Below are 115,343 nucleotides of genomic sequence, written 5' to 3'. Positions count from 1 at the left end.
GTTGACCATTGAGGGTAATTCTCTGGGGGTGATAAAAGCGAAGATCCACTTACCATAAGGTAGGGTCCAGTCGCCGCTGGCGGCCTGTTTTGACTGTAAAGGGGGCGACTGATGTGGGCTGCAGCCTGCAGCGGCCAGTAACAGCGCAAGCGCCAGGGCATAAGATATTTTCATCGTTTATTTCCATCCATGTTGTAAATGGTTCTGATCCAGTTAGCGTCCGGTCGGTTGACAAAGCTGACGGTTTCCGAGGCTGATGCTCCACCCTGTAACTCCCCGCTCTGTTTGAGATCCACTGCGTTCCAGTGGGCTGAGCAGTGGATATAGCGGCCGGCAATCCGATCCACCTCTTCTGGTGTAAAGCCAGCGGTGCTTCTGTGCTGACGGGCCGCTTTTCCCATTTCCCGGGCTTGTTCGCACAACGGCTTTAGCGCATCCGGCAGGGCGTGTCTTTGAATTTTATCGACGTCAGCCAATAACGCCCCAGCCTCAACCGCCGCATCGACCATCACCCGCAACGCCACCTTCGACCAGTCGGAAAAGACCGTCCGCTGGCGCAACGTCAGGGCGGTAAAGGTGCGTTTTTGTGGCTGGGTGTAACGGTCAGTAGGTGCCCGCGGGTCCTCCCAGACCTCCGGGGTGATCTCATGGGTGCGTATAATGGGCATGATAGCCGGTGAATGTTCGAGCACACGCAACTGCGCCATCGTCTGCGCGTATATGTGAGACTGCGCCCCGGGCTGGTTCTGCGGCAGGGTTTCCACCTGCGGACGGGTGAGAAAGAGGTCTTCGCGTAGTTGCGGCATATAGCCGCCGCCGATATCGGAGTGCACGCCGGGGAGTGCCAGCTCTGGCCAGGCGGGGGCCACGCTGTTAAGGGCGAAGTTGTAGCGGCACTCGTTCTGGGCGGTAAGATGAAACACCTTTTGCGCCACGCCCGGACGCAGCCGGAGGGTAACGTTGCCGGTGTCGGCGCTGTGTGGGTCGAGTCCGTTGGTTACCGTACCGACAGCCGCCACGGTGTCCATGATGCCGAGAAAACGGGTGTTGCCTGCGGGAGCACCACGATATTCATACTCCATCATTCCTGTATTAATGGCGTTGATAATGGCCTGGTCTTCTGCCTGGACACGGTTAGCGAAGTGGCGGGCTGCGGCTGCGCCGCGGCTGAAGCCGAAGATATCAAACAGCAGTGTGTCGACGATAAACGCCCCTTTCAGTAAAGCAAGCGCGGCATCAATGGCTGTCGCCAGTTGCGCCACCGCATCATCGGTTTTGGCAATAATCCCGGTTTCTGCGGTGCCCAGTCCCAGACCTATCGGGTTATCGGGTTCACCCGCCCGGGTGCCAATGCCCTCGACATAGACTGCACTTTGTACGTAACGACTCTCTGGCGGAAATTTTTGTTTATATAACTCATTCAACCAGTGAATATTCGTGTAATACCCCAGATAGCTGGTCGCTCCTACCCCGCTGATCCCCATCTTCTCCTGTGCATTTCTGGCAAGAATGCTTTGGGCATCTGGACTCTCAATATCAAAATGCTGCGCGGTGAGCGCCTCAAGCATGTTGCGGGTATTCACGGCGTTATTGCCGGTACCGTCGAAGAATATCCCCAGTACCAGCGTCACCTTACGCACCGGCTGCTCTGCGGGCAAAATGCTCTTTTGCACCACCGGGAAAAGCCGATCGTAATTGTCCGGTGTCAGCAGGTAATCAAACTCGGTGCAGGCGATCAGATGGCGACACAGAATATAATCGTAATTTATCGATATATATTCATAATCCATATCGTTCATCTTGGACTCCTGGTGAATAGCCTGCACCGTCGCACCACGAAGTTCGATTAAGTAATATTTTTCCATGCGACCGTATCGATTGATGCGGTATATATCAAACGTCATTTTAAGACGTTCATTATTATTAATAGCATTGCAGAATAACGGAGAGCTTTTATCCAGGAGTTTGCAAAAGCGCAGGCCGAGGTGCTTAACGCCGCCTTGTATGCTGCTTTGCGCCTGCGTCAGGCTGAAGACAAAGATACTATCTTCATGCGCTGACTGATAGCGATTGCCCACTGAGGCCTGCGAGTTACAGCCTGCAGAAATCGGTCCCTGAATATCACCCTCAAGCGTTAAATAAATAAGGCTGCTCATTTATTTTCCTTTAAGGAGGTTTTTACTCAGGAAGAAGCGTAATGATAAAACGGATAAAATAACCTGCCATCAATCAAATTAAGTCGCAAATTTAGTTTATTATTTAATCGTAAAAGGAAGCGCTAATAGAAAAAATAGCCTGCCTTCTCTCTGCCTGTGATGGCGATACTGCCGCATTCGCGGCCCTTTTCTTTGTGACTCAACACGTCAGATAGGGTAGTATCTGCGGCAATATTGCCCTTCAATAGAGGGGTACAAAGTTGAGGAACCACGATTAATGAGCGATATGGCAGAGCGCCTGGCGCTGCATGAATTCACGGAAAACGCCTATCTGAACTATTCCATGTACGTCATCATGGACAGGGCGTTGCCGTTTATTGGCGATGGTTTGAAACCCGTTCAGCGTCGCATCGTATACGCGATGTCCGAACTGGGGCTGAATGCCAGCGCCAAATTTAAAAAATCCGCCCGTACCGTCGGTGACGTGCTGGGTAAATACCATCCGCACGGCGACAGTGCCTGCTATGAAGCGATGGTGCTGATGGCGCAGCCGTTCTCTTACCGTTACCCGCTGGTTGACGGGCAGGGGAACTGGGGGGCACCGGACGATCCGAAATCCTTCGCGGCGATGCGTTATACCGAATCCCGTCTGTCTAAATATGCGGAAGTCCTGCTGGGCGAACTCGGTCAGGGAACGTCGGACTGGGTGCCAAACTTCGACGGCACCATGCAGGAGCCGAAGATGCTGCCTGCGCGTCTGCCAAATATTCTGCTGAACGGCACGACCGGTATTGCCGTTGGTATGGCAACGGACATTCCGCCACATAACCTGCGTGAAGTGGCAAAAGCAGCGATTACTCTGATTGAGCAGCCAAAAACGACGCTGGATCAGTTGCTGGATATCGTGCAAGGGCCGGATTACCCGACCGAAGCGGAGATTATTACTTCGCGCGCGGAAATTCGTAAAATTTACGAGAACGGACGCGGCTCCGTACGTATGCGTGCGGTATGGACGAAAGAAGACGGCGCGGTGGTGATTTCCGCGCTGCCGCATCAGGTTTCCGGGGCAAAAGTGCTGGAGCAGATCGCTGCTCAAATGCGCAATAAAAAGCTGCCGATGGTAGACGACCTGCGCGACGAATCGGATCACGAAAACCCGACCCGTCTGGTGATTGTCCCGCGCTCTAATCGTGTGGATATGGAGCAGGTGATGAACCACCTGTTTGCCACTACCGATCTCGAAAAAAGCTACCGTATCAACCTGAACATGATCGGTCTTGATGGTCGTCCGGCGGTGAAAAACCTGCTGGAGATCCTCACCGAATGGCTGGCGTTCCGCCGCGATACCGTACGTCGCCGCCTGAATTATCGTCTGGAAAAAGTGCTCAAGCGCCTGCACATCCTTGAAGGTTTGCTGGTGGCGTTCCTCAACATTGACGAAGTCATCGAAATTATTCGTCATGAAGATGAACCTAAGCCTGAGCTGATGTCGCGGTTTGGCATTTCTGAAACCCAGGCTGAAGCCATCCTTGAGCTGAAATTGCGCCATCTTGCCAAACTCGAAGAGATGAAAATCCGCGGTGAGCAGGATGAGCTGGCGAAAGAGCGCGATCAGTTGCAGGCCATTCTGGCTTCCGAACGTAAAATGAGTAACCTGCTGAAGAAAGAGCTGCAGGCCGATGCAGACGCCTATGGCGATGATCGTCGTTCTCCGTTGCAGGAACGCGAAGAAGCGAAGGCGATGAGCGAGCACGACATGCTGCCATCTGAGCCGGTGACCATTGTGTTGTCCCAGAGTGGCTGGGTGCGTAGCGCGAAAGGCCACGACATCGATGCACCGGGATTAAGCTATAAAGCGGGCGACAGCTTTAAGTCGGCAGTGAAGGGTAAGAGCAACCAGCCGGTGGTGTTCGTTGACTCGACCGGACGCAGCTATGCCATCGACCCGATTACGCTGCCGTCGGCGCGCGGTCAGGGTGAACCGCTGACCGGGAAACTCACGCTGCCGCCAGGCGCGACGGTTGAGCACATGCTGATGGAAGGCGACGATCAAAAACTGCTGATGGCCTCCGATGCGGGCTACGGTTTTGTCTGTACCTTCAATGACCTGGTCGCACGTAACCGTGCTGGTAAGGCATTGATTACGCTGCCAGAAAATGCGCGCGTGATGAAGCCGGTGGTGATTGAAGATGAAACCGATATGCTACTGGCTATTACTCAGGCTGGTCGCATGTTGATGTTCCCGGTGAGCGATTTACCGCAGCTGTCGAAAGGCAAAGGGAACAAGATCATTAATATCCCTTCAGCGGAAGCGGCGAAAGGCGAGGATGGTCTGGCGCAACTTTACGTGCTGCCGCCGCAGAGCACGCTGACCATCCACGTCGGTAAGCGCAAAATCAAACTACGTCCTGAAGAGTTGCAGAAAGTGACCGGTGAGCGCGGCCGTCGCGGCACGCTAATGCGTGGTCTGCAGCGTATCGACAGCATTGAGATTGACTCGCCTCGACGCGCCAGTCACGGCGACAGCGAAGAATAACGCTACCGTCCGGCTCTCCCTGTTAAAGCCCAGGGAGAGCCAACGTTAAAAATTCCCGTGAAACCGTTGTTTATTCGTGCGTTGCGATTAACAATACGCTTTTCCAGAGAGCCGCCCTTAACAAAGCCCTAACCTGATACCGCGTGATGAATCAGGTGACGTAAAATGCCAGGCTCTTAGGCCTTAGAGGTTGTTATGCTATATATTTTTCGTTTAATTATTACTGTTATTTACTGCGTTCTGGTCTGTATTTTCGGTTGCATATACTGTCTGTTCAGCCCACGAAATCCAAAACACGTTGCAACGTTCGGCCATATGTTTGGCCGCCTGGCTCCCCTTTATGGCCTGAAGGTCGAGTGCCGCATGCCGGCAGACGCGCAGAACTATGGTAATGCTATCTATATTTGTAACCATCAGAACAACTATGACATGGTTACCGCTGCGAATATCGTTCAGCCGCCGACGGTGACGGTAGGTAAAAAAAGCCTGCTGTGGATCCCTTTCTTCGGGCAGCTGTACTGGTTAACCGGTAACCTGTTGATTGACAGAAACAACCGCGCTAAAGCGCACAGCACCATTGCTGCCGTGGTGAATCATTTCAAAAAACGCCGCATTTCTATCTGGATGTTCCCTGAAGGGACGCGTAGCCGCGGTCGCGGTCTGCTGCCGTTTAAAACCGGCGCGTTCCATGCAGCGATTGCTGCTGGTGTCCCGGTCATTCCGGTGTGCGTTTCCACAACCTCGAACAAGATAAAACTCAATCGACTCAATAATGGTCTGGCAATTGTCGAGATGTTGCCACCGGTGGATATTAGCCACTTTGGGAAAGATCAGGTTCGTGAACTGGCAGCGCATTGCCGCACGCTGATGGAACAAAAAATCGCAGAACTCGATAAAGAAGTTGCTGAGCGGGAAGCCGCCGGTAAGGTTTAATCCGCGCAATTCGGGTTTTTTACAGGAAATGACTTCCTGCGTGTTAATAGCCAGTTTTTTATGGAGTTTATATGTCATTCAGTCGGCGTCAGTTCATTCAGGCATCGGGGATCGCACTGTGTGCAGGTGCTGTTCCGCTGAAGGCTAATGCTGCCGGTCAGCAACAACCGTTACCCGTGCCTCCGCTGCTGGAATCCCGCCGGGGGCAGCCGCTATTTATGACGCTGCAACGTGCGCACTGGTCCTTTACGCAAGGCACGCGCGCACCTGTATGGGGAATTAACGGCCGCTATCTGGGACCGACAATCCGTGTCTGGAAAGGGGATGACGTCAAGCTTATCTACAGCAACCGTCTGACTGAAAATGTCTCGATGACCGTCGCTGGGTTGCAGGTACCAGGCCCGCTGATGGGCGGCCCGGCGCGCATGATGTCCCCGAATGCTGACTGGGCGCCGGTGCTACCGATTCGCCAGAATGCCGCCACGTTGTGGTATCACGCTAATACGCCAAATCGTACTGCTCAGCAGGTCTACAACGGTCTTGCCGGGATGTGGCTGGTTGAAGATGAAGTGAGTAAATCACTGTCTATTCCCAACCACTATGGCGTGGATGATTTTCCGGTCATTATCCAGGACAAGCGGCTGGACAACTTTGGCACGCCGGAATACAGCGAGCCCGGCAGCGGTGGCTTTGTCGGTGATACGCTGCTGGTCAATGGGGCGCAAAGCCCGTATGTCGAAGTCTCCCGCGGCTGGGTGCGCTTGCGTTTGCTGAATGCTTCAAACTCGCGTCGTTACCAGCTGCAAATGAGCGATGGCCGTGCGCTGCATGTGATTTCCGGCGATCAGGGTTTTTTACCTGCGCCTGTTTCGGTGAAGCAGCTCTCGCTGGCACCGGGCGAGCGTCGTGAGATCCTGGTGGATATGACTAACGGTAATGAGGTCTCTATCACCTGTGGTGAGGCGGCCAGTATTGTCGACAGGATCCGCGGGTTCTTTGAGCCCTCCAGTATTCTCATCTCCACGCTGGTATTGACGTTGCGCCCGACAGGTCTTCTGCCGCTGGTGACTGACAGCCTGCCAATGCGCCTGCTGCCAACGGAAATCCTCAGCGGTTCGCCGATTCGCAGCCGTGATATCAGCCTGGACGACGATCCTGGCATCAACGGTCAGCTGTGGGACGTCAATCGTATGGATATTACTGCCCAGCAGGGCTCCTGGGAACGCTGGACGGTGCGGGCGGATATGCCCCAGTCCTTCCATATTGAAGGTGTTTCGTTCCTGATCCGTAATGTGAATGGCGCGATGCCGTTCCCGGAAGACAGAGGCTGGAAAGATACTGTCTGGGTTGATGGCCAGGTTGAATTACTGGTTTATTACGGACAGCCTTCCTGGGCCCATTTCCCGTTCTACTTTAATAGCCAGACGCTGGAAATGGCGGATCGTGGCTCAATCGGACAGATGTTGGTGAACCCGGCGCCGTAATGCGCCGGGGTATTCGTTACGCCCGCCAGAACATGCGCGAGAACAGGATCAGAATGGGGTAAATCTCCAGACGCCCCATGATCATGGCCGCGCACATCAGTAGCTTTGCTTCCTCGTTTAAGGTGCCAAATGTCGTGGCGGTGACGCCAAATCCTAGCCCCATATTGTTGATGCAGGCTGCAACGGTGGCGAAAGAGGAGAAGAGATCGTAGCCCATCAGATTGAGCGCCCAGATAAAAAAGCTGGTGAACAAAACGTAGAGAAAGAAAAAGCTCCATACCGAACGCACCACCCGGTCGCTTACCACGCTATTGCCCACTTTGATGTTAAGCAGGGCACGGGGATGCGCGAGCTGGTGTAACTCCTGACGGCACTGCTTGAACATAATCAAAAAGCGTAGCACCTTAATCCCCCCGCAGGTCGAACCCACACAACCGCCGAAGAAACTGGCGCTGAGCAGCATGAAGATCGTGTGCGAAGGCCACTGCGCGTAATCCGCCGTCGACAGGCCATTATCTGTCAGCATCGAACTGGCCAGAAAAAAAGCATGCACCAGGCTGTCCGTTAATCCGTACATGCCTGCCCGCCAAACTTGCCAGGTGGCGATCAGAGTGACCACCAACGCAATAAGCAAAAAGAAACGCAATTCGGCATTACGACGAAAGGGTTTGAAGGTACGTTTCACGATAGCAACGTACCAGAGGGTGAAGTTAAACGCAGACAGCAGTGAAAATATCCCGGCGACAAGCTCAATGGCATGGCTGTTATAAAAGCCGATGCTCTCGCTGCGAGTAGAAAATCCGCCGAGAGAGACCGTCGACAGCCCGTGGCATAAGGCGTCGAAAAACGACATCCCGGCAGCCCAGTAGGCCAGAGTACAAATAAGACCCAGAATGACATAGGTCATCCACAGCGTGCGTGCAGTATCAGCAAGTCTTGGCGTGAGGCGTTCTTCTTTAAAAGGGCCCGGCATTTCAGACTGATACAGCTTCATGCCACCAATACCCAGCAGCGGCAATACCGCCACGGCGAGGACGATAACACCCAGACCGCCAATAAAATTGAGCTGAGCCCGATAGTACAGATACGACTTCGGCAAGGCGCTGACGTCATCAATCACCGTTGCACCTGTAGTGGTAATCCCAGAAACTCCTTCAAACAGGGCATCTGCAAAAGAGAGGTTTAAGCCATCGTCCATCCACATCGGCATCGCGCTGATAAGCGAAAACAACAGCCAGAACAGGACGATAATGACGAAACCATCCCGGGTGCGCAGTTGAATCCCCGCATGTTTGGTTGCCAACCACGCCCCGCCGCCGAGGGTGAAGAAAGTCATAAACGTGCTGAAAAAGGCGAACAAGCTCCGCTCTTTGTTTAACAAAGCGATGAGCATCGGTGGCAGCATAGAAAAGCTGTAGAGAAGAACCAGAAATCCGCACAGGTGAACAACAACCCGTAACTGGGAAATATGCAGTGAATCGTTGAGTCGCAATGAAAAATCCCCCGCCGAAAAAGAGTTATCTCAGCTGGCCGGCATGGTCTTAATTATGATTGATAAAAATGATCGTCGTAAAATTTAACAATTTATATAACTTTCTACTGGTCTGGTTCAGACTCCACTTCATTTCTTGCCGACATACAGCGTATAATCCTCGGCCTTTGATTATTTTTTTACCATTTTTGGAAGCATTATGAGCGCAATATCCCTGATCCAGCCGGACAGAGACCTTTTCTCCTGGCCGCAGTACTGGGCTGCCTGTTTTGGCCCGGCACCGTTTTTGCCGATGTCACGCGACGAAATGGACCAACTTGGCTGGGATAGCTGCGACATCATTCTGGTTACCGGCGATGCATACGTCGATCATCCCAGCTTTGGCATGGCAATTTGCGGACGTATGCTGGAAGCACAAGGCTTTCGCGTAGGGATTATCGCCCAGCCGGAGTGGAACAACAAAGACGATTTTATGCGTTTGGGTAAACCGAACCTGTTCTTTGGTGTGACCGCAGGCAACATGGACTCGATGATCAACCGTTACACCGCCGATCGCCGACTGCGCCATGACGATGCCTACACACCGGACAACGTTGCGGGCAAACGTCCGGACCGCGCCACGCTGGTCTATACCCAGCGCTGTAAAGAAGCATGGAAAGATGTGCCGGTTATTCTCGGCGGTATTGAGGCCAGCCTGCGCCGTACCGCGCACTATGACTACTGGTCCGATACCGTTCGTCGCTCTGTTCTGGTGGATTCCAAAGCCGACATGCTGATGTTCGGCAACGGCGAACGTCCGCTGGTGGAAGTGGCGCATCGTCTGGCGATGGGCGAAACCATCGATCAGATCCGCGACGTGCGTAACACTGCGATTATGGTTAAAGAAGCGCTGCCGGGCTGGAGTGGGGTGGATTCCACGCGCCTCGACACGCCGGGTAAGATTGACCCGATCCCGCATCCGTATGGTGAAGATCTACCGTGTGCTGACAACAAGCCGGTCGCACCGAAAAAGCAGGAAGCGAAAGCGGTAACCGTACAGCCGCCGCGCCCGAAACCGTGGGAAAAAACCTACGTGCTGCTGCCGTCCTTCGAAAAAGTGAAGGGCGATAAAGTGCTGTATGCGCATGCGTCGCGTATCCTGCACCACGAAACCAACCCAGGCTGTGCGCGTGCGCTGATGCAAAAGCACGGCGATCGCTACATCTGGATCAACCCGCCAGCCATTCCGCTCTCTACCGAAGAGATGGATAGCGTCTTTGCGCTGCCGTACAAACGCGTGCCGCATCCGGCGTATGGCGACAGCCGCATTCCGGCCTATGAGATGATCCGTTTCTCGATCAACATTATGCGTGGCTGCTTTGGCGGCTGTTCGTTCTGTTCGATCACCGAGCACGAAGGTCGCATCATCCAGAGCCGCTCTGAAGACTCGATCATCAATGAAATCGAAGCCATTCGCGACACCGTTCCAGGTTTTACCGGCGTGATTTCCGACCTCGGCGGCCCAACGGCGAACATGTATATGCTGCGCTGTAAGTCACCGCGCGCGGAGCAGACCTGCCGTCGTCTGTCATGCGTCTACCCGGATATCTGTCCGCATATGGACACCAACCACGAACCGACGATTAACCTTTATCGTCGTGCGCGTGATTTGAAAGGCATTAAAAAGATCCTCATCGCTTCGGGCGTGCGTTATGACATCGCGGTTGAAGACCCGCGCTATATCAAAGAACTGGCGACACACCACGTTGGCGGCTATCTGAAGATTGCGCCAGAGCATACCGAAGAAGGCCCGCTGTCGAAGATGATGAAGCCGGGGATGGGCAGCTACGATCGCTTTAAGGAATTGTTCGATACCTACTCTAAACAAGCGGGTAAAGAGCAGTACCTGATCCCGTACTTTATTTCCGCGCACCCGGGTACGCGTGATGAAGATATGGTGAATCTGGCGTTGTGGTTGAAGCAACGTCGTTTCCGTCTGGATCAGGTGCAGAACTTCTATCCATCACCGTTGGCGAACTCCACAACCATGTATTACACCGGGAAAAACCCGCTGGGTAAAATTGGTTATAAGAGTGAAGATGTGGTGGTGCCGAAAGGTGATAAGCAGCGTCGTTTGCATAAAGCCCTGCTGCGTTACCACGATCCAGCAAACTGGCCGTTAATCCGCCAGGCGCTGGAAGATATGGGTAAAAAGCATCTGATCGGCGGTCGTCGCGAATGTCTGGTCCCGGCGCCTACGCTGGAAGAGATGCGAGAAGCGCGTCGCCAGAACCGTCATACTCGCCCGGCATTGACCAAGCACACACCGGTGGCGCATCAGCGCCAGACGCCAGCCGCAAACAAAAAACGCGGGAAAGTGGCAGGGCGCTAATCTGCCTTGCCCGGTGGTGAAACGCTTATCAGGTCTACGAATAGCACGATTTTGTAGGCCGGATAAGGTGCTTGAACCGCCATCCGGCAGAGAGACTCAGTATTTATGCTTCACGAATTCTGGCCGCTAATGCGGCCAGTTTTGCATCATCCGCCCGTTCATGATCGTGTGAAGAAAGATATCCTTCATACTGCTCGAAAAATTTGTTCTGCCGCGCTTCAATCGGTTTCCAGTGGGTTAGATCGCCAGTGCCATGCATGGGGCTTAATTTGCTGTGCACATGGTCTACGCCGAAACCTTCGAAGAACATCCCCGTACGACTGACATCCGGGAAAGCCTTATCCAGTTTCTTAGCCACTTTTTGGGTCGCCAGCATCAGATCAGCCAGTGCCTGCGGCGGCATATCGAAGGCATAGCTGGGATAATGCTTTTTCGGGATCACCACGGTAAAACCGTCGGTGTTCGGGAAAATCGACAGAAAAGCCAGATGATGCTCGTCTTCCCAGACCTTATGGCAGGGTGCTTTACCTTCAACTATTTGACAGAAAATACAGGTCATTCCTTTTCTCCGCAGGTAAGGTGATTCGTCAGGACGCAGTCAGTTTAGTACAGACCCAACACCTTCCACCACATCAGACCCACGGTGATAAACACCGCCTGGTTAAACAAGCTGATGATAAATCCTGTACGCCACCAGACGCCCGTTGGAACGTACCCGGCACCAAACAGGATTGGACCGCGAGCATGGGTGTACTGGGTGAGCGAGCAGTACAAACTGCTGGTGAAGGCCAGCATTAATGCCGTGGGGGCTGCTGGAATATTCAGATGCAGGCCGACACCAAGGAAAACGGCGTACAGCGCGGCAATCTGTGCATTACCGCTGGCAAAAAAGTAGTGGGTATAGAAGTAGGCAGCGTTCAGCAGCAGCAGGACGATCACCCAACTGGTACCGTGCATAGTACTGCTCAGGCTATCGCCGATCAGATTGCCAAACCAGGTGGTGAAGCCCAGTTTTTTCAGTTGGTTCGCCATCATCAACAGCGCGGCAAACCAAATCAGTGTGTCCCATGCGCCTTTCTCGCTCTTCACATCTTCCCAGCTCAGAACGCCGCTTAGCAATAAAATGGACAGTCCCACGAACGAGGCAGTGGTGGCGTCGACGCCTAACGTATCGCCAAAAATCCACAGCACCAGCAGTACGCCGACGGTAGCCAGCATCAGCCATTCGCCGCGAGACATACTGCCCATTTCCGCCAGCTCTTTGCGCGCCAGGTTAGGGGCATCCGGCGTGTGTTTAATTTCCGGGCGCACGATCCAGTAGACCAGCAGTGGAACCAGCAGTAAGGACACCAGGCATGGCAGCAGCGCCGCCATAAACCAGCCGCCCCAGGTCAGCGTGACGCCCGCATTGGCCGCCAGCTTCACCGCCAACAGGTTGCCGGTATAGCCGGTCATAAAGAGCGCGGCGGTGACGTCGTTGACGTTGCCAATACAGGTGATAAGAAAGGTACCGATTTTACTGCGGGACTCATCTTCCGGGTTCGAATGGAAACTGCGTGCCAGAGAGTCAGCAATCGGATAGATGACGCCGCCGCAGCGTGCTGTATTACTCGGCATTGCCGGGGAGAGGATCAGATCGGCAAAGGCCAGACCATAGGCGAGTCCCAGCGTGCGCTTGCCGAGCAGACGGATCATCTGCAGCGCAATGCGTCGTCCGAGGCCGGTTTTGATAAACCCGCGGGCAATCATAAAAGCCACGACGATAAGCCAGATAAGTGAACTGTTCAGCTCACTCAGTGCCGTGGTGATAGCGCCGCTGGCGGTTTTATCCCCGGCGGCATAGGCGAGTGCAAAAACCGTAATCCCAATAATGCCGACCGCGCCGATGGGTAAAACTTTTGCCACGATAGAGGCAATAGTCGCGACGAAAATGATTGCCGAATGCCAGGCTGGCGCACTTAGCCCGGAAGGTGGAGTAAGCTGCCACAGTCCGGCAGAAATGAATATTATAAGAATTAATGGGAGCCATTTGACTCCGCTACTTTTTTTCTCAGTCACGTTTACGCACCTATGGATATGGTGAATGTATTCATCAAATAAATATATTTATTTAATAATTAACAGGTTATATTGCGTAATGCTGCTCCAGCGACTGCAAGAAATACATCAATATATGTGTGTGAATTGTTTCCTGATATTTCAAATCAGTAAAGGCCCGACGAGAGTGTCGGGCTGGAGGGAAGGGGTTAACCGCCGAACTGATCCGGGTCTGGCCCCAGACGTTTGCCCTGATCGAGTTTCGCGATTTCGCCTAATTCGTCTTTATCCAGGCGGAAGTCCCAGACGTTAAAGTTTTCTGCGATACGCGCAGGGGTGACCGATTTTGGAATCACCACCAGCCCGCTATCTAGGTGCCAGCGGATGACAATCTGCGCCGGTGATTTGCCATATTTCTCAGCGAGGTCACGGATGATCTTTTGATCAAAGACGTCTTTGCCGCCCTGCGCCAGCGGGCTCCAGGATTCGGTCTGGATTTTATGCGTTGCGTTCCAGGCGTGCAGTTGGCGCTGTTGCATAAGCGGATGAAGTTCGATCTGGTTAATCACCGGAGGTACGCCGGTTTCATCCATCAACCGCTGGAGATGATTGATCTGAAAGTTGCACACGCCGATGCTCTTAATCAGCCCTTCTTTTTGCAGGTCGATCATGTTTTCCCACGCTTCAACGTAGTGGTCGATCGCCGGAACCGGCCAGTGCATCAGGTATAGATCGAGGTAATCAAGTTGGAGTTTTTCCATGCTTTCGAGCAAGGCTTCCCGGGGGCGTTTTTGGTCATCATTCCACAGCTTGGTGGTGATGAATAACTCGTCCCGTGGTACGCCAGCATCGCGTATTGCTTTGCCGACACCTTCTTCGTTTTTGTACGCCGCAGCGGTATCAATTGAGCGATACCCTACTTCCAGCGCTTTATGAATGGCGGTGATGACTTCTTCGTTGCTTGCCTTCCAGACCCCCAGGCCCAGTTGTGGCATGACGTTACCATCCTGTAGCTTGATAATGGTTGGACCGGTCATAATTCCCCCCCACACTTAATCCTTCAGGCTGCCTCTTTGTTGGCTGCTTGCGTTTACCCCGGTCACGTACTTATGTACGCTCCCGGGGATTCACTTAATTGCCGCCTCGATGCATCATGAATGATTGGGTGTAAATTGAGTTCACCGGAGCAAGCCCCGGTGAGTTAGGTGTGACTTAAGCCTGGTATAAATACCCAAAAACGAAAGGCGGAGGTTAAAAAACCTTAGCGGGCAGCTTCGTAAATCCGACGGCTGACTTCAAGCGTAATATCCTGATGTTCGCCCAGTTGCGTACCCCCGTGTGCTTCCAGTTTTTCCAGCAATGCCGGGATGGAGCTACCGTCCAGGCCATAGTCAGACAGGCGAGTGGGTACGCCCATTTGTTCGAAGAAAGCACGGGTAGCGGCAATGGCAGCGTCGATGCGCTGGTCGTCGGAACCTTCGGTGATATTCCAGATACGCTCTGCGTATTGCAGCAGTTTGGCACGCTTGGTATCACGTTTTTCATTCCACAGCGCTGGCAGAACGATGGCCAGCGTTTGAGCATGATCCAGACCGTGCATTGCGGTCAGTTCATGGCCCAGCATATGCGTTGCCCAGTCCTGCGGTACGCCTGCGCCAATCAGGCCGTTCAGCGCCTGGGTTGCCGCCCACATGACGTTCGCACGCACGTTGTAGTTTTCCGGCTCCTGCAAGGCTTTCGGACCTTCTTCTACCAGCGTGAGCAGAATGCCTTCGGCAAAGCGATCCTGAATTTTCCCGTCTACCGGATAAGTCACATACTGTTCCACGGTATGAACAAAAGCATCCACAACGCCGTTTGCAACCTGACGCGGCGGCAGGGTGTAGGTGTAAACCGGATCCAGAACGGCAAACACTGGCTGCACAAACGGGGTCATAAAGGCCAGTTTATCGCCGGTGGTTTTACGCGAAATTACCGCGCCGGAGTTAGATTCAGAGCCGGTTGCAGGCAGGGTTAATACGGATCCCATCGGGATGGCGCTTGTTACGTCGTTGCCATGGGTTTCCAGAATGCGCCATGGATCGATGCCGTCAGCGTACTGTGCCGCTGCCGCGATGAATTTGGTGCCGTCCAGCACTGAACCGCCACCTACCGCCAGCAGAAACGTCACTTTCTCATCACGCACGATTTTTACTGCGTTCATCAGCGTTTCGTAAGACGGGTTTGGCTCGATACCGCCAAACTCCAGCACATCCAGGCCTTTCAGCGCGTCCTGAACCTGTGCCAGGACGCCAGTTTTTTTCACGCTGCCGCCGCCATAGGTAACCAGTACGCGAGCGTCCTGAGGAATTTGATCGCGCAGCTCAGCAATCGCGCCTTTACCAAACAAAATACGTGTTGGGGTATGGAGATTAAAGTTGTTCATTGCTCGTTCCCTTTGGTGGGTAATAAAAGAGGGCAGGTGAGTGTCTGCCGGATGATGAACATTGTGGTCGCCCGCCGCGCTGCTCTCAATGCTCATTTCTGCCGATGTCTTGCCCATTTCTACAGACTGCTGGAGAAAACGGATAAATCTGCGCATTATGTCAGGGTCGAAAACCGATGATGAAATGGTGCCCCATGAACCGTGATGAGATCTGTCTTCTGCTGACAGATAAAATTAAGCAGCTGAAAAACAATGAAAATAGACTTAACGAACTGCTGCCAGATGTCCGCCTGCTACACGGTACGGAGCCGGCGGCGCGTACACCGGTCATGTATCAGCCAGGCATCATATTTCTCTTTTCGGGACATAAAATTGGTTACATCAATGAGCGCGTATTTCGCTATGACGCCAACGAATACCTGCTGCTAACCGTACCTTTACCCTTTGAATGTGAAACCTATGCGACGCCGGAGGTTCCTCTGGCCGGTATTTATCTGAATGTCGATATCCTGCAATTGCAGGAGCTGTTGATGGACATTGGGGAAGACGAGCTGTTCCAGCCCGCCATGGCGGCCAGCGGGATTAACTCTGCAACGCTCTCTGACGAAATTCTCTGCGCTGCTGAGCGCCTGCTGGATGTGATGGAGCGACCGCTGGATGCGCGCATCCTGGGGAAACAGATTATTCGCGAGATCCTCTACCATGTGCTGACCGGACCGCGCGGCGGCGCGTTACTTGCGCTGGTCAGTCGCCAGACGCATTTCAGTTTGATAAGCCGGGTACTGAAGCGGATTGAAACCAAGTACACCGAAAACCTCAATGTAGAACAGCTGGCGGCAGAGGCGAACATGAGCGTGTCGGCGTTTCATCATAATTTTAAAGCGGTGACCAGCACGTCGCCGCTGCAATATCTTAAGAGCTATCGCCTGCATAAAGCACGGATGATGATGGTTCACGATGGGATGAAGGCCAGTGCGGCTGCCATGCGCGTCGGCTATGAGAGCGCATCGCAATTCAGTCGGGAGTTCAAACGTTTCTTTGGTGTAACGCCGGGGGAAGATGCGGCAAGAATTCGTATGATGCAGGGGAGTTGATTTCTTGTAGGCCTTAAAGCCGCGCGCCATCAGGCATAATGCCGGGAATTACCCCGGCTACGGATAATACTCAGGCGCTACAGTATTTTTTTTTAATCACCACGAACAATGTTCCCAACAATCCTGCGGTTAACAGGGCAATCGGCAGGATCATTAGAAAGGTCATCACCTGATCTTCATGGCGTTTAACGAACGGGATCATGCTCAGCGCATAGCCGAAACTGGTGACGACGGTGACCCACAGCAGGCCACTCAGCCAGTTAAAAAACTGGAACCGACGGTTAGGAAGCCCTGAAATGCCCGCCATCGTTGGCAGCAAGGTGCGAACAAACGCCAGGAAACGCCCTGCCAGCAGCGCCATCAGACCGTGTTGGTCAAACATGCAGGTCGCGCGCTGATGGTATTTTTCCGGTAATTGCGCCAACCAGCCTTTCACCGTGCGCGTGTTGCCTAGCCAGCGTCCCTGAATATAACTCAGCCAGCAGCCCAGACTGGCTGCGGCCGTCAGAATAGCTATGGTAGGTAAAAAACTCATCACGTCCTGAGCGATCAGCGCTCCTGCCAGTAATAACAGGCTGTCTCCGGGTAAAAAGGAGGCGGGCAGCAGGCCATTTTCTAAAAACAGCGTGGCGAACATGACGAAGTACACCACGCTCACAACGTGCGGATCCGCCAGTGCGGCAAAATCGTGTTGCCAGAGCGCGGAGACAATATCTTGAATGACTACCATGGACTTTCCTGTGGAACAGCGTTTATGTGTGGATTGTACTCCTGAATTGCCCGGGATGCCTTGATCCCGGACGCAACAATTGCAGACTTTTCCACCAGAAGTGTCTGCATATATGTCCATCTGTGGCAATTTTACTCGATTCGGGCAAATCCTGCGGCCAAATCGGCAATCAGATCGTCAACATTCTCTAAACCGATATGTAAACGGATGAGCGTTCCGCTGAAATCCACCTCGCCTTGCGGACGGATTGCCGCAATGTGTTCCGGCTGGTTGGCGAGAATCAGCGACTCAAAACCGCCCCAGGAGTAGGCCATACTGAACAGGCTGAAGTGATCCAGATACGCAGCAAGCTCCTCATTATTGAGCTTCTTATTCAATACAAAGGAGAACAGGCCGCTGCTGCCGGTAAAATCACGCTTCCAGAATTCATGCCCTTTACTGCCGGGCAGTGCCGGGTGGTTCACGCGGGCGACCTGCGGATGGCTGGCCAGCCACTCGGCGACCTTTAAGCTGCTTTCATGGTGCTGACGCAGGCGAACGCTCAGCGTACGCAGTCCACGGCTGGTCATATAGGCGGTATCGGCGTCCAGCATTTGCCCCATCAGATAGGCATTTTCGCGCAGTTGATCCCAGCAGCGGGCATTAGATACCGCCGTGCCGACCATGCCGTCAGAATGACCAATCAGATATTTGGTGCCTGCCTGAATAGAGATATCAATGCCAAAATCCAACGCTTTGAACAGCACCCCGGCAGCCCAGGTGTTATCAATCATGATGATTGCATCCGGCGCGACGCTTCTGACGGCGGCAACAATAGCTGGAACATCATGCACTTCCATAGTGACAGAGCCGGGAGATTCCAGAAATACGACTTTCGTGTTCGGCTGTATGTGCTTAACGATATCGGCGCCAACCAGCGGATCGAACCAGCCGGTGGACACGCCGAGCTTGCCGAGAATTTTGGTGCAGAAATCCTGACTGGGTTCATAGGCGGTATTGGTCATCAGCACATGATCCCCTTGCTCCACAAAGGCAAGGATGGTGTTGGCAACGGCCGCCGCACCGCAGGGGAAGAGCGCGCAACCCGCACCACCTTCCAGTTCGCACATCGCTTCCTGCAGAGAGAAATGCGTCAGGGTTCCGCGACGCCCATAGAAAAGCGCACCGTTCGCCCGGTTGTGCGTGGCCTGTTTTTTGGCCTCTACGGTGTCAAATACCAGCGAAGAAGCGCGCTGGATCACGCTATTTACCGAGCCCAGCGTGTACTTTTTACTGCGTCCTGCGTGAACGAGTTTGGTTTCAAGTTGTTTATCTGCCATGTTGTCTTACCTGTTTTTATACGTCTGGATGTCTAAACTACCATGAATCAAAGATGACGCATCCTGCAGAACGGTCATACAGTAGAAAATAATCTCAAAATGCTTCTGGTGACTTTTTTACTGCGTAAGCGCAAGGAAAAGAAACCAAAGGTGCGGCAATATGTAAATAGTAATGAGAACGACTATCAATTCGACGTCGTTTTGATATGATTACGCTCAGATTTTGTGATTTGCGTCCTGGAGATACAGAGTGGGTAATAATTTGATGCAGACGGATCTTTCCGTCTGGGGTATGTATCAGCACGCCGATATCGTGGTTAAGTGCGTGATGATTGGGCTGATTTTGGCGTCAGTGGTCACCTGGGCTATCTTCTTTAGTAAGAGCCTTGAGTTCTTTACTCAGAAACGCCGCCTTAAGCGTGAACAGCAACTGCTGGCGGAAGCCCGCTCTTTAGATCAGGCAAGTGAAATTGCCGCAGGATTCGATGGCAAAAGCCTGGGCGCACAGTTGATTAACGAAGCGCAGAACGAGCTGGAACTGTCAGAAGGCAGCGACGATAACGAAGGCATTAAAGAGCGTACCGGCTTCCGTCTGGAGCGTCGTGTGGCGGCGGTAGGTCGTCATATGGGCCGCGGTAACGGATACCTGGCCACCATCGGGGCTATCTCTCCATTCGTCGGTCTGTTCGGTACCGTATGGGGCATCATGAATAGCTTCATTGGGATTGCGCAAACCCAAACGACCAACCTCGCCGTTGTTGCGCCGGGTATCGCAGAAGCGCTGTTAGCGACCGCAATTGGTCTGGTCGCAGCAATTCCAGCGGTTGTTATCTACAACATTTTCGCACGTCAGATTGGCAGCTATAAAGCGATGCTGGGCGACGTCGCGGCACAGGTGCTGTTGCTGCAAAGTCGCGATCTGGACCTGAATGCAAGCGCATCCGCGCATCCGGTACGTGCAGCGCAGAAATTACGTGTAGGATAATGTTCCATGGCAATGAGCTTTAATGAAAACCTGGACGATAACGGTGAAATGCATGAAATCAACGTGACGCCGTTTATCGACGTTATGTTGGTTTTATTGATCATCTTTATGGTTGCCGCGCCGTTGGCAACCGTAGATGTGAAGGTGAATCTCCCTGCCTCCACCAGCACGCCGCAGCCGCGTCCGGAAAAACCGGTTTACCTGTCAGTTAAAGCCGATAAGAGTATGTTTATTGGCAACAATCAGGTGACGGATGAAACCATGATTAACGAGCTAAATGCGTTAACTGACGGGAAGAAAGACACCACGATTTTCTTCCGGGCAGATAAAACCGTTGATTATGAGACCATGATGAAGGTGATGGATACGCTGCATCAGGCGGGCTTCCTGAAGATTGGTCTGGTTGGCGAAGAGACAGTGAAAGCGAAGTAATCTTCCTCATTGCCGGGTAATGGTTGCCGCCTTACCCGGCGTGTCTCTCCTGATTCAACTCCCTCGCACACTTGTTCTTATCTGTTCTCATCTAACGCGACCGTAGTTATCCTGGTGGGTTCGTAGTTCCCTTCAGACAGCTTTCGCGTCAGGCGTAAGGTGGCCGTTTCCCGCGCGAGTATATGCTGGTAGGTGCTTTCCAGTCGGGCCATGATTTTGTCCCGCAGTTCTGGTTGCTGCTCCATAATGGCTTCGATCGCGGCACCGTAGATCTCTTCTTTAGCCTGTAGCGAGTAAATTTCACGGCGATTTTGCCATTTCATCCGCACCAGTGCAGCGGGAATAGAGACTATCTCCTGAGCAACGCTTTCCAGTGTCGCGTTTTTATTGGCAATCAACACGGCTAAATTTTGCTTTAAGACAAACTCATCGCTTTTATGGTTATCTAAAGCCAAATAAACATTATTATCCTCAACATCTTTCATTTTATTTCTCTTCCAGAGAATAAAAAATAGGGTCGCTGGTTTCACGGGTAATTAAATTAAGCCAAATTTTGTTGCCCTGTTCATTTATGATGGCTGTTTTTTGAGTCAAAATTTTACTTAATTCTTGTGCATTAATGTCGCCTTCTGCCTGTAGTGAATTGAGTAGACGAGAGAATGACTCAATTTTTGCTGCACGAAATAGACGCTCTTTTAAATGGCGGTCGCACTCTTCAAATAGCATATTTCGTGACTGGCCGGTAGCAGCAGAGCTAATCAAAATATCGGATTCGTAATCGCTTAATGTTATCTTCCCCTGAGTCAAATTTTCACTGTTATCTGTGGAGGTGGTATTGTCAGGTGAGCTGGATAAGTGAAAACGCGAGGGAACAAGATGCTCGGGAAGCATGTTGAAATATCCTTTGATGCCAATGATATGTTGTTTTAAATAAACCATGCCGCGTTGACAATAGCATGGCGTAATTTTAAAATCAAAAAAAATGGAGCCAGTATATGAACAGTATATTTTATTCTGTTATTACCCTGCTATTGCTGACCTGCGGGGTACTTTTGTTGATGCGCAGTGCAAATAAAAACCGTAATGCAGAAAATGGATACGCTGAAAACCAGCCGGAAATACTGAGTAAAGAAGAGGGTGAAGATCATTTCTCGGTACTGATGAATTCGATTACTCCGGTTTGGTATTGGCGTGTCAATCACGAATATATCGATTTTATCCACTCGACGATCAAACGGATGACAATGGTGGAGCTGAATGAGACGCCAGGGCTATTTGATGCACAGCGGCGTTGCAGCGATCTTAACTCTGCGGTGTATAAATATTACGACAATATTAAAAAACGCTGCCTGAGTGGCGAGAAAGTCCCGCATGCCGATCTGGACGTGCTTAACTTACGTCAGTGCTTCAGGGAGTTCAGCCTGGAAGCCTATCCTGCACTTGTCGCGCTGGTGTGGCCGGAATATCAGCGCCCAGAAATCAAAGCAGAAGAGGTGTGAGGGACTGGCTGGCCCGTATTACGTACCGGGGAGGCTAACGCCGCCACCCGGCACGGTGTTACCTACAGTTATTTGTCAGATGAGGCCTGCCACAGGTTCAGCTTACCGTCCGCGACGTGCTTATCGATCTGCGCCAGTTCTTCGGCGCTGAACGTCAGATTCGCCAGCGCCTGAACGTTTTCTTCCAGCTGCTCCGGTCGACTGGCGCCAATCAATACCGACGTTACCCTGTTGTCTTTTAGCAGCCAGCTTAAGGCCATTTGTGCCATCGACTGTCCACGCTGTTGCGCCATCTCATTAAGCAAACGCAGGCTGGTAAGGTTTTCTTCCGTCAGCATGTTTTCCGTTAATCCACGAACCTTTTTCCCTTCACGCTGCATGCGTGAACCTTCCGGAATACCGTTAAGGTATTTCCCCGTCAGCAGTCCCTGAGCCAGCGGCGTAAATGCGATGCAGCCTATGCCGTTGGATTCCAGCGTATCCAGCAGGCCGCTGCTGTCTACCCAGCGGTTAAGCAGGTTGTAAGACGGCTGATGGATCAGCAATGGAATTTTCCATTCCCGCATCAACTCGGCCATTTTCTGCGTACGTTCCGGAGAATAGGATGAGATGCCGACATACAGTGTTTTACCGCTTTGCACGGCGTGGGCCAGCGCCGAGGCGGTCTCTTCCATTGGCGTATTTTCGTCAACGCGGTGAGAGTAGAAGATATCGACATAGTCGAGACCCATGCGTTTCAGACTCTGGTCGAGGCTGGCGAGCAGGTATTTGCGCGAACCGCCAGAACCGTATGGCCCAGGCCACATGTCATAGCCTGCCTTGGTGGAGATAATCAGTTCATCGCGATAGTGTGCAAAATCCTCGCGCAGCAATCGGCCAAAATTCTCTTCTGCGCTGCCTGGTGGCGGCCCATAGTTATTGGCTAAATCAAAATGCGTGATGCCTAAATCAAACGCTTTACGCAACAGGGCGCGCTGTGAATCCAGCGCCTGAACGTTCCCAAAACTGTGCCATAAACCCAGCGATAGCGCGGGTAAACGCAAACCGCTGCGCCCACAGTAGCGATAGAGCATCTGCTCGTAACGTTCAGGATTGGCAAACCAGGCCATGAGATCTCCTTAGTGCAGGTGAATTTCGAAACAACGTTTCTATTCTAGCGGGTTCACGGTGAATATCCCGTTCACCAGGTCACACTGAGATGAAAAACTGGGCAAAAACAGGTCACTGTGCTTTGCTTAAAAAAACATCAATCAGGAGTGCGACGATGCCGCGTTTGACTGCCAAAGATTTTCCGCAAGAACTGCTCGACTACTATGACTATTACGCGCATGGCAAAATAACGAAACGCGAGTTTCTCAATCTGGCAGCGAAATATGCAGTGGGTGGCATGACGGCGTTGGCTTTATTCAATTTATTGAAACCCAACTATGCCCTCGCAACGCAGGTAGAATTTACCGATCCCGATATTCTGGCGGAATATATTACCTATCCTTCGCCTGAAGGGCATGGTGATGTGCGGGGGTATTTAGTTAAACCTGCGAAGGTGACAGGGAAAGTTCCGGCGGTGGTGGTAGTGCATGAGAATCGTGGGCTGAATCCGTATATTGAAGATGTGGCGAGACGGGTGGCGAAGGCGGGCTTTATGGCACTTGCGCCGGATGGATTAAGTTCGGTAGGGGGATATCCTGGCAATGATGATAAAGGTCGGGAATTGCAGCAGCAGGTTGATCCCGTAAAGTTGATGAATGATTTTTTTGCCGCCATTGAATTTATGCAACATTATTCAGGGACGACGGGAAAGGTAGGTATTACCGGATTTTGCTACGGTGGTGGTGTGTCGAATGCCGCTGCTGTGGCTTTCCCTGAACTGGCCTGCGCGGTGCCTTTTTATGGGCGGCAGGTTCCTGCATCAGATGTCCCTAAAATAAACGCGCCTTTATTACTGCACTATGCGCAATTAGACACACGTATTAATGAGGGATGGCCTGCCTATGAAGCGGCGCTTAAGGCCAATAAGAAAGTCTATGAAGCCTATATCTATCCCGGTGTTAATCATGGCTTTCACAACGATTCGACCCCCCGTTATGATAAAGCTGCCGCTGATTTAGCCTGGGAACGTACTCTTGCGTGGTTTAACAAATATTTGCGATAGAAAACAATAGATTATTTAATGCTTATAACTAATTACCTGAATAATAATGCTACCTAATTTCATTAGCATTCATATTGATATAGTGTGGAGAGAGAGTGGATGTACTTAAGAAAGTAAAAAAATAAAGAACGCATTATATCTTCTCTACTGCCTGCCGATAACAAGGATAAGTATCGCCTGATGGCGAATTCCTCATCAACGGCAAGGAAATTATTATGCGTTTGCTGAAAAACTTCACTATTCGTATTGTCATGTTGGCAATACTGGGACTTTTTTGCCTGCTCTGGTCGGGCGTGGGTTTATTCAGTCTTCATTCGTTATCAAAAATATCTGAAGGCAATGATATTGACCGTCATCTTGTCCATCAGATGACGGTTCTCAGTCAGGGTAACGATCAGTACTTTCGCTTCGTAACGCGCTTAAGTCGCGCCATGGATGTCAAAATGAGTGGCGGAACGCCTGATTTTGCGCCAGCGCAACAGTCCCTGGAGAATATGAGCAAAAAACTCCAGGAGATGAAAACGTTGTCTCCGGGACCAATGGATCCTGACGTCGCTAACGCAGTACTGACGAAGTGGCAGGCGCTGCTGGACAACGGCGTGATCCCGCAAATGCAACTGGCGCAGCAGGGCACGCTTACGGCCTTTGCGGAGCATGCCAGCACTATTACACCCGCGTTGAGCCGTGAATTTGGCGCCAGTGCCGAGCGTTTTAACGCCACGGCAGGTGAGCGACTCGATACCACCCGCGTGATGGTCGATGGCAAAACCTCTATCATCCGGACGCTAATTATCACCGCCGTTATTCTTGGGATTGCCCTCCTTTTCTTTACCGACCGCTACCTTGTTTCCATGATGGTGAAACCGCTGGGACGTATTCGCCAACAGTTCCAGCAGATTGCGCAGGGCGATCTCAGCCATCCCATCGAAGATTTTGGTCGTAACTGTGTGGGTCAACTGGTGCCGTTATTGTGCGCGATGCAGGATAGCCTGCGTGAAGCCGTCAGTACCATCCGTTCAGGTAGTGACAACATCTGGCGAGGGGCGACGGAAATTTCGACCGGCAATAACGATCTCTCCTCACGTACTGAAGAGCAGGCTGCGGCTCTGGAAGAGACCGCTGCCAGCATGGAGCAACTGACCGCAACGGTAAAACTGAACGCAGAAAATGCACGTGAAGCCAGCCAACTTGCCGATACGGCCACAGAAACGGCAGGCAAAGGGAGCACGCTGGTTTCAGAAGTGGTTGAGACGATGGACGGCATTGCCGCCAGCTCTAAACAGATCGCGGAAATCACGTCAGTTATTAATAGCATTGCTTTCCAGACCAACATTCTGGCGCTGAACGCGGCGGTTGAAGCAGCCAGGGCAGGCGAGCAGGGGCGCGGTTTTGCCGTCGTCGCCGGTGAAGTACGCAACCTTGCCAGTCGCAGCGCCGGGGCGGCGAAAGAGATTGAGACACTGATTGGCGAGTCATCGCGTCGTGTTGATCAGGGCGCTCGTCTGGTTAAAGAAACAGGATTAACCATGGAGGCGATTCTGCGCGGCGCCACCGAAGTGACTGTCATCATGAAGCAAATTGCCTCTGCCTCGGAAGAACAGAATAAGGGTATCTCGCAGGTGAGCGTGGCGATCACGCAGATGGACAGCGTAACGCAACAGAACGCTGCATTGGTAGAACAAGTTTCCGCCGCGGCAGTGGCGCTGGAACGACAAACAGAGGAGCTGCAACGCTCGGTGCAACAGTTCCGCCTTTCCGCTAATGATGTGCAATACGCAGCCAGCCAAACCACTTCCTCTTCAGCAGACAGCAAAACGTCTGCGGCCGCTAAAACGGATGAATGGGTGTCCTTTTAAGCCGTTATAAAAAGTTCGTGATACCTCTGGTCATTGCTTAAAAAATCGCTATATAATTTATTATATAGCGATTGGAGGTTATGCATGGACAACCATTTTGGTAAAGGTCTGATGGCCGGATTAAACGCCTCAAGTGCGGACAGTGCACGCTCGGTGGCGAATTTTTGTGCGGATTATAAGCGTGGTTTTGTGCTGGGATTTTCACATCGAATGTTTGAAAAAACGGGCGATCGACAGCTCAGCGCGTGGGAAGCGGGGATCCTGACGCGCCGTTATGGGCTGGATAAAGAGATGGTGATGGATTTCTTTAAAGAGAACCAGTCCAGTACAACAATTCGGTTTTTCATGGCTGGCTATCGACTCGAAGCTTGATCCGAAAGGGGTATTATCTTGCTTTAATTAATTACACTATTGACCTACGCCTTCGTTTTGTTGCTCCGCCGAAGTATTATAATGCACATAACCATATAAAAAGTGTGGTAATGGCGCGCCGATCGCAATATGCAACATGCGAATGGTGCAAAATAAAAGCCAGGTCTTCGCAACGGAATAACTATAAAATGACTGGAGATAACTCTCTCATCAATTCGAGCGGCATTAATCGCCGTGATTTCATGAAGCTTTGTGCAGCACTGGCCGCTACCATGGGGCTCAGTAGCAAAGCCGCCGCAGAAATGGCCGAATCAGTTTCTCGTCCTCAGCGCCCACCGGTTATCTGGATTGGTGCTCAGGAGTGTACGGGTTGTACTGAATCGCTGCTTCGCGCGACACACCCTACAGTGGAAAACCTCGTTCTGGAGACAATCTCTCTGGAATACCATGAGGTGCTCTCTGCCGCCTTCGGCCATCAGGTCGAAGAGAACAAACATAACGCTCTGGAGAAGTACAAAGGGCAATATGTTCTGGTAGTAGATGGTTCTATCCCACTGAAAGATAATGGTATTTACTGTATGGTTGCCGGCGAGCCGATCGTGGATCACATCCGCCGGGCCGCAGAAGGCGCAGCCGCTATCATTGCCATCGGCTCTTGTGCCGCGTGGGGTGGTGTTGCTGCCGCTGGCGTTAACCCAACGGGTGCCGTCGGCCTGCAAGAAGTTCTGCCAGGCAAAACCATCATCAACATCCCCGGCTGTCCGCCGAACCCGCATAACTTCCTCGCAACGGTCGCGCATATCATCACTTATGGTAAGCCGCCGAAGCTGGATACCAAAAACCGTCCGACATTCGCCTATGGTCGTTTGATTCACGAACACTGCGAACGTCGCCCGCACTTCGATGCTGGTCGTTTTGCTAAAGAGTTTGGTGATGAAGGCCACCGTGAAGGTTGGTGCCTCTACCATCTGGGCTGTAAAGGACCAGAAACCTACGGCAACTGCTCAACGCTGCAATTCTGCGATGTGGGCGGCGTGTGGCCGGTGGCTATCGGTCACCCTTGCTACGGCTGTAACGAAGAAGGCGTCGGCTTCCATAAAGGTATTCACCAGCTTGCTCACGTGGAAAACCAAACGCCGCGTTCCGAGAAACCTGACGTCAACATGAAAGAAGGCGGCAATGTTTCTGCCGGAGCGATTGGACTGCTGGGTGGCGTAGTAGGACTGGTTGCCGGCGTCAGCGTGATGGCGGTTCGTGAACTGGGGCGTCAGCAGAAGAAAGATAACGCTGACTCACGGGGAGAATAACCGTGAACAGACGTAACTTTATTAAAGCAGCCTCCAGCGGGGCATTGCTGTTGGGCGCAGCGCCGTCCATCAGCCATGCGGCTGCAGAAAACCGTCCGCCGATCCCAGGTTCTCTTGGGATGCTCTATGACTCGACGCTGTGCGTAGGCTGCCAGGCCTGTGTAACCAAGTGTCAGGATATCAACTTCCCGGCGCGTAACCCGGAAGGCGAGCAAACCTGGTCGAACAACGACAAACTGTCGCCGTATACCAATAACATCATTCAGGTGTGGCGTAGCGGAACAGGCGTTAACAAAGACCAGGAAGAAAATGGTTACGCATATATCAAGAAACAGTGCATGCACTGTGTTGATCCGAACTGCGTTTCCGTTTGCCCGGTCTCCGCGCTGAAGAAAGATCCGAAAACCGGCATCGTCCATTATGACAAAGATGTCTGCACGGGCTGTCGTTACTGCATGGTCGCCTGCCCGTACAACGTGCCTAAGTACGATTACAACAACCCGTTTGGTGCGCTTCACAAATGTGAACTGTGTAACCAGAAAGGCGTTGAGCGTCTGGACAAAGGTGGTTTACCGGGTTGTGTTGAAGTGTGCCCAGCCGGTGCGGTGATTTTTGGTACGCGTGAAGAGCTGATGGCTGAGGCGAAAAAACGTCTCGCGCTGAAGCCTGGTAGCGAATACCACTATCCGCGTCAGACGGTGAAAGCAGGCGATACCTATCTGCATACGGTACCGAAGTACTACCCGCACCTGTACGGTGAGAAAGAAGGTGGTGGTACGCAGGTTATGGTACTGACGGGTGTTCCTTACGAGGATTTGGATCTGCCGAAGCTGGATGATCTTTCAACTGGTGCGCGTTCCGAACATGTTCAACATTCCCTGTACAAGGGCATGATATTACCCCTGGCTGCGCTGGCGGGCTTAACCGTGCTGGTTCGTCGTAACACGAAAAACGACCATCACGATGGAGGAGACGATCATGAGTCATGATCCTAAACCGCTGGGCGGAAAAATAATCAGCAAACCGGTCATTATTTTTGGGCCGCTTATCGTCCTGTGTATGCTCCTGATCGTGAAACGTCTGGTCTTCGGACTGGGCTCAGTCTCCGATCTGAACGGCGGTTTCCCATGGGGTGTATGGATCGCGTTTGACCTGTTGATTGGTACTGGCTTCGCGTGCGGTGGTTGGGCGCTGGCGTGGGCGGTGTACGTTTTCAACAGAGGACAATACCATCCATTGGTTCGTCCGGCGCTGCTGGCGAGCCTGTTTGGCTACTCGTTGGGTGGTCTGTCGATCACCATTGACGTCGGTCGTTACTGGAACCTGCCGTATTTCTACATTCCGGGCCACTTCAACGTGAACTCGGTACTGTTCGAAACGGCGGTCTGTATGACCATCTATATCGGCATCATGGCGCTGGAATTTGCTCCGGCTCTGTTTGAACGTCTGGGGTGGAAAGTTTCCCTCAAACGTTTGAATAAAGTGATGTTCTTTATTATTGCCCTCGGCGCGCTGCTGCCAACCATGCACCAGTCTTCAATGGGTTCATTGATGATTTCTGCGGGTTATAAGGTGCATCCGCTATGGCAAGCTTATGAAATGCTGCCGCTTTTCTCGGTATTAACTGCCTTTATTATGGGCTTCTCGATCGTCATCTTTGAAGGCTCGTTGGTACAAGCCGGTCTGAAAGGTAACGGTCCGGACGAGAAAAGTTTGTTCATCAAGCTGACGAATACCATCAGCGTGCTGCTGGCTATTTTCGTCGTTCTGCGCTTTGGCGAACTGATCTATCGCGACAAGCTGTCCTATGCGTTCTCAGGCGATCTTTACTCCCTGATGTTCTGGCTTGAAGTCGTGCTGATGGTCTTCCCGCTGGTGGTGCTGCGCGTCACTAAGCTGCGTAATGACTCGCGCATGCTGTATCTGTCTGCGCTGAGCGCATTGCTGGGTTGTGCAACATGGCGTCTGTCCTATTCGCTGGTGGCGTTCAATCCTGGTGGTGGCTACCACTACTTCCCGACCTGGGAAGAGCTGTTGATTTCTATTGGTTTTGTGGCTATTGAGATTTGTGCATACATCGTACTCATTCGTCTACTGCCGATACTTCCTCCTTTAAAACAAAACGATCAAAATCGTCATGAGGCGAGCAAAGCATGAGCCAGAGAATTACTATTGATCCGGTAACCCGTATTGAGGGTCATTTACGCATCGACTGCGAAATCGAAAATGGCGTGGTATCTAAAGCATGGGCTTCCGGGACCATGTGGCGCGGCATGGAAGAGATCGTGAAAAACCGCGATCCGCGCGATGCCTGGATGATTGTGCAGCGTATCTGTGGCGTTTGTACTACCACTCACGCTATCTCTTCCGTTCGTGCAGCAGAAAGCGCGCTGAATATTGATGTTCCGGTGAACGCACAGTATATCCGTAACATCATTCTGGCCGCGCACACCACGCATGACCACATTGTTCACTTCTATCAGCTGTCTGCGCTGGACTGGGTGGATATCACCTCTGCCCTGAAAGCTGACCCAGCGAAAGCGTCTGCCATGCTGAACGGCGTGTCCTCCTGGCACCTGAACAGCGCAGAAGAGTTCACCAAGGTTCAGAACAAGATCAAAGATCTTGTTGCCAGCGGTCAGTTAGGCATTTTTGCTAACGGTTGCTGGGGTCACCCGGCAATGCAACTGCCGCCGGAAGTGAACCTGATTGCGGTCGCACACTACCTGCAAGCGCTGGAATGCCAGCGTGATGCCAACCGCGTTGTGGCACTGTTGGGCGGTAAAACGCCGCACATCCAGAACCTGGCGGTAGGTGGGGTTGCTAACCCAATTAACCTTGACGGTCTCGGCGTGCTGAACCTTGAACGCCTGATGTACATCAAGTCCTTCATCGATAAGCTGAGCGACTTCGTTGAGCAGGTGTACAAGGTTGATACTGCGGTTATTGCTGCGTTCTATCCTGAGTGGCTGGAACGTGGTCAGGGTGCGGTTAACTATCTGAGTGCGCCGGAATTCCCGACAGACGGTAAAAACGGCAGCTTCCTGTTCCCGGGCGGTTATATCACCGATGCTGATCTGTCGACCTATCGCCCGATCACCTCTCACTCCGATGAGTACCTGATCAAAGGGATTCAGGAGAGTGCGAAACACGCGTGGTACAAAGACGAAGCGCCGCAGGCTCCGTGGGAAGGCACAACGGTTCCTGATTACACCGGTTGGTCAGACGACGGCAAATACTCCTGGGTTAAAGCACCGACCTTCTACGGTAAAACGGTTGAAGTGGGTCCGCTGGCCAACATGCTGTGTAAACTGGCGGCCAAACGCGAGTCTACCCATGCCAAGCTGAATGAAATCATCGCGATTTACACCAAGCTGACCGGTAAAACTATCGAAGTGTCGCAGTTGCACTCTACGCTGGGCCGTATTATTGGCCGTACTGTTCACTGCTGTGAACTGCAGAACGTTCTGCAGGATCAGTACAACGCGCTGATTGTGAACATCGGTAAAGGCGACCACACCACCTTCGTGAAACCGGATATTCCGGCAACAGGCGAATTCAAAGGTGTTGGTTTCCTCGAAGCGCCACGCGGTATGCTGTCTCACTGGATGGTGATTAAAGACGGCATTATCAGCAACTACCAGGCGGTTGTACCGTCAACCTGGAACTCTGGCCCACGTAACTTTAATGATGAAGTGGGACCGTATGAGCGCTCGCTGGTAGGTACGCCGATTGCCGATCCAAACAAACCGCTGGAAGTGGTTCGTACCATTCACTCCTTCGACCCTTGTATGTCATGTGCGGTGCATGTGGTGGACGTTGACGGGAACGAAGTGGTCTCAGTTAAGGTTCTGTAATGCGGATATTAGTCTTAGGGGTCGGCAATATTTTGCTGACCGACGAAGCCATCGGGGTACGTATCGTTGAGGCATTAGAGCAACGATACATCCTGCCAGACTTTGTTGATGTTCTGGACGGTGGTACGGCTGGGATGGAGCTTCTCGGCGATATGGCGAACAGAGATCATCTGATCATTGCTGACGCCATTGTGTCGAAGAAAAACACGCCAGGAACGATGATGGTCCTGCGGGATGAAGAGATCCCAGCGCTGTTTACCAACAAAATATCACCGCACCAGCTTGGCCTGGCCGACGTATTGTCGGCCCTGCGTTTTACCGGCGAGTTTCCGAAAAAGCTGACCTTAGTCGGCGTTATTCCGGAATCGTTGGAACCGCATATCGGGCTAACGCCAACGGTTGAAGCGATGATTGAACCTGCGCTGGAGCAGGTTCTTGCCGCGCTTCGCGAATCAGGCGTTGAAGCGATCGCTCGGGAGGCGGCTCATGTCTGAGGAGTTTGTCGGTTTTCAGACGGCCCCGAAGACGCAGATTCAGGCAGCGTTTGAAGAGGTTGCCCGGCGTTCGATGCACGATCTCTCTTTCTTGCATCCGAACATGCCGGTATATGTTTCTGATTTTACGCTGTTTGAAGGACAGTGGACGGGGTGTGTTATCACACCCTGGATGCTCAGCGCACTGATTTTCCCCGGACCGGACCAGATCTGGCCGGTGCGTAAAGTCAGCGAAAAAATCGGGCTGCGTCTGCCGTATGGCGAGATGACCTTTACCGTTGGTGAACTGGAGGGCGTATCGCAATACCTTTCCTGTTCACTGATGTCGCCGCTTTCGCACAGTATGTCGGCGCAAGAAGGTGTGCGTCTGACTGACGATTGCGCGCGCATGCTGTTATCGCTGCCGGTGAGCGATCCGAATGCGCCGCAGCTAAATCGCCGTGCGCTGCTGCTGGGTCGTCGGAACTGCGAAAATGCATGAGCTGTCCCTTTGTCAGAGCGCGGTTGAGATTGTTCAACAGCAGGCAGAGCAGCACGGTGTCAAACGTGTAACCGGCGTTTGGCTGGAAATCGGAGCGCTCTCGTGCGTTGAAGAGAGCGCCGTCCGTTTCAGTTTCGACATCGTCTGTCAGGGCACGCTGGCGCAAGGGTGTGAGCTGCATATTGATTACAAACCAGCCCAGGCATGGTGCTGGGATTGCAGTCAGGTTGTGGAAATCACCCAGCATGATGCGCAGTGTCCACTATGTCAGGGCGATCGTCTGCGGGTTGATGCAGGCGATTCACTGAAAGTGAAAAGTATTGAAGTCGAATAACCCATAGGTTGCTATGGGGCGGAGTCAGATATGTGTATTGGAGTCCCTGGTCAGGTTCTGGCCGTTGGTGAAGATATTCACCAGCTTGCGCAGGTTGAAGTGTGCGGCATCAAACGTGATGTCAATATTGCCCTGATTTGTGAAGGTGATACCGCTGAGCTGGTCGGGCAATGGGTGCTGGTGCACGTAGGGTTCGCCATGAGCATCATTGATGAAGATGAAGCTAAAGCCACGTTAGACGCACTTCGCCGCATGGAGTACGACGTCACCAGCGCGTGACAATCGGTTAGTGCCTGATGGCGTTACGCTTATCAGGCCTACGCCTTCTATGTAGGCCGGATAAGGCATTTATGCCGCCATCCGGCATCTTGCGTTAACCCTGGCGCTTATCTTCGGTATTGGTGTCGAAGTTGCTGGTGTCATGACGTTCATGAAGCTGCTCGTTGAGCGGCCCGTTAGTGCGGTTTACAATACGACCTCGCTTAACCGCCGGACGCGCGGCAACCTCTTTTGCCCAGCGCTGCACGTGCTTGTAACTTCCTGCGTCAAGGAATTCTGCCGCGTCGTACACGTTGCCCAGCACCACATTGCCAAACCACGGCCAAACCGCCATATCGGCAATGGTGTATTCATCTCCTGCCACAAACTGATTCTGTGCTAACTGCTTGTCCAGTACGTCGAGTAAGCGTTTGGCTTCCATCGTGAAGCGGTTGATCGCGTACTCGATTTTTACCGGCGCATAGTTATAGAAGTGACCAAAACCACCGCCGAGGAACGGCGCCGCACCCTGTAACCAGAACAACCAGTTCAGCGTTTCAGTACGTTTTGCCAAATCCTGCGGCAGGAAATAACCGTATTTTTCCGCCAGATAGAGCAGGATTGCGCCAGATTCGAACACGCGAACCGGCGGGTTTTGCGAGTGGTCGCGCAGTGCCGGGATCTTCGAGTTCGGATTCACCTCAACAAAGCCGCTGGAAAACTGATCGCCATCGCCAATGCGGATAATCCAGGCATCATATTCCGCGCCCTTCACACCCTGCGCCAGTAACTCCTCCAGCATAATCGTCACTTTCTGCCCGTTTGGCGTCCCCAACGAATAGAGCTGTAGCGGATGCTTGCCAACCGGCAGCGTCTTCTCGTGGGTGGCGCCGGAAATCGGGCGGTTGATATTGGCGAATGCGCCGCCGTTCGATTTTTCCCACGTCCAGACTTTCGCGGGCTGATAGGTATTGTCTGACATATTGACCTGCCTTCTGAGTGGTTGTGTTGATGCAGTGTAGCAGTTAGGTAGAACTCAATTTAACAGATTGGGACTTTATGTCGCTTTGTGCTGAAAGGGGAAGATAAATCTAACCCATTCATTGTACCTGGCCCGTACTCCATGAAGAGGAAATCAATGTTGGACGGAAATTGCTACCGTATTCACCATCAAAAATTGGCGGTGAATAAGCAGTAATAATGAAAAATGGTGTTCCAGGAGTAAGCGGTTATCAGGGCCCTGCGGGTGGGTGGGGTGCGGTAAAAGCCGTCACTGCTTCGGTGTTTTCGCAAAAGGCTGTCGCGCGCGACATTATCGCGATGTTCAAAATGAACCAGGTGAAAGGGTTCGACTGTCCGGGCTGTGCGTGGCCGGACCCCGGGCATCGTGCGCCAATGGAGCTGTGCGAAAATGGCGTTAAGGCGGTCTCCTGGGAGACAACCAGTAAGAAAGCGTCACCGGAATTTTTCAGCCGTCACCCGGTTTCCACACTCTGGCACTACAGCGATTATGAACTGGAAAACATTGGTCGTTTGACGCATCCAATGAAATACGATGCAGTGTCTGACACCTGGCAGGCGGTGGATTGGGATATCGCCTTTCGGGAGATCGGCGAGTGTCTGCGCAGCTATGACTCAGCACAACAGGTTGAGTTTTATACCTCCGGCAGAACGTCAAATGAGGCGGCGTTCCTGTATCAGCTGTTTGCCCGCGAATATGGTAGCAGCAACTTTCCTGATTGCTCAAACATGTGCCACGGACCGACCAGCGCAGGGCTAACGCCGGCCATTGGCCTTGGGAAAGGGACCGTTGAACTTGATGATTTTGACCACTGCGATCTGGTGATTTGTATCGGGCATAACCCTGGTACTAACCATCCACGCATGCTGACCACCTTACGCGACGTTGCCAAACGTGGTGCCAAAATTATCTCCATCAACCCGCTGAACGAAAGGGGGCTTGAGCGCTTTAGCTTCCCGCAAAGCGCGAAAGAGATGTTCACCGGACAGGCGACGGAGCTGAGCAACGACTACTACCAGGTAAAAATGGGCGGTGACGCCTCGTTGCTCAAAGGCATAATGAAGGCGCTGATCGAAATGGACGAAGCGCGGATCCTACTGGATCAGCAGCCGACGCTCGATCATGCGTTTATCGACCAACATACCGCGGGATATGCAGCGCTGTATGACGACTTACGTCAGCATAACTGGGCTGAGCTGGAACAGGACTCGGGTCTGACGCGTAGTCAGATGGAAGATCTGGCGCACAGCTACAGTAAATCCAGCGCCACGATTGTTTGTTATGGTCTGGGCATCACCCAGCATAAAAACGGCACCGAGAACGTCCAGCAGCTGGTAAATCTGTTGCTGCTGAAAGGCAATATGGGTAAGCCGGGGGCGGGGATCTGCCCGTTACGCGGCCATTCTAATGTGCAGGGCGATCGTTCTGTAGGGATCAACGAAGCGGCGTCCGAAGACTTCCTGCAACGACTTGAGAAGCATTTTTCTATCCGTGTTCCGCGCAAACATGGACGCTCCAGCGTGGAGAGCATTCGGGCCATCGAGCGGGGAGACGCAAAAGCGCTCATCTGCATGGGCGGCAATCTGGCGGTAGCGATGCCCCAGCCGCAGCGTACATTTGCGGCGATGAAAAATCTGGATCTGCAGGTCCATGTGGCGACCAAACTGAACAGATCGCATCTGCTGCTGGCAAAGCATAACTACCTGCTACCTGCATTAGGCCGAACGGAGCGCGACATGCAGGCGACGGGGATCCAGTCAGTGACCGTCGAAGATTCTATGTCGATGGTTCACGCTTCCTGTGGCGCGCTGAAGCCGGCTTCCCGCTGGCTAAAATCGGAACCCGCGATTGTGGCGGGCATGGCGCGTGCCACGCTGCCGCATTCTCCTATCAACTGGGAAGCATTTACCGGGGACTACGCGCTGATCCGTGACGCCATTGAAGCCGTGATCCCGGCGTTCCACGATTACAACGCACGTATTGCCGAGCCGGGCGGATTTCGTATGGATACACCTGCTTCGCGCCGTGAATGGCGAACGGAGAATGGCAAAGCCAACTTTATCGTCAGCCATCAGCGGGCGGTAGAGCGGGAACATCAGCCTGCTGATGCACTGGTTCTGGCAACGCTGCGTAGCCACGATCAGTACAACACCACGATTTATGGTATGAACGATCGCTATCGTGGCATTACTGGCCGTCGGGATGTGGTGTTTTTAAGCGCCGAAGAAGCGACGAGCCGCGGTCTGAGCCAGGGTGATGTGGTCAACGTTCAGGCGCTGGACGACAACGGTCAGCCCTGCGCGGATCGCATCATGTACGGCTTAACGGTGGTGATTTACAACATGGCGGCTGGCTCAATTGGCGCTTATCTGCCTGAAGCGAATGTCCTGCTTTCGCTGGATGCAGTAGATACACAAAGTTTGACTCCGGCGTATAAAAGCATACCGGTCACCCTGACTAAAGCGTAGTTCCTGCTGTGAATTTTTCGCCTCTGAGCGCCAGCCGCTGCGTTGAGGTGTATGATGATGTCGACCTCTGTCCGGTTAGTGTCGCAGAGCAGGCAATCAGAGCGAAAAATTCACGCCAACCTGCTCAGGCTGTATTGTTTTGAGGTAAGGTGCATGAGCAAAGGAACGACCAGTCAGGATGCCCCATTCGGGACATTATTGGGCTATGCCCCAGGTGGCGTAGCAATCTACTCTTCAGATTACAGCTCCCTCGACCCACGGGACTACGACGATGATGCAGCATTTCGCAGCTATATCGACGATGAATACATGGGCCACAAATGGCAGTGCGTAGAGTTCGCACGCCGCTTTCTCTTCCTTAACTATGGCATGGTCTTCACCGATGTGGGTATGGCCTGGGAGATCTTCTCCTTACGCTTCCTGCGCGAAGTAGTGAATGACAACATCCTACCGTTACAGGCATTTCCGAATGGTTCGCCCCGCGCGCCGGTAGCAGGCGCACTGCTTATCTGGCAAAAAGGCGGCGAATTTAAAGATACCGGGCATGTGGCGGTCGTCACCCAGTTGCTGGAAAACAAAATCCGTATTGCCGAACAGAACGTGCTCCATACGCCGCTGCCTCCCGGACAGCAGTGGACCCGCGAACTGGAGATGGTGGTTGAGAACGGTTGTTACACCCTGCGTGATACCTTTGACGACACGACCATTCTTGGTTGGATGATCCAGACCGATGATACCCGTTTCAGCCTACCGCAGCCGGAGATCGCCAATGACTCGCTGAAAATTGGCGGCGCGCGACTGGAAGATAACGGGCAATTTGATGATAAATGGCTGAATGAGCAGGACCCGCTGCAAAAAGCCTACGTGCTGGCGAACGGCCATGTGATTAATCAGGACCCGCATCAATATTTCACCATTACCGAGAGCGCCGAGCAGGAGCTGATTAAAGCCACCAACGAGCTGCACCTGATGTATCTGCATGCGACCGATAAGGTGCTGAAAGACGACAACCTGCTGGCGCTGTTTGATATCCCGAAAATCCTCTGGCCGCGCCTGCGCCTTTCCTGGCAGCGTCGTCGGCATCATATGATTACGGGGCGTATGGATTTCTGTATGGATGAACGTGGACTGAAGGTGTATGAGTACAACGCCGATTCCGCATCGTGCCATACCGAAGCCGGTTTGATCCTCGAAAGATGGGCCGAACGGGGCTACACAGGGCAGGGACACAACCCGGCTGAAGGGTTGATCAACGAACTGGCGGGGGCCTGGAAGCACAGCCGCGCACGTCCGTTTGTCCACATCATGCAGGATAAGGATATCGAGGAGAACTATCACGCGCAGTTTATGCAGCAGGCGCTGCGTCAGGCCGGGTTTGACAGCAAAATTCTGCGAGGTCTGGATGAACTGTGCTGGGATGATGCCGGTCAGCTGATTGACGGTGATGGCCGTCTGGTGAACTGCGTCTGGAAGACCTGGGCGTGGGAAACCGCAATTGAGCAGGTGCGCGAGGTCAGCGAAACGGAGTACGCCGCGGTGCCAATTCGTACCGGGCATACGAATCAGGAAGTGCGTTTAATCGACGTGCTGCTGCGCCCGGAAGTGTTGGTCTTCGAACCTCTGTGGACGGTTATCCCTGGCAACAAAGCGATTCTGCCGATCCTCTGGCAACTGTTCCCGCACCACCGTTATCTGCTTGATACGGATTTCACTGTTAATGAAGAGCTGGCGCAAACCGGTTATGCGGTGAAACCTATTGCAGGACGTTGTGGCAGCAACATCGATCTGGTGAGTCATCAGGAAGAGCTACTGGATAAAACCAGCGGTAAGTTTGCCGAGCAGAAGAACATTTTTCAGCAGCTTTGGTGTCTGCCAAAAGTTGCCGGTAAATATATCCAGGTTTGTACCTTTACCGTAGGTGGTAACTACGGCGGTACCTGCCTGCGTGGTGACGAGTCGCTGGTGATTAAAAAAGAGAGCGATATTGAACCGCTGATTGTGGTGAAGGAATAACCGCTCACCCCCTGTGATGGTGATGTTGCCATCACGGGGGCTTTTGACCTGCGCTGATTTTTGCTCATGCCAAATCGATAGCATTGGAAATACGCCAACTTAGTATCATCAAATAAGTCAGCGCTTTCGCTGATTCAGGCTGATTGTAAGCCTTATTATAAGGGTCGCAAAATCCAGGGCAAGATTACGAAACCCCGCAAGGATTGACGCGAGGTACTCTCTGTCCATTGCCGCTCTTTCGTGATCTTGCCCTAAGCTGCCACCAGGTCCGGAAGCCCGCTGGCGATGTCCACTTTGAGGGCAAAAGGAGTGGAATGTGGCTGGTAAAGGCCGAAGCCCACCACTGCGGTGGCTGTCTCCGGCAGTCCGTCCACGTTCAGCGTAAAACGCAATTCTTTTAATGACATGTTGTTCTCCCTGGTGTTTACAGGAATAAAGACATTCCGCTGTTCAGCGGCAGTACAGTGTTACGCTTGTGTTCAGGCACGCTACCTACTCTGCTAAATTATTGGGTCTATTGAGTGTTATATCAATGCTCAATATAAAACTGATCTTCATACTCTAAGTCGTAGTTATTAAGTGAATTTAAGATAATATCTATTGCTCGTTTTCCCGCGGCCCAGGAACCGAAATGTTGTTTTTGTAGAGCAAATGACCCAATTATATAGAACCAACTTTCCTGAATCTTTCCGGAAAAAACAACTAACATGCCTTCTCCATTTCTTGCATTCTTTACTTTTAACTCACCAGTCCATAATTCCGTAATGTTCTTATTGAAGATATCTTTGCGTTCTCTTAGTGAAATTTCATCAATTTCAAGGTGATTATTTTCTTTTAGTTGACTGACAATTAGTTTACAAACCTGTTCTTTATTGATTGCCGCATCATGGTATAAAAAATAGCCATCAATAATGCCATGAACGTTACTTTCTTCTTTTAAAGATAACGAATAGTAGCTCATCTTTTCGTTATTATATCGTTCTGAATATAGCCATGAGGCAGGGTAATAAAAGGAATGGTTTGCAGGTACATCCAGATTTATACTCTTTAGTTCTTCTGCCAAATGCCATTTTGAGTCATTAATTAAAGTGAAAAAATTCACACAATGAAAGAGATCCTCAGCCAGCGATTCATAATCCTTCCAGTTGCAACAGGCTTTTACCATTATCACATTGGCCCTGTTGTTTTCAAAATCATAATTTTTAAATACTCTGATTCTTGATGTGATGGTTTCGTTATCGATATCTTTTTTTGTCAAAAAATCAGCATATCGACCACTAACGCTATAATAATATTTACAGTAAAGGATTTCTTCACCTAAAAGGTCTAATATATATTCTCCCCAGTCACTGGCATCGATGTCGTTATTTATATGTTCATAGACTACATCAACTTCTGTAAAGGGGGATTTTGCTCCAGAAATGGTCTGATAGCAGCCAATAGCATAGAGGTTATTGGTTCCTGCGATTAGCTCAGGTTTAATGCTGACCGGTTTTACATCTAGTGGGAGTAATATCTTGTAATATAAGCTTGTTACTTCTGAGGATGTATAGCGGCATCGCCAAAAATGCTCTTTTTGGTATTCAAAACTATATGTCACTGCCCTTGGGATGGATGGTTTGTTATTGCTTTCTCTCATTATAATAACTCTCTCTGGATTATCTACATTTCGTTTTTTAACATAAAATACATCACAACTAGAAAACCCAAATTAAAAGCCAATTTATATCCTTTAGATACCAGATTCTCTCCTTCAATGAAATTTTTAAGAAATGATTTTTTGATATTTTCTTGGTTATATTTTTGATGGAACGATACTATATTATTGACGCCAGCATCAATAAGAGAAAATACAAAAAAATACAAAAACAGATAACAGCCGATAAGAAAGCATATAGTTGACAATCGAGTGTATTGTAAATCATCATTTAACATAACACTAATGCAGGAAAGTAGTAAAAAAGCTACAACCCCAAATAACATTCTAAACATTCTATTGTATTGGTTCATTTAACCTCCAATGATAACAGTTGCTACACCTGAATGGAATAATTCCACATTACCGATAGTTGAATCGATAAGAGAAAAAAGTAACAACCAATAAAAACAAGCGTTCGCCAAGCCAGTGTCCATTGGCATAGTGCCAACTTGGGTTAATAATAAAAACCATCTTTCTAGGTGATGTTTTAAAAATTTTGTCACATTGGCTAATTTAAATCTGAAATATTCATTGTTTATTATAAAATGTTTTTAATATTTAAGTATTATGAAATTAAAAACCATGTAAATATAAAATAAAAACACACAGCTTCAGAGAGATATTTATTGTGTATTTATGCCTCGCGAATGAAGAAATTAGCTTTTTATTAATATTATCATTGTTAAATTTGATATGGAAGGAGTATATTTTTCAATCCCAATGTCGACTAATGAAAATGCGCTATAGTAAAAAACATAAATCCTGATAACGCCACAAGAAATTTAACAAGTATAATGCTATGTACATGATGTATGTTTTTAATCAATAAAAAGCAAATCAGAGATGACAATGCAATACCAAAATAAAATCTAAAAATTTGTTATGATACACCTTGATAATATTGCTTAAAGTTTCATAGAAGAACAATACTAACCTCCAATGATGACGTTTGTTTTTCCAGTCAATATAACACCTGATGTTGAAATTGCCAACCCCAGTAATACAGGCCAAGGGGTTTCAGTGAAGGGGCCTATTTGTATATCTTCCTCCCAATCAATTCCAATAACCAGTGCAAGCTTTCATGCCAGCTTTACTCTGAACATGAGATTATCTGTATCCCACCAAACCCCACTTTTCAGGCCTCCCCCTACTGAGCCAGCACTTACAGCAAGGGAACTTTTTTGTTTTAAATATTTAGATTCCAGAGCACTTGATAATTCGCCTTTTGCGGCAGCTGCTTCAGCCCGCAATTCAAAGGCAGCGCCTCCTTGATGCTCATCCTCACCATTAATTAATGTTTCAGAGGCTTTTGCTTCAGCAGTTCCAAATGTTCCTTCTATTTTTATATCTTTAAAATCACCCGAATTTTCCTTTCCAAAACTAACCCCCGTATTTATAGAAAAACCGGTAGCCTTTACACCATATGTTCCTGATAACTGTTTATCGTTTGAGATAGTACCTGCATTCATTTCTACTTTACCAACAACAGTTCCTAAATTTTCTATCTTATCATTTTTTTCATAATAATATTTCTGAGTTGTCTTGGTTGTATTTATAAAGTTTGATGTGCAGAATGAATAAGGATTTAAAATTAGCCATTGCTTAAATGTTGCTATGAGTGGTGGTTGTCAATTATGGTATGTACATAAGATACATGAAACACGCATATATATATATAAAGACAAATATGAGCTTAAGGAATCTTGATATGTTAAATTGATTGGATAAATACCATTTTATTGGTTGTCTGTCGATGTTGGTACTATTATTTTTTATATGAAATGCAGCTAATCGTTTAGCACCACCATCTATCATTGAAAAAATAGTATAGTAAAAAAAAGCATAAATACCAAGTAGGTGTACTATTTTTAATGATGTTATATTTCGAACGTGATGAAATATAATGTATACTGAAAGGAGGTATAGGGCAATACCTAAAAAAAATCTAAATACAAGATTATTGTATAATGGAAAGACAGATTCTGATATGCGAATAATTTTACTCATATTATCCCCCAATAGTAACAGTAGATGCACCTGATAGCACTATACCAGATTTGGAAGAGGTAAATCCAAGTCGCTCTTGAATAGGGACGCTAGTAAATGGTCCAAGCTGGATATCAATATCGCCCCCTAATCCTAATATAAATGCTATTTTCCCTGACAATTGAACTTTTACCATTATATTATCAAAATCCACCCATGCCCCTTCTCCCAATCCTAAACCTGCCGACCCAGCAGTTCCATCAACGGAACCTTTCAATTTAAAATATTTTGAGTCTATAGCACCTGAAAGCTGCCCTTTTGCAACAGCTGCCTCTGCTCCAAGTTCAAAGGCGGCACCAACTCTTGCTTCGTCAAGATCGTGTGTTAAATTATAGTTGCCTTTTCCTTCAGCTAACCCGATTGTACCTTCAGCTTTTGCCTCCACATAGTCACCAGATCCTGCTTTTCCTGAACTGAGGTCTACATTCCCAGAAATACCCTCTAACTTTGCATCAACCGAGCTGGAATGTACATCCTCATTTGCAACTGTCCCTGCCTTCATTTCAGCCTTGCCAACAGTACCTCCGAGACTAATGTTCGTCCCACTTTCTCCAATCGGATGATTTAGTTGAAAATCTATAATGCCTGCTTTTAAGTCACTCGTATCATATTGACCATCACCATCACCATCACCATCACCATCACCATCCGTTAGAGCTGACACTGCGTATCCAGTATATAATTTAAACTCATCTGAGCCATTTGGATTTTTTACCGAGCCATCTTCATTTCTATTTTTAACTATTGTTATAGAATGATATTCAGGAAGTTTAGGTCCTGTTGTCGGTGGTAATGATTTTTTACCACAAACTACCTTATCCCCTTTTCTGGCGGCAGGTATTCCATTTATTGTAACTGTTTTAGAACCTTCACTGATTACACCGGGCCCATGCTCTTTACAAACAAAAGTATCCCCCATTCGAGCAGCCGGAAAACCTCCTGTTGAGACATTACTACTGCCTGATGTTATTGGCCCATCATGTCCGGCTGTATCTGCCGTTTGTCTTGCTGCATCCTTACCCATATCGCATTCTCTTATGTGGCAATTAACTAATTTAATTATGGATTTAATTTTAACATGCCACCGGTCAGCACCTGTTCCTCGCTACCATCTGCTGATAATTTTTTGGTATTGACATGATATTCATCTTTCGCAGTATTCTTAATTATTTTTCCACTAATCGTAATTTCTCCATTCTCCAACAAGGTAATGCTCGACTCTCCACAAATAAACTCGATCTTCTCTTCTGAAGAAACGCTGATGGTTTTTTTTACCTTTATTGTTTGCTTCCCTTCATGAAGGGTAATTTCCTGATCTCCTTTATCTATATCGGTTATTTTATTTCCTTCAGTAACTTCGGTGATCTGATTATTAACTACCGTTGTTTTTTGATCATTAGCTACCGTCACCGTCTGGTCATGACCACCTGCCTTTTTACTGCCCACCTTCACTGTTTGCCCCACAACCACCGTCTCCGTATGGTTGTTGTTTACCGTCGTGGTCCGGTCGTGCAGCACCTCCGTATCCATGTTCTTCTGCGCATGGATATACACCCGCTCCTTTCCGGTGGCGTCATCAAACGTCAGCTCGTTAAATCCGCCGCCTTTATAGGTTTTCGAGCGGATGGTCATCTGCGTTTTCGTGCCCGGCAGACTGCCCGGTGGGCGGTTGTCCTGGTGGTAGGTGCGTCCCATGATGATGGGCTGGTCCGGGTCGCCGTTGAGGAAGTCCACAATAACCTCCTGGCCCACACGCGGAATGGCGAGATTGCCAAATCCCGTTCCCGCCCACGCCTGCGATACCCGTACCCAGCACGAACTGTCCTCATTCCCCGGACAGTAACGGTCCCAGTGAAAACGTATCCGCACCCGGCCATGTTCGTCACAGAAGATTTCTTCCCCGGCCGGGCCGGTGACGATGGCGCTCTGTGGGCCGTCTACGGAGGGCTTCGGCAGGGGAGGGACACGCCATGTTCTGTCGGCCGGGATAACCTCGAAACGATTGCTGAGAGTGGTTCCTGTTCCCTGACTGCCATGCAGTGCCTGCGGCTGGTCTCCTGCCAGTACGCTACCCACAATCTGCCATTCCCTGTTCAGCGATACTGATGGATGTCCTGTCAGGGTAAAGCGCTTCCCCGGCCACATTTTTGGTGAGTTACTGTAACCTGTTGCTGTCTCTGCATTATGTCTCCGGCCCTCAATCTGGTAGCGGGCAAACGCCTGTCCGTGGGATTCGTCTTTGAAACGTCCGGGATAATCGAAGATTTCATACTGCGTGAGTTGGCCGTTCAGGTTCTCAGCAGCGCGGTTGTAATAGCCGGGCCAGGCGGGCGTTTTGAAGGTGTAGTCCTGAGTTTCGACGGATGAAGGCCGTATCTGCGCATGATATCTGAACTGGCTGATGTGTTCGGTGGATGCCTCGGCCGTCGTATTCGGATTAAATGGCATGGATCCCAGTGACGATACTCCTGCCACATCATCGCAAAGTACCAGCTTTTGCTCTGTCCCTTCCGGAGTGCACCAGTCAAAATAAAAGATGCCTTCTTCTGACCACAGGCGGTTCAGGAAGGCAAGGTCAGTCTCACCGTACTGCACGCAGAACTCGCGTGCCGGGTGCGGCTCATAAAATACCGGGGTCCACCCGGTGATACCATTTTCACTGAGCAGGGTGGAGGAGATGGCTTTGATATCCTGCTGCTGGAAGATGCGGAAGTTCTGGCGTAAACCGCTTCTCCAGAGTGGTGGTGAGATAATTATATGGTATCCCATCTGCCAGTGATTGTTTTCACTGAGGGTTACGGCAGAGACAATACCACTGATATAGCGTAATGGCTCCATTCCCTGCCAGATGGTCAGTACGGCATTTTTTTCCAGGAAATCAGTTGCGGTCAGGTCAGAAAGACCGCTGGCAATATCCACTATTAGCTGGAAAGGTTTTGAGTAATGCTGAGTAAGTCGAAAACTGACCACCGCGGTGGTCATTTCCGACAGACCGTCCACTGCCAGTGTGAAGCGCAGTCCTTTTAACGACATATTACCTCCTGATGGTGATTGTCAACGGATTTACCTCAAATTCTCTTACAATGCTTTTATTAATTTGGTTGTTTAGTAGAGGAGTGAAACATCAGATAACTATATCCTGTAAGTTTAATTTTTCATCAATGTTTATTCTGTAACTCATGTTAATTCTTATCTTGCATTTTGTTAGCAGAAAATACATGTCTCCTGGATTTATCTGGGCCGTTATATTAGACGGTCGTATCATTCAGTCGGGTATATAGAATCCATTAGTAAGAAGTTTTTTCTTTATTGTTTTTCTACATTCCGATAGTTGTTTTCCATACCTTACTTGGCAGTAATTATACAATTTATCATTCTCATTTTTGGTTGTTGGTGAATCTCTTAGAATGTCAGAAGGCGAGACAGGTAATTCAAAAAATAAAGTTGATGATATGGTGTGTTTAATGAAAGGAATTGGTATCCAGGGCATGTCGCCTTCTTCATAGTATAGCTGTTTATCTATTCCAAGTAGAAAATATAAAAAAATAGATAAGATGATAAATTTATGGAATGAATGGGATCGCATATATAATATTGTACTCGAGAAAAATTTTCATTCGAAAACAAGTGTTAATTTCAGGGGGCACTTAACTTGAACTTTGTTCTGAGATTGGCAGCAATCTGAAGACCATAAGTTCCTGGACAAGCACGACCTAAGCCATTTAAAGAGGCAAACTCCCTATGTCCTCCTAACTGTGTGATTGGGAAAAATTTTATAAGAGTCCTAACTAAGACGTTAATAGCATTTTTCTGTTTATCGGTAGGTATATCAACGGATATATCCCAGTCATCCTTAACTTGTCCGGCAAACTCACTTAATGATCCCCATCGGGATGGTCCAAATTGTGAGGCTTCACCTGGTAAACTAAAATCTGATAAAAAAACTATACCAATTTTTCCTGTGTTTGCCCCTTTTAGGTGAGCGCCTTTTTCTCTTATATCCAGAGCTTCATAAACTACACCTGTGCAATCTATAGCATAATGATAACTTAAGTGATTAAAACTTTTGATGTCGGTTTCTTCAGCCTGGCGCATTTTAGCTTCCCCATCTTTAGTACATGAGTAACTATTTCCAGCATGATGTATTACAATTGCAGGATAGTCCCAGTCTTCACCATCACTTCCTGGGGTGGTTTTTGCTTTCCAATCACTTCGTTTTCTGACAGTTATTCCTGCTTCATGCAAGTCAGAAAATATAGATTCCCTTACCTCGTTCTTTTTTTTACGTTCTTTTATGGACTTTGATATTGCATCAAGCCCTGTATGAATCAACTCTTCAGTTACTTTATAATAATCGTTTTCCATATTAAGACCGTTTGAATGTAATTGATGACTAAATGCTCATGAATTTATAAATTAACGTGTTGATTTTATTGTGAATTTTATGATGACCATCGTGCGGGAAATATACTTCTCTTATGTGTTCACACTGCAAAATCATCACAGCCATAGGTCTACGTGCGTTACGTACTACCCGGCCTGCTTTCCCTTTAATTACTCTACTATTTGGCACTGCTATCTATTCTGCTTCCATTGTAAAACTCTGTCCTTTTAACGACATATCAACCTCCCTAAAGTATGACTCTCGCTGTTTAGTGACTGTGACGGTACGTACAGTGTTACGCTTGCGTTCAGGCACGCTACCGCCGAAGTTTCCGGCGTCCGCCATCTCCCGTAAAAACGTAATTCCTTACTGACAGCCTTCTTCTTTATTGATTGCCTGTGGCGCAATACAAAAACAGCACCCTGCCCGTGAGGGCCGGATGCTGTGGTTTTAACTTATGCTTCCAGCGGTGCACGCCAGTCGTCAGCACCGGAAGTACCGGACTTGATGTGTTCCCACTCGACTTTACGGTACGCCAGTGATACGGCGAGCAGTTGAGTGAACTCACGCTGTGTCGGGTCCTGGCAGTGCGGCATATGCAGGTTCATATCCACAATCGTTGAGTCCGTCAGGCGGGTAGTGAAGTAATGTTCCTGCTTACCTTCGACAGAAGTGCGCCACCAGTGCAGTTCAACTTTTGGCAGCATCTCACCGGACGCCAGCGCGTTATACAGTAGCGGAACGGCTTTATTCAGCGCCACGGTAAAGATGAATGGCTTGTGGGCACGCTGGCCTGCGGGCTGACCGGACTGTGGGTCGGTTGGCACGGTGACGTTGTGCAAAAACTCCTGCACCAGCATTTCGTCTTCGTGGCCCTGCACATAGATGTTACCGACAGAATCGGCGGTGAATGCGCCAGCGGTGATATTGCCCTGAGTCTGGCCTGTTATTGAAATGTAACATGGGGTTGGCATTTGTCGTGCTCCTTGTGGGTGTTGTTAACAACTATTTCCGGTGGTCTGCCGTTAATTCCCGACAGGCCGATAATAATGCGGCTCACTCCAGGAGTCGCATTATGCTTCTGCATCCGGCTTACGAACAAACCGAAGATGTGGTAACTCGATGAATGATATTTAATATTTATTAATTATGTTTTTAATTTAATCTAAATATATATTATCAACTATTGCAATTCATTTTCTCAGATGCCTATGTCTGGAAATGGACATTGGTTAATCATGAATAATATTATATTCGCTGCGCTTTATTGAGAAAAGTCTGTGAGGTGTTTCTTAATATGTTTCATCCTTTTATCCATAAGTTTTATACATAGCAATCCACTATAATTATTCCTGATAATGCATAAAATAAATTCATTTAAATTCAATTTGTTATGGTTTTGCATTGTGCGATTTGTGTTGCTTTTGTTTCTTCTGTACTTATATCTATCGAGCGGATAATAAAATCATACCCTTCTTTCAATTGAAGAAAAAGATCTTTTAAAATTTATCATTGAGCGTAAAATGCGGAGCATGAAGGGTGTGGAATTTATCTTTTACTGCCACTGGAACGGCATTGTTAGTAATTTTTTGTAGTAACGAAAATGCTGTGTTCATGGCTCGAGCGACAATCTTACGGACTATTTTTATGAGCGGCAGAAAAAATGACAGCAGTGGCAGTATTGCCCCTAAAGAACGTGTAAATATTAAATTTCAGCCGAAAACGGGAAACCAGACAGCAGAAGTGGAACTGCCGCTTAATTTATTAGTAACCGGCAATCTGACAGGTGGAACAGATGACACTCCGCTGGACGAACGCCAGCCTGTTGCTATTAATCGTAACAATTTTAACGCCGTGCTGGATCAGGCGGATATCGGGCGTGATTTTACGGTGCCCTCTGCGCTTAGCGAAGCTTCTGATGTACGTATGAACGTCAATCTGAAAGTGAAATCACTGGCCGATCTGTCACCGGACAATATTGCCGCCCAGGTTCCGGAGATGCGCAAAATGCTGGAACTGCGCGAAGCGCTGGTTGCACTCCGGGGGCCAATGGGCAATATGCCTGCCTTCCGTGCGCAACTTCAGGCTCTGCTTGCTGACGAAAAGAGCCGCGAACAACTGATTGCGGAGCTGGGCCTCGCTGGCCGGAAATAACTTGTACAAGGATTTCAGTATGTCAGAAACCACCTTACCGGAAGCGCTTGCTTCCACTGCATCTGTCGCCGCACCCAGCCTGCTGGATGAGATCATGGCGCAGACCCGTTTTAAACCAGAATCAGAAAGCTACGATATCGCCCGTCAAGGTGTGACTGCCTTTATCACCGCAATGTTGCAGGATGATGAGGCAGAATCAGTCGATATCCTGGCCGTTAACGGCATGATTGCTGATATTGATGCGCGTATGGGCCGCCAGATGGATCTGATCCTCCATGCCCCGGAGTTTCAAGAGATGGAGTCGTTCCTACGCTCACTGAAGCTGCTGGTTGACCATGCCGATCCGCGTGAAAACATCAAAATTCACATCATGCACGCTACTAAAGAAGAGCTGTTGGATGACTTTGAATTTTCAGCGGAAATAACCCAGTCTGGGTTCTATCGGCATGTCTATTCCAGCGGTTTTGGTCAGTTTGGCGGTGAGCCGTTTGCCGCAGTGATTGGCAATTACGCTTTTAACAATACCGCTGCTGATATGAAGCTGCTGAAGTATGTTAGCGCCGTCAGTGCGATGAGCCACTGCCCATTTCTGTCTTCCGTATCACCGGAATTCTTTGGTCTGGATTCGTTTACCGAACTTCCTGGCATTAAAGACGTTGCTGCTATTTTTGAAGGCCCGGCCTACACCAAATGGCGTTCGTTGCGCGAGTCCGAAGATTCCCGCAATCTGGGCCTGACAGCACCGCGTTTCCTGCTGCGTCATCCTTATGCACCGGATGAAAACCCGGTTAAGAGCTTTAACTACCATGAAAACGTCAGCAAAAATCATGAGCATTATCTGTGGGGAAACACGGCTTTTTTGCTTGCGGCAAACATGGCTGAAAGTTTCATGTCCACCCGCTGGTGCCCAAATATCGTCGGTCCGCAGAGCGGTGGCGCGGTAAAAGATTTGCCGGTGCATTTATATGAAGCCATGGGCCAGCTTCAGGCCAAAGTTCCGACCGAAATTCTCATTACCGACCGGCGGGAGTATGAACTGGCGGAGCAGGGCTTTATTACTCTGACAATGCGCAAAGGCTCTGATAATGCGGCATTTTTCTCTGCCAATTCGGTTCAGAAACCCAAAGTGTTCCCTAACACGGTGGAAGGGAAGGAGGCTGAAACCAACTACAAACTTGGTACGCAGCTCCCTTATCTTTTCATCATTAACCGACTGGCGCACTACATCAAAGTATTGCAACGCGAACAGCTTGGTTCATGGAAAGAAAGAGGGGATCTGGAGCGTGAGCTGAACGGCTGGATACGCCAGTACGTAGCTGACCAGGAGAACCCGCCTTCTGACGTGCGCAGCCGTAAACCGCTGCGTCAGGCGAAGATTGAAGTCTCTGATGTGGAAGGTGAACCAGGCTGGTACCAGGTTGCTCTGAGCGTCCGTCCGCACTTTAAGTACATGGGGGCATCATTTGAGTTGTCCCTGGTCGGGCGTCTGGATAAAGAGTAGTCACCATGATAATGGAGCGGGAGTCTGGGGGGAGTCTGTTTGAACGTATCGGGGAGTCTGTTTGAACGTATCGGGGAGGCGGCAAAACCATCTTCACGCCAGCGCCCAAAGACGGCGCTGTTGCATTCTATACGCGATAACCTGCGCAATATCCTCAACACCCGTTCCGGTAGCTGTTATGGCTCACCGGAGCTGGGGATCACGGATTTTATCGACAGGCCACCCGAGCGCCAGAACATCCGGGAATGGATGGTTCAGGCGATCCAGAACTGTATTCTGCGTTACGAACCCCGGATATCGGATGTGGCGGTGACTGCTGCCACAGAGGATAGCCATGCGCCACTGAACCTGCGTTTTCATATTGTGGCATATATGGATTTCAGCGACAGGCAGGATGTCCTGGAGTTTGACATTCTGCTGGATAACCACCAGCACTGGTGCGTGGAGTAAACCTGATGGCCTTCGAAGAGCGTTATTACCGCGAAGAACTGGACTATCTGCGTCAACTGGGCAAACTTCTTGGTCGTGAAAAACCCCATCTTGCCCGTTTTCTGGCCGAGAAAGAGGGCGATCCTGATGTGGAACGCCTGATGGAGGCATTTGCTTTCCTTTCTGGTGGCCTGCGGCAAAAGCTGGAGGATGAGTTCCCGGAGTTTACGCACAGCCTGATTAATATGCTGTGGCCCAATTATTTACGTCCTGTGCCGTCAATGGCCGTGGTTGAATACAACCCTGTTGCGACACAGTTTTCTGCGCCCGTTCAGGTTTGTCGTGATGAACTGATTTGCTCAGGCCCGGTTCGCGTGACGTCTTCGGGACGTAAGATTCTGGCCGGGGATGATGCTACCCAGTCTCCTGTATGCCATTTTACTCTGGCACGCGATACCTGGCTGCAACCGTTACATATTCGCGATGTGCGTAACACCAGCACGCTGAAAAAAGGGTACGTTGACATTGATTTTTTCACCGAAGGTAGTGTTTCTCCCGACACATTGGATCTGAATAAACTTACTTTCTGGCTGGGAAACGGAGATGACTATACCCGCCAGCAACTCTATTTATGGTTCAGTGAGCGGTTAATGGATGCGGAACTGGTGGCTGGAGAGCGGCGTATTCCCCTACCGGATTTGTGGCTGAACGCAGCTGGGTTTAAACGGGAAGATGCACTATTGCCGTGGCCGAAAAACGTCCATAGTGGCTATCGCGTGCTTCAGGAGTATTTTTGCTACCCGGAGAGCTTTTTCTTCTTTCATTTACAGGGGGCCACGTCGCTACCGGCAGACTTCCCGGTCGGCGCGTTTACACTGCGTTTGCATTTTAATCTGCCATTACCTGTGGATATCAAGCTTCGCAAAGATTCACTGCGCCTGTACTGTACGCCGGTGGTGAATTTATTCGCTCACCATTCTGAGCCTGTCAGGCCGGACGACAGTTCACCGCAATATGCGTTACGGGCCAGTCAACAGAACCCGGAACACTATGATGTTTTCCAGGTGAAGACGGTTTCCAGTAAGGTTGCAGCGTCGGATAAAACTCCCGGTCCTGATGAAGCAATACATATCTGGCCTGAGTTTGAAGGGTTTCAGCATCAGATCGAGTTCAGCCGTCAGCGTGAAGTTGTCTACTGGCACCACCGCACCAGAACCTCCCTGTTTCATCGTGGTCTGGAACACGCCATTGCCTTTGTTCACGCCGATGGCAATCAGCCCGACCCTTCCCGACTGAACGGTGAAGTATTCACCGCTTCGCTGGTGTGCACTAACCGAATGTTACCTGCGTCACTGCATACCGGCGATATCTGCGTTCCTGTTAACAAAAATCCAGCGGTGGCATCGTTCAGCAACGTTACGCGCCCGACCCGTCCTCTGTATCCAGTAACGGATGGCGATATGCACTGGTCGCTGATTTCCTGCATGAACCTGAACTACCTTTCGCTGTTGGACCGGGAGGCGCTGATCCAGGTGTTGCGTACCTTCGATATGCCAGGTATCCACCATCCACAGCAGGCACGGCTTTCCTCACAGAAGCTCGATGCCATCGAAAAAATGGAATCCCGCCCGGTTGACCGTCTGTTTAAAGGCGTCCCGGTTCGCGGTCTGTCCACCACGCTGTGGATCAATCCCGCCCCCTTTGTCTGTGAAGGCGAGATCTACCTGTTGGGTACCGTACTGTCATACTTTTTTGCGCTGTACGCCAGCATCAACTCATTTCACTGTCTCAAAATTATTAACACGGAAAGTCAGGAGTCCTGGGAATGGCAACACACAGGCCAGCACGCCCTGATGTAGGGGAAACGCTACCGCTCCCGGATGTGCGCGGGATGAATTTTTATGTGCTGATGGAGTCACTGTACCGCCAGTATGGTGAGCCGGGCTGTGAACCATCCCTGCGCACCGAACCGGAGCATGAAGTGGCGCTGTTCAAATCTGATGCCAGTATTGCCTTTCCGGGCAGCGATCTGAGTACGCTTGAACGCAGTGACAGCGGGCAGTTTATCCTGACGACAAAATTCCTGGGCTTCTCCGGCAGTCAGTCGCCGCTGCCCGGCTATTACCTGGATCGGATGGCGCGCGAATCTGCGCAAAATGAAGAGGGGCTGAAAGCGTTCCTCGATCTGTTCAGCCACCGCTGGACGCAGTTTGCTTACCATGCCTGGCGCAAATACCGCTATTACGTCTGTTTTCGCAACGGTGGAACTGATGTCTTTTCACAGCGGATGTATGCGCTGGTGGGCCTGGGCAATCAAAGCGTGCGAGACAAACTCGCCATCAATCACAGCAAAATGCTGGCCTACGCCGGGATACTGGCAACACCTGGGCGCTCGCCGGACGTGGTAAGTAACCTGGTCAGCCACTGCTTCGATTTACCTGATGTCAGCATCGAAAATTGGCAGTTGCGTAAGGTAGTCCTTGAACCCGCGCAACAAAACCGGCTGGGCGTGCGTAATCCTAAACGGAAAACGGCCGGGTATGTGCCGGGCCGCTCGGTGATCGGCGTTAATTTTACCCTCGGTGCCAGAGTGCCGGATCGCAGTGGAAAATTTCTGTTGCGGATCGGTAATCTCTCGATGGCGCGCTACCTCTCTTTTTTACCGGAAGGCGAAAACCACCAGGCGCTGACGATGTTTGTCTCCTTTCTGCTACGCGATCAGTTCGCCTGGGATCTGCGGCTTGATCTCGCACCGGACCAGGCGAAGGGAATGCGGCTGGGCGATCGCTCTCGATCCTGTATCGGACGCACGGCGTTTATCGGCCAGCCGAAAATGCCGCCAACCGTCACCCTCCATATTAGGGATTAATTTAATGGAAACGCAAATGGCTGAGGAAATAACGCACGCTCCCGTACTCTCACTGACGCTACAGGTGATGAACGGTAACGAACTGGAGAGCGGACGCGCCGCAAAATGTCTGTTTACCGCCGATGGCGGGGAAATTGGCAACGCATCCACCTGCCACTGGCCGGTGCAGGACAGGGCGGGTTCTGTTGCCGAACGCGCCTGTCAGGTGGTGATGCATGACGGCACATTTTGTCTGAAAAGCCTGGTATCGGGGCTGATGATTAACCTGGCACCGATGTCCACGGAGACCGGGCTGGTGCGCCTGCGGCAGGGCGATGAGGTCGTTCTGGGGGCGCTGGCGCTGAAGGTATTTATCCACAATGGACAGCTGGTCAGCTACAGCGAACAGATGGCGGCACCGGAAACCATCGTCACCAACCGTGACCGCCTGGCAGACGCGCTGCTGACGACGAACGGTCAGCCTGCGTATCCGGGCATGCCCCGAATGCACCAGCTTGCGGATACCGTGGTCAACAGCTTTTCCGCCGATCCGCTTCAAGCACTCCAGATGGAAAGTCTGACAGTGGCAGGCGATCCGCTTGCGGGGGTTGTCCCTGTCCGCTCTTCTGTTCCTGACAGGGATGGCGTGATCGACACCCCGTTTATGGATTTACCGCCGCGGTATTCCGATCAACAGACTCGCTACGAGGATGCGGCATCACCGACAGATACTGCCCAGCTCCATCTTGCCGTGACCCCGCTGTTGCGTGGGCTGGGCGGCTCGCTTGCCGTGCGTAACTCACAGGATGCCGATGATTTTCTGGAAGAAGCAGGGCGGACGTTGCAGGCGGCGATAAAAGGTCTGCTTGAGCTACAACAGCGCCGCAACAGTCTGTCGGACAAGCATCTGCGCCCGCTGGAAGATAACCCGCTGCGCCTGAATATGGACTATACCACCGCCCTTGACGTGATGTTTGCCGAAGGCAAAAGTCCAGTGCATCTGGCTGCACCCGCTGCCGTTGGTGAGAGTCTGCGCAATATCCGTCATCACGAAGAAGCCAACCGCGCCGCGATTGTCGAATCGCTGCGCGTGTTGCTGGATGCGTTCTCGCCGCAGAGCCTGATGCGTCGCTTTGTGCAGTACCGGCGCAGCCATGAACTGCGAAAGCCGCTGGATGATGCCGGTTCCTGGCAAATGTACTGCGATTACTACGACGAACTGGCCTCCAGCCGCCAGCAGGGTTTTGAAATGCTGTTTAACGAAGTCTATGCCTAGGTGTATGACCGGGTACTGCGCGAAAAACAGCGGGAGCCGGAAGCATGACAGGACGTTTTTTTCGTTTCTGCATGGTGATGTTGCTTTTCAGCCTCACCCTGACAGGCTGCGAAATGGTGAAAAAGCTCGGCCAGGTGATTAAGAACCCGGATGTTCAGGTCGGGAAACTGGCAGATCAGTCATCGGAGGTAACGGTCACGTTACTGACCGAGCCTGACACGAATATCAATGCGGACAGTGAGGCGGCTGCGGTCGATGTGCAACTGATTTATATGAGCGATGACTCGAAGTTGCAGGCGGCTGACTACGACATGGTTGCCAGCACGCCGCTGCCGGAGGTGCTGGGGAAAAATTATATCGACCACCAGGACTTTAACCTGCTGCCGGATACCATAAAAACGTTGCCGCCAGTGAAACTGGATGAAAAAACGCAGTTCATTGGTGTGGTAGCGTACTTCTCTGATGACCAGGCCACTGAGTGGAAGCAAATCGAACCAGTAGAAGGGGCGGGTCATCACTACCGTCTGCTGGTGCATGTACGACAGGGCAGTATCGAAATGAAGAAAGAGGACAACTGAGAATGGCGACCATGAAAAACAGGGTGATCTGGCAGGAAGGTCTGTTTGCCCTGCCGCAGCACTTCCAGCAGCAGCAGCGTCATCAGGAATATTTGCTGAACCAGCGTATGAGTGCGCAGGATGATTTTGCCTGGGGATTCACCTCGTTGTCGATCAATACCGAGCTGCTTGCCCAGGGGAAACTGATGCTGGACTACGCGACGGGTTGTATGCCGGATGGCACGGTGTTCAGCATTCCGGAGCAGGATCAACTCCCTCTGCCGTACCAGCCGCTCGATCTCTCCCGATCCGGCAGCAATGACATTTATCTGGCATTGCCCGTTATCAGTGATATCACCTGTGAAATCGAAGGTCGCCGGAGTGCTGGGCAGGGAACAGAGCGTTACCGCCTGACCCAGGCCGATACCCGCGATTTGCATTCCGATGATGGCGACGTGCAGCCTATCGTGCTGGGACAACTGGCACCGAAAATCGTCAGCGGCGCGGACGATCTCAGCGCCATGGTCACGCTGCCGCTGTGCCGTATCCGCAGCCAGCAATCCGGTGGCGCACTGGTGCTGGATGACAGCTTTATCCCGACCAGTCAGGCCATCCGCGTAAGCCCCGTGCTGAACGGATTTGCTGGCGATGTGCAGGGGCTTCTCAGCAACCGCGCCAGCGAGCTGGCAAAACGTATCGGTTCGCCGGAGCAGAGCGGTATCGCAGATGTGGCTGAGTTCATGATGTTGCAGATGCTTAACCGCAGCCAGATGCACTTTACTCATCGTACCCACCTACACACCCTGCACCCGGAAACGTTTTATCTGGATCTGGTCCGCTTACTGGGGGAACTGATGACCTTTACGGAAGACAGTCGTCTGCCCTGTCCGGTGGAGCCCTACGACCACCGTAATCTTACGCAGTCGTTTAATTCCGTAATCCCGGAGCTGCGCCGGGCGCTCAACACCGTACTGATGCCGCGTGCGCAGAATCTGCCACTCGTCTTCTCTGACGGGTTTTATGTTGCCACGGTTAACGATCCGACCCTGTTGCGCTCCGGCACATTCATTCTGGCGGTGCGCTCACGGATGCCGCACAGCCAGCTTATTCACCAGTTTACCCAGCAGTCAAAAATCGCGGCCACCAACAAAATCCGCGATATGGTCAGTGTGCAGGTACCAGGTGTACCGCTGACGCCGCGAACTGCCGCCCCGCGCCAGTTACCGTACCACGACGGTTTTGTTTACTTCGAGCTGGACAAAGGTGCTGCTGCCTGGCTGGACGTGGTGAAAGCCGGTGCGCTGGCGCTGCATATTTCCGGCACCTTTCCGGATCTGGGGATACAGTTGTGGGCGATAAGGGGTTAAACCATGAATGAGTCGTTCGTTCCGTCCATTGACAGTCTGACCACAGGGAACCCGTCGGGAAAGGTCAATACTGCGCCGCAGCTCGCGGACGAAAGTCTCTCTGGTCGCCAGTACCGATTGGCTCTGCGCGGCAACAGCATAAACCCGATGATTGACGCCGCCACACCCCTGCTGGGGATGGTGATGCGCGTGGACGGGATGAACAGCCAGAGTATGCCGGAACACCTTTTTGCGCAGGTGGTGACGGACGTTCAGGCTGTGGAGCAACTGCTACAGGAACAGGGCTACGAGCCGGGCGTGATTGTCTCGTTTCGTTATGTTCTCTGCACCTTTATTGATGAAGCTGCACTGGGGAACGGCTGGTCGAACAAAAACGAATGGATCAAACAGTCGTTACTTGTGCATTTCCATAACGAAGCCTGGGGCGGTGAAAAAGTGTTCATCCTGCTGGAGCGCTTGATTCGTGAGCCAAAGCGCTATCAGGATCTGCTTGAGTTTTTATTTCTGTGCTTTTCGCTGGGGTTTCGCGGGCGCTACAGGGTGGCTGCGCAGGATCAAGGGGAGTTTGAACAGATATATCGCCGCCTGCATCACGTTTTGCATCAGCTTCGTGGCGATGCGCCTTTTCCGCTGCTGCATCAGGATAAAAAAACGCAGGGCGGACGCTATCAGCTTATCAAACGATTGACCATCCGACATATTCTCTGCGGCGGCATCGTCGTGCTGGCGCTGTTTTATTTCTTTTATCTGCTGCGGCTGGACAGCCAGACGCAGGATATTCTGCATCAACTGAACCGGCTGCTTGCCAGGTAAGGACACGACATATGATCCAGATTAATCTGGCCTCTCTGGTTAAGCATCTTAACCCGTTTTCCCGCCAGGCGCTGGAGGCGGCGGCAGCAGAGTGTATGAGCCAGCAGGCAATGGAAATCACCGTGGCACATGTGCTGTTGCAGATGCTGGCAGCGGTGCGCAGTGACGTGAGGGTGATTGCTGACCGGGCAGAAATTGATACAAATGCGCTTCGCCAGGCACTGAAGGTGGAAAATTACACGACGTCGCGAGCGACAGACAGCTACCCGGCATTTTCGCCGATGCTGGTCGAGTGGCTGAAAGAGGGCTGGCTGCTGGCCTCTGCCGAGATGCAGCATAGCGAGCTGCGCGGTGGAACACTGCTGCTGGCTCTGCTGCATTCGCCGCTACGCTATGTCCCGTCTGCCGCTGCCCGGTTGCTCATCGGCATCAACCGCGATCGCCTGCAACAGGACTTTGCTGAGTGGACGCGCGAGTCGGCGGAGTCAGTCGTACCGGATGCTGGCGGGCGGACCGTCAGTACTAAAAACGATACCGGCGACAGCCTGCTTGGCCGCTACGCCAAAAACATGACCGCAGACGCCCGTAACGGCAAACTCGATCCGGTCCTGTGCCGCGATAATGAAATCGACCTGATGATCGATATTCTCTGCCGTCGCCGCAAAAATAACCCGGTCGTGGTCGGTGAGGCGGGCGTCGGTAAGAGTGCGCTCATTGAAGGACTGGCGCTTCGTATTGTCGCAGGCCTGGTGCCGGACAAGTTGCGCGATACCGATATTATGACGCTCGATCTTGGCGCATTGCAGGCGGGCGCATCCGTTAAGGGTGAGTTCGAGAAGCGTTTTAAGGGGCTGATGGCAGAAGTCATTCAGTCACCCAACCCCGTCATTCTGTTTATCGACGAAGCCCATACGCTGATTGGCGCGGGGAATCAACAGGGCGGGCTGGATATCTCTAACCTGCTCAAACCGGCGCTGGCACGCGGCGAGCTGAAAACCATCGCCGCCACCACCTGGAGTGAGTACAAAAAATATTTCGAGAAAGACGCCGCCCTGTCGCGCCGTTTCCAACTGGTGAAAGTCAGTGAACCCACGGCTGCAGAAGCGACTATTATTCTGCGCGGTCTGTCGGCGGTATATGAGCAATCGCACGGCGTATTGATTGATGATGAAGCCTTACAGGCAGCGGCGACGTTAAGCGAGCGTTACCTCTCTGGTCGTCAGTTGCCGGATAAAGCCATCGACGTACTGGACACAGCCTGTGCCCGCGTGGCGATTAACCTCTCGTCGCCGCCGAAGCAAATTTCGGCGCTGACCACCCTGCGTCACCAGTGCGAGGCGGAAATGCGCCAGCTTGAGCGTGAAATCCGCATCGGCCTGCGGTCGGATACCTCACGACTGACTGAAGTTATCGTCCAGTATGACGAAACGTTGACCGAACTGGATGAACTGGAAGCGGCATGGCACCAGCAGCAGGCGCTGGTCCAGGAAATTATCTCGCTGCGTAAAGGGTTGCTGGAAGAAACCGACGCCAGCAGCAGTGAAGACATCACGCTACCGGACGCTGACGATAACGTCGTATCAACGGATGAACCCGAGGCCGAGCAGACGGGCGCGGAACCTGAAATCCCTCCTGCTGTTCGTCTCGTGCAGTTAACTGCTGAACTGGAGGCGTTGCACCATACGCAACTGCTGATTTCCCCGCACGTCGATAAAAAACAGATTGCCGCCGTGATTGCCGAATGGACTGGCGTGCCGCTTAACCGCCTGTCGCAAAACGAAATGTCAGTGATTACTGACTTACCTCAGTGGCTGGGTGAGACCATAAAAGGCCAGGATCTGGCGATCAGGCACCTGCATAAACACCTGTTGACCGCCCGCGCCGATCTGCGCCGTCCGGGACGACCGCTTGGCGCATTCCTGCTGGCTGGTCCCAGCGGCGTGGGTAAAACCGAAACCGTACTACAGCTGGCAGAACTGCTTTATGGCGGTCGCCAGTACCTCACCACCATCAATATGTCGGAATTCCAGGAGAAACACACCGTTTCGCGCCTGATTGGCTCCCCTCCGGGCTATGTCGGCTACGGTGAGGGTGGCGTACTGACCGAAGCGATTCGCCAGAATCCCTACTCTGTGGTGCTGCTTGACGAGGTGGAAAAAGCGCACCCAGATGTGCTCAATCTTTTTTACCAGGCGTTCGACAAGGGCGAGATGGCCGATGGTGAAGGCCGGTTGATCGACTGCAAAAATATCGTCTTTTTCCTGACGTCTAACCTCGGATACCAGGTGATTGTCGAACATGCCGACAATCTGGAATTAATGCAGGACGCGCTGTACCCGGTGCTGGCGGACTTCTTCAAACCCGCGCTGCTGGCTCGTATGGAAGTGGTGCCTTACCTGCCGTTATCTAAAGAAACGCTCTCGGTCATTATCGCCGGGAAGCTGGCAAGGCTGGATAACGTGCTGCGAACCCGCTTTAACGCGGAAGTGGTGATTGCATCGGCTGTCACTGACGAAATCATGCAGCGCGTCACCCGCGCCGAAAACGGTGCGCGAATGCTGGAATCGGTTATCGACGGCGAGATGCTGCCGCCACTGTCCCTGTTGCTGTTGCAGAAAATGGCGGCGAGCATCGCCATTGCCTGCATTACGCTGGACGTAGTGGACGGCGCATTTACTGCTGACATTGAAGATGTGCCGGATGAGGATACTCAGCCCGAAACCAAAACAGAGGACGAAGCTGTTTTATGAGCAGAATGCAGACGCTCCGGCAAACCGGACTGCTGATGGCTGGCCTGCTGGCGGGATTGTCTGCGGGTATTTCGTTCGCGAAAACGCCACCCGTACCCGGCGTCGTGGCCGCGCTGAGCAGCACCACATCCCCCGAGCCGGATACACAGGCCACGCTGAAAGCGATGCAGTCCTGTCGCCAGGAGCCTGCGGCGCTGGAACGACTCGACTGCTATGACCATATTTTGGCTCCGGGGCAATCCAGTTTTGATGGCGCGCTGGTAAAGGCCCGTTATGAAGGTGAGGCCTGGAAACGGGCTTTTGCTCAGGAAAAACAGCGTCCGGACAACTCCACCGCATTGATGATAACGCAAAGCGACGGAGAACATCCGACGGTGATTATCACCACGCCCGCTATCGGCAACGTCCCGCCGCGTCCGGTACTGATGTTCAGTTGCGTGGACAACATCAGCCGGATGCAGGTGGCGCTGACACATTCCATGACGTCCAGTGATATCGCCGTGACGCTGACTACTGATCACGGGCGCTTTCAGTCTCGCTGGTTTATCCGTGAAAACGGCACCCTGCTGGAGTCCAGCCGGGGATTATCCGGAATCGACGAAATTAAACAGCTTTTTGGTGCAAAAACGCTGACCATCGACACGGGCACGGACAGTGCGGCCGGGAAACTGACCTTTAATATTGACGGGCTGGCGAAAACCATCGCGCCGCTGCGCGATGCCTGTCACTGGGCGGGAGAATAATAAAATGGTAATGGACTTACGTAACCCGGATATCTGGATATCGCATCTGCTGGAAAATCTGCCGGAAGACAAACTGACCTCTGTGCTGAAAGATGATAATCCTGACTGGGAATATATTGACGGCGACATGCTTAAACTCGGCTCTCTGGCTCACAGCCAGCTTGATATCCCGGAAATTCAGCGCCGGGGGTTGACGCTCCTGGCCTCTAAAAGCAAGGATTTTCGCCTGCTGACCCATCTTTTACGTACCCTGCAGCACGCCGGTGATCCGCTGCTGGCGCTGCGTTTGCTGGCGCTTTACGTGGAGCATTACTGGACGGTGGCAGCACCGGGAATGGCGCATAAAAAACGTTTTGCCGCCCAGGTCATAAAGCGTTTTGAGGCGGGCATTTCCGGTTTTGCAGAGAATGCTGCTGCGACGCAGCGCGATCTGTTGTTGGGTGAACTGGCAAAACTGGCGCTACTGTGGCAGGACAATAACGCGACTGAACTGGCGCAGGCAACGGATGATGTTGCTGCGCTGTACATGCGGGCATTTCGCGACAGCGAACCTGCCGAAACGCCCGTTGCAGCACAATCTGCCGTCGCTTCTGTACCGCTTTCTACTGTGCCGGTCGCATCTGCACCTGCGCCATCTTCGGTAGCCCCCGCACCGGTGATGAATATTGACAGCCATGACGACAAAGCCTGGCGCGATACGTTGCTGAAAGTCGCTGCCATTTTATGCGAACGCCAGCCGGACGTGCCGCTTGGCTACCGTCTGCGTCGCCATGCGCTGTGGCTGGCAATTACCTCCGCGCCGCAGGCTGAAAGTAACGGACGCACACCGCTGGCCGCGTTCCCTGCCGATATGATGGATGATTTTCATGCGCGTCTGAACAATGCCGACATGACGCTGTGGCAACAGGTAGAGAAAAGCGCACTTCTGGCGCCCTACTGGTTTGACGGTCATTACCTTTCAGCGCAGGTTGCGCAGCGGCTGGGCTACACCGCCGTGGCAGAGGCTATCCATGAAGAAGCTATCGGTTTTCTTACCCGTTTGCCCCAGCTTTCCACTCTGCTGTTTAACGACCATACGCCCTTTATCAGCAGTCAGACAAAACAGTGGATGACCGCCTCGCCGTCCTCCGCTCAGCCCGTATCAGCACAGCAATCCGGCGAGGAATGGCAGAACGCCTTGGCCTGTTTTACTGAACAGGGGCTGGAGGCTGCATTACGGTATCTGGATACGCTGCCCGAAGGTTCCCCCCGTGACCAGTTTTATCGTCAGTATTTTGGCGCACAACTGATGGACGATGCTGGAATGGCAAAAATGGCGCAGCAACAGTTTCGGATGCTGTTCAACACCGGCTTGCGAATAGTGCTGGCAGAGTGGGAACCATCACTACTTGAGCAGCTTGAACAGAAGTTCACGGCAGAACAGTAAGAGATAACAGGAGTTTTTGTGAGAATACCGACCCCCCGACTGTTTAGTGGCATGAAATCAGTTTTGCGACCCGCGATGCCACGGTTTAAGGTCTCCGCGTTCTGGCTGCTGGTGCTGGCATGGGTTTTCCTGCTGGTGTGGATCTGGTGGAAAGGCCCGTCATGGTCGTTGTATGACGAGCTGTGGCTTAAACCGCTGTCCAATCGCTGGCTGGCGACGTCGGCATGGGGGATTATCGCCCTGGGGTGGCTCACCGTCCGGGTGATGAAGCGCCTGCAACAGCTTGAGAAACAACAAAAACAACAACGTAAGGAAGCGCAAGACCCGCTGAGCGTCGAGCTGAATGCGCAACAGCGTTACCTCGACTGGTGGTTACTGCGCCTGCAACGCCATCTCGACAACCGTCGTTATCTGTGGCAACTACCGTGGTATATGGTCATCGGCCCTGCCGGGAGCGGTAAAACCGCACTGTTACGTGAGGGATTTCCGTCCGATATCATTTATACGCCGGAAACGGTTCGTGGTGCAGAACAACGAGTGTACCTGACGCCGCATGTCGGAAAACAGGCGGTGATTTTTGATATTGATGGCTCGCTCTGTGAACAGCCGGATGCTGATGTCCTGCACCGTCGATTATGGGAGCACGTTCTGGACTGGCTGGTGGAAAAACGTGCCCGCCAGCCGCTGAACGGGATCATTATCACTCTCGACTTACCTGACCTGCTGACGGCTGACAAACGCCGTCGTGAGCATCTGTTGCAGACGCTGCGCAGCCGTTTGCAGGATATGCGCCAGCACCTCCACTGTCAGCTACCGGTTTACGTGGTGCTGACGCGGCTGGATTTGTTACACGGCTTTGCCGCCCTGTTTCAGTCACTGAACAAAAAAGATCGCGATACGATTCTGGGTGTTACCTTCACCCGCTGCGCTCATGAAAACGAGGACTGGCGCGCGGAGCTGGATGCTTTCTGGCAGACATGGTGCGATCAAATGAACCATGCCTTGCCGGATCTGATGCTCTTGCAGACGCATATGCGCAGTTCCCTGTTCAGTTTTTCCCGCCAGATACAGGGAAGCCGGGACTACCTGGTCGCCCTGCTCGACAGCCTGCTGGACGGTGAAAATATGGATGTGATGCTGCGTGGGGTATACCTCACTTCGTCACTGCAACGGGGCCAAATGGATGACATCTTTACGCAATCTGCCGCCCGGCAGTATCGGCTGGATGGCAGTCCACTGATCGCCTGGCCGCTGGTGGATACCGCATCTTACTTTACCCGCAATCTGTTTCCACAAGCGCTGCTGGCGGAGCCAAATCTGGCTGGAGAAAGCCGCACCTGGCTGATAAACAGCCGTCGCCGTCTTACGTCTTTTTCCGCAGTGGGTGGGGTGGCGGCATTACTGCTCATCACCGGATGGCACCATTATTATAATAATAACTACGCCTCCGGCGTACAGGTGCTGAAACAGGCGGAAGCCTTTATGGCGATCACGCCTCCGCAAGGGATTGATGACTACGGTAATATGCAACTACCGCTGCTTAACCCGGTGCGCGACGCGACGCTGGCCTATGGAAACTGGGATGACCGCAGTCGCCTGGCGGATATGGGATTGTATCAGGGACGGCGCGTCGGACCGTATGTCGAACAAACCTATCTGCAACTGTTGGATCAGCGCTTTTTGCCTGCGCTGTTTAACGGTCTGGTGAAAGAAATGAATGCTGCACCGCCAGAGAGCGAAGAAAAACTCGCCGTGTTGCGTGTGATGAGAATGCTGGAGGATAAAAGCGGACGTAATCATGAAGTGGTTAAGCTGTACATGGCGAAGCGCTGGAGTGACGAGTTCCACGGCAAGCAGGACATCCAGGCGCAACTGATGTCGCACCTCGACTACGCGTTGAAGCACACCGACTGGCACGCAGAGCGTACAGCGGGCGACGGGGATGTCATCAGCCGCTGGACACCGTATGACGGTCTGGTGGTGGCTGCACAGAAAGAGTTAAGTAAACTACCTGTTTACCAGCGTGTTTACCAAAGTCTGAAAACACGGGCGCTTGGTGTCCTGCCTGCCGATCTGAACCTGCGCGATCAGATTGGTCCGACGTTCGATCAGATCTTCGTTGCCCCTGATGACAACAAACTGGTGATTCCGCAGTTTCTCACCCGCTATGGCCTGCAAAGTTATTTTGTGAAGCAACGTGATGCGCTGGTAGAACTGACAGCGATGGATTCCTGGGTGTTGAATCTTACCCAAAGTGTCAAATACAGCCAAGCCGATCGTGCTGAAATTCAGCGCCAGTTGACCGAGCAGTATATCAGCGACTATACCGCCACCTGGCGGGCGGGGATGGACAACCTCAATGTGCGCGATTATGAATCCATTGTACAACTGACCGGCTCACTGGAGCAGGTTATCAGCGGCGATCAGCCGTTGCAGCGTGCGCTGACGGCGCTGCGGGATAATACGCAGCCAGCCATTCTCTCTGAAAAGCTCTCTGATAAAGAGCGAGAAGATATGCAGGCAGAGCCGGATTATCGCCTGCTGACGCGTCTCGGACATGAGTTCGCACCGGAAAACGCTACCCTGGCAGTGCAGAATAACAAGGAAAATACCTTACAGGCGGTCTATCAGCAGCTAACGGAACTGCATCGCTACCTGCTGGCTATCCAGAATGCGCCGGTACCGGGGAAATCGGCGCTGAAAGCTGTTCAGCTCCGCCTTGACCAGAACAGCAGTGACCCTATATTTGCTACCCGCCAGATGGCGAAAACGCTTCCTGCACCACTTAATCGCTGGGTGGGTAAACTCGCCGACCAGGCCTGGCATGTGGTGATGGTGGAAGCGGTTCACTATATGGAAATTGACTGGCGTGACAACGTGGTGAAACCGTTCAACGAACAGCTTGCAAATAACTATCCGTTTAATCCACGTTCATCCCAAGATGCCTCGCTGGATGCATTTGAACGTTTCTTTAAACCGGACGGTGTGCTGGATACCTTTTATCAGCAGAACCTGAAACTGTTTATTGAGAATGATTTAAGTCGTGACGGGGGGGACGGCGTGATTATCCGTGAGGACATCATCCGGCAACTGGATACCGCGCAGAAAGTCCGTGACATATTCTTCAGTAAGCAGAATGGCCTGGGAACACAGTTTGCGGTGGAGACCGTCTCGCTTTCCGGCAATAAGCGCCGCAGTGTACTGAATCTGGACGGGCAATTAATTGACTACAGCCAAGGGCGTAATTACACCGCTCATCTGGTCTGGCCGAACAACATGCGGGAAGGTAATGAAAGCAAACTGACGCTGGTTAGCACCAATGGTGGGGCACCGCGAAGTATCAGTTTCAGTGGGCCGTGGGCGCAGTTCCGGCTATTTGGTGCAGGCCAGTTAACCAGCGTGGAAGAGGGGACATTCAGCGTGCGCTTTAACGTGGACAGTGGCGCGATGGTCTACCGGATACACGCTGATACTGAAGACAACCCGTTTAGTGGTGGACTGTTCAGTCAGTTCCGGCTAACGGACACGCTGTACTGAGGAAGGAGACCGGGATGAGCAACGACGCACTCATACAAACTATCGTCACTGGCAGTGATCCGCGTAATCTGCCGGAGTTCATCGCTATTCGCGAGGAAATCAACAAGGCTAGCCACCCGTCTCAGCCGGAAATGAACTGGAGGCTGGTGGAATCGCTGGCGCTGACAATTTTTAAGGCTAATGGCGTGGATTTGCACACGGTCACTTACTACACCCTGGCGCGTACCCGCACGCAGGGGTTGGTCGGTTTTTGTGAAGGAGCCGAACTGCTGGCGGCAATGATTACCTATGAATGGGACAAATTCTGGCCGCAGGGTGGATCTGCTCGTACTGATATGCTGGACTGGCTTAACACCCGTAGCGGAAATATCCTGCGCCAGCAGACCTCCTTTGCGGAAAGCGACCTGCCTCTGCTGTACCGTACCGAACGGGCCTTACAGCTTATCTGTGACAAACTCCAGCAGGTGGAGCTTAAACACCCGCCGCGTGTGGAGAATCTGCTTTATTTTATACAGAACACGCGCAAACGGCTGGAGCCGCAACCCCGGAATAATACAGATGCTGTCCCACAGGCCACCGTCAGAACGCTGGTCTATGCCCCGGAAAGTAATGCGCCCATGGTTACTGAGACACTCTCTTCTCTCCCCGAATTGCCGGAGATGAGGGTGGAAGTCCGTGGTCTGGCGGATAATGGGTGTATTGCCGATCAGGGCAGTCCGGTGAAAGGTTTTATGGCCGGTATCGCCGCTACTGCGGTTATCGCCGCAGTACTCTGGTGGTGGCAGGTGTACCCGATGCAACAGCAACTGGCACAGGTCAGGGATACGGCACAGGGCGCGGCAACGGTCTGGCTGACATCACCGGACCTGGACAGTTACGGACAACAGTTGCAACTGCTTCCTGATACGTCGCCATTACAACTGCTGGAGACCGGGATGCAGATGATGCGCACAGCGGACACTCGCTGGCCGGAAAGCCTGCAACAACAACAGGCCTCTGCTCAGTGGAGTGAAACCCTGAAAACTCGAGCACAGAACAGTCCACAGCTACGGGGCTGGTTACAGACTCGCCAGGATTTACACGCCTTTGCTGACCTTGTGATGCAGAGCGAGAAAGAAGGACTGACACTTTCTTATATAAAAAATGTCATCTGGCAGGCCGAGCGTAGGCTGGGGCAGGAGACACCGCTGGAATCATTACTGACGCAGTACCATGACGCTCGGACACAGGGTCAGAACACGCAGGCGCTGGAAAAACAGATTAATGAGCGACTGGACGGCGTGTTAAGCCGCTGGATGCTGCTGAAAAACGGCGAAATGCCGGAAGCGACAACTGAAATCAAATCCGGAAAATAACGACGAAATAAAAGGAGTTTACTATGGCAAATCCGGTTTATATGACATTGAACGGCGACCTTCAGGGGCTGATCTCCGCAGGCTGTTCTTCCATGGCCTCCATTGGCAATAAAGCGCAGATTACGCATACGGATCAGATTATGGTGCTGGGTTTGTCCCACGCACTGACTCGCGCACAGAATGTGAATCATCAGACGCTGGTGATCCAGAAGCCGGTGGATAAATCCTCCCCGTTACTGACTAAAGCCATCAGTGAGAATGAGTGTCTGACCTGCGATTTTGAGTATTATCGTACCAACCGCTTTGGCATTAATGAACTGTATTACAAAGTGAAGCTGATTAATGCCCGTATCGCCAGCATCAAGCATGTTGTGCCGCACACCATTAATAACAGCCAGGGGCAACCGGAAGAATCATTGTCACTGAGCTATGAAAGTATTACCCAGGAGCACTGTATTGCTGGAACCAGCGCCTATAGCTTGTGGGAGGAGCGGCTTTTCTGAGGAATATACATTGTGAAGAGTATTTATTTCGATCCAATCATCATTGCAGCTCTTGTCTGCAAAAATATCTGGGGTCTATAGCAAAAGTCGAAGTTGTCTGGTTAATCCCCGCATAGATATTCTACGCGGTCAATGGCATTATCTGTCAGCAAAAAAGGTGAGCCGTACACCCTGAAATTTTCATATCGATGGCTACCGCCGCAAATTATCGGCGGTAGCCAGGACGGATTACTGGTAACGGTTCACCAGGTCTTTAACCATTGAGGCATAGGCTTTTTGCTTAAGCTGCGAAAATTGCTTTTCAGCAGTTGCTTCTGCGGCATTTTTTTTCCCTGGCAGTGGTAGCAGCATTTTATCTTCATAATTGACCGGCGACCAGGTAGCCCATTCACCTGTTGCCACGTCCACTAGAGTGAAACGCACCAGATAACGTAGTGATGTATTGTCGGTTAGTTTTTCATTTTTATAATCTGACCAGACCATGTTTTTTGTCGCAGCGTCATATTTGCCTGACTGCAATGTATCCTGATAAACGATGATTGCTTTCTGATGACCTTTCGCGGCGACATAACGCAGAGCCTGCATCCAGTTCATGTTTTCTACAACAGCAATATCCTGGCTCTCGTCTTTATTTTTATCTTTATTACAAGTCACGGTCTTTTGCCTGTCCGGGATACCGGAGAAGGTTGCGACGGTATAATATCGACTCATTTCCTGCTGCATGATGGCTTCCGGTGCTCGGCTACCGGACTGTACCAGAATAACAGGGGAATTCAGAGGTACGCGAAATACATTCCCTTCCAGCGCAGCCTGGATCTCCTCTTCGGACACCGCCAGCGTAGTTTCATTGCCGAAAATATCCTTGTCCGTCAGTTGCTGTGCTGAAGCAGTCTTACTTACACCGTTCTCTGTCCGTGCCCCTGCTTTCTTTGCATCAATAGGAGAGTGTGGCGCGCAGCCAGCTAGCAGAAATACTGCTGTACATAAAAATACTGCTGACCTGGAATTCATATTTGCATCCTCAATGGCGTCAGGTGTTTCCTGCAATTATTTATCTGAAAACTCAAACTGAATTATACACATGAAATAAAGACCTAAAAAGAGAATTGCTGTTTATTAAAACATTCGGTTAAATAATAATTGATGGTTTTGTATGTATTATTTAAATATATGCAATCCTATTGCAGAGTACAGTTTATCCGTGTGGGGCTGGCTGGCAGTATTATTGGGAGAATTATAACAGTACGAAGAGTTTTTAGGGGGATGCAATATTCGGGAGTAAAACTATATTATTGCCTTAACACTAATATTGGTTTGTTCTCCTGAATGAATTTAAGCCGGGAATAAATGATGAAAATTCTGGAATATACAACATCAGAGTAAGACAAGAAGCGTCTCCTTCGGATCAGATTTTAAGATTTCGGGTATACAGGTGGGGGGCGGTGTGTCTCAACGTCCTGGATTCACCCATGGTCTTGTGTGTTGCAGAGAAAGGTAGATGCCAGCAGCTTACACGCGACTTCTGCCAATCTAATTTGTGTATAAGAGTAGACGAATTGGAGGTGAGCAGTTGGCTAAGTTCGATGAAGAGTCCGCTTCGCCAAAAGCAAAAAACCAGCCCTAAGGCTGGTTTTTCTAAATAGTGGTGCCCGGACTCGGAATCGAACCAAGGACACGGGGATTTTCAATCCCCTGCTCTACCGACTGAGCTATCCGGGCAACGAGGCGCATTAAAACCGATTCGCTTCGTTTCGTCAACGAAATTTCTTCAAATCAACGCAGACTGCACAATCTATCACCACATTGTTGCTATTGCACGCATTCTCAGGCAAAAAATGCCGTCCACGCGGCAGAAAGCGGCATTGCCAGCAGAAGGGCAGGAAGCATATTCACAACCGCAAACATTTTGATTCCACAAATACGTAAACCGGTTGCCAACAACAGTAGCCCACCTACGGCGCTGAAATCGGCCATCATGGCTGGCGTCGTTAGGGGCAAAATCATTGCCGCGCAGGTGGCAAGCGTTAACTGGATTGCCAGCATTGGTACACAAATTGCCGATACCGCGATACCTAATGAACAGGCGAAGATGATGGCCGTGAAGAAATCAAGAAACGACTTGGCGATTAAAATATTCGGATCGCCGGTCATCCCTTCATGTATAGCCCCGAAGATCCCGGTACCACTGGCGCAAAATAGCACGATGATGGCCACATAGCTCTGGATGAAGGATTCGTGCGTGGTGTTGGCATCCGACCGGGTGAAAAGCTGCTGCGCTTTGGCAACCGCGGTATTGATCCCTTTTTCCAGATAACAGAACTCGCCAATTAATGCACCGACTAACGTAGCCAGGACCATCACCGGTAGGTTAGCGCACTTGATAACCAGCAAAATACCAATCCCCAAAGAGCACAGTCCGAATATGGAGGTCATGGAGGCACGAATGCGTTCCGGTAAATGCTGGCTGAGTAGTGCGCCGAGAACACCACCAAATAAAATGGCGCCAGCATTAATAAAGGGTCCAATTACCACGTTTGCTCCTGCATACCCATTATCGTCTTGATGCTAAAGGCAATTCTCTGGGTAAAATATGTTTTCAGATTGCATTATTATGCCGCGATTGACAGGCGGATTGCTTGTTTATCTGTGAGGTTCAGGCTCCGGATTTTATCTTGCGCCTGAAAGTGAAAGGTGCCATGATTGCGCGAATTTTCTCCTGTCTGAATGGGGCTGCCTGGGATGATATTACTCCCCCTACATCGCCTTCAACATCGCCTTTTTGCGCGACGTTTGCCCCTTCCTGCGACTTATCTTTACGCTCCCACCATGCGGTGAGGGCAGCGCACGCTCACTGCAGGATAACAGTAAAATCAGAGGCTATCTGCTTTTACTGATGTCTGGCGGTCGGGGCTGGTAACCAGTTTGACCTGTCATTTCGTGGGCAAAGCAATATGGCTTTGTCCGGGACTTTTGATTTTCCCGAAACGGGTTATTGCGCTTATGAAATCAATGAAAATTGCCGCCAGTGGAGAACTGGTTTCTCGTCTGTCCAGCCATCGTCAGGTGGTGTCGCTGGACAGTACTGATTTTACTGACGTTGCGGCAGTCGTCATTACCGTTGCGGATAGCCGCAGCGGGATCCTTGCTTTGCTGAAACGCACCGGTTTTCATATACCCGTGTTTCTGTTCGCAGAGTCGGATGTTGATCTGCCGATGGGTGTGAATGCGGTCATTCGCGGTCAGGCGCAGGACTGGCTGGAGCTGGAGTCTGCTGCCTGTCAGTATGAAGAAGATTTGCTGCCGCCGTTCTATGACACGTTGACTCAGTATGTCGAGATGGGGAACAGCACATTTGCCTGCCCAGGACATCAACACGGTGAGTTCTTTAAAAAGCATCCCGCGGGGCGCCATTTCTACGAGTTCTTTGGCGAGAATCTGTTTCGCGCGGATATGTGCAACGCCGACGTTAAGCTTGGCGATCTGCTGATTCATGAAGGCTCGGCGAAACATGCGCAGAAATTTGCCGCGAAAGTTTTCCACGCGGATAAAACCTACTTTGTGCTGAACGGGACTTCTGCGGCCAATAAAGTAGTAACCAATGCGCTGCTGACGCGCGGCGATCTGGTGCTGTTTGACCGTAATAACCATAAGTCGAACCACCACGGTGCGCTGATCCAGGCGGGTGCGACGCCGGTGTATCTGGAAGCGGCGCGTAATCCGTTTGGCTTTATTGGCGGTATTGACGAGCACTGCTTTGATGAGGAGTATCTGCGCCAGCAACTTCGCGAGGTTGCGCCGCAAAAGGCCGATCAACCGCGCCCGTTCCGTCTGGCGATCATTCAGCTCGGCACCTATGACGGTACGATCTACAATGCCCGGCAGGTGATCGACAAGATCGGTCATCTCTGTGATTACATCCTGTTTGACTCCGCATGGGTCGGCTACGAACAATTTATTCCGATGATGGCCGATGGGTCACCGCTGCTGTTGGATCTCGATGCTAACGATCCGGGGATCTTTGTCACCCAGTCGGTACACAAACAGCAGGCCGGATTCTCGCAAACCTCGCAGATCCACAAAAAGGATAACCATATTCGCGGTCAGGCGCGGTTCTGCCCGCATAAGCGTCTGAATAATGCATTTATGCTGCATGCTTCTACCAGTCCGTTTTACCCGCTGTTTGCGGCGCTGGATGTTAACGCCAAAATCCATGAAGGCGAGAGCGGCCGTCGGCTGTGGGCGGAGTGTGTGACGCTGGGCATTGAGGCCCGTAAAGCGATACTTACCCGCTGTAAGATGATTCAGCCGTTTGTTCCCCCGGTAGTTGATGGCAAACCGTGGGAAAGCTATCTGACACAGGTGATTGCCAGCGAGCGTCGCTTCTTTAGCTTCGAACCAGGTGCTAAATGGCATGGTTTTTCCGGCTACGCGCGCGATCAGTATTTCGTTGACCCTTGCAAACTGCTGTTAACCACTCCGGGAATTGACGCACAAACCGGGCAATATACCGAGTTTGGTATTCCGGCGACGATTCTGGCGCATTACCTGCGTGAAAACGGCATCGTGCCGGAGAAATGCGACCTTAACTCGATTCTGTTCCTGCTGACCCCGGCAGAAAGCGCAGAGAAATTGGCGCAACTGGTGGCGATGCTGGCGCAGTTTGAGCAGCATATTGAAGACGATACGCCGCTGGCAGATGTGCTGCCAACCATCTTCAATAAGTATCCGGTACGCTATCGGGATTTCACCCTGCGTGAACTGTGCCAGGAGATGCACTCACTGTACGTCAGCTTTGATGTGAAAGATCTGCAAAAAGCGATGTTCCGTCAGGAAAGTTTACCTGCCGTGGCGATGAACCCACAGGATGCGAACAGCGCTTTTATCCGTGGTGATGTTGAACTGGTGCGGATTAGTGAAGCAGCTGGCCGCATTGCGGCGGAAGGTGCGCTGCCTTATCCTCCGGGCGTGCTGTGCGTGGTACCGGGCGAAGTATGGGGTGGGGCGGTACAGCAATATTTCCTGGCGCTGGAAGAGGGCGTAAACCTGCTGCCAGGCTTCTCGCCGGAGCTGCAAGGTGTTTACAGTGAAACGGATGCAGACGGTATTAAGCGTCTGTATGGATATGTGGTGAAGTAAGCGCAAAAAAAGCGGGTTACCTTTTGGCAACCCGCTTTTCTCTGCGTAAACGTTAGTGCGCGATAGTCTGGGTGCCTGCTGGAACGCGTACGTGTTTGTATTTAAACAGCGCAACGAAGGCAAAAGCCAGAACCAGCGAGTAACCTGCGAAGATCAACCACACGGTCTGCCAGTCGGTAATACCGTTCAGCGTATAGTGTTCAACGACTTTACCGCTCACCAGTCCGCCCAGAATACAACCGAAGCCGTTGGTCATCATCAGGAACATACCCTGTGCGCTGGCGCGGATTTCAGGGCGTACTTCTTTCTCCACGAACACAGAACCAGAGATGTTGAAGAAGTCGAAGGCGCAGCCGTAAACAATCATCGACAGAACCAGCAGCACGGTACCGAACGGCGTTGGATCGCCGTAGGCAAACAGGCCGAAGCGCAGCATCCACGCCACAATACTGATAAGCATCACGTTCTTAATACCGTAACGGCTTAAGAAGAACGGGATGGTCAGGATAAACAGCGTCTCGGAAATCTGTGAAATCGACATCATCACCGATGCGTGTTCCACGATAAAGCTACCGGAGAACAGTGGGTTGTTATCGAAGCTGTGCAGGAAGGTGTTACCAAACATATTGGTAATCTGCAGCTCTGCGCCCAGCATCATTGAGAAGATGAAGAAAATCGCCATACGCTTGTTTTTAAACAGCGCGAAAGCATCCAGACCGAGCATTGATGTCCAGCTCTGGTTTTTCTGCTGATTGGCAACCGGAATATGCGGCAGCGTCAGGGTGAACAGTACCAGTACCAGGGACAATGTCGCACCGATGTACAGCTGCATATGGCTCAGTTCAAAGCCGGAGAAGCTCACTGCCCACATCGCCAGAATAAAGCCGATGGTGCCCCAGATACGAATTGGCGGGAAGTCGGTAACGATATCCATCCCGGCAGATTGCAGGCGATAGTAGGAGATGGTGTTGATTAGCCCCAGTGTTGGCATATAGGCCAGGGAGTTAAGCAAGATCACAAAGAACATGGCCCCTGGCGTGGTGACTTCGGCTGCGGCAAACAGCGTTCCTGCGCCGACCAGGTGGCAAAGGGCGTAAACCCACTTCGCACTGATCCATTTATCGGCCACGATCCCTAACAGCGTTGGCATAAACACGGCGGCGATCCCCAGCGAGCTATACACCGCGCCAATGGATGCACCATCGAATTTAAGGGTGACAAACATATAGGAGCCGAGGGTAGTGAGCCAACTACCCCATAAGCAGAACTGCAGAAACGAGAGAACTTTCAGCTGCAGCTTAAGATTCATGTTAATTTCCTCACACCGTAATGCGGATGAATGTTTTAAAAGGCACATTTGCCGTGGCTATATGATGTGATTCTATCAATGAGAGGCACTCTTTTTTTGTTACCTGTGACAAATATTTGCAAACAATTTCTGATTGCAAAGCAAAAGAGTGATGGAGTTAACATTTTTGGTGCTTCAGGCCCCCGTTTTAGGGGGCTGAAGAGGAATACATTAGCGGCGTCGATAGGATTTTTGTGCGGAATTGACCTTGTAAAGGTATCGGCGTGATTCAGCAGAGGGATGTCGGGTGGTCAGCGTTTGATAAACGTCACCTGGAGACATGCTGTTAATGATATTCGCGGCCTGAATTTTATCGTTCGAGAACACGCGTAGCACGCTGCCCGCGCCGCCGTTATACGCGGTGATTACCGCATAGCGGCGTGAGGTCGGATTATCGATACCACCTAAATAGACATTGTTGAGCATTGCCAGATAGGCCGTGCCGGTATCAATGTTGCTGGCCGGATCAAACAAGAAGCTACGGCTTGGTGTGCCTGAGCGCCCTTGCGAGCGGAACACATCTTTCCCGGCGCTGTGCTGTACCACCTGCATCAGTCCCAGCGCATCGGCATGGCTCACCGCATACGGGTTAAACGAGGATTCGGTTTGCATGATAGCCAGAATCAGCGACTCGTCGACGCCATACTTACGTGAAGCCTGACGCACCATACCGACGTATTTATGCGCGCGCTTATCAAGGTGGTTCGGCACCAGATTGATCGTCACGCTATAGATGATACGCAGGCCATTGCTGCGGCTTTTAAGTCGTGTTTGCAGCAGGTAGTTGGCAAAGTTGGTGGCACGCCCCTCCCAACGAATGGGCTGACCGGTATTATCAACCACCTGTCCGTACAGGAATGGCTCTTTGGAAATCTTAATGTCGTCGACATCGGAATAGAGGTCGATAGAACCCGGATCATCGCCCATCAGCAATGTCTTGATAATCGCCCGACGCAGGTGTCCGGCGGGATCTGTCCCGGCAATGGTCTCGACGGTTATCGTACCGTCATCAAAGTTGATATGGCTGCGGGTTTGATACTGATCGGTATACTTGACGTAGTCCTTCGGACCCGCAATCAGCACTTCCTTAAATCCCCACAAATTCTCAATATTATGGGCAAATTGCCCCATCAGAATATCAAAACCGTTGGTATCCTTGACCCAGGCTTCGTTATAGGAATCGCCTTTTTTGGTCGAACTGGAACAGGAGATGAGCAACGGCGCAATAACGGCAAGCGCGAGAAATTTTTTCATCATTCCGGGAGTGCGTGTTGTGTTTGTTGTTTGCAAGGACCAGATTAAAACGTAGGCCGGATAAGCGCAGCGCCATCCGGCAACGGTTCTTATGACTCTGGCGTATAGCCTTCAATATGCACATCCTTACCTTCAAACAGGAAGTTAATCATCTCCTGTTCCAGTAACTTACGGTGTTCGACGTTCATCATATTGAGTTTTTTCTCGTTAATCAGCATGGTCTGTTTATGCTGCCATTGCGCCCATGCTTCTTTAGAAATCTCGTTATAAATGCGTTTTCCCAGATCGCCCGGGTACAGCTGAAAATCCTGGCCTTCTGCTTCGCGTTGCAGGAAAGTGCAAAAAATCGTTCTGCTCATAAAAAGTCCTCTCTATCGTCCGGTACGTTAAACGTGTGTACCGGCACGTAATTGCTGTAACAAACGCTCCACGGGAGCCGCCAGTCCGACCGACGGCGGTTGCGCTAAGTTATACCAGAGCGCGTTGCCTTCATCCATGCATGAGGTGAATGAAGACACGGGAAGCCACATAGGCACAATATCTAAGTGGAAATGGCTAAAGGTATGGCGAAACGCATTAAGTTGGGTCAGATTATCTGCGTTAATTTGTCGTTGCGCCAGCCAGTTGCGCAGTCCATCTTCGTCGTCAAACTGCGGAAAACAGTATAAGCCACCCCATAAGCCGCTGGGCGGCCGCTGTGAGAGCAGCACTTCGTCATCATGCTGCATCAGTAAAAAATAGCCCGTTCGTTCCGGTAACGTCTGTTTGGGCTTTTTACCGGGATACAGCGCCCAACTTGCATTGGCGCTCGCCACACAGCCATTTTCCAACGGACACAGGGAACATTTAGGTTTTGAGCGCGTACAGACCATGGCGCCTAAATCCATCATCGCCTGATTAAAACGCTCAACACCCTGAGCCGGCGTAACTTGCTCGCTCAGCTCCCACAGCTTCTTTTCGACCTCTTTTTTACCCGGCCAGCCGCTTACAGCATAACAGCGAGCCAGCACGCGTTTGACGTTACCGTCGAGAATCGGAAAATGCTGACCCAGAGAGAGAGAAAGGATCGCGCCTGCGGTTGAACGTCCGACGCCAGGTAGGGCGGCTACTTCATCAAAGGTTTGCGGAAATATACCGTTATGCAGCGTCACAACCTGCTGCGCGGCTTTATGCAGATTACGCGCACGGGCGTAATAACCCAGCCCGGTCCACAAATGCAGAACTTCATCCAGCGGCGCATGGGCCAAATCCGTTACCGTTGGGAAGCGCGCCATAAAGCGCTCAAAATAGGGGATAACGGTCGCAACCTGAGTTTGTTGCAGCATTACCTCAGAGAGCCATACTTTGTAAGGCGTCTTGTCAATTTGCCAGGGCAGCGTTTTCCGCCCGTATTTGTCGTACCAGCTCAAAACCTGAGCCGAAAATTGAGACGCTTGCATGATTACCGTTTCATTATTGCCGGGGGCAAGATTGCAGCACAGCGGCAACGGGGTGTAAACCGGAACTTTCCGCTGCTCACTTTCTTCCTTTACTTGCATCCGGCAACTAACTTTGGATAATGCCCGTTTTCAGAACTCAAACACAGCAGACTAAACTTTTATGAAGAACGACGTCATTTCACCGGAATTTGATGAAAACGGCCGCCCTCTGCGCCGGATTCGTAGTTTTGTTCGTCGCCAGGGGCGACTGACGAAAGGGCAGGAACACGCGCTGGAAAACTACTGGCCGGTGATGGGCGTTGAGTTCAGCGAAGAGCCTGTAGATTTCGCAGAACTGTTTGGCCGTGACGCGCCAGTCACGCTGGAAATCGGTTTTGGTATGGGAGCGTCGCTGGTTGCAATGGCGAAAGCGCGTCCGGAACAGAATTTCCTCGGCATTGAGGTTCACTCACCTGGCGTTGGTGCGTGTCTGGCTTCAGCCCATGAAGAGGGTGTCGAGAACCTGCGCGTCATGTGCCATGATGCCGTTGAAGTCCTGCATAAAATGATTCCTGACAATTCTTTATCTATGGTTCAGCTGTTTTTCCCTGACCCGTGGCATAAAGCACGTCATAATAAACGCCGTATCGTTCAGGTACCGTTTGCTGAGCATATCTTAAGTAAGCTGAAGCTGGGCGGCGTGTTCCATATGGCGACCGACTGGGAAGCGTATGCGGAGCACATGCTTGAAGTGATGTCCTCGATTGACGGGTATAAAAACCAGTCAGAGAGTAACGATTATGTACCGCGCCCGGAATCGCGCCCGGTAACCAAATTTGAACAACGTGGTCATCGTCTTGGCCACGGCGTATGGGACTTAATGTTCGAGAGGGTGAAATAATGGCAAAGAACCGTAGCCGTCGTCTGCGTAAAAAGATGCACATCGAAGAATTCCAGGAAGTAGGATTTTCGGTTGCATGGCGTTTCCCGGAAGGTACATCTGGAGAGCAGGTCGATCAAATCGTTGATGACTTTATCAATGAAGTCATCGAACCGAACAAGCTGGCTTTTGACGGCAGCGGCTATCTGGCCTGGGAAGGTCTGATCTGTCTGCAGGAAATCGGCAAATGCACCGAAGAACACCAGGCAATCGTGCGTAAGTGGCTGGAAGAGCACAAACTCGAAGAAGTGCGTACCAGCGAACTTTTCGATATTTGGTGGGACTAAGTAGCACAGGGTCGGCAAATGCCGGCCCGATTTGTATTGAGGGAAAGATATGATGCGCAAAACGCTGCTGGCGGCAGTCCTAACGTTCACGGCGATGGCCGCACATGCAGATTACCAGTGCAGCGTCACCCCGCGTGACGATGTGATTTTGAGCCCACAAACGGTGCAGGTGAAGGGCGAGAATGGCGACCTGGTTATTACCCAGGCTGGCGATGTCACCTTCAACGGTAAACAGTACAACCTGAACGCCGCACAGCGTGAGCAGGCCAAAGATTATCAGGCGGCGTTGCGTAGCAGCCTGCCGTGGATCGACGAAGGTGCCAGAGCGCGCGTAGAGAAAGGTCGCGTGGCGCTGGACAAAATCATCGCCAAAGAGGTCGGTGAAAGCAGCAACATGCGTGGCCGCTTAACCAAGCTGGATGCGCAATTGAAAGAGCAGATGAACCGCATCATCGAGCATCGAACTGATGGCCTGACTTTCCATTATAAGGCGATTGATCAGGTCCGCGCGGACGGACAACAGCTGGTTAATCAGGCGATGGGCGGCATTTTGCAGGACAGCATCAACGAAATGGGGGCGAAAGCCGTACTCAAAGGCGGTGGTAATCCACTGCAGGGCGTACTCGGAAGCCTCGGTGGCTTGCAGACCTCAATTCAGAACGAATGGAAGAATCAGGAACAAGACTTCCAGCAGTTTGGCAAAGATGTCTGTTCCCGCGTTGTGACGCTGGAAAACGATCGTAAAACGCTGGTTAGCACTCTGAAATAATCTTCACCTCTTATTAACGGCACAGAAACATTCTGTGCCGTTTTATTTTGTATATTTCTGTTTTTTTGATATCCATCTCTAAGAACGGCAATTTGGTGGAGATATAAATCTGGTTAATTGGAACTCGTCACATTATTCATCTGTAGGATAGACATAATGCTGCAAATTCAAGTAACTGGAGAAATAACATGGAGTTTTTCAAGAAAACGGCACTTGCCGCACTGGTTATGGGGTTCAGCGGCGCGGCGCTTGCACTGCCAAACATCACCATTTTAGCGACCGGTGGGACGATTGCCGGCGGCGGTGATTCCGCGACAAAATCTAACTACACGGCAGGCAAGGTTGGCGTAGAAAATCTGGTTGAGGCCGTACCTCAATTGAAAGATATCGCTGTCGTTAAAGGCGAGCAGGTGGTGAATATCGGCTCCCAGGATATGAATGACGAAGTCTGGTTAACGCTGGCGAAAAAGATTAATACCGAGTGTGATAAAACCGACGGCTTCGTGGTAACACATGGTACGGATACCATGGAAGAAACCGCCTATTTCCTCGACCTGACCGTCAAGTGCAACAAGCCGGTGGTGCTGGTCGGTGCAATGCGTCCGTCTACGGGGATGAGCGCTGATGGCCCGTTCAACTTGTATAACGCGGTAGTAACTGCCGCAGACAAAGCCTCTGCCAACCGCGGAGTGCTGGTGGTGATGAACGACACCGTTATGGATGGTCGTGACGTGACTAAAACCAACACTACCGACGTCGCTACCTTCAAATCCGTTAACTACGGCCCGCTGGGTTACATCCATAACGGTAAAATCGACTACCAGCGTACGCCTGCGCGTAAGCACACCACGTCTACTCCGTTCGATGTGTCTAAGCTGACCGAGCTGCCGAAAGTTGGGATTGTTTATAACTACGCTAATGCCTCCGATCTGCCGGCAAAAGCGCTGGTGGATGCGGGTTACGCCGGGATCGTCAGTGCGGGTGTAGGTAACGGTAACCTGTATAAAACCATTTTCGATACGCTGGCAACCGCCGCGCATAAGGGTACCGTTGTAGTGCGTTCATCCCGTGTACCAACGGGCGCCACTACACAGGATGCAGAAGTTGATGATGCAAAATACGGATTTGTGGCTTCAGGTTTCCTGAACCCGCAAAAAGCACGTGTTCTGCTGCAGCTTGCGCTGACTCAAACCAAGGATCCTAAGCAGATCCAGGAAATGTTTAATCAGTATTAATCGATGAAGGTGGCTGCGCTTACCGCCCTAACCCTGTAGGCCGGATTAGACGCAGCCGCCATCCGGCAATTTTCCTGATGGCGCTACGCTTATCAGGCCTACGTTCACCAGCCATCACTCCGCCAGAAACAGCTCCAGCAGCGAATTCAAGAACAGCTTACCGTGTTGGGTAATCTGCCAGTACTCATCGCATTCACTCAGGTAGCCCTGGGAAATAGCCTCATCGATCTGTCGACGAATAACGTCTTCGGTAAGACCGGTATATTGCGTGAACTCCGCGCGAGGCGCGGCTTCCAGCAGCCGGAAACGGTTCATGAAGAACTCGAACGGCTTATCGGCTTCGGCGACATCGCGCTGGCTTTCGAGATAACGCCCTTGCATATACCCACGCGGATGCCGTGTTTTGGTGGTGCGCAGGATGCGTCCGTCAGGGAATGTGATCTTACCGTGTGCGCCGCAGCCAATGCCAAGATAGTCGCCAAAACGCCAGTAGTTAAGGTTGTGCTGACACTGATAACCCGGTCTGGCGTAGGCTGAGGTTTCGTACTGCTGATATCCCGCGGCGGTAAGTAGCTGGTGGCCTTGCTCAAAAATATCCCACAGCGCGTCATCGTCCGGTAAAACCGGCGGTCGGGAACCGAACAGCGTGTTGGGTTCGATGGTCAACTGATACCAGGAAAGATGCGGTGGGTTGAGCGCGATGGCCTGCTGTAAATCGCCCAGCGCCTCTTCCAGCGTCTGATCCGGTAAACCATGCATCAGGTCGAGGTTAAAACTGCGTAGCCCCAGACCGCTCGCCAGGTGTGCTGCTCGTTTGGCTTCTTCCGGCCCGTGAATACGTCCCAGACGTTCGAGTTTGGCGGAGCTAAAGCTCTGTACGCCAATCGAGATACGGTTGACGCCAGCGCGTTGATAATCCACAAAGCGATCGGCTTCCACCGTCCCGGGATTCGCCTCCATCGTGATTTCTGCATCTTCGGCCAGATTCAGCCGTGCTCGCACGCCGTCGAGCAGCGTTTGCATCGCCGGGCCAGAAAGCAGGCTCGGCGTGCCACCACCGATAAAAATCGTCTTTACTTCACGGCCCTGGGCATGGGCCACCTCAGTATCCAGATCGCTCAGTAGATGCTGCACATAGTCGTCATGAGGGACTTCGCCCTTTAGCGCATGCGAGTTGAAGTCGCAGTACGGGCATTTCTGCACGCACCACGGGATGTGAATATAAAGACTTAGCGGCGGAAGCTTAACCATTACGCAGGGCATCCAGCAGCAGCTTCAGCGCCTGTCCGCGGTGAGAAATTGCACTCTTTTCTTCACGGGTCAGTTCGGCTGCGGTTTTCCCTTCAGACGGCACAAAGAAGATCGGGTCGTAGCCAAAACCACCGTTTCCGGCAGGTTCGCGGGTAATCACGCCCGGCCAGCTTCCGTGGCACACAACAGGCGTTGGATCGTCTGCATGGCGCATATACACCAGCACACAATGGAACTGCGCCTGGCGCTTGTCATCAGGAATATCCTGCAGGGTGTGAAGCAGTTTTTCCAGGTTCTGCTGATCGGTCGCATCTTCGCCGGAATAGCGGGCTGAATAGATACCCGGCGCGCCGCCAAGGGCATTTACTGCCAGACCTGAGTCATCAGCAATGGCCGGTAAGCCGGTAATTTGCGCGGCATGACGCGCCTTCAGAATGGCGTTCTCAATAAACGTCAGCCCGGTCTCGTCTGCAGAATCAACACCCAGTTCCGTTTGGGCAACAACATCAAGACCGAAATCACTCAGAAGAGAGGCGAGTTCACGCACTTTACCGGCATTGCCGGTCGCGAGGACAACTTTTTGCATGGGATACCTAATCAGTTAACGCCGCAATTTCGGGCGGGATCTGTTGCGGATGAATGATTTTAACCTGTTTGTGACGACCAAGCTCGCCCTTCTCAATGACGACCTGGCTTTTTGCCACACGGAACTGTTTGCCGAGAAACTTCACCAGATGGCTATTGGCCTGGCCATCAACCGGTGGGGCGGTAATGGCGACTTTAACTTCGTCGCCATGTAAACCCACAATACTGTCACGGCTGGCTTTAGGCTGAATATAGAGCCGTAAAACCAGACCGTCGTCGCAGGGTGTAACGGCACTCATAGCGCCATCCACAGCCCCGGCAGCAGCATGTTGCCTGTCGCCTGTAACACTTCCGCGATGCCCATGTTAATAACGTAGAGCAGCAGAACCAGAATCATTGGGGAGAAATCGATCCCGCCCATGCCTGGAAGTATGCGACGGATAGGACGCAGCAGCGGATCTGCCAGTTGAATCAGCACGTACTCTACAGGACTGCGGCCCTGGCTGACCCAGCTCATAATCGCCATCACAAGCAGCACCCAGAAAATCAACAGCCCGATAGTCTTCAGGACAATCAGTACGGCGGCGATCCAGATGATCGGCTGGAACGTGACCACCTTAAACAGCACGATTGCTTTGATAAAGCTGAGAACGAGCGCAACTAATGCTGAGGCGCTGTCGATCGGTCCCATCGGGGGAATAATGCGGCGTAACGGCCCAATGATGGGCTGAGTGATTTTCACTATAAACTGCGAGAACGGGTTGTAAAAATCGCAGCGAGACCATTGCATCCACACGCGCAGCAGCAGCGCCATGGTATACAGCTCAATTACCGTTGAGAGCAGGAAGGTCAACGTATTCATGGTGTTCCTTAGTTTTCCTTATTTTTTAGTGTAATCACGAGCACCAAAAATGGCAGTGCCAATGCGCACCATCGTGCTACCCGCCGCGATGGCGGCATCCATATCATCAGACATTCCCAGTGAGAGAGTGTCGATGCCTGGGTAGCGTGTTTTCAACCCGGCAAATGCTACCGCCATTTGCTGTGCAACTTCAAACTGCCTTACATAATCTGACTCTGGAGCCGGAATCGCCATCAGACCACGCAGGGTAATGCGCGGCAGTGCAGCGACTTCAGCGGCCAGTGCATCAAGCTCTGCCAGCGGAATTCCTGACTTACTGTTCTCATCGCTGATATTAATTTGAATCAGTACATTGAGCGGCGGCAGTTCCGCCGGGCGCTGTTCGCTCAGACGGGCAGCGATACGCAGGCGGTCGATCGTATGGCACCAGTCAAAGTGCTCAGCGACCAGACGACTTTTGTTGGACTGCAGCGGGCCGATAAAGTGCCACTGCAGATCGTTGACGCCTTTTTCCTGGAAGTAGCGGATTTTATCCACCCCTTCCTGCACATAGTTTTCACCGAAGGCACGCTGCCCGGCGGCAATGGCTTCTTCGATGGCGCTCGCAGGTTTGGTTTTACTGACTGCAAGCAACGTAACTTCTTCTGAAGACCGCCCGCAACGCGTCGCGGCGGCTGAGATTTTGTCCCGGACATGTGCCAGGTTATGCGCGATATCGTTCATTTTCCGAGGATGTTCATATGAATATGGAAGAAATAGTGGCCCTTAGTGTAAAGCATAACGTGTCGGATCTACACCTGTGCAATGCATGGCCTGCGCGTTGGCGCATACGTGGAAAAGTCGAAATCGCACCCTTTACTACGCCTGACGTGGAGAATCTGCTGATGTGCTGGCTCAGTGAGCAACAACAGGTACAGTGGCAGGAACAGGGGCAGATTGATTTTGCTATTGCGCTGGCCGGTTCCCAGCGGCTGCGCGCCAGTGCTTTTGTTCATCAACAGGGAACCTCACTGGCGCTAAGATTGCTCCCGCTTGATTGTCCATGTTTAGACGATCTCCAGACCCCTGACGTCATACCTGAACTGCTGCGCAGTGAAAATGGGTTAATTCTGGTGACAGGCGCTACCGGTAGCGGTAAATCAACGACCCTGGCGGCGATGGTAGAGTACCTTAATCAGCATGTTGCGGGGCATATTCTGACGCTGGAAGACCCGATTGAATATCGTTACACCAGCCAGCGTTGTCTTATTCAACAACGGGAGGTGGGCGTACACTGCGCTTCTTTTGCCGCCGGTTTACGCGGCGCGCTGCGTGAAGATCCCGACGTCATTTTGCTGGGCGAACTGCGCGACGCGGAAACCATTCGTCTGGCATTAACGGCAGCGGAAACCGGGCATCTGGTGCTGGCAACGTTACATACGCGAGGGGCGGCACAGGCTATCGCGCGGCTGGTGGACACCTTTTCGGCAACAGAGAAAGATCCGGTGCGTAATCAGCTGGCAGACAGCCTGCGGGCGGTACTTTCGCAAAAGCTGGAGGAAGATAAGCTGGGAGGACGCGTGGCGCTATTTGAGCTGCTCGTCAACACGCCAGCCGTGGGCAATTTGATTCGTGAAGGGAAAACGCATCAGCTACCCGGCGTAATTCAAACCGGGCAACAGACAGGTATGCAGACATTTGCACAAAGTCAGCAGCAGCGTCAGGCGCAGGGACGGATTTAGTAACCCTGCTCGAAATAGCTTTCGAGGATGACCACGGCAGAAGCGGAATCTACTTTGCCTTTATTCAACGCCCGGTATCCGCCTTGTTCGAACAGGCCGGAGCGGGCCTCGACGGTGCTCAAGCGTTCATCGTGCAGCGTTACGGTTAAGCCAAAGCGACCGTGAATACGGTTAGCGAACTTACGCGCGCGCGCGGTAAGGGGCTGTTCTGTGCCATCCATGTTGAGTGGTAGGCCGACAATGATTTCATCCGGCTGCCATTCTTTCAGCAGGCGTTCAATCAAACTCCAGTCTGGCGTACCGTCCTGCGCCTTAATGGCGGGCAACGGTCTGGCCGTACCGGTAATGCGCTGACCAACAGCAACACCAATACTTTTCGTACCAAAATCAAAAGAGAGTAATGTTCCGCTCATCAGGCATGTCCCGCCACGCCTGGCATGGTCTGAATATCTATCCCGATAAGCTTCGCCGCATCGCGCCAGCGGTCGGCAATCGGCGTTTTGAATAAGATGTTGAGGTCTGCGGGCGCAGTGAGCCAGGCGTTATCCAGTAACTCTTGTTCCAGTTGACCTTTTTCCCATGATGAATAACCCAGCGCAACCAGCACTTCGGACGGTTGTTCTTGTGTGCCCAGGGTTTCTAGTACATCGCGGGAGGTGGTGATGATGGTGTTATCTGAAATGCGGATACTGGATGCAAAACGTGACGGCGGGGTATGCAGAATAAATCCACGGTCTTCCGCCAGCGGGCCGCCGAGCATCACTGGTTTATCCAGACGAATGGCCGGATCGCGTTCTTCTGGGGTAATCTTCAGCTTTTCCAGAATCCCTTCAATTTGTAAGTTTTCCAGAGGCTTATTAACGATAATCCCCATTGCTCCGTTCTCATTATGTTCACAGATGTACACCACGGAACGGCGGAAAATCGGATCCTGGAGAGCAGGCATGGCAATCAGAAAGTGATGCTGTAAATTCATTGTCAGAGGTTCTGTTTCCTGGTTCAAAAAAGCAACAGAGCCCAGTATGTGGGCAAAGCTCGAAGATGTCACCCTCTGAAGATAGCATTGCCGGATGACGGCTTCGCCTAATCCGGTCTGCGGGGTGCAATTTCAGGCCGGATAAGACGCGATGGCGTCGCTATCCGGCAACGTATTTACTTCTGCAAACGCGCCTCAATGGCATCCATCAGCATACCGGTAATCGAAACCGGGAACTCCGCTTCGATTTCACGAATACAGGTTGGGCTGGTAACGTTAATTTCCGTCAGACGATCGCCAATGATATCCAGACCGACAAAAATCAAACCTTTCGCTTTCAGCGTTGGCCCAATGCGACGTGCAATTTCCCAGTCGCTGTCGGTCAAAGGACGCGGCTCGCCACGACCGCCAGCGGCCAGGTTGCCACGGGTTTCGCCGCCCTGCGGAATACGCGCCAGGCAATAAGGAACGGGTTCGCCATCGACCACCAGGACGCGTTTATCGCCATCTTTAATTGCTGGCAGATAGTTCTGCGCCATGCAGTAGCGGGTACCGTGCTCGGTCAGCGTTTCAGCAATGACGCCAAGGTTCGGGTCGCCTTCCTTCACACGGAAAATAGATGCGCCGCCCATACCATCCAGCGGTTTGAGAATGATGTCGCTGTGTTTTTGCCAGAAGGCTTTCAACTGCGCTTTGTTACGCGTGACCAGCGTTTCCGGCGTCAGGTCGGCAAACCATGCGGTGAACAGCTTTTCGTTGCAGTCGCGCAGGCTCTGCGGTTTGTTGACGATCAGCGTCCCTTTTTCTTCTGCACGTTCCAGAATATAGGTAGCGTAGATGAACTCGGTATCAAACGGCGGATCCTTACGCATCAGAATAACGTCCAGGTCTGCCAGCGGGAGATCCTGCTCGCTCTTGAACTCATACCATTTGTCGTAGTTCTGCTCTACGCTCAGGGTACGCGTATGGGCGCGGGCTTCACCGTTGATCAGATAAAGATCGGCCATCTCCATATAATGAATTTCGTAACCGCGACGTTGCGCTTCCAGCAGCATAGCGAAGCTGGAATCTTTCTTGATGTTGATGCTTGCGATGGGATCCATCACGATGCCGAGCTTGATCATTTTCTTCTCCGTTTATGCCTTAGCCCAGATCGCCAAAACGCACCTGTAGCGCAGTAATGGCGGTGAGCGCGGTTGTCTCAGTACGCAGAACGCGAGGTCCTAACAGAATATCAGTAAACTGATAACGTGCGGTCATGGCAATTTCATCTGCCGACAACCCGCCTTCCGGGCCAATCAGCAAGCGGATGCGTTCCACCGGCAGCGGCAGCGTATTGATGCTGGCGTTGGCGCGCGGATGCAGGTTCAGTTTCAGACCTTCGTCCTGTTCCGCGCACCATGCTTCCAAATCCATTGCCGGGCGAATTTCGGGCACCCGGTTACGACCGCACTGTTCGCAGGCGGCAATGGCGATTTTCTGCCACTGCTGGAGCTTCTTGTTCAGGCGTTCACTGTCCAGTTTAACGCCGCAGCGCTCAGAAAAAAGTGGCGTAATGAGGCTTACACCCAGTTCGATCGATTTCTGGATAGTGAATTCCATTTTTTCACCGCGCGACATCACCTGACCCAGGTGGATGTGCAACGGCGACTCACGATCGTCGAGTTCAGCGTTAAGTACCTTCACGTCCACGCTTTTTTTACTGGCGTGGGTGATTTCAGCATCGAATACCTGATTGCTGCCATCAAACAGCTGTAGCGCCTGGCCCGGTCCCATACGCAGCACGCGGCCGATATGGTTGGCTGCATCTTCACACAGTGAAATTTGGCTGCCGGAAGTGATTGGCTCAGGGTGATAAATGCGAGGAATGCGCATAGTTAAACATCCGCGTCATGGCCCTGGGCTACGAAATGCCAGGGCATGGTTAAAAATATTGACGCTAGTGTAGGTTAGCTCTTTTGCGCCTGGCAAGCGCGTTGCACATATGGGTTATGGTTCCCCTGTACCTTTGCAATGCGTTCGTCGCGCTCACACTCCCAGTCGGTGACCGGATATTGCTTATTCCAGGCGTTAAAAAGCTGAGTTTGCTGGCGGGAGAGCGTTAGATCGTACTGGTCGCGCATGTAAAAATAGGTACGAGCAATGGCACCACGGGCGCGGGCCGGCGGCTCGGCAACTTTCTCTTTGAAGTCGACCTTCATGGCGCATTGCCCATACTGACCCTCGCCACCGTTCCACTGGCTGTACATGAAGTTAGCGCGATCGCCATTTACCTCACCCACCGCAGGTTGCAGGTTATGCATGTCGCTTTCCATCTTACGGTAGACCGGATCTTTGGCGCAGTTTTTACGCCCTCCGTCCTGCCAGCACTGACGCTGATGACCAAATTGCCAGGCGGGGACAACGTGCTCCCATTCAATTCGACTGGCGCGGTTTTCATTTTTTCGCACTTTATAGCCGCAGGATTCGAGGTCAACGACCCCTTTTTTGCCTTGCCAGTTAATTTTACAACCGCAGTAGAAATCGCCCGGCGCATCGGCGTTCACCTTGACGCCTGCTGCTTTTGCCTGAGAAAAACTGTTGATGCCTTCGGCTAAAACCGGGCCTGAAAACGCAGCGGCTAACAGGGCCGCAGCAAAAGAAAAATGACGGTACATCACAAACTCCGTGTCAAAACGAGCCCGCAACGTAGCGAAAGTTATTCCAGTATGCAATCAGTTAGGTCAGAAAAGTTCCTGATAATTCTGAAGATTATTCTGCAACTAGCGGTTCGCCGCAGTGAACACAGCGGTAGGTGGCCTCACCGCGCACAACGCGGTTATGGCGGCGGACGGTCAGTTGGTGCTCCTGACACTTACAGCGGTAAGTAAAAGTCTTGCGCTGCACCGATTGCAGTTCAAACTGATGCGTGCGCCGGGCCGGTACGCCCAGAACGCTTTCCATCATCCATTTCCACTCTTTCCCGTGTGGCGGCACGCGCCCAAAGTGCTTCCACACCAGTAAATGCGCCAGTTCATGGGGCACAACTTCGTTAATGAATGCGTCGACGTTTTCCATCAGCAGGACGGGATTAAGGCGAATTTCATAGGTTTGTAGCCACGCAGTGCCGGCGGCGGTGCCGCGCTGTTGGTAAACCAGCTTTGGCTCCGGATATTGGCGTTCGAGCTTGAGATTGGCCTGGGCGAGTTTTTCCCGCAGGCTACGCATAACGGCTTGTTGGATGGCGATAGGGAGACGGGAGGTTTTCATAACGCCAGAGGATAGTGCGACAGGGAAGGGACTGCAAGAGGAAGGCTTCCTCCGCTGGGGAGGAAGCCTTTGGTGATTAGTCGTGTGCGCCAATTTCGCGCAGTTTACGACCTTTCATCAGGTTACGCTCAATGTGTTCCAGAGAGACGTTTTTAGTTTCAGGGATCAGCCACAGAGTCAGGAAGATGAACAGTACGTTCAGGCCGCCGTAGACCCAGAAGGTGTTGGCGCTGCCCAGTGAGTTCAGCATCGTCAGGAAGGTTGCGCCGACGATCATGTTGGCAATCCAGTTGGTTGCAGTAGAGCAGGTGATGCCGAAATCGCGGCCTTTCAGCGGCTGGATTTCAGAGCACAGTACCCAAATCAGCGGACCGGCGCTCATGGCAAAGCCAACGATAAACATCAGCAGCATCAGTACTGCGAAGTATTGTGCGGATGCCGAGTGAATACCCACGTGCATCATTGTACCCAGCACGCCCATACCAACAGCCATCACGATAAAGCCAAGGATCAGCGTAGGCTTGCGGCCCCAACGGTCAACCAGGCCAATGGCGATAAAGGTTGCCAGCACGTTGGTCAGACCGACGATAACAGTCCCCCACATCTGCTCGGTGGTGTTGGTGTAGCCCGCCAGCTCAAAGATTTTCGGTGCGTAATACATGATGACGTTCATCCCGGTGAACTGCTGCATCACCTGTAACAGAATGCCAAGGAATACCGCGCGACGGAAGTTGCTGTTTTCTTTAAACAGCGCCCAGCCGCTCTGCTTCACCTGCAGACTTTCACGGATTTCATCCAGCTCGCGTTTGGCTTCTGCGCTGGTGTCACGCAGACGCAACAGGACGCGTTCAGCATCAACAAAACGACGTTTAGCTGCAAACCAACGTGGGCTGTCCGGCAGGAAGATAACGCCAACCAGAAGCAGCAGGGCAGGGATGATGATTACACCCAGCATCCAGCGCCATGCGCCGCTGTAGCTAAAGGCTGTATCGGAAAGATACGCGCCCAAAATACCGATGGTGATCATCAGCTGATACATAGAGATCATGCTGCCACGAATCTTTTCCGGGGCAATTTCAGACAGGTACAGTGGCGCGGTATAAGACGCAACGCCTACAGCCAGGCCGAGCAGCACGCGGGAAACCAGCAGGACTTCAACGTTTGGCGCAGCGGCGGAGAACAGTGAACCCGCAACAAACAAGATCGCACCGATCATCAGGCTTTTTTTGCGTCCCAGTTTGAAGGAGAGCCAACCGCTGCCGACAGCACCTACCGCCGCACCAAACATCATGGAACTCACCACCCATTCCTGAGTGTGCGGGGTAATTTGAAACTCGTCGGTGATGAACGGTAAAGCACCGGCAATAACACCGATATCCAGGCCAAAAAGTAATCCAGCCAGGGCTGCCAGAAAGCAGACAAAAAATGTCATGGCTTTGTTGGAACGCCCCGTTTTTTTATTGTCAGGCATGATGCCCTCCGGTTGGGTAGCTAGTTTTGTTGATGTTAAGGGTAGGTGAGTACGGGGTAAAAAAATGCGAATCACATCACATTAGTGTAATCGCTTACACTGTCATTCATGCGGATTATTGGTTAATTCATTGAAAGTTAACATTATTTATTGGGATTAAATAATGTTGGTCGTCTGAATTTAAGACAATGATGAAATATAATGTAACAGTGATGCAAGTGTGCTGGATAAGAGATGTTAATTCAAGGTAGAGGGAAATATGGTGTGATGTAATCGCTTTCATTTTCATTTAAAGCAATAGTAATCAGCGCGGTTTGGTGATGGATGTGGGAGAGGAAATAGGTATAAAAAAAGACCAGCGCGAGGCTGGTCTTCATAAGCGTTAAGTCTGGTTTAAATTACTTCAGACCGGCAGCGTCGCGCAGCAACTGTGCTTTGTCGGTTTTTTCCCATGGGAAATGTTCGCGACCAAAGTGACCGTAAGCAGCGGTTTCTTTGTAAATCGGGTGCAGCAGATCCAGCATCTGAATCAGGCCATACGGGCGCAGGTCGAAAAACTCACGCACCAGAAGGGTCAGCTGCTCTGAAGGCACTTTTTCAGTACCGAACGTTTCCACCATGATAGATGTCGGTTCTGCCACGCCGATTGCGTAGGAAACCTGAATCTCACAACGGTCAGCCAGGCCTGCGGCAACGATGTTTTTCGCTACGTAACGGGCTGCATAGGCTGCGGAACGGTCAACTTTAGACGGATCTTTACCAGAGAATGCACCGCCGCCGTGACGCGCCATGCCGCCGTAGGTATCAACGATGATTTTACGACCGGTCAGACCGCAGTCGCCCATCGGGCCGCCGATAACGAAACGACCAGTTGGGTTGATGAAGAATTTGGTCGAAGCGGTCAGCCATTCAGTCGGCAGTACCGGCTTGATGATCTCTTCCATAACGGCTTCTTGCAGCGATTTCTGGTCGATATCTTCAGAGTGCTGAGTAGACAGAACAACCGCATCAATACCGACGATTTTGCCGTCGTCATACTGGAAGGTTACCTGGCTTTTGGCATCCGGACGCAGCCAGGATAAGGTGCCGTTTTTACGCACTTCAGCCTGACGCTGCACCAGACGGTGAGCATAGGTAATAGGTGCTGGCATCAGCACGTCGGTTTCGTTGGTTGCATAACCAAACATCAGGCCCTGGTCGCCTGCGCCCTGTTCCAGCGGATCGGCACGGTCAACACCCTGGTTGATGTCCGGAGACTGTTTACCAATCGCGCTCAGTACCGCGCAAGAGTTGGCGTCAAAGCCCATGTCGGAATGCACATAGCCAATTTCGCGAACCGTGTTACGGGTGATCTCTTCGATATCGACCCATGCGCTGGTGGTGATCTCACCGCCAACTAAAACCATACCGGTTTTGACGTAGGTTTCGCAGGCAACGCGTGCTTTTGGATCCTGTTCCAGGATTGCATCCAGCACAGCATCAGAGATTTGGTCAGCGATTTTGTCAGGATGCCCTTCTGATACGGACTCGGACGTAAAAAGGTGTTTTGCCATATTTAATTTCACCTAAGGAGAATTTGGTTAGCTCAAACTGTCGAGTGGAATAGCCATGTGTAGAAGATTCTACCATGAGTCTGCAGATGACGGACACTGGCAGTCTGAGTGTTAATCGGTATAGATGGATTAACATCTGGACGGCTATTTTAGGACAGTTCTTCGCCTGATTTCCAGCTTTTTTTGATTGAGGTCGCATTGTACTGAAAATGTAACTGGAAATTTTTCCTGACGGTGCTGGCAATGTGCATATTTATCTTTTGCTTTTTGACTTTCTTATCGGTATAAAACGCGGCGCGCGGCTCATATCCGTCATACTTCAAGTTGCATGTGCGTTGGCTTCCTCGCTCGCCCCAGTCACTTACTCATGTAAGCTCCCGGGGACTCTCTGCGTTGCCGCCTTCCCGCAACTCGAATTATTTAGGATAGACAAAAGCACACGACGTTTTCATCGTGTTGCCACTTCCAGCCGGGTTAAAACTTTAGCTTTGGCTTGTGGGTTCGTTCCGTAAGGAGCAACCGTGGAGGTGATACGAGATAATGAACCGTTGTATTCTGCAGAATCTGTCGCACCGTTCTGGTGTACATATGTCCCCCGCAATCTGCATCTCTGCTTTGCATACCTGTCGATGTTATATACACAAAATCATTTATGCTGCGTCGAGGCGGCAAGTGAATGAGTCTCCTGAACGTACGAGTAGTACGTGACTGGGGCGAATGAGCGTAGCCAACAAAGAGGCTGCATGAAGGATGAAGTGTATACCCATCTCGGCGTATCTCAGGACTCAAGAGCCGGTAACGGTCACTAAGAACTGAACAAGGGCGCTCTTGGTAAACAAGAGTTTTCTCGTGGTTTCGCCGAACCGTCAGCATTAAGTTCGGTTACGTGTTTACATTGATATGAAAAAGAAACCGGTCGCACAGTCGGAGCGTCAGCACTATCTGCTGCAAATTCTGCCTGTATTTGGGTTGTTATCGCGTCTTCGGATTGCGATAGTAGTCAACTGTTTTACACTTGTTAATAAAATTGAGGTTCGCTATGTCTGACGACATTTCTTTGGGTTCGCCTTCGTCAGCAGGCGAACACGGTGTACTACGCTCCATGCAGGAGGTTGCAATGAGTTCCCAGGAAGCCAGCAAGATGCTGCGTACTTACAATATTGCCTGGTGGGGTAATAACTACTACGACGTCAATGAACTGGGTCACATCAGCGTGTGCCCGGATCCGGACGTACCCGAAGCGCGCGTTGACCTTGCTGAGTTGGTGAAAGCCCGTGAAGCGCAGGGCCAGCGTTTGCCTGCATTGTTCTGCTTCCCGCAGATCCTGCAACACCGTCTGCGTTCGATTAACGCCGCGTTTAAACGTGCCCGTGAATCTTACGGTTACAACGGTGACTATTTCCTCGTTTACCCGATCAAGGTCAACCAGCACCGCCGCGTGATTGAATCGCTGATCCACTCCGGCGAACCGCTGGGACTGGAAGCGGGTTCCAAAGCTGAACTGATGGCCGTTCTGGCTCATGCCGGAATGACCCGTAGCGTGATCGTGTGTAACGGTTATAAAGACCGCGAATATATCCGTCTGGCGCTGATTGGCGAGAAGATGGGCCATAAGGTCTATCTGGTCATCGAGAAGATGTCTGAAATTGCAATCGTGCTGGATGAAGCTGAACGCCTGAATGTCGTTCCGCGTCTGGGCGTGCGTGCGCGTCTGGCGTCGCAGGGCTCTGGCAAGTGGCAGTCCTCAGGCGGGGAAAAATCGAAATTCGGCCTGGCGGCAAACCAGGTGCTGCAACTGGTCGAAATTCTGCGCGAGCGCGGTCGTCTGGACAGCATTCAGTTGCTGCACTTCCACCTTGGCTCGCAGATGGCGAACATTCGTGATATCGCCACCGGCGTACGTGAATCGGCGCGTTTCTACGTTGAGCTGCACAAGCTTGGCGTTAATATCCAGTGCTTCGACGTGGGCGGTGGTCTGGGCGTGGATTACGAAGGTACCCGTTCGCAGTCTGACTGTTCCGTAAACTACGGCCTGAACGAATACGCCAACAACATCATCTGGGCAATTGGCGACGCCTGTGAAGAACACGGTCTGCCGCATCCGACGGTAATCACCGAGTCTGGCCGCGCGGTTACCGCGCACCATACCGTGCTGGTATCTAACATTATCGGCGTTGAGCGTAGCGAACACACAGAAGCAACGCCTCCGGCTGATGATGCGCCGCGTGCTCTGCAAAGTATGTGGGAAACCTGGCAAGAAATGCATGAACCGGGAACTCGCCGTTCGCTGCGTGAATGGCTGCACGACAGCCAGATGGATCTGCACGATATTCACGTTGGTTACTCTTCAGGTACCTTTAGCCTGCAAGAGCGTGCGTGGGCTGAGCAGCTTTATCTGAACATGTGCCATGAAGTGCAGAAACAACTCGACCCGAGCAACCGCGCGCATCGCCCGATTATCGACGAGCTGCAGGAGCGTATGGCGGATAAGATTTACGTCAACTTCTCGCTGTTCCAGTCGATGCCGGATGCGTGGGGGATCGATCAGCTGTTCCCGGTAATGCCGCTGGAAGGACTGAATCAGGTACCTGAGCGCCGCGCGGTGCTGTTGGATATCACCTGTGACTCTGATGGCGCTATCGACCACTACGTTGACGGTGATGGCATTGCGACCACCATGCCGATGCCGGAATATGACCCGGAGAACCCGCCGATGCTGGGCTTCTTTATGGTGGGGGCGTACCAGGAGATCCTCGGCAACATGCACAACCTGTTTGGTGATACCGAAGCGGTTGACGTGTTCGTCTTCCCTGACGGCAGCGTAGAAGTTGAGCTGTCCGACGAAGGGGATACCGTGGCGGATATGCTGCAGTACGTGCAGTTGGATCCGAATACCCTGCTGACGCAGTTCCGTGACCAGGTGAAAAACACCGATCTGGATACCGAGCTGCAGCAACAGTTCCTCGAAGAGTTTGAGGCCGGTCTGTACGGTTATACTTATCTGGAAGATGAGTAACGATAAATGCCTGCTGGCGCTACGCTTACCGGGCCTACGAAAGTAGGCCGGATAAAGCGAAGCCGCATTTGTGGCACTTACTTGAATCCGTACAAAATAACGGCGATAATTTGCCGTAAATATGCAGCTACCAAATCAATCCCTTCCTCGTCGGGCTTAACGACGCGGAGGGGATTTTTTTTCATCGATTTTTAAAGAGGTCAGTACATGAGCACCTTAGGTCATCAATACGACAACTCCCTGGTTTCTAACGCCTTTGGTTTTTTACGTCTGCCGATGAACTTCATGCCGTACGACAGCGACGCCGACTGGGTGATCACCGGTGTACCGTTTGATATGGCAACGTCTGGTCGTGCGGGCGGGCGTCATGGTCCGGCGGCGATCCGTCAGGTTTCCACTAACCTGGCGTGGGAGCATAACCGCTTCCCGTGGAACTTCGATATGCGCGAGCGCCTGAACGTGGTGGACTGCGGCGATCTGGTTTATGCCTTCGGTGATGCGCGTGAAATGAGTGAAAAACTGCAGGCGCATGCTGAGAAGCTGCTTTCTGCCGGTAAGCGCATGCTCTCCTTCGGCGGCGACCACTTCGTCACGCTGCCGCTGCTGCGCGCACACGCTAAGCATTTTGGTAAAATGGCGCTGGTGCATTTTGATGCCCACACCGATACCTACGCGAACGGCTGCGAATTCGACCACGGCACCATGTTCTACACTGCGCCGAACGAAGGTCTGATCGATCCGAATCACTCTGTGCAGATTGGTATTCGTACCGAATTCGACAAAGACAACGGCTTTACCGTGCTGGATGCCTGCCAGGTGAACGATCGCAGCGTGGATGACATCACCGCCCAGGTTAAGCAGATTGTCGGTGATATGCCGGTGTATCTGACCTTTGATATCGACTGCCTGGATCCTGCGTTTGCGCCGGGTACCGGTACGCCAGTGATTGGCGGTCTGACTTCCGATCGCGCGATCAAGCTGGTACGTGGTCTGAAAGATCTGAATATCGTCGGGATGGATGTTGTTGAAGTGGCTCCGGCCTACGATCAGTCAGAGATCACCGCACTGGCGGCGGCTACGCTGGCTCTGGAAATGCTGTACATCCAGGCAGCGAAAAAAGGCGAGTAAGTTGTTTTGCCGGATGGCGCTAACGCTTATCCGGCCTACAGCTGGTTGATGTTTGTAGGCCGGATAAGGCGTTCACGCCGCATCCGGCACGATTAACGGTTATTTGATCCCGTCTGCGCTCATGCGATCGCGAATATGTTGCGCACGTTCTGCGGATGCCGGGTGATCGTCAAACATTGAGCTTTGACGTCCAGCTTCCAGTTTGGCAAGTTTCTCAAAGCTGGTGGCTAAACCTGCCGGATTGATCCCGCGTTTGCGCAACAAATCATACGAGTAATCATCCGCCTCGGATTCCTGACGCTGGGAGAACTGCGAGTTCACCAGTTTCTCGCCAAGATCGCCCAATTGCGACTGCGACAGGCTGCCGACAATACCGCCAGCGGATGCCGCCGCTGCACGTACGGCGTTGGTACCCAGCGCAACCTGCATACCTTTTTTCACGTGACCCAGCGCGACGTGGCCCATTTCATGGCCGATCACCGCTTCGACTTCGTTGTCGGTCATCATATCCATCAGGCCGCTGTACACGCGGATACAGCCGTTTGCCATGGCAAAGGCATTCACATCTTTCGCCATATAGACTTTGTAGTTCACCGGCTGGCCGTTAATGTTATCGCCAAGCGCGGCGGCGATTTTGCCAAGACGCGTTGCGTACTCGCTGCTGGCCGGGGCGATAGTAGCCTTGCTGTCCATATCTTTACAGGCCTGATCGCTCAGCGCTTTTACCTGAGCATCGCTCAGACTGTAGGCCTGAAAAGCCTCCGCGCCAGAAGAAAGCAGTCCGTTGGAGTCCATGTTCTGGCAGCCGGTCAATGCCGCAGCCATGCTCGTAGCAAGCAGTAAAGCGCGAATTTTCATTTTTTCTCTTCCGCACAAAGTCAGGATTATTCTAAAAATTACGTCGTTTGCAGGTGAACCGACGCTCGGCCTAAGTATAAAGAAAAGAACAATACGCGGGCGAGAAGATTGCGCAACTTGCGCGCATGATCCAGAGATTTCTGAAGCGGCAAAAGGATGCTCCATGTACATGACACGCGGCTTGGGTTACATTGTTGGCACTTTTTTCCGGCGTAGCCCAAAACGCGCTGTCGTCAAGTCGTTAAGGGCTCAGCCTTCATTATCCGATCTGGAGTCAAAATGTCCTCACGTAAAGAGCTTGCCAATGCTATTCGTGCGCTGAGCATGGACGCAGTACAGAAAGCCAAATCCGGTCACCCGGGTGCCCCGATGGGTATGGCTGACATTGCCGAAGTCCTGTGGCGTGATTTCCTGAACCACAACCCGACTAACCCGTCCTGGGCTGACCGTGACCGCTTCGTGCTGTCCAACGGCCACGGCTCCATGCTGATTTATAGCCTGCTGCACCTCACCGGCTACGATCTGCCGATGTCCGAGCTGCAGAACTTCCGTCAGCTGCACTCCAAAACTCCGGGTCACCCGGAAGTGGGTTACACCGCGGGTGTTGAAACCACTACAGGTCCTCTGGGTCAGGGTATTGCGAATGCAGTGGGTATGGCTATCGCTGAAAAAACGCTGGCGGCGCAGTTTAACCGTCCAGGTCACGACATCGTTGACCACTTCACCTATGCTTTCATGGGCGACGGCTGCATGATGGAAGGTATCTCTCACGAGGTATGTTCCCTGGCTGGTACGCTGAAGCTGGGCAAACTGGTTGCGTTCTACGATGACAACGGCATCTCTATCGATGGCCACGTTGAAGGCTGGTTCACCGATGACACCGCGAAGCGTTTTGAAGCTTACGGCTGGCATGTGGTTCGTGGTGTTGATGGCCACGATGCTGACGCGATTAAGCGCGCAGTTGAAGAAGCACGCGCAGTAACCGACAAACCGTCCCTGCTGATGTGCAAAACCATCATCGGTTTCGGTTCTCCGAACAAAGCGGGTACTCACGACTCTCACGGTGCACCGCTGGGCGATGCAGAAATCGCACTGACCCGTGAACAGCTGGGCTGGAAATACGCGCCGTTCGAAATCCCGTCTGAAATCTACGCGCAGTGGGATGCGAAAGAAGCCGGTCAGGCAAAAGAAGCTGCATGGAACGAGAAGTTCGCTGCTTATGCGAAAGCCTACCCGCAGGAAGCGGCTGAATTCACCCGTCGTATGAAAGGTGAAATGCCGTCTGACTTCGACGCCAAAGCGAACGAGTTCATTGCTAAGCTGCAGGCTAATCCGGCGAAAATCGCCAGCCGTAAAGCTTCTCAGAACGCGATTGAAGCCTTCGGTCCTCTGCTGCCTGAATTCCTCGGCGGCTCCGCTGACTTGGCACCGTCTAACCTGACGCTGTGGTCTGGTTCGAAAGCGATTAACGAAGATACTGCCGGTAACTACATCCATTACGGTGTGCGTGAATTCGGTATGACCGCTATTGCGAACGGTATCTCCCTGCACGGTGGTTTCCTGCCGTACACCTCCACCTTCCTGATGTTTGTGGAATATGCCCGTAACGCGGTGCGTATGGCTGCGCTGATGAAACAGCGTCAGGTCATGGTCTACACCCACGACTCCATCGGTCTGGGCGAAGACGGCCCGACTCACCAGCCGGTAGAGCAGGTTGCTTCTCTGCGTGTGACCCCGAACATGAGCACATGGCGTCCGTGTGACCAGGTTGAATCCGCCGTTGCGTGGAAATACGGTGTTGAGCGTCAGGACGGCCCGACCGCGCTGATCCTCTCCCGCCAGAACCTGGCACAGCAGGAGCGTACCGAAGAGCAACTGGCAAACATCGCTCGCGGTGGTTACGTGCTGAAAGACTGCGACGGTCAGCCGGAACTGATCTTCATCGCTACCGGTTCTGAAGTTGAGCTGGCTGTGGCTGCGTGGGACAAACTGACTGCCGAAGGCGTGAAGGCTCGCGTGGTTTCCATGCCGTCTACCGACGCGTTCGACAAACAGGATGCCGCTTACCGTGAGTCTGTGCTGCCGAAAGCGGTTTCCGCTCGCGTTGCAGTGGAAGCAGGTATCGCTGACTACTGGTTCAAATATGTGGGCCTGAACGGCGCAATCGTCGGTATGACCACCTTTGGTGAGTCTGCTCCGGCAGAGCTGCTGTTTGAAGAGTTCGGCTTCACCGTAGACAACGTTGTCGCGAAAGCTAAAGAACTGCTGTAATTTCGATTACAGGTGAAAACGGGTCGCTCAGGCGGCCCGTTTTTTTTTGCTTTTCCGGAACGCGCCGCGCGTTGCGCAATCGCACGGCGCAGTCTGCTATCCAGAGCGTCTGCGGCATCGTTGAAGGGCTCCGGGACTCGGACCTCGCGCTGGTGATTAGATGCAGGTTAGGGGGCTTTCTGATTTAAATCAGGGTGTGTAACACGACAACGAAATAATTTTGCTAAAGTTATTCGTCATTCTGGAATATGGAATAAATTTAGCGTTGAAGGGCGTTAAAATGTGACGCAAGTCAGATAACTGTGTTCTGTTGCTGGACAATCATTCCTTTTATTCCGCGTTTCGCTTATTCTAGCTGAAGCGTTTCAGTCGATTAAATGTTCGACAATTAACCAATTAGTCGCAGTTTGCGACAGGTAAGGTTTCCCTGAGCGATTTGCTGCATTACTCTGTCTGCCACATCGTTTCTGAGAAATCCTTGCAGGAGACCTATGACCGTACGCGTAGCGATTAATGGTTTCGGTCGCATCGGACGCAACGTGGTTCGTGCTTTGTATGAATCCGGGCGTCGGGCGGAAATCACCGTGGTGGCAATCAACGAACTTGCGGATGCTGCAGGCATGGCGCATTTGTTGAAATATGACACCAGCCATGGACGTTTTGCCTGGGATGTTCGTCAGGAACGTGACCAGCTCATCGTTGGCGATGACGCTATCCGCATTCTGCATGAGCGAACACTCGATGCACTTCCATGGCGCGAACTGGGTGTCGACATCGTGCTGGATTGTACGGGGGTCTTCGGCAATCGCGAACACGGCGAGGCGCATATTGCCGCTGGTGCAAAAAAAGTGCTCTTTTCACATCCTGGTAGTCACGACATCGACGCAACCGTTGTATATGGCGTTAATCAGGATCAGCTGCGCGCTGAGCACCGGATCGTTTCCAACGCTTCCTGCACCACGAATTGCATAATACCCGTCATTAAATTGCTGGATGATGCTTACGGCATTGAGTCTGGTACCGTCACCACGATCCACTCCGCGATGCACGATCAGCAGGTTATTGATGCTTATCATCCTGACCTGCGTCGCACGCGAGCGGCCAGCCAGTCGATTATTCCGGTTGATACCAAACTGGCGGCGGGCATCACGCGAATTTTCCCGCAGTTTAACGATCGTTTTGAAGCGATAGCGGTGCGTGTACCGACCATAAATGTGACGGCGATCGACTTAAGCGTGACGGTGAAAAAACCAGTAAAAGCCAGTGAAGTCAACCAGTTGCTGCAAAAAGCAGCACAAGGTGCATTTCATGGTATAGTTGACTATACGGAATTACCGTTGGTCTCTGTAGATTTTAACCACGACCCGCACAGCGCCATCGTTGATGGTACGCAAACGCGTGTGAGTGGCGCTCACCTGATCAAAACGCTGGTCTGGTGTGATAATGAATGGGGCTTTGCTAACCGTATGCTCGACACTACGTTAGCGATGGCTGCTATTGGTTTCAGGCTCGACGCTTGAGCGTCGACAAAACTTTATGAATCAACGAGAGGATTCACCATGTCTGTAATTAAGATGACCGATCTGGATCTGGCTGGTAAACGCGTTTTTATCCGTGCGGACCTGAACGTACCAGTTAAAGAAGGGAAAGTAACCAGCGATGCGCGTATCCGTGCTTCTCTGCCGACCATCGAACTGGCCCTGAAACAGGGTGCGAAAGTGATGGTAACTTCCCACCTGGGTCGTCCTACCGAAGGCGAGTACAACGAAGAATTCTCTCTGCTGCCGGTTGTTAACTACCTGAAAGACAAACTGTCTGCTCCGGTTCGCCTGGTAAAAGATTACCTGGACGGCGTTGAAGTCGCTGCCGGTGAACTGGTGGTTCTGGAAAACGTTCGCTTCAACAAAGGCGAGAAGAAAGACGACGAAGCACTGTCCAAAAAATATGCTGCGCTGTGCGACGTATTCGTAATGGACGCTTTCGGTACAGCTCACCGTGCACAGGCTTCTACTCACGGTATCGGTAAATTCGCTGATGTAGCTTGCGCAGGCCCGCTGCTGGCTGCTGAGCTGGATGCGCTGGGTAAAGCACTGAAAGAACCTGCTCGTCCGATGGTTGCTATCGTTGGCGGTTCTAAAGTTTCCACCAAACTGACCGTTCTGGATTCTCTGTCAAAAATCGCTGACCAGCTGATCGTTGGCGGTGGTATCGCGAACACCTTCGTTGCCGCTCAAGGCCACAACGTGGGTAAATCCCTGTACGAAGCTGACCTGGTTGACGAAGCTAAGCGTCTGCTGACCACTTGCGACATCCCGGTCCCGACTGACGTTCGCGTAGCGACTGAATTCTCTGAAACTGCACCGGCTACTCTGAAGTCCGTTAGCGATGTGAAAGAAGACGAGCAGATCCTGGACATCGGCGACGCTTCTGCACAGCAGCTGGCTGACATCCTGAAAAATGCGAAAACCATTCTGTGGAATGGCCCGGTTGGCGTGTTCGAATTCCCGAACTTCCGCAAAGGTACTGAAATCGTTGCTAACGCTATCGCAGACAGCGAAGCGTTCTCTATCGCAGGCGGCGGTGACACCTTGGCAGCAATCGACCTGTTCGGCATTGCTGACAAAATCTCCTACATCTCCACTGGCGGCGGCGCTTTCCTCGAATTCGTGGAAGGTAAAGTATTGCCAGCAGTAGCGATGCTCGAAGAGCGCGCTAAAAAGTAAGCATTTAATGGGCAGGGAAACCTGCCCAATTATTAGCGCGCTTTAGAGCGCGCGCCCTTTCCAAGGCCGAAGATACAGGATTCGTAATATGTCTAAAATTTTTGATTTCGTAAAACCAGGCGTAATCACTGGTGATGACGTACAGAAAGTTTTCCAGGTAGCTAAAGAAAACAACTTTGCTCTGCCAGCTGTTAACTGCGTGGGTACCGACTCCATCAACGCCGTTCTGGAAACCGCTGCTAAAGTTAAAGCGCCGGTAATCGTACAGTTCTCCAACGGTGGTGCTTCTTTCATCGCGGGTAAAGGCGTGAAGTCTGACGTTCCTCAGGGCGCTGCAATCCTGGGTGCTATCTCTGGCGCGCATCACGTTCACCAGATGGCTGAACACTACGGTGTTCCGGTTATCCTGCACACTGACCACTGCGCGAAGAAACTGCTGCCGTGGATCGACGGTCTGCTGGACGCGGGTGAAAAACACTTCGCAGCAACCGGCAAACCGCTGTTCTCTTCTCACATGATCGACCTGTCTGAAGAGTCTCTGGAAGAGAACATCGAAATCTGCTCCAAATACCTGGCGCGCATGTCCAAAATGGGCATGACCCTGGAAATCGAACTGGGTTGCACCGGTGGTGAAGAAGACGGCGTGGACAACAGCCACATGGACGCTTCTGCACTGTACACCCAGCCGGAAGACGTTGATTACGCATACACCGAGCTGAGCAAAATCAGCCCGCGTTTCACCATCGCAGCTTCCTTCGGTAACGTACACGGCGTTTACAAGCCGGGTAACGTTGTTCTGACCCCGACCATCCTGCGCGACTCTCAGGACTATGTTTCTAAGAAACATAACCTGCCGCACAACAGCCTGAACTTCGTCTTCCACGGCGGTTCCGGTTCTACTGCTCAGGAAATCAAAGACTCCGTAAGCTACGGCGTAGTGAAAATGAACATCGACACCGATACCCAATGGGCTACCTGGGAAGGCGTTCTGAACTACTACAAAGCGAATGAAGCTTACCTGCAGGGCCAACTGGGCAACCCGAAAGGCGAAGATCAGCCGAACAAGAAATACTACGATCCGCGCGTATGGCTGCGTGCTGGTCAGGCAACCATGATCACCCGTCTGGAACAGGCTTTCAAAGAACTGAACGCGGTTGACGTTCTGTAATTTACGCCGTTCTACGTGACATGAGGCCCGCAAATGCGGGCCTTTTTTATTGCCATTTCAATATGCTGCTGGCAGAGAATTCTGTGATCTGTTTGGCAAAATCCAGGTTTATTGTTTACCCTTGTCAGATTGCCAGTCCCGTTGGGACGGCTTTATTTTTCCCATTTGGGTAAGCAAAAAAGGAATATTGAATGGAAGATTTGAATGTTGTCGACAGCATAAATGGTGCGGGCACCTGGCTGGTCCGCAATCAGGAGCTGCTGTTAAGCTATGCCGTCAACATCGTTGCGGCCATCGCCATTGTCATTATCGGTATGATTGTGGCGCGAATCGTATCAAACACCGTTAACCGCCTGATGGTGGCACGTAAAATTGATGCAACCGTTGCTGACTTCCTCTCCGCACTGGTGCGCTACGGTATTATCGCGTTCACGCTGATTGCCGCTCTGGGTCGCGTTGGGGTACAAACCGCTTCTGTGATTGCCGTTCTCGGTGCAGCAGGTTTAGCCGTTGGTCTGGCGCTGCAAGGTTCGCTGTCCAACCTCGCCGCTGGCGTGCTGCTGGTGATGTTCCGTCCGTTCCGCGCAGGTGAGTATGTAGACCTCGGCGGCGTAGCGGGAACCGTACTCAACGTGCAGATTTTCTCCACGACTATGCGTACCGTAGACGGTAAGATTGTTGTGATCCCAAACGGTAAAATCATTGCCGGGAACATCATTAACTTCTCTCGTGAGCCGGTTCGTCGTAACGAATTTATCATCGGCGTGGCTTACGACTCCGATATCGATCAGGTGAAAAAAATCCTCACCGATATCATTCAGTCTGACGAGCGTATCCTTAAAGATCGTGAAATGACGGTGCGCCTGAATGAGCTGGGCGCTTCCTCGATTAATTTTGTGGTACGCGTCTGGAGCAACAGTAGCGATCTGCAAAGCGTCTACTGGGACGTACTGGAGCGTATTAAACGCGAGTTTGACGCCAACGGTATCAGCTTCCCGTACCCGCAGATGGATGTGAACTTCAAGCGTGTGAAAGAGAGCGCGGCAGAGTAATCGCGTGCCCGGTGGCGCTATCGCTTACCGGGCCCACAGGTTTTGTAGGCCGGATAAGGCGTCAGCCGTCATCCGGCATTTCCCCACCCTTGGTATTAATTCTTCTTATCCCTGATTAAAATTATCCATTTCCGCTAATGTTTTCCCCGCGCTATAGTCTGCTCCTAAGAGAAACAGTTCGGGATGATTAACGTGTTATCGTATTATTTTCAAGGGCTTGCACTTGGTGCGGCTATGATACTTCCGCTCGGTCCGCAAAACGCCTTCGTGATGAATCAGGGGATCCGTCGCCAGTATCACATCATGATTGCTTTACTCTGCGCTATCAGCGACTTAGTGCTGATTTGCGCGGGGATCTTTGGCGGTAGCGCCTTGCTGATGCAGTCACCATGGCTGATGGCGCTTGTCACCTGGGGTGGGGTGGCATTTTTACTCTGGTACGGTTTCGGGGCGTTAAAAACGGCGATGAGCAGTAACCTGGAACTGGCCAGCGCCGAGGTGATGAAGCAGGGACGCTGGAAAATTATCGCTACTATGCTGGCGGTGACATGGCTCAATCCCCATGTTTACCTGGATACCTTTGTGGTGCTTGGGAGTCTGGGAGGCCAACTGGACGTTGAGCCTAAGCGCTGGTTTGCGCTGGGCACCGTCAGCGCTTCGTTCCTGTGGTTCTTCGGCCTGGCATTGCTGGCGGCCTGGCTCGCTCCGCGTTTGCGCACTGCTAAAGCACAGCGGATCATCAATACCCTGGTAGGATTGGTGATGTGGTTTATCGCTTTTCAGTTGGCAAAAGAAGGTGTTGCGCACGTTCATGCGTTGTTCAACTAAGTGTTGTCTGATGGACAACGCAGCGAGATCGGCTAAGCTTGCCTGCATGTGCCCTGAGTTTCGGGGTAATTAATGAAACATGGAGGAACGACCGTGAAGTTCAAAATAATGGCCCTGGCGGCATTAGTCGGATTCAGCGCACTATCGGTACAGGCAAATGAGTTGCCAAATGGACCGCACATCGTGACTTCCGGAACGGCAAGCGTGGATGCGACACCAGACATCGCTACTCTGGCGATTGAAGTGAATGTAGCTGCAAAGGATGCGGCTTCAGCGAAGAAGCAGGCTGATGAGCGCGTGGCGCAATATCTGTCCTTCCTTGAACAGAACCAGATAGCGAAGAAAGATATTAGCGCGGCAAACCTGCGCACCCAGCCGGACTACGACTACCAGAATGGTAAAAGCGTCCTTAAAGGCTATCGTGCGGTACGTACCGTTGAGGTCACGCTGCGTCAGTTGGACAAACTTAATGCGCTGCTCGATGGTGCACTGAAGGCCGGTCTGAATGAGATCCGTTCGGTATCGCTTGGCGTTGCCCAGCCGGATACTTACAAAGATAAAGCGCGTAAAGCAGCAATTGATGATGCTATTCATCAGGCTGAGCAGTTAGCTGCGGGCTTTAACAGCAAACTGGGGCCCGTTTACAGCGTGCGTTACCACGTTTCCAATTATCAACCGAGCCCGATGGTACGGATGATGAAAGCAGATGCAGCACCTGCGACATCCGCTCAGGAAACCTACGAACAGCCGGTTATTCAGTTTGACGATCAGGTTGATGTGGTCTTCCAGATTGAGCCGACGGCGGGGCAACCAGCAGCAACGCCAGCCAAAACCCAGTAATCATTGCAGACCCGGCTTTCCAGCCGGGTTTTTTCTGTGAGCAACTGTAAAAATGAGACCCCACATCCAGTCTTTTTTTTCGCCGTAATGAGGATAGGCCATAGCGATTTTTAAGGGGACGCTATGGATATTTTTATCTCGAAAAAGATGCGCAATTTCATTCTGCTGGCGCAAACCAATAACATCGCCAGAGCGGCAGAAAAAATACATATGACCGCATCGCCTTTCGGTAAAAGCATTGCCGCACTGGAAGATCAAATCGGCTATACGCTGTTTACCCGCAAAGATAACAACATCAGCCTGAATAAAGCCGGACAGGAGCTGTATCAGAAGCTGTTTCCCGTTTATCAGCGCCTTTCTGCCATTGATAACGAAATCCATAACGCCTCTCGCCGCTCGCGGGAAATCGTCATCGGTATCGACAATACCTACCCAACGATTATTTTTGACCAGTTGATTAGCCTTGGTGACAAGTATGACGGCGTGACGGCTCAGGCCGTTGAATTCAGCGAGAATGGGGTGATTGATAACCTGTTCGATCGCAAACTGGATTTTATTATCTCGCCGCAGCACGTTTCCCCCCGCGTCCAGGAACTGGAGAATCTGGCGATTAGCGAGCTGCCTCCGCTGCGTCTGGGGTTTCTCGTTTCCCGGCGCTACGAAGAAAAACAGCCGCAGGATCTGCTGCGCGAGCTGCCCTGGCTGCAAATGCGCTTCCAGAATCGCGCCAACTTTGAGGCGATGCTGGATGCATACATGCGGCCCTGTGGGATCAACCCGACGATTATCTACCGTCCGTACAGCTTTATGGCCAAGATCAGCGCGGTAGAGCGCGGGCAGTTTTTGACGGTGATTCCTCACTTCGCCTGGCGGCTGGTGAACCCGTCGACGCTAAAGTATTTCGATGCGCCCGGCAGCCCCATGTATATGCAGGAGTTTCTCTATTCGCTGAAAAACCATCGTTATACCGCCACGATGCTTCAGCATATTGCTGAAGATCGTGACGGTAACGCAAGTTAGCCGAGCATCGATCCAGTCTCGAGAAGATTACGATGCAGATCGAACGCATGGCTGAGATCGTGATGGATATGTCCGCCGGGTGCTTTCTCCAGATAGCGGTGCAGATAATCCCGGTAAAGAGGGTGCGCACAGTTATCGATAATCGTGTGCGCCCGCTGCATCGGAGATAGCCCACGCAGATCGGCAATCCCTTGTTCGGTCACGATCACTTTAACGCTATGTTCGCTGTGGTCGACATGGCTGCACATCGGTACGATGGTGGAGATTTTCCCGCCTTTGGCAATCGACGGCGCCATAAAGATAGACAGGTAGGCATTGCGCTCGAAATCCCCGCTGCCGCCGATGCCATTCATCAGGTTCACCCCCGCAACGTGCGTGGAATTGGCATGGCCGTAGATATCAAACTCCAGACCGACGTTGAGCGCAATAACCCCCAGCCGACGGATGATCTCCGGGTTATTGGAGATCTCCTGCGGGCGCAGCACAATCCGGCTGGCGAAGAAGTCCATGTTGTCGTAAATCTTCTGTAGCGACGGGGCTGAAATGGTCAGGCTGGAGGCGCTGGCACCTGTTATCTTGCCCGTTTCCAGCAGATGCACCACCGACTCCTGCAACACCTCCGAATACATCATAAAGGGCGGGATATCTGGGTTCTCGCCCAGTCGCGCCATTACCGCGTTGTTGATATTGCCCACGCCGCTTTGTAAGGGTAGAAACTCAGCTGGAATACGTTTGTGAGCCATTTCTGCCAGCAGGAAAGTGACGACGTTATCGGCAATTTGCTGGCTGACCGGATTGGTTTTATCCGCCGCATTTCCGGCATCGGGCAGCTCGGTATCCACCACCGCAACCACCTTTTTGGGGTCTATCTGTACGCACTGACTGCCTACGCGATCCATGGTATGAAAAATGGGTACGCTGTTACGCCGCGGCGGTGCGCCGGGTATCACGATGTCGGCAAACTCCGCCACGCGCGGATTATGGTAATGATTCAATTCAATGATCACTTTTTTCGCCCGCAGCAGCCAGGTCGGCGCATTACCAATACCGCTGGAAAGCCAAATCCGGCCATCTGGCGCGATAGCGGAGGCTTCAATGACTGCAACATCGATCTCGCCAAAAAAGCCGTAATTAACCATTTGCGCCACTTCACTCAAATGGAGATCGACAAACCTCACCTGGCCCTGATTAATTTTCTCGCGCAGGCCCGATGACGTTTGATAAGGCGCCCGCCAGGAAACGGCATCCGCCGCGGATAGAACATCATCAGCGGCGGCGCCAATTGATGCTCCGGTCAGCAGGCGGATCTGAAAAGGCTGCCCGTTCTGATGCCGTTCGCAGGCGCGTTGGGCAATTGCGCTGGGTAACGCTTTGGGTGAACCCGCAGGGGTAAAGCCGCTAAACGCCACCATATCATCGTGCTGGATAATTTCTGCCGCCTGTTCGGCGCTCATCCGTTTCATGGCCGTCTCCTTCCTCGGACGTGATTAATGGCCAACAAAATTTGGTTTACGTTTTTCCATAAACGCGTTCATCCCTTCCTGATAATCCTCGCTGTCGTACACCGCGCGGCGCATGCCCTGAATACGCTCGAACTCATCGGAATTCATGGTGTGCGCTTCACCCAGCACGCGCAGTTCTTCTTTGATGACGGCGATGGCCAGCGGCGCTTTTTCCGAGATGTGGTGCGCCATTTGCAGAGTGAAATCTTCCAGTTCCTCGACGGGCACGACATGGTTAAGGATCCCGACCGCCATGGCGCGTTGAGCGGTGATGGGCGAAGCGGTAAAAATCAGCTCTTTCACGATGTGAAAACCAGCGTCGCGGGTCAGGTTGTGGATGCCCACCAGGTTATATGGCACACCGAGGTTGACCGGGGTCATCGAGAAAGTGGAGGTACTGGCTGCAATGATCAGATCGGAACTCATGATCATCTCAAACGCGCCGCCCCAGACGCTGCCTTCGACCATGGAGATCACCGGCTTCGGGTATTTTTGGATCATACGGGTTATCTGACGCAGCGGATCGTCATAAGAGAGCGGATCGCGACGTCCGGTCGGGAGTTCATGAATATCATGCCCGGCAGAAAACACTTTGGCTCCACTCGGAGCGCGCAGAATGATGCAGCGAATGTCTGCACGATTGAGATCGCTCAGCGCCTGCATCAGATCGTCAATAAACACTTTACTCAGGGCATTGAGCTTGCGGGCGTAATTGAACTCAATAACCGCGACTTTCTGGATGATGACCACGTTGACGTATTGATAAGACATAATGTTCTCTTTATTGAAAGTAATGATGCTGAATGAATTCGCTGATGTGCCGCAGACCGGTGCGCGGTGAAAGATCATTGTTTTTGACGGCCTGTAGCGTCTGCTGGAAATAGCGGTCGAAATCAGTGCGGGCAAACAGCAGATGCAGGGCTGCTTCTTCAGCCTGCTGGTGTAACCAGTCCACCGCCTGCTGCTGGCGAACTTTTTCCAGTCGGCCGCTGGCGGTCAGGCACGTTTTAAAGTCGCTAATCGCCTGCCAAACCTCCTCGATACCGCGTTTTTCCAGGGCGCTACAGGTCAGAACCCGCGGCTGCCACTCGTCATATTTGCGGCGCAGAATATGCAGGGCGGATTCATACATATGGCGGGCAATGGCAACGCTGGTATGGTTATCACCGTCGTCCTTATTGATGACGACCAGATCCGCCATTTCCATCAGGCCTTTTTTGATGCCCTGTAAATCGTCGCCACCGCCAGCGATTTGCAGTGAGATAAAGCAATCCACCATGCCTGCGACTTCGGTTTCTGACTGCCCAACGCCGACGGTTTCCACAATCACCACGTCAAAGCCAGCCGCTTCGCACAGCAGCATTAATTCGCGGGCACGCTGGCTGGCACCGCCTAAATGACCGCAGGAAGGGACCGGGCGAATAAACGCAGATTCGGCGCGGGCCAGCTCCGTCATGCGGGTTTTATCGCCAAGAATGCTGCCGCCGCTGACCGGGCTGCTGGGATCGACGGCGATCACCGCCACCCGTAATCCGTGGTGGATGAGCAACATGCCGAATGCTTCCAGGAAAGTGCTTTTGCCCGCGCCCGGCGTACCGGTGATCCCCAAACGCAGGGCGTTACCGGTGAACGGCATTATCGCGTCCAGCAATTGCGTACTCAGTGGCTGGTGGCGCGGGTGGTTGCTTTCGACCAGCGTCATCGCCTGGGCGAGCGTAGCCCGTTCGCCGAGTCGCAAACGGCGGACGGTATCTTCAAGCGTGGCGGCGTTAATCATGATGCTGACTGATACGGGTTAACACATCGCGGACGCTGTCGAGCATTGGCGTGCCGGGACCATAAATGGCTGCCACGCCATGTTCGTGCAGGAAGGCGTAATCCTGTGGCGGAATAACGCCTCCTGCTACCACGCAGATATCTTCACGCCCCCATTTTTTGAGTGCGGTAACCAGTTCCGGGATCAGCGTTTTATGGCCCGCCGCCAGTGACGATGCGCCTATTACATGCACATCGTTTTCTACCGCCAGACGGGCGATCTCTTCTGGTGTGGAGAACATCGGGCTGAGATCGACATCAAAACCGAGATCGGAATAGGCGCTGGCGATTACCTTCGCGCCGCGATCGTGGCCGTCCTGACCCATCTTGGCGATCAGAATACGCGGGCGGCGGCCATTTTCCGCGAGGAATCGTTCGGTTTGAGCAACGATAGCGTCAAACTCATCGGCGGATTTGTCTGACTGATGATAGCTTTGCGCAATCACTCCGGTGACGCAGTGGCTGGGAACCAGATACCGATCAAAAGCGACTTCCAGCGCGTCGGAGATTTCACCCAACGTGGCGCGAACGCGGGCGGCGTTGACGGCAGCAGCCAGCAGGTTTTCATTATGCTGCGCGGCGTGGGTCAGTGCCGTGAGCGCGGCTTTAACGGCATCGTTGTCGCGGGTGGTGCGGATATGTTTCAGCGAGGCAATCTGCTCGTTGCGCACCTTCACGTTGTCGATCTCCAGTACCGACGTCTCGTCTTCTTTATCCAGCTTGTACTTATTGACGCCGACGATAACGCGCTTACCCTGGTCGATCAGCGACTGTTCACGCGCGGAGGCTTCTTCGATCATCCGTTTAGGGAGCCCGGCTTCGATCGCTTTCGCCATGCCGCCTGCCTCGTCAATCTGTTTGATGATCGTGCGTGCCTGCTTCACAATTTGATCGGTGAGTGACTCGACGTAATACGATCCGGCCAGCGGATCAACGGTGCGGCAGATCTCTGATTCTTCCTGAATGATGATTTGCGTATTACGCGCAATACGGGCGGAGAAATCGGTGGGCAGACCGAGCGCTTCATCAAAGGCGTTGGTATGCAGCGACTGGGTGCCGCCAAGCGTAGCGCCGAGTGCTTCAATAGTGGTTCGTACCACGTTGTTATATGGATCCTGCTCGGTCAGGCTCCAGCCAGACGTCTGGCAGTGGGTACGCAGAGCGAGAGATTTCGGGTTGGTCGCGCCAAAGCTGCTGACCGCTTCACTCCACAAATAGCGCGCCGCTCGTAGCATGGCGACGTTCATAAACAGATCCATGCCGATACCGAAGAAGAACGACAGGCGCGGGGCGAAGTCATCAATTTTCAGTCCGGCGGAGAGTGCAGCTTTGATGTATTCAATACCGTCTGCCAGCGTAAACGCTACCTGCTGCACGCAGTTCGCTCCGGCTTCACCCATGTGATAGCCGCTGATGCTGATGGTATTAAAGCGCGGCATGTTGCCGGAGCACCAGGCGATGATGTCGGCGATAATGCGCATGGACGGTTTTGGTGGATAAATGTAGGTGTTGCGGCACAGGTACTCTTTCAGAATATCGTTCTGAATGGTCCCGGTGAGTTGTTCCGGCGTTACGCCTTGTTCTTCTGCTGCGACGATATAAAACGCCAGCACCGGCAGAACCGCGCCGTTCATGGTCATCGATACTGACATCTTATCCAGCGGGATCTGGTCGAACAGTATCTTCATATCTTCGACGGTATCGATCGCCACGCCCGCTTTGCCGACGTCACCCGCCACGCGCGGGTTGTCAGAGTCGTAGCCACGATGGGTGGCAAGGTCAAAGGCGACGGAAAGCCCTTTTTGCCCGGCGGCGAGGTTGCGGCGGTAAAAGGCGTTGGACTCTTTGGCGGTAGAGAAACCAGCGTACTGACGAATGGTCCACGGCTGCGCGGTATACATGGTGGCGCGCGGGCCACGCACGTAAGGCGGCAGGCCGGGAAGGGTGCCCGTGACTTCCAGATTATCGAGGTCTTCTTCGGTGTACAGCGGCTTGATGGCAATCCCTTCCGCCGTCTGTCTTTCCAGCGACTCGACGGTTTTTTCCCGTCGACTGAGTTCTTTATTGGCGAGTGTTTGCCACTCCTGCACGTTTGCCATTTTTTGCTCCGTATTACGCAATAAGTTGAATCTTTGCGAATACGGTGAGCTTTTTCATTTGGCTTGTCGCCAGCAAAAAATAGCCAACAGGGCGTCGTTTTTTGCCGCGTGGCGTGTTTGATTTTGTGATTTATTTCAAAGACGTGGCGGGAATAGCATGAAAAGAGGGTAAAAGGCTTGTTGGCCGGATAGGGCGTTACGCCACCATCCGGCACTCTGAGGTTATGAGCGGTTTAATCCTGACGCAGTACGTTGTGACCATAGGCCAGCAGCGCATCGGTGACGTTGCGCATCATGCGGCTTTCCGGTGCAAAACGGTGCCAGTACAGCATCCGGCGCTGGAACAGGCCCGGTGTTAAGTCGATAAGCTCGCCGCTTTCCAGTTCTTTCTCAATCTGCAAGTGGGGGATCATGCAGCAGGTCGTTCCCTGACGCGCCAATTGAACAAAGGCTTCAGACGAGTTAACGATATGGCACGGCACGCTGCCCGGTGGCAGGTCGAAGTTTTGTTGCAGGAACGCCTGGTGCATATCATCAAGATGGTCAAACGCTACCGCTGGGGCTTTCAGCAGGGCCGAGCGGGTGACGCCGTTAGGGAAATAGCGCTCGGCGAAAGGTTTAGAGCCAACAAACAGGTAGTCCAGCGCGCCGAGTTTATCCACCAGACAGCTTGGCAGCGCCTGATGCTGAATACTCACCGCACCGACCACCTCACCACGACGTAGACGCTCCTGAGTGCGCGTTTCATCCTCAACCTGCAGGTTCAGCCGAATCGGCGAATTGGCCAGTACCGGAGCCAGCGCAGGAAGTAACCAGGTCGCCAGACTGTCGGCGTTCACCGCCAGTGAGAGCAGCAGTGGCGTCGAGCCGGTTTGTTCATCACCCAGCCACTCGTCTTCCAGCAGTTCAACCTGACGCAAAAGCGCCAGTAGTTTCTGCCCCTGTTCGGTTGGGCGTGGTGGTACGGTACGCACCAGCAGCGGTTGTCCGAACATATTCTCAAGCTGTTTTATGCGCTGTGAAACCGCGGATTGCGTGATGCACAGCTTTTGCGCCGCGCGCTCAAATCCTCGTTCACGAATAACCGCATCCAGTGCTTGTAGTGTTCTGTAGTCCGGACGTTTCATTGCTTTGACGCACTCCTGAAAATTTTGCTTGTTCTGCACTATGACACAAATTTAGGTTGGGTAAAGACGAAATCCGCCGCTTGCGAGCGGGTGTGGGGACATTTTTCTGCACAATGTTCTATAATGCGCGTGAATTTTCCCACCATATTCACACCACAGGCGAAACGATCATGACGCAGGATGAACTGAAAAAAGCAGTAGGATGGGCGGCACTTCAGTATGTACAGCCCGGTACCATTGTGGGCGTAGGTACAGGTTCAACAGCCGCACACTTTATTGATGCGCTGGGCACAATGAAAGGTCAGATTGAAGGTGCGGTATCCAGTTCGGACGCTTCAACCGAAAAACTCAAAAGCCTCGGTATCCACGTGTTCGATCTTAACGAAGTGGACAGCCTCGGCGTATACGTTGACGGCGCGGATGAAATCAACGGCCACATGCAGATGATCAAGGGCGGCGGCGCAGCGTTGACCCGTGAAAAAATTATTGCTTCCGTGGCGAAGAAATTTATCTGCATTGCCGACGCGTCCAAAGAAGTCGATATTCTCGGTAACTTCCCGCTGCCGGTTGAAGTGATCCCAATGGCGCGCAGCGCTGTGGCTCGCCAGTTGGTGAAGCTGGGCGGTCGTCCTGAATACCGTCAGGGCGTAGTGACGGACAATGGTAACGTGATCCTTGATGTACACGGTCTGGAGATCCTCGATGCCATCGCGATGGAAAACGCCATCAATGCGATTCCGGGCGTGGTAACCGTCGGTCTGTTTGCCAACCGTGGTGCGGATGTTGCGCTGATCGGTACGCCAGACGGCGTGAAAACTATCGTAAAATGATCTGACGGGAGTGTCTTCTCCCGTTAAAAAAATTTTGGCAGGGCAAATTTGGTGACTTGTGTCACGTTTATAATATTGTCCTGCCGATCTCTCCAAAGAAAAAGTTATCGCCAGTATTTTCCTCTGACATTTCTCTCTGAATGACATTTCTTCAGCACGGCGACGCAAACGTTCATATTGCCGCAATATTATTTTTTGATATGTTGAAGAGACGGATGAAAATCCCACACACAACACATCAGTTTGAACAAAAAAAGACAGGGTCGGGGAAATGGCAAAGGTATCACTGGAGAAAGATAAGATTAAATTTCTGCTGGTTGAAGGCGTGCATCAAAAAGCGCTCGAAAGCCTTCGTGCAGCAGGTTATACCAACATCGAGTTTCATAAAGGCGCTCTGGACACTGAACAACTGAAAGAGTCCATCCGTGATGCCCACTTCATTGGCCTGCGATCCCGTACCCATCTGACTGAAGATGTGATTGACGCCGCAGAGAAACTGGTCGCGATTGGCTGCTTCTGTATCGGCACCAACCAGGTTGATCTCAGCGCTGCGGCAAAGCGCGGTATCCCCGTGTTTAACGCACCATTCTCTAACACGCGTTCCGTTGCGGAACTGGTGATTGGCGAACTGCTGCTGCTGCTACGCGGCGTACCCGAAGCTAACGCCAAAGCACACCGCGGCGTGTGGAATAAACTGGCTACCGGCTCGTTTGAAGCGCGTGGCAAAAAACTGGGGATCATCGGTTATGGTCACATTGGTACTCAGCTAGGCATTCTGGCGGAATCGCTGGGGATGCACGTCTATTTCTATGATATTGAAAATAAACTCCCGCTCGGCAACGCCACGCAGGTGCAGCATCTTTCCGACCTGCTCAATATGAGCGACGTGGTCAGTTTGCACGTACCGGAAAATGCCTCCACCAAAAATCTGATGGGCGCGCGTGAGATTGCGTTGATGAAACCAGGCGCGCTGCTGATTAACGCCGCACGCGGTACAGTTGTTGATATTCCTGCGCTGTGCGACGCGTTAGCGACCAAGCACCTGGCAGGGGCAGCAATCGACGTATTCCCAACCGAGCCGGCAACCAACAGCGATCCTTTCACTTCGCCGCTGTGTGATTTCGACAACGTGATCCTGACGCCGCACATTGGTGGTTCAACGCTGGAAGCACAGGAAAACATCGGTCTGGAAGTGGCTGGGAAACTGACCAAGTATTCCGACAACGGCTCTACGCTGTCTGCTGTTAACTTCCCGGAAGTTTCGCTGCCGCTGCACGGCGGTCGTCGTCTGATGCACATTCACGAAAACCGTCCGGGCGTACTGACTGCGCTGAACCAGATTTTTGCCGAGCAGGGCGTCAACATTGCCGCGCAGTATCTGCAGACTTCCGCACAGGTAGGTTACGTGGTTATTGATATTGAAGCGGATGAAGATGTGGCAGAGAAAGCGCTGCTGGCGATGAAAGCCCTTCCGGGAACCATTCGCGCTCGTCTGCTGTACTGATTTCCTCTACATG

At 52.0% G+C, this 115,343-nt stretch carries 99 protein-coding genes, 1 tRNA gene and 2 pseudogenes (1 of these 102 cut by a window edge); 56 read left to right on the top strand and 46 right to left on the bottom strand.

Features of this window, described 5'->3' with window-relative positions:
• Window positions 1-174 carry part of the coding region annotated (locus OGY67_RS08920) for a DUF2931 family protein (RefSeq protein WP_213786721.1) on the bottom strand (this coding region is incomplete at its 3' end). Its footprint begins 224 nt before the window's first position, so 174 of the 398 annotated nt are shown.
• Window positions 171-2,156 (bottom strand): type VI secretion system tube protein TssD, encoded by a 1,986-nt coding sequence (tssD, locus tag OGY67_RS08915; protein WP_286573875.1) that lies wholly within the window; start codon window positions 2,154-2,156, stop codon window positions 171-173. The genes OGY67_RS08920 and tssD, both read right to left, overlap by 4 nt.
• 277 nt (window positions 2,157-2,433) lie before the next feature.
• On the opposite strand from tssD, the gene parC reads away from it, so the two are divergent.
• From parC to ftsP, 3 genes are all read left to right on the top strand, one after another.
• Window positions 2,434-4,692 (top strand): DNA topoisomerase IV subunit A, encoded by a 2,259-nt coding sequence (parC, locus tag OGY67_RS08910; protein ID WP_123267912.1) that lies wholly within the window; start codon window positions 2,434-2,436, stop codon window positions 4,690-4,692.
• A 195-nt stretch (window positions 4,693-4,887) separates the two neighbouring features.
• Complete coding sequence (gene plsC / locus OGY67_RS08905; RefSeq protein ID WP_003024540.1) at window positions 4,888-5,625, top strand: 1-acylglycerol-3-phosphate O-acyltransferase; 738 nt, start codon at window positions 4,888-4,890, stop codon at window positions 5,623-5,625.
• A gap of 71 nt (window positions 5,626-5,696) precedes the next feature.
• Entirely contained in the window at window positions 5,697-7,109 is a 1,413-nt protein-coding gene (ftsP, locus tag OGY67_RS08900) for a cell division protein FtsP (RefSeq protein WP_008785819.1), read from the top strand.
• A 16-nt stretch (window positions 7,110-7,125) separates the two neighbouring features.
• Here the strand turns inward: ftsP and OGY67_RS08895 are convergent, their stop codons facing one another.
• Window positions 7,126-8,601 carry a TrkH family potassium uptake protein gene (locus tag OGY67_RS08895; protein WP_071445540.1) on the bottom strand — a complete coding sequence of 492 codons (1,476 nt, stop codon included), beginning with the start codon at window positions 8,599-8,601 and terminating at the stop codon, window positions 7,126-7,128.
• 199 nt (window positions 8,602-8,800) lie between these two features.
• Here OGY67_RS08895 and OGY67_RS08890 point away from each other — a divergent pair, with 199 nt between their 5' ends.
• Window positions 8,801-10,972: a YgiQ family radical SAM protein gene (locus OGY67_RS08890; RefSeq protein ID WP_003024532.1), complete on the top strand. Its 2,172-nt coding sequence runs from the start codon at window positions 8,801-8,803 to the stop codon at window positions 10,970-10,972.
• A 103-nt stretch (window positions 10,973-11,075) separates the two neighbouring features.
• On the opposite strand, the gene OGY67_RS08885 is transcribed toward OGY67_RS08890, so the two are convergent.
• From OGY67_RS08885 to yqhD, 4 genes are all read right to left on the bottom strand, one after another.
• On the bottom strand, window positions 11,076-11,531 hold the full coding sequence (locus tag OGY67_RS08885; protein WP_008785817.1) for an HIT family protein: 456 nt from the start codon (window positions 11,529-11,531) through the stop codon (window positions 11,076-11,078).
• A 44-nt stretch (window positions 11,532-11,575) separates the two neighbouring features.
• Window positions 11,576-13,030, bottom strand: coding sequence for a DASS family sodium-coupled anion symporter (locus tag OGY67_RS08880; protein ID WP_003828381.1), 1,455 nt, complete (start codon window positions 13,028-13,030; stop codon window positions 11,576-11,578).
• Window positions 13,031-13,218: 188 nt separating this feature from the next.
• Window positions 13,219-14,046, bottom strand: coding sequence for a 2,5-didehydrogluconate reductase DkgA (dkgA, locus tag OGY67_RS08875; RefSeq protein ID WP_008785816.1), 828 nt, complete (start codon window positions 14,044-14,046; stop codon window positions 13,219-13,221).
• A gap of 224 nt (window positions 14,047-14,270) precedes the next feature.
• A complete protein-coding gene (gene yqhD, locus OGY67_RS08870; protein WP_048215537.1) occupies window positions 14,271-15,434 on the bottom strand; it encodes an alcohol dehydrogenase in 1,164 nt (387 codons plus the stop codon).
• A gap of 194 nt (window positions 15,435-15,628) precedes the next feature.
• On the opposite strand from yqhD, the gene OGY67_RS08865 reads away from it, so the two are divergent.
• A complete protein-coding gene (locus tag OGY67_RS08865) occupies window positions 15,629-16,528 on the top strand; it encodes an AraC family transcriptional regulator (RefSeq protein ID WP_048215538.1) in 900 nt (299 codons plus the stop codon).
• Between the two features lie 70 nt (window positions 16,529-16,598).
• Here OGY67_RS08865 and yghB read toward each other — a convergent pair whose 3' ends face one another.
• Complete coding sequence (gene yghB / locus OGY67_RS08860) at window positions 16,599-17,258, bottom strand: DedA family general envelope maintenance protein YghB (protein ID WP_003024510.1); 660 nt, start codon at window positions 17,256-17,258, stop codon at window positions 16,599-16,601.
• A 131-nt stretch (window positions 17,259-17,389) separates the two neighbouring features.
• A complete protein-coding gene (gene metC, locus OGY67_RS08855; protein WP_032945009.1) occupies window positions 17,390-18,577 on the bottom strand; it encodes a cystathionine beta-lyase in 1,188 nt (395 codons plus the stop codon).
• Window positions 18,578-18,827: 250 nt separating this feature from the next.
• On the opposite strand from metC, the gene exbB reads away from it, so the two are divergent.
• Together exbB and exbD are read left to right on the top strand one after the other, a co-directional pair.
• Window positions 18,828-19,562 carry a tol-pal system-associated acyl-CoA thioesterase gene (gene exbB, locus OGY67_RS08850; protein WP_003024507.1) on the top strand — a complete coding sequence of 245 codons (735 nt, stop codon included), beginning with the start codon at window positions 18,828-18,830 and terminating at the stop codon, window positions 19,560-19,562.
• Between the two features lie 6 nt (window positions 19,563-19,568).
• On the top strand, window positions 19,569-19,994 hold the full coding sequence (gene exbD, locus OGY67_RS08845; RefSeq protein ID WP_008785812.1) for a TonB system transport protein ExbD: 426 nt from the start codon (window positions 19,569-19,571) through the stop codon (window positions 19,992-19,994).
• A gap of 77 nt (window positions 19,995-20,071) precedes the next feature.
• Here the strand turns inward: exbD and OGY67_RS08840 are convergent, their stop codons facing one another.
• Window positions 20,072-20,479, bottom strand: a complete 408-nt coding sequence (locus tag OGY67_RS08840; RefSeq protein ID WP_008785811.1) for a hypothetical protein — start codon at window positions 20,477-20,479, stop codon at window positions 20,072-20,074.
• Between the two features lies 1 nt (window position 20,480).
• Entirely contained in the window at window positions 20,481-20,885 is a 405-nt protein-coding gene (locus tag OGY67_RS08835) for a hypothetical protein (RefSeq protein ID WP_008785810.1), read from the bottom strand.
• Window positions 20,886-20,989: 104 nt separating this feature from the next.
• Here OGY67_RS08835 and OGY67_RS08830 point away from each other — a divergent pair, with 104 nt between their 5' ends.
• Window positions 20,990-21,493 (top strand): ESA_00282 family adhesion-associated protein, encoded by a 504-nt coding sequence (locus OGY67_RS08830; protein WP_008785809.1) that lies wholly within the window; start codon window positions 20,990-20,992, stop codon window positions 21,491-21,493.
• Between the two features lie 68 nt (window positions 21,494-21,561).
• Here the strand turns inward: OGY67_RS08830 and OGY67_RS08825 are convergent, their stop codons facing one another.
• On the bottom strand, window positions 21,562-22,602 hold the full coding sequence (locus OGY67_RS08825; RefSeq protein ID WP_286573874.1) for an aldo/keto reductase: 1,041 nt from the start codon (window positions 22,600-22,602) through the stop codon (window positions 21,562-21,564).
• Between the two features lie 155 nt (window positions 22,603-22,757).
• Between OGY67_RS08825 and yghX the strand changes: the two genes are divergently transcribed.
• From yghX to hybG, 11 genes are all read left to right on the top strand, one after another.
• Window positions 22,758-23,645, top strand: coding sequence for a YghX family hydrolase (yghX, locus tag OGY67_RS08820; protein ID WP_020996329.1), 888 nt, complete (start codon window positions 22,758-22,760; stop codon window positions 23,643-23,645).
• 215 nt (window positions 23,646-23,860) lie between these two features.
• Window positions 23,861-25,501, top strand: coding sequence for a methyl-accepting chemotaxis protein (locus OGY67_RS08815; RefSeq protein WP_008785806.1), 1,641 nt, complete (start codon window positions 23,861-23,863; stop codon window positions 25,499-25,501).
• A gap of 84 nt (window positions 25,502-25,585) precedes the next feature.
• The gene (locus OGY67_RS08810; protein WP_003024490.1) at window positions 25,586-25,873 is read left to right on the top strand and encodes a DUF2623 family protein; all 288 of its coding nucleotides are present in this window, start codon (window positions 25,586-25,588) and stop codon (window positions 25,871-25,873) included.
• A gap of 188 nt (window positions 25,874-26,061) precedes the next feature.
• Window positions 26,062-27,180 (top strand): hydrogenase 2 small subunit, encoded by a 1,119-nt coding sequence (gene hybO, locus OGY67_RS08805; protein ID WP_003024486.1) that lies wholly within the window; start codon window positions 26,062-26,064, stop codon window positions 27,178-27,180.
• 2 nt (window positions 27,181-27,182) lie between these two features.
• Window positions 27,183-28,169, top strand: a complete 987-nt coding sequence (gene hybA / locus OGY67_RS08800; protein WP_003828357.1) for a hydrogenase 2 operon protein HybA — start codon at window positions 27,183-27,185, stop codon at window positions 28,167-28,169.
• Complete coding sequence (hybB, locus tag OGY67_RS08795; protein ID WP_003828354.1) at window positions 28,159-29,337, top strand: Ni/Fe-hydrogenase cytochrome b subunit; 1,179 nt, start codon at window positions 28,159-28,161, stop codon at window positions 29,335-29,337. The genes hybA and hybB overlap by 11 nt, the downstream gene beginning before the upstream one ends.
• Window positions 29,334-31,037 (top strand): hydrogenase 2 large subunit, encoded by a 1,704-nt coding sequence (gene hybC / locus OGY67_RS08790; RefSeq protein WP_003828353.1) that lies wholly within the window; start codon window positions 29,334-29,336, stop codon window positions 31,035-31,037. The genes hybB and hybC overlap by 4 nt, the downstream gene beginning before the upstream one ends.
• The gene (locus OGY67_RS08785; RefSeq protein ID WP_186412983.1) at window positions 31,037-31,531 is read left to right on the top strand and encodes a HyaD/HybD family hydrogenase maturation endopeptidase; all 495 of its coding nucleotides are present in this window, start codon (window positions 31,037-31,039) and stop codon (window positions 31,529-31,531) included. The genes hybC and OGY67_RS08785 overlap by 1 nt, the downstream gene beginning before the upstream one ends.
• Window positions 31,524-32,012, top strand: coding sequence for a hydrogenase-2 assembly chaperone (gene hybE, locus OGY67_RS08780; RefSeq protein ID WP_008785804.1), 489 nt, complete (start codon window positions 31,524-31,526; stop codon window positions 32,010-32,012). The genes OGY67_RS08785 and hybE overlap by 8 nt, the downstream gene beginning before the upstream one ends.
• Window positions 32,005-32,346 carry a hydrogenase maturation nickel metallochaperone HypA gene (gene hypA / locus OGY67_RS08775; RefSeq protein WP_003828349.1) on the top strand — a complete coding sequence of 114 codons (342 nt, stop codon included), beginning with the start codon at window positions 32,005-32,007 and terminating at the stop codon, window positions 32,344-32,346. The genes hybE and hypA overlap by 8 nt, the downstream gene beginning before the upstream one ends.
• A 30-nt stretch (window positions 32,347-32,376) precedes the next feature.
• Window positions 32,377-32,625, top strand: coding sequence for a hydrogenase maturation factor HybG (hybG, locus tag OGY67_RS08770; protein WP_003024459.1), 249 nt, complete (start codon window positions 32,377-32,379; stop codon window positions 32,623-32,625).
• 94 nt (window positions 32,626-32,719) lie between these two features.
• Here the strand turns inward: hybG and yghU are convergent, their stop codons facing one another.
• Entirely contained in the window at window positions 32,720-33,586 is an 867-nt protein-coding gene (gene yghU / locus OGY67_RS08765) for a glutathione-dependent disulfide-bond oxidoreductase (protein ID WP_286573873.1), read from the bottom strand.
• 218 nt (window positions 33,587-33,804) lie between these two features.
• On the opposite strand from yghU, the gene OGY67_RS08760 reads away from it, so the two are divergent.
• Both OGY67_RS08760 and gss read left to right on the top strand, forming a co-directional pair.
• Window positions 33,805-36,093, top strand: coding sequence for an FdhF/YdeP family oxidoreductase (locus tag OGY67_RS08760; RefSeq protein WP_234692378.1), 2,289 nt, complete (start codon window positions 33,805-33,807; stop codon window positions 36,091-36,093).
• A 153-nt stretch (window positions 36,094-36,246) separates the two neighbouring features.
• A complete protein-coding gene (gene gss, locus OGY67_RS08755) occupies window positions 36,247-38,106 on the top strand; it encodes a bifunctional glutathionylspermidine amidase/synthase (RefSeq protein WP_234692377.1) in 1,860 nt (619 codons plus the stop codon).
• Between the two features lie 251 nt (window positions 38,107-38,357).
• On the opposite strand, the gene OGY67_RS08750 is transcribed toward gss, so the two are convergent.
• The 7 genes from OGY67_RS08750 to OGY67_RS08720 form a co-directional block, all read right to left on the bottom strand.
• The gene (locus OGY67_RS08750; RefSeq protein WP_186805001.1) at window positions 38,358-38,513 is read right to left on the bottom strand and encodes a hypothetical protein; all 156 of its coding nucleotides are present in this window, start codon (window positions 38,511-38,513) and stop codon (window positions 38,358-38,360) included.
• 122 nt (window positions 38,514-38,635) lie between these two features.
• Entirely contained in the window at window positions 38,636-39,745 is a 1,110-nt protein-coding gene (locus tag OGY67_RS08745) for a hypothetical protein (RefSeq protein ID WP_158654520.1), read from the bottom strand.
• A gap of 1,139 nt (window positions 39,746-40,884) precedes the next feature.
• Window positions 40,885-41,274 (bottom strand): hypothetical protein, encoded by a 390-nt coding sequence (locus OGY67_RS08740; protein ID WP_286573872.1) that lies wholly within the window; start codon window positions 41,272-41,274, stop codon window positions 40,885-40,887.
• A 539-nt stretch (window positions 41,275-41,813) separates the two neighbouring features.
• Window positions 41,814-42,875 (bottom strand): PAAR domain-containing protein, encoded by a 1,062-nt coding sequence (locus OGY67_RS08735; protein ID WP_286573871.1) that lies wholly within the window; start codon window positions 42,873-42,875, stop codon window positions 41,814-41,816.
• A 35-nt stretch (window positions 42,876-42,910) separates the two neighbouring features.
• Complete coding sequence (locus OGY67_RS08730) at window positions 42,911-44,884, bottom strand: type VI secretion system Vgr family protein (protein ID WP_286573870.1); 1,974 nt, start codon at window positions 44,882-44,884, stop codon at window positions 42,911-42,913.
• Window positions 44,885-45,487: 603 nt separating this feature from the next.
• Entirely contained in the window at window positions 45,488-46,216 is a 729-nt protein-coding gene (locus OGY67_RS08725; RefSeq protein ID WP_071445514.1) for a peptidoglycan recognition protein family protein, read from the bottom strand.
• 474 nt (window positions 46,217-46,690) lie between these two features.
• Window positions 46,691-47,209 (bottom strand): Hcp family type VI secretion system effector, encoded by a 519-nt coding sequence (locus OGY67_RS08720; protein WP_047408665.1) that lies wholly within the window; start codon window positions 47,207-47,209, stop codon window positions 46,691-46,693.
• Between the two features lie 673 nt (window positions 47,210-47,882).
• Here OGY67_RS08720 and tssB point away from each other — a divergent pair.
• From tssB to OGY67_RS08645, 15 genes and pseudogenes are all read left to right on the top strand, one after another.
• Window positions 47,883-48,389, top strand: a complete 507-nt coding sequence (gene tssB, locus OGY67_RS08715) for a type VI secretion system contractile sheath small subunit (RefSeq protein ID WP_286573869.1) — start codon at window positions 47,883-47,885, stop codon at window positions 48,387-48,389.
• A gap of 19 nt (window positions 48,390-48,408) precedes the next feature.
• On the top strand, window positions 48,409-49,890 hold the full coding sequence (gene tssC, locus OGY67_RS08710; RefSeq protein WP_071445509.1) for a type VI secretion system contractile sheath large subunit: 1,482 nt from the start codon (window positions 48,409-48,411) through the stop codon (window positions 49,888-49,890).
• A gap of 39 nt (window positions 49,891-49,929) precedes the next feature.
• Entirely contained in the window at window positions 49,930-50,340 is a 411-nt protein-coding gene (gene tssE, locus OGY67_RS08705) for a type VI secretion system baseplate subunit TssE (protein WP_286573868.1), read from the top strand.
• 5 nt (window positions 50,341-50,345) lie between these two features.
• A complete protein-coding gene (gene tssF / locus OGY67_RS08700; protein ID WP_103284720.1) occupies window positions 50,346-52,178 on the top strand; it encodes a type VI secretion system baseplate subunit TssF in 1,833 nt (610 codons plus the stop codon).
• Complete coding sequence (tssG, locus tag OGY67_RS08695) at window positions 52,145-53,188, top strand: type VI secretion system baseplate subunit TssG (protein ID WP_071445502.1); 1,044 nt, start codon at window positions 52,145-52,147, stop codon at window positions 53,186-53,188. Before tssF ends, tssG begins: the two co-directional genes overlap by 34 nt.
• Window positions 53,189-53,216: 28 nt before the next feature.
• Window positions 53,217-54,443 (top strand): type VI secretion system-associated FHA domain protein TagH, encoded by a 1,227-nt coding sequence (tagH, locus tag OGY67_RS08690; protein ID WP_502872201.1) that lies wholly within the window; start codon window positions 53,217-53,219, stop codon window positions 54,441-54,443.
• Between the two features lie 71 nt (window positions 54,444-54,514).
• Complete coding sequence (tssJ, locus tag OGY67_RS08685) at window positions 54,515-55,021, top strand: type VI secretion system lipoprotein TssJ (RefSeq protein WP_502872200.1); 507 nt, start codon at window positions 54,515-54,517, stop codon at window positions 55,019-55,021.
• A gap of 2 nt (window positions 55,022-55,023) precedes the next feature.
• Window positions 55,024-56,367 carry a type VI secretion system baseplate subunit TssK gene (gene tssK / locus OGY67_RS08680; protein ID WP_234096508.1) on the top strand — a complete coding sequence of 448 codons (1,344 nt, stop codon included), beginning with the start codon at window positions 55,024-55,026 and terminating at the stop codon, window positions 56,365-56,367.
• 27 nt (window positions 56,368-56,394) lie between these two features.
• The gene (gene icmH, locus OGY67_RS08675; RefSeq protein WP_374115577.1) at window positions 56,395-57,180 is read left to right on the top strand and encodes a type IVB secretion system protein IcmH/DotU; all 786 of its coding nucleotides are present in this window, start codon (window positions 56,395-56,397) and stop codon (window positions 57,178-57,180) included.
• 11 nt (window positions 57,181-57,191) lie between these two features.
• Window positions 57,192-59,930, top strand: a complete 2,739-nt coding sequence (tssH, locus tag OGY67_RS08670; protein WP_103284724.1) for a type VI secretion system ATPase TssH — start codon at window positions 57,192-57,194, stop codon at window positions 59,928-59,930.
• Window positions 59,927-60,673, top strand: coding sequence for a type VI secretion system-associated protein VasI (gene vasI / locus OGY67_RS08665; RefSeq protein ID WP_103284725.1), 747 nt, complete (start codon window positions 59,927-59,929; stop codon window positions 60,671-60,673). The genes tssH and vasI overlap by 4 nt, the downstream gene beginning before the upstream one ends.
• 4 nt (window positions 60,674-60,677) lie before the next feature.
• The gene (gene tssA, locus OGY67_RS08660; protein WP_457921894.1) at window positions 60,678-62,099 is read left to right on the top strand and encodes a type VI secretion system protein TssA; all 1,422 of its coding nucleotides are present in this window, start codon (window positions 60,678-60,680) and stop codon (window positions 62,097-62,099) included.
• A gap of 51 nt (window positions 62,100-62,150) precedes the next feature.
• Window positions 62,151-65,636 (top strand): type VI secretion system membrane subunit TssM, encoded by a 3,486-nt coding sequence (gene tssM, locus OGY67_RS08655; RefSeq protein ID WP_474897275.1) that lies wholly within the window; start codon window positions 62,151-62,153, stop codon window positions 65,634-65,636.
• A 14-nt stretch (window positions 65,637-65,650) separates the two neighbouring features.
• Window positions 65,651-67,103, top strand: a pseudogene (locus tag OGY67_RS08650) (VasL domain-containing protein).
• On the top strand, window positions 67,015-67,494 hold the full coding sequence (locus tag OGY67_RS08645) for an Hcp family type VI secretion system effector (protein ID WP_047408701.1): 480 nt from the start codon (window positions 67,015-67,017) through the stop codon (window positions 67,492-67,494). Before OGY67_RS08650 ends, OGY67_RS08645 begins: the two are co-directional and overlap by 89 nt.
• Window positions 67,495-67,722: 228 nt before the next feature.
• Here OGY67_RS08645 and OGY67_RS08640 read toward each other — a convergent pair whose 3' ends face one another.
• The 3 genes from OGY67_RS08640 to OGY67_RS08630 all read right to left on the bottom strand — a co-directional run bounded on the left by OGY67_RS08640 (window position 67,723) and on the right by OGY67_RS08630 (window position 70,026).
• Entirely contained in the window at window positions 67,723-68,505 is a 783-nt protein-coding gene (locus OGY67_RS08640; RefSeq protein ID WP_103284728.1) for a lipoprotein YafT, read from the bottom strand.
• A 632-nt stretch (window positions 68,506-69,137) separates the two neighbouring features.
• Window positions 69,138-69,213: transfer RNA gene (locus OGY67_RS08635), tRNA-Phe, on the bottom strand.
• A 105-nt stretch (window positions 69,214-69,318) separates the two neighbouring features.
• Complete coding sequence (locus OGY67_RS08630; protein ID WP_048215570.1) at window positions 69,319-70,026, bottom strand: DUF554 domain-containing protein; 708 nt, start codon at window positions 70,024-70,026, stop codon at window positions 69,319-69,321.
• 468 nt (window positions 70,027-70,494) lie between these two features.
• On the opposite strand from OGY67_RS08630, the gene OGY67_RS08625 reads away from it, so the two are divergent.
• Window positions 70,495-72,630: an ornithine decarboxylase gene (locus OGY67_RS08625; RefSeq protein ID WP_286573865.1), complete on the top strand. Its 2,136-nt coding sequence runs from the start codon at window positions 70,495-70,497 to the stop codon at window positions 72,628-72,630.
• Window positions 72,631-72,682: 52 nt separating this feature from the next.
• On the opposite strand, the gene OGY67_RS08620 is transcribed toward OGY67_RS08625, so the two are convergent.
• The 4 genes from OGY67_RS08620 to mutY form a co-directional block, all read right to left on the bottom strand.
• On the bottom strand, window positions 72,683-73,939 hold the full coding sequence (locus OGY67_RS08620; RefSeq protein ID WP_008785778.1) for a nucleoside permease: 1,257 nt from the start codon (window positions 73,937-73,939) through the stop codon (window positions 72,683-72,685).
• A 210-nt stretch (window positions 73,940-74,149) separates the two neighbouring features.
• Entirely contained in the window at window positions 74,150-75,235 is a 1,086-nt protein-coding gene (gene mltC, locus OGY67_RS08615; protein ID WP_008785777.1) for a membrane-bound lytic murein transglycosylase MltC, read from the bottom strand.
• Between the two features lie 86 nt (window positions 75,236-75,321).
• Window positions 75,322-75,591 carry an oxidative damage protection protein gene (locus tag OGY67_RS08610; protein ID WP_003027126.1) on the bottom strand — a complete coding sequence of 90 codons (270 nt, stop codon included), beginning with the start codon at window positions 75,589-75,591 and terminating at the stop codon, window positions 75,322-75,324.
• A gap of 27 nt (window positions 75,592-75,618) precedes the next feature.
• A complete protein-coding gene (mutY, locus tag OGY67_RS08605; RefSeq protein WP_234692672.1) occupies window positions 75,619-76,671 on the bottom strand; it encodes an A/G-specific adenine glycosylase in 1,053 nt (350 codons plus the stop codon).
• 160 nt (window positions 76,672-76,831) lie between these two features.
• On the opposite strand from mutY, the gene trmB reads away from it, so the two are divergent.
• From trmB to ansB, 4 genes are all read left to right on the top strand, one after another.
• Window positions 76,832-77,551, top strand: a complete 720-nt coding sequence (gene trmB / locus OGY67_RS08600) for a tRNA (guanosine(46)-N7)-methyltransferase TrmB (protein WP_003825406.1) — start codon at window positions 76,832-76,834, stop codon at window positions 77,549-77,551.
• Window positions 77,551-77,877, top strand: a complete 327-nt coding sequence (locus OGY67_RS08595; protein ID WP_003027115.1) for a YggL family protein — start codon at window positions 77,551-77,553, stop codon at window positions 77,875-77,877. The genes trmB and OGY67_RS08595 overlap by 1 nt, the downstream gene beginning before the upstream one ends.
• A gap of 49 nt (window positions 77,878-77,926) precedes the next feature.
• Complete coding sequence (locus OGY67_RS08590; protein WP_003825409.1) at window positions 77,927-78,646, top strand: YggN family protein; 720 nt, start codon at window positions 77,927-77,929, stop codon at window positions 78,644-78,646.
• Window positions 78,647-78,834: 188 nt separating this feature from the next.
• Complete coding sequence (ansB, locus tag OGY67_RS08585; protein ID WP_286573864.1) at window positions 78,835-79,881, top strand: L-asparaginase 2; 1,047 nt, start codon at window positions 78,835-78,837, stop codon at window positions 79,879-79,881.
• Window positions 79,882-79,995: 114 nt separating this feature from the next.
• Here the strand turns inward: ansB and hemW are convergent, their stop codons facing one another.
• The 5 genes from hemW to OGY67_RS08560 are packed head-to-tail and all read right to left on the bottom strand — an operon-like array spanning window position 79,996 to window position 83,302.
• Window positions 79,996-81,132: a radical SAM family heme chaperone HemW gene (hemW, locus tag OGY67_RS08580; protein WP_003825412.1), complete on the bottom strand. Its 1,137-nt coding sequence runs from the start codon at window positions 81,130-81,132 to the stop codon at window positions 79,996-79,998.
• Entirely contained in the window at window positions 81,125-81,718 is a 594-nt protein-coding gene (locus OGY67_RS08575; protein WP_003825414.1) for an XTP/dITP diphosphatase, read from the bottom strand. Before OGY67_RS08575 ends, hemW begins: the two co-directional genes overlap by 8 nt.
• A gap of 7 nt (window positions 81,719-81,725) precedes the next feature.
• Entirely contained in the window at window positions 81,726-82,016 is a 291-nt protein-coding gene (gene yggU, locus OGY67_RS08570) for a DUF167 family protein YggU (RefSeq protein ID WP_003027101.1), read from the bottom strand.
• Complete coding sequence (locus OGY67_RS08565; RefSeq protein ID WP_003825417.1) at window positions 82,013-82,579, bottom strand: YggT family protein; 567 nt, start codon at window positions 82,577-82,579, stop codon at window positions 82,013-82,015. Before OGY67_RS08565 ends, yggU begins: the two co-directional genes overlap by 4 nt.
• A gap of 18 nt (window positions 82,580-82,597) precedes the next feature.
• Entirely contained in the window at window positions 82,598-83,302 is a 705-nt protein-coding gene (locus OGY67_RS08560) for a YggS family pyridoxal phosphate-dependent enzyme (RefSeq protein ID WP_103284733.1), read from the bottom strand.
• Between the two features lie 17 nt (window positions 83,303-83,319).
• Here OGY67_RS08560 and OGY67_RS08555 point away from each other — a divergent pair, with 17 nt between their 5' ends.
• Complete coding sequence (locus tag OGY67_RS08555) at window positions 83,320-84,300, top strand: type IV pilus twitching motility protein PilT (protein ID WP_048236732.1); 981 nt, start codon at window positions 83,320-83,322, stop codon at window positions 84,298-84,300.
• Here the strand turns inward: OGY67_RS08555 and ruvX are convergent.
• The 8 genes from ruvX to metK form a co-directional block, all read right to left on the bottom strand.
• Window positions 84,297-84,713: a Holliday junction resolvase RuvX gene (gene ruvX / locus OGY67_RS08550; RefSeq protein WP_286573863.1), complete on the bottom strand. Its 417-nt coding sequence runs from the start codon at window positions 84,711-84,713 to the stop codon at window positions 84,297-84,299. The genes OGY67_RS08555 and ruvX overlap by 4 nt on opposite strands.
• Window positions 84,713-85,276, bottom strand: a complete 564-nt coding sequence (locus OGY67_RS08545; protein ID WP_003027086.1) for a YqgE/AlgH family protein — start codon at window positions 85,274-85,276, stop codon at window positions 84,713-84,715. Before OGY67_RS08545 ends, ruvX begins: the two co-directional genes overlap by 1 nt.
• A 176-nt stretch (window positions 85,277-85,452) precedes the next feature.
• Window positions 85,453-86,400, bottom strand: coding sequence for a glutathione synthase (gshB, locus tag OGY67_RS08540; protein ID WP_003027083.1), 948 nt, complete (start codon window positions 86,398-86,400; stop codon window positions 85,453-85,455).
• Window positions 86,401-86,419: 19 nt separating this feature from the next.
• Complete coding sequence (gene rsmE, locus OGY67_RS08535; RefSeq protein WP_111464965.1) at window positions 86,420-87,151, bottom strand: 16S rRNA (uracil(1498)-N(3))-methyltransferase; 732 nt, start codon at window positions 87,149-87,151, stop codon at window positions 86,420-86,422.
• A 74-nt stretch (window positions 87,152-87,225) separates the two neighbouring features.
• Window positions 87,226-87,933, bottom strand: a complete 708-nt coding sequence (gene endA, locus OGY67_RS08530; protein WP_008785767.1) for a deoxyribonuclease I — start codon at window positions 87,931-87,933, stop codon at window positions 87,226-87,228.
• 94 nt (window positions 87,934-88,027) lie between these two features.
• Window positions 88,028-88,525 (bottom strand): SprT family zinc-dependent metalloprotease, encoded by a 498-nt coding sequence (locus tag OGY67_RS08525; protein WP_003825440.1) that lies wholly within the window; start codon window positions 88,523-88,525, stop codon window positions 88,028-88,030.
• Window positions 88,526-88,601: 76 nt separating this feature from the next.
• On the bottom strand, window positions 88,602-89,996 hold the full coding sequence (gene galP, locus OGY67_RS08520) for a galactose/proton symporter (RefSeq protein ID WP_286573862.1): 1,395 nt from the start codon (window positions 89,994-89,996) through the stop codon (window positions 88,602-88,604).
• Between the two features lie 398 nt (window positions 89,997-90,394).
• Window positions 90,395-91,549 carry a methionine adenosyltransferase gene (gene metK, locus OGY67_RS08515; RefSeq protein WP_020996311.1) on the bottom strand — a complete coding sequence of 385 codons (1,155 nt, stop codon included), beginning with the start codon at window positions 91,547-91,549 and terminating at the stop codon, window positions 90,395-90,397.
• Between the two features lie 540 nt (window positions 91,550-92,089).
• Here metK and yqgG point away from each other — a divergent pair.
• The 4 genes and pseudogenes from yqgG to speB all read left to right on the top strand — a co-directional run.
• Window positions 92,090-92,191: pseudogene (gene yqgG / locus OGY67_RS08510) on the top strand (small protein YqgG); the annotation flags it as partial.
• Window positions 92,192-92,449: 258 nt separating this feature from the next.
• Window positions 92,450-92,596 carry an acid stress response protein YqgB gene (gene yqgB, locus OGY67_RS08505; RefSeq protein ID WP_071692618.1) on the top strand — a complete coding sequence of 49 codons (147 nt, stop codon included), beginning with the start codon at window positions 92,450-92,452 and terminating at the stop codon, window positions 92,594-92,596.
• A complete protein-coding gene (gene speA, locus OGY67_RS08500; protein ID WP_071692619.1) occupies window positions 92,589-94,565 on the top strand; it encodes a biosynthetic arginine decarboxylase in 1,977 nt (658 codons plus the stop codon). The genes yqgB and speA overlap by 8 nt, the downstream gene beginning before the upstream one ends.
• A 207-nt stretch (window positions 94,566-94,772) precedes the next feature.
• The gene (gene speB / locus OGY67_RS08495; protein ID WP_234692668.1) at window positions 94,773-95,693 is read left to right on the top strand and encodes an agmatinase; all 921 of its coding nucleotides are present in this window, start codon (window positions 94,773-94,775) and stop codon (window positions 95,691-95,693) included.
• A gap of 99 nt (window positions 95,694-95,792) precedes the next feature.
• Here the strand turns inward: speB and loiP are convergent, their stop codons facing one another.
• The gene (loiP, locus tag OGY67_RS08490) at window positions 95,793-96,551 is read right to left on the bottom strand and encodes a metalloprotease LoiP (protein WP_003825452.1); all 759 of its coding nucleotides are present in this window, start codon (window positions 96,549-96,551) and stop codon (window positions 95,793-95,795) included.
• Between the two features lie 279 nt (window positions 96,552-96,830).
• Between loiP and tkt the strand changes: the two genes are divergently transcribed.
• The 8 genes from tkt (at window position 96,831) to srsR (ending at window position 106,453) form a co-directional block, all read left to right on the top strand.
• On the top strand, window positions 96,831-98,822 hold the full coding sequence (gene tkt / locus OGY67_RS08485; protein ID WP_003825453.1) for a transketolase: 1,992 nt from the start codon (window positions 96,831-96,833) through the stop codon (window positions 98,820-98,822).
• A 491-nt stretch (window positions 98,823-99,313) separates the two neighbouring features.
• On the top strand, window positions 99,314-100,342 hold the full coding sequence (epd, locus tag OGY67_RS08480; RefSeq protein ID WP_008785759.1) for an erythrose-4-phosphate dehydrogenase: 1,029 nt from the start codon (window positions 99,314-99,316) through the stop codon (window positions 100,340-100,342).
• A gap of 39 nt (window positions 100,343-100,381) precedes the next feature.
• On the top strand, window positions 100,382-101,545 hold the full coding sequence (gene pgk, locus OGY67_RS08475; protein ID WP_003027032.1) for a phosphoglycerate kinase: 1,164 nt from the start codon (window positions 100,382-100,384) through the stop codon (window positions 101,543-101,545).
• An 88-nt stretch (window positions 101,546-101,633) separates the two neighbouring features.
• A complete protein-coding gene (fbaA, locus tag OGY67_RS08470) occupies window positions 101,634-102,713 on the top strand; it encodes a class II fructose-bisphosphate aldolase (RefSeq protein WP_003027029.1) in 1,080 nt (359 codons plus the stop codon).
• 191 nt (window positions 102,714-102,904) lie between these two features.
• On the top strand, window positions 102,905-103,765 hold the full coding sequence (locus OGY67_RS08465) for a small-conductance mechanosensitive channel MscS (RefSeq protein ID WP_003825461.1): 861 nt from the start codon (window positions 102,905-102,907) through the stop codon (window positions 103,763-103,765).
• A gap of 192 nt (window positions 103,766-103,957) precedes the next feature.
• Window positions 103,958-104,593, top strand: a complete 636-nt coding sequence (argO, locus tag OGY67_RS08460) for an arginine exporter ArgO (RefSeq protein ID WP_003027005.1) — start codon at window positions 103,958-103,960, stop codon at window positions 104,591-104,593.
• 93 nt (window positions 104,594-104,686) lie between these two features.
• The gene (locus OGY67_RS08455; protein ID WP_003825465.1) at window positions 104,687-105,433 is read left to right on the top strand and encodes an oxidative stress defense protein; all 747 of its coding nucleotides are present in this window, start codon (window positions 104,687-104,689) and stop codon (window positions 105,431-105,433) included.
• A gap of 123 nt (window positions 105,434-105,556) precedes the next feature.
• Window positions 105,557-106,453, top strand: coding sequence for a LysR family transcriptional regulator SrsR (gene srsR / locus OGY67_RS08450; protein WP_286573861.1), 897 nt, complete (start codon window positions 105,557-105,559; stop codon window positions 106,451-106,453).
• On the opposite strand, the gene scpC is transcribed toward srsR, so the two are convergent.
• The 5 genes from scpC to argP all read right to left on the bottom strand — a co-directional run bounded on the left by scpC (window position 106,450) and on the right by argP (window position 112,996).
• Window positions 106,450-107,916 carry a succinyl-CoA:acetate CoA-transferase ScpC gene (scpC, locus tag OGY67_RS08445; protein ID WP_048225482.1) on the bottom strand — a complete coding sequence of 489 codons (1,467 nt, stop codon included), beginning with the start codon at window positions 107,914-107,916 and terminating at the stop codon, window positions 106,450-106,452. The genes srsR and scpC overlap by 4 nt on opposite strands.
• A 24-nt stretch (window positions 107,917-107,940) precedes the next feature.
• Window positions 107,941-108,726: a methylmalonyl-CoA decarboxylase gene (gene scpB, locus OGY67_RS08440; protein WP_008785757.1), complete on the bottom strand. Its 786-nt coding sequence runs from the start codon at window positions 108,724-108,726 to the stop codon at window positions 107,941-107,943.
• Between the two features lie 10 nt (window positions 108,727-108,736).
• Window positions 108,737-109,732: a methylmalonyl Co-A mutase-associated GTPase MeaB gene (meaB, locus tag OGY67_RS08435; protein WP_286573860.1), complete on the bottom strand. Its 996-nt coding sequence runs from the start codon at window positions 109,730-109,732 to the stop codon at window positions 108,737-108,739.
• Window positions 109,725-111,869: a methylmalonyl-CoA mutase gene (scpA, locus tag OGY67_RS08430; RefSeq protein WP_286573859.1), complete on the bottom strand. Its 2,145-nt coding sequence runs from the start codon at window positions 111,867-111,869 to the stop codon at window positions 109,725-109,727. Before scpA ends, meaB begins: the two co-directional genes overlap by 8 nt.
• A gap of 233 nt (window positions 111,870-112,102) precedes the next feature.
• Entirely contained in the window at window positions 112,103-112,996 is an 894-nt protein-coding gene (argP, locus tag OGY67_RS08425; RefSeq protein WP_003825477.1) for a DNA-binding transcriptional regulator ArgP, read from the bottom strand.
• A 170-nt stretch (window positions 112,997-113,166) separates the two neighbouring features.
• On the opposite strand from argP, the gene rpiA reads away from it, so the two are divergent.
• Window positions 113,167-113,826, top strand: a complete 660-nt coding sequence (rpiA, locus tag OGY67_RS08420; RefSeq protein ID WP_003825479.1) for a ribose-5-phosphate isomerase RpiA — start codon at window positions 113,167-113,169, stop codon at window positions 113,824-113,826.
• 271 nt (window positions 113,827-114,097) lie between these two features.
• Entirely contained in the window at window positions 114,098-115,330 is a 1,233-nt protein-coding gene (gene serA / locus OGY67_RS08415) for a phosphoglycerate dehydrogenase (RefSeq protein WP_003825480.1), read from the top strand.
• The last annotated feature ends 13 nt before the right edge of the window (window positions 115,331-115,343 follow it).

Origin of the sequence: Citrobacter sp. Cpo015, from assembly GCF_030333035.1 — a bacterium.
In the GTDB taxonomy this organism is placed as follows: Bacteria; Pseudomonadota; Gammaproteobacteria; order Enterobacterales; family Enterobacteriaceae; genus Citrobacter; species Citrobacter portucalensis.
The sequence above is the reverse complement of the archived record's forward strand: the minus strand, read 5'-3'. Positions and strand labels throughout refer to the sequence as shown.

Excerpts from the sequence above, each read along its gene's own strand:
- tssD (WP_286573875.1), bottom strand. The coding sequence starts at position 2,156 with ATGAGCAGCCTTATTTATTTAACGCTTGAGGGTGATATTCAGGGACCG.
- parC (WP_123267912.1), top strand. The coding sequence starts at position 2,434 with ATGAGCGATATGGCAGAGCGCCTGGCGCTGCATGAATTCACGGAAAAC.
- plsC (WP_003024540.1), top strand. The coding sequence starts at position 4,888 with ATGCTATATATTTTTCGTTTAATTATTACTGTTATTTACTGCGTTCTG.
- ftsP (WP_008785819.1), top strand. The coding sequence starts at position 5,697 with ATGTCATTCAGTCGGCGTCAGTTCATTCAGGCATCGGGGATCGCACTG.
- OGY67_RS08890 (WP_003024532.1), top strand. The coding sequence starts at position 8,801 with ATGAGCGCAATATCCCTGATCCAGCCGGACAGAGACCTTTTCTCCTGG.
- OGY67_RS08885 (WP_008785817.1), bottom strand. The coding sequence starts at position 11,531 with ATGACCTGTATTTTCTGTCAAATAGTTGAAGGTAAAGCACCCTGCCAT.
- dkgA (WP_008785816.1), bottom strand. The coding sequence starts at position 14,046 with ATGACCGGTCCAACCATTATCAAGCTACAGGATGGTAACGTCATGCCA.
- yqhD (WP_048215537.1), bottom strand. The coding sequence starts at position 15,434 with ATGAACAACTTTAATCTCCATACCCCAACACGTATTTTGTTTGGTAAA.
- OGY67_RS08865 (WP_048215538.1), top strand. The coding sequence starts at position 15,629 with ATGAACCGTGATGAGATCTGTCTTCTGCTGACAGATAAAATTAAGCAG.
- yghB (WP_003024510.1), bottom strand. The coding sequence starts at position 17,258 with ATGGTAGTCATTCAAGATATTGTCTCCGCGCTCTGGCAACACGATTTT.
- metC (WP_032945009.1), bottom strand. The coding sequence starts at position 18,577 with ATGGCAGATAAACAACTTGAAACCAAACTCGTTCACGCAGGACGCAGT.
- exbD (WP_008785812.1), top strand. The coding sequence starts at position 19,569 with ATGGCAATGAGCTTTAATGAAAACCTGGACGATAACGGTGAAATGCAT.
- OGY67_RS08840 (WP_008785811.1), bottom strand. The coding sequence starts at position 20,479 with ATGAAAGATGTTGAGGATAATAATGTTTATTTGGCTTTAGATAACCAT.
- OGY67_RS08835 (WP_008785810.1), bottom strand. The coding sequence starts at position 20,885 with ATGCTTCCCGAGCATCTTGTTCCCTCGCGTTTTCACTTATCCAGCTCA.
- OGY67_RS08830 (WP_008785809.1), top strand. The coding sequence starts at position 20,990 with ATGAACAGTATATTTTATTCTGTTATTACCCTGCTATTGCTGACCTGC.
- OGY67_RS08825 (WP_286573874.1), bottom strand. The coding sequence starts at position 22,602 with ATGGCCTGGTTTGCCAATCCTGAACGTTACGAGCAGATGCTCTATCGC.
- yghX (WP_020996329.1), top strand. The coding sequence starts at position 22,758 with ATGCCGCGTTTGACTGCCAAAGATTTTCCGCAAGAACTGCTCGACTAC.
- OGY67_RS08815 (WP_008785806.1), top strand. The coding sequence starts at position 23,861 with ATGCGTTTGCTGAAAAACTTCACTATTCGTATTGTCATGTTGGCAATA.
- OGY67_RS08810 (WP_003024490.1), top strand. The coding sequence starts at position 25,586 with ATGGACAACCATTTTGGTAAAGGTCTGATGGCCGGATTAAACGCCTCA.
- hybO (WP_003024486.1), top strand. The coding sequence starts at position 26,062 with ATGACTGGAGATAACTCTCTCATCAATTCGAGCGGCATTAATCGCCGT.
- hybB (WP_003828354.1), top strand. The coding sequence starts at position 28,159 with ATGAGTCATGATCCTAAACCGCTGGGCGGAAAAATAATCAGCAAACCG.
- hybC (WP_003828353.1), top strand. The coding sequence starts at position 29,334 with ATGAGCCAGAGAATTACTATTGATCCGGTAACCCGTATTGAGGGTCAT.
- OGY67_RS08785 (WP_186412983.1), top strand. The coding sequence starts at position 31,037 with ATGCGGATATTAGTCTTAGGGGTCGGCAATATTTTGCTGACCGACGAA.
- hybE (WP_008785804.1), top strand. The coding sequence starts at position 31,524 with ATGTCTGAGGAGTTTGTCGGTTTTCAGACGGCCCCGAAGACGCAGATT.
- hypA (WP_003828349.1), top strand. The coding sequence starts at position 32,005 with ATGCATGAGCTGTCCCTTTGTCAGAGCGCGGTTGAGATTGTTCAACAG.
- hybG (WP_003024459.1), top strand. The coding sequence starts at position 32,377 with ATGTGTATTGGAGTCCCTGGTCAGGTTCTGGCCGTTGGTGAAGATATT.
- yghU (WP_286573873.1), bottom strand. The coding sequence starts at position 33,586 with ATGTCAGACAATACCTATCAGCCCGCGAAAGTCTGGACGTGGGAAAAA.
- OGY67_RS08760 (WP_234692378.1), top strand. The coding sequence starts at position 33,805 with ATGAAAAATGGTGTTCCAGGAGTAAGCGGTTATCAGGGCCCTGCGGGT.
- gss (WP_234692377.1), top strand. The coding sequence starts at position 36,247 with ATGAGCAAAGGAACGACCAGTCAGGATGCCCCATTCGGGACATTATTG.
- OGY67_RS08750 (WP_186805001.1), bottom strand. The coding sequence starts at position 38,513 with ATGTCATTAAAAGAATTGCGTTTTACGCTGAACGTGGACGGACTGCCG.
- OGY67_RS08745 (WP_158654520.1), bottom strand. The coding sequence starts at position 39,745 with ATGAGAGAAAGCAATAACAAACCATCCATCCCAAGGGCAGTGACATAT.
- OGY67_RS08740 (WP_286573872.1), bottom strand. The coding sequence starts at position 41,274 with ATGAATGCAGGTACTATCTCAAACGATAAACAGTTATCAGGAACATAT.
- OGY67_RS08735 (WP_286573871.1), bottom strand. The coding sequence starts at position 42,875 with ATGGGTAAGGATGCAGCAAGACAAACGGCAGATACAGCCGGACATGAT.
- OGY67_RS08730 (WP_286573870.1), bottom strand. The coding sequence starts at position 44,884 with ATGTCGTTAAAAGGACTGCGCTTCACACTGGCAGTGGACGGTCTGTCG.
- OGY67_RS08725 (WP_071445514.1), bottom strand. The coding sequence starts at position 46,216 with ATGGAAAACGATTATTATAAAGTAACTGAAGAGTTGATTCATACAGGG.
- OGY67_RS08720 (WP_047408665.1), bottom strand. The coding sequence starts at position 47,209 with ATGCCAACCCCATGTTACATTTCAATAACAGGCCAGACTCAGGGCAAT.
- tssB (WP_286573869.1), top strand. The coding sequence starts at position 47,883 with ATGAGCGGCAGAAAAAATGACAGCAGTGGCAGTATTGCCCCTAAAGAA.
- tssC (WP_071445509.1), top strand. The coding sequence starts at position 48,409 with ATGTCAGAAACCACCTTACCGGAAGCGCTTGCTTCCACTGCATCTGTC.
- tssF (WP_103284720.1), top strand. The coding sequence starts at position 50,346 with ATGGCCTTCGAAGAGCGTTATTACCGCGAAGAACTGGACTATCTGCGT.
- tssG (WP_071445502.1), top strand. The coding sequence starts at position 52,145 with ATGGCAACACACAGGCCAGCACGCCCTGATGTAGGGGAAACGCTACCG.
- tssJ (WP_502872200.1), top strand. The coding sequence starts at position 54,515 with ATGGTGATGTTGCTTTTCAGCCTCACCCTGACAGGCTGCGAAATGGTG.
- tssK (WP_234096508.1), top strand. The coding sequence starts at position 55,024 with ATGGCGACCATGAAAAACAGGGTGATCTGGCAGGAAGGTCTGTTTGCC.
- tssH (WP_103284724.1), top strand. The coding sequence starts at position 57,192 with ATGATCCAGATTAATCTGGCCTCTCTGGTTAAGCATCTTAACCCGTTT.
- vasI (WP_103284725.1), top strand. The coding sequence starts at position 59,927 with ATGAGCAGAATGCAGACGCTCCGGCAAACCGGACTGCTGATGGCTGGC.
- tssA (WP_457921894.1), top strand. The coding sequence starts at position 60,678 with ATGGTAATGGACTTACGTAACCCGGATATCTGGATATCGCATCTGCTG.
- tssM (WP_474897275.1), top strand. The coding sequence starts at position 62,151 with ATGAAATCAGTTTTGCGACCCGCGATGCCACGGTTTAAGGTCTCCGCG.
- OGY67_RS08645 (WP_047408701.1), top strand. The coding sequence starts at position 67,015 with ATGGCAAATCCGGTTTATATGACATTGAACGGCGACCTTCAGGGGCTG.
- OGY67_RS08640 (WP_103284728.1), bottom strand. The coding sequence starts at position 68,505 with ATGAATTCCAGGTCAGCAGTATTTTTATGTACAGCAGTATTTCTGCTA.
- OGY67_RS08625 (WP_286573865.1), top strand. The coding sequence starts at position 70,495 with ATGAAATCAATGAAAATTGCCGCCAGTGGAGAACTGGTTTCTCGTCTG.
- OGY67_RS08620 (WP_008785778.1), bottom strand. The coding sequence starts at position 73,939 with ATGAATCTTAAGCTGCAGCTGAAAGTTCTCTCGTTTCTGCAGTTCTGC.
- mltC (WP_008785777.1), bottom strand. The coding sequence starts at position 75,235 with ATGATGAAAAAATTTCTCGCGCTTGCCGTTATTGCGCCGTTGCTCATC.
- OGY67_RS08610 (WP_003027126.1), bottom strand. The coding sequence starts at position 75,591 with ATGAGCAGAACGATTTTTTGCACTTTCCTGCAACGCGAAGCAGAAGGC.
- mutY (WP_234692672.1), bottom strand. The coding sequence starts at position 76,671 with ATGCAAGCGTCTCAATTTTCGGCTCAGGTTTTGAGCTGGTACGACAAA.
- trmB (WP_003825406.1), top strand. The coding sequence starts at position 76,832 with ATGAAGAACGACGTCATTTCACCGGAATTTGATGAAAACGGCCGCCCT.
- OGY67_RS08595 (WP_003027115.1), top strand. The coding sequence starts at position 77,551 with ATGGCAAAGAACCGTAGCCGTCGTCTGCGTAAAAAGATGCACATCGAA.
- OGY67_RS08590 (WP_003825409.1), top strand. The coding sequence starts at position 77,927 with ATGATGCGCAAAACGCTGCTGGCGGCAGTCCTAACGTTCACGGCGATG.
- ansB (WP_286573864.1), top strand. The coding sequence starts at position 78,835 with ATGGAGTTTTTCAAGAAAACGGCACTTGCCGCACTGGTTATGGGGTTC.
- hemW (WP_003825412.1), bottom strand. The coding sequence starts at position 81,132 with ATGGTTAAGCTTCCGCCGCTAAGTCTTTATATTCACATCCCGTGGTGC.
- OGY67_RS08575 (WP_003825414.1), bottom strand. The coding sequence starts at position 81,718 with ATGCAAAAAGTTGTCCTCGCGACCGGCAATGCCGGTAAAGTGCGTGAA.
- yggU (WP_003027101.1), bottom strand. The coding sequence starts at position 82,016 with ATGAGTGCCGTTACACCCTGCGACGACGGTCTGGTTTTACGGCTCTAT.
- OGY67_RS08565 (WP_003825417.1), bottom strand. The coding sequence starts at position 82,579 with ATGAATACGTTGACCTTCCTGCTCTCAACGGTAATTGAGCTGTATACC.
- OGY67_RS08560 (WP_103284733.1), bottom strand. The coding sequence starts at position 83,302 with ATGAACGATATCGCGCATAACCTGGCACATGTCCGGGACAAAATCTCA.
- OGY67_RS08555 (WP_048236732.1), top strand. The coding sequence starts at position 83,320 with ATGAATATGGAAGAAATAGTGGCCCTTAGTGTAAAGCATAACGTGTCG.
- ruvX (WP_286573863.1), bottom strand. The coding sequence starts at position 84,713 with ATGAGCGGAACATTACTCTCTTTTGATTTTGGTACGAAAAGTATTGGT.
- OGY67_RS08545 (WP_003027086.1), bottom strand. The coding sequence starts at position 85,276 with ATGAATTTACAGCATCACTTTCTGATTGCCATGCCTGCTCTCCAGGAT.
- gshB (WP_003027083.1), bottom strand. The coding sequence starts at position 86,400 with ATGATCAAGCTCGGCATCGTGATGGATCCCATCGCAAGCATCAACATC.
- rsmE (WP_111464965.1), bottom strand. The coding sequence starts at position 87,151 with ATGCGCATTCCTCGCATTTATCACCCTGAGCCAATCACTTCCGGCAGC.
- endA (WP_008785767.1), bottom strand. The coding sequence starts at position 87,933 with ATGTACCGTCATTTTTCTTTTGCTGCGGCCCTGTTAGCCGCTGCGTTT.
- OGY67_RS08525 (WP_003825440.1), bottom strand. The coding sequence starts at position 88,525 with ATGAAAACCTCCCGTCTCCCTATCGCCATCCAACAAGCCGTTATGCGT.
- galP (WP_286573862.1), bottom strand. The coding sequence starts at position 89,996 with ATGCCTGACAATAAAAAAACGGGGCGTTCCAACAAAGCCATGACATTT.
- metK (WP_020996311.1), bottom strand. The coding sequence starts at position 91,549 with ATGGCAAAACACCTTTTTACGTCCGAGTCCGTATCAGAAGGGCATCCT.
- yqgB (WP_071692618.1), top strand. The coding sequence starts at position 92,450 with ATGAAAAAGAAACCGGTCGCACAGTCGGAGCGTCAGCACTATCTGCTG.
- speA (WP_071692619.1), top strand. The coding sequence starts at position 92,589 with ATGTCTGACGACATTTCTTTGGGTTCGCCTTCGTCAGCAGGCGAACAC.
- speB (WP_234692668.1), top strand. The coding sequence starts at position 94,773 with ATGAGCACCTTAGGTCATCAATACGACAACTCCCTGGTTTCTAACGCC.
- loiP (WP_003825452.1), bottom strand. The coding sequence starts at position 96,551 with ATGAAAATTCGCGCTTTACTGCTTGCTACGAGCATGGCTGCGGCATTG.
- tkt (WP_003825453.1), top strand. The coding sequence starts at position 96,831 with ATGTCCTCACGTAAAGAGCTTGCCAATGCTATTCGTGCGCTGAGCATG.
- epd (WP_008785759.1), top strand. The coding sequence starts at position 99,314 with ATGACCGTACGCGTAGCGATTAATGGTTTCGGTCGCATCGGACGCAAC.
- pgk (WP_003027032.1), top strand. The coding sequence starts at position 100,382 with ATGTCTGTAATTAAGATGACCGATCTGGATCTGGCTGGTAAACGCGTT.
- fbaA (WP_003027029.1), top strand. The coding sequence starts at position 101,634 with ATGTCTAAAATTTTTGATTTCGTAAAACCAGGCGTAATCACTGGTGAT.
- OGY67_RS08465 (WP_003825461.1), top strand. The coding sequence starts at position 102,905 with ATGGAAGATTTGAATGTTGTCGACAGCATAAATGGTGCGGGCACCTGG.
- srsR (WP_286573861.1), top strand. The coding sequence starts at position 105,557 with ATGGATATTTTTATCTCGAAAAAGATGCGCAATTTCATTCTGCTGGCG.
- scpC (WP_048225482.1), bottom strand. The coding sequence starts at position 107,916 with ATGAAACGGATGAGCGCCGAACAGGCGGCAGAAATTATCCAGCACGAT.
- scpB (WP_008785757.1), bottom strand. The coding sequence starts at position 108,726 with ATGTCTTATCAATACGTCAACGTGGTCATCATCCAGAAAGTCGCGGTT.
- meaB (WP_286573860.1), bottom strand. The coding sequence starts at position 109,732 with ATGATTAACGCCGCCACGCTTGAAGATACCGTCCGCCGTTTGCGACTC.
- scpA (WP_286573859.1), bottom strand. The coding sequence starts at position 111,869 with ATGGCAAACGTGCAGGAGTGGCAAACACTCGCCAATAAAGAACTCAGT.
- argP (WP_003825477.1), bottom strand. The coding sequence starts at position 112,996 with ATGAAACGTCCGGACTACAGAACACTACAAGCACTGGATGCGGTTATT.
- rpiA (WP_003825479.1), top strand. The coding sequence starts at position 113,167 with ATGACGCAGGATGAACTGAAAAAAGCAGTAGGATGGGCGGCACTTCAG.
- serA (WP_003825480.1), top strand. The coding sequence starts at position 114,098 with ATGGCAAAGGTATCACTGGAGAAAGATAAGATTAAATTTCTGCTGGTT.